The sequence below is a fragment of the Acidovorax sp. FG60 genome (assembly GCF_057808995.1).
Map to the genome: position 1 here is coordinate 115,344 of NZ_JBMDJC010000002.1, position 112,478 is coordinate 227,821.

Below are 112,478 nucleotides of genomic sequence, written 5' to 3' on the forward strand. Positions count from 1 at the left end.
CCCAGCGGCTGCAGCTGGCCGGTGGCGGCGTCGACGCGAAAGCTGCTCAGCGTGCTGGAGGTGCGCTCGGACGCATACAGCGTGCGGCCGTCGGGCGACAGGTGAATGTCGGCGGCCCAGGGCTTGCCGTTAAAGCCTGCGGGCAGTGCCGTGGTGCGCTGCACCGGGCGCAGCGTGCCGCGCTCCTTGTCGTAAGCCATCACATGTACGGCGGCATCCAGCTCGTTCAGCACGTACATGGTGCGCTGGGCGGTATCCCACACAAAGTGGCGCGGGCCGGATTTTTCGGGAGCAACCTGCGTGAGCGCGGGTTCATGGGCGGTCAGCCTGCCGCTCTCGGCATCAAAACGCCAGGCCGAAAGGTTGTCGCCCCCCAGGCTGGTGGCAAACACACGGCGGTTGGCCGCATCGGCGTGGATGGCGTGCGCGTGGGGCGCCGTGGGGATGAGCTGCTGCACCGCGCCCACCGCCCCATCCTTGCCAATGCTGTTGACCGTGATCTTGTGGCCGGGGTACGAGGCCGCAAACAGCCAGCGGCCCGTGGCATCGGTGGCGATGTTGGCCATGCTGTCGGCCAGCGGGGCCTCGCCCAGCTTGCGCAGCTTGCCGCTGGTGGGGTCGATCGCCAGGCTCACCACCCTGAAAGGCTGCGAGCGCAACGCCACGTACAGCACCTTCTTGTCCGGGCTCACGGCCATCGGCATGGCGGTGCCGCCCAGCGGCACGGTGTCTACCGGCTTGAGCGTGGCGGTGCTGCGGTCCAGTTCCAGCACCGAGACATCCTGGCTGTCCGCGTTGGCGACATACACCCAGGTTGCCGCCCAGGCGCCGGGGGTGGACAGCGCGGCAACGGCTGCCAGTACCAGTTGTGCCACCCGGGTGCGTATGCGTGGTGTAGAGGTCATTGCCGTCTCCCAAAGGGGTTTGCGCGGTAGCAGGGCCTGGACCGCGGGTTGTGTGGGTGGATGGTCATCTGCCGGGCTGTGTGCTGAGGCACCCAGCTGTCGGCGGAGCGGTTGGGTTTTGTCATACGTTATATGTTGTCGTACAACAAGATCAGAATTGTCACCACAAGCCTGTCTTACACACGCAGGGATTACCCGAATTTCGACGAACAATCTGCAAGGATTCCCCACCCGCCTGGCAGAGGAGGAATGCAGTCAGGAAAGAGCTAGTGAAAACCCTCAATCCGCCCTAAGACCACCCAAAATTCTCATGGCATGTATTGCCATTTTGCAATCTTAGTTGTACGATGACTAACAACATCACTCAGGAGACATTCCATGACCCTGCGCCGTAGAGCCGCCCTTCTCGCCTGCATCGCCACCCTGGCAGCGGCCTCCGCCACCGCACAAAGCGCTGACTGGCCCGCTAAGACCCTGCGCATTGTGGTGCCCTACCCGCCCGGCGGTAGCTCGGACATCATTGCCCGCTCCATCAGCCAGGCGATGTCCGAGGCGCTCAAGCAGTCCGTCATCGTGGAGAACAAACCCGGCGCCAACGGCAACCTGGGCGCCGACTTTGTGGCCAAGGCCGAGCCCGATGGCTACACCATGCTGCTGTGTGACGTGGGCGCGCTGGCCATCAGCCCTTCGGTCTATACCAAGCTGTCGTTCGACCCCTCCAAGGACCTGCGTGGCGTGACCATGCTGGCCTACTCGCCCCACCTGCTGGTGGTGCATCCCTCGGTGCCGGTCAGCAACCTCAAGGAGCTGGTGGCGTACTCGAAGAAGAACGACCTGAACTTCGCCGTCACCGCTACCGGCAGCGCCCCCCATGTCGCTGGTGTGGCGCTGGAACGCGCCGCCGGTGCGCGCTGGCAATACATCCCCTACAAGGGCGGCGTCACTGCCATCCAGGACACCGTGGCCGGGCAGACGCAGATCCTGATGAACGGCATGCTCGCCACCCTGCCCCACGTGCAAAACGGCAAGCTCAAGGTGCTGGGCGTCTCCAAGGCCACGCGCATGCCGCTGATCGGCGACGTGCCCACCATTGCCGAGCAGGGCGTGCCCGGTTTCGAATCCGGCACATGGCAAGGCATTCTGGTGCCGCGTGGCACGCCGGAAGCCGTCGTGCAGAAGCTCAACAAGGCGCTGATCACCGCCATTCGCGCGCCCGAGATCCGTTCGCGCCTGGCCGGCCAGGGCGCCGAGGTGGTCACCATGACTCCAGCCGAACAAGACCAGTTCTTCGCCAAGGAGCGCGCCCGCTGGGCCACCGTGGTGAAGGCCGCCAACATCAAGCTCGACTAAGAAGGTGTCAGCGAACCCCTCATGCCTCCTCCCTCGCCTTCCCATTTCCTACTACCGCCCCGCACTGACATGACTCCCCAAGAACTCAAAACCATCATGGGCTCCGGCCTGCTGTCGTTCCCGATCACGGACTTTGACGAGCAGGGCGAATTCCGCCCCAAGACCTATATCGAGCGCCTGGAATGGCTGGCCCCCTACGGCGCCAGCGCGCTGTTTGCCGCCGGTGGTACGGGCGAGTATTTCTCGCTGTCGGGCCCCGAGTACGGCCAGGTCATCAAGACCGCAGTGGATACCTGCCGTGGCAAGGTGCCCATCATTGCCGGTGCCGGTGGCCCCACCCGTACGGCCATTGCCCATGCGCAAGAGGCCGAGCGCCTGGGCGCCCACGGCATCCTGCTCTTGCCACACTACCTGACCGAAGCGGGACAGGAAGGACTGATCGCCCATGTGGAGCAGGTCTGCAAGAGCGTGAAGTTCGGCGTGATCGTCTACAACCGCGACCGCACCAAGCTCACGGCCGAGTCCCTGGCCATCCTGGCCGACCGCTGCCCGAACCTGGTGGGCTTCAAGGACGGCGTGGGCAACATCGAGGTGATGTCCTCCATCTACATGAAGATGGGCGACCGCTTTTCGTACCTGGGCGGCCTGCCCACGGCCGAGGTGTATGCGGCGGCCTACAAGGCGCTGGGCACGCCGGTGTATTCGTCGGCGGTGTTCAACTTTATCCCCAAGACTGCAATGGAGTTCTACAAGGCCGTGGCCAGTGACGACACGGCCACCCAGCACCGCTTGCTCAAATCCTTCTTCATGCCCTACCTGGCCATCCGCAACCGCGTGGAAGGCTATGGCGTCTCCATCATCAAGGCAGGTGCCCGCATCGTGGGCCACGACGGCGGGCCGGTGCGCGCGCCGCTGACGGACTTGAAGCCCGGCGAGATGGAAGAGCTCAAGGCGCTGATCGACAAGCTCGGCCCGCAGTAAGTGTGGCCTGACGGATGCCTCCAAGGGCCTGGTTTTCCAGGCCCTTTTTTCAGCGATTCCACACACCACGCGCCTGGCCGTGCACGGGCGTGTGGTGCCAACGCGGCACGCCAACACACAACACCATCAGGAGACAGACAACATGCTCAAGACCCTCATCCTCGCCGCAGCCAGCGCCCTGGCCCTTGTCACACTGAGCGGCTGCGCCAGCCACGCGACCACCGCCGCGGCGACCCCTGCACCGGCCGCTTCCGAGCAGGCTGTGGCCGCCGCTGCCGAACGCCTGCGCTTGGCCATGATCGATCCCACGCCCGCTGCGCTGACTGCCCTCGTGGCCGACGACCTGAGCTATGGCCACTCGGGCGGCCGCGTGGACACCAAGGACAGCTTCATTGGCGATCTGGTGGCGGGCAAGTCGGACTTCGTGACCATCACCATCACCGACCAGACCATCAAGGTGGTGGGCAACTCTGCCATCGTGCGCCACACCCTCACGGCCGACACCAACGACTCGGGCAAGCCCGGCAAGGTGCAGATCAAGATCCTGGGCGTGTGGCAACAGCAAGGCGGCCAGTGGAAGCTGCTGGCCCGCCAGGCCGTGCGTGTAGCGGCATGATGTAGCCCGCAGGGCCGCCACGCGCGGCCCTTTGTTTTTATTCCGGCGCCCCCCGAAACCCTTCACTGCCCCATGACAGCTACTTCCCAGCCCCGCATCCTGCAAATCGGCCGCCTGCCCTTGCCCGCCCTCGAAACCGAACTGGCCACGCGCTACAGCGTGGCCTGCCTGGCCGACCAGGCCGACCCGCAGGGCTTTCTGGCGGCGCACGGCGCGGAGTTTTCGGGCGTGGTCACCACGGCGTCCATCGGGCTCACGGGCGAGGTGATCGCAGCCCTGCCCCATCTGCAGGTCATCAGCAGCTTTGGCGTGGGCTTTGATGCGCTGGATATCGGCGCGGCCAAGGCGCGTGGCGTGCAGGTGGGCTACACGCCCGGCGTGCTCAACGACTGTGTGGCCGACATGGCGTTTGCGCTGATGCTGGACGTGTCGCGCGGCATTGCCGCCAGCGACCGGTTTGTGCGCCAGGGCCAATGGCCCAAGGCACGGTTTGCGCTGGGCACGCGCGTGTCGGGCAAGCGCCTGGGCATCGTGGGCATGGGCCGCATCGGCCACGCCGTGGCCGAGCGCGCGGCGGGCTTCCGCATGGAGGTGGGCTACCACAACCGCCGCCCGGCCGAGGGCTGCGCGCTACCCTACTTCGAGTCGCTGACCGCACTGGCGCAATGGGCTGACTACCTGGTGCTGACGGTGGCAGGCGGCGCGGGCACGCGCCACCTGGTCAACCGCGATGTGCTCGATGCCCTGGGCCCGCAGGGCTACCTCATCAACGTGGCGCGTGGCAGCGTGGTGGATGAGGCGGCGCTCATCGACGCCCTGGCCGAGCGCCGCATCGCCGGTGCGGGCCTGGACGTGTTCGACAACGAACCCCATGTGCCCGCCGCCCTGATGGCGCTGGACAACGTGGTGCTCACCCCCCACACCGCCAGTGCCACACACGAAACCCGCCGTGCGATGGCGGACCTGGTGCAGGAGAACCTGCATGCGTTCTATACCTCGGGTGCCGTGCGGGTGCCGGTGCCAGGCACGGTGGCTGGCTGACCGTTGGTTTTTCAAGCTTTTTAGGCCGTTTGCGCGCGTCCATCATGCCAGATTAGCTATCAAATAAATAGCATCAATCTCCACACCCGGGCGCCCCTGCCTCACACCCGCCCCGCAAACACCTCCGGCCCCAGGCGGGGCTTGCGCGCCTTGCGCTCGAACAGCCACATGCCATACAGCGGCAGTGCCTCGGCCAGTTGCAGCGGCACCACCTGCTCTGCCGCAGCCCCCAGCAGGGCGGGGTGTGGCAGCACAGCCAGCAGGTCAGAGCCCACCACCAGGTTCAGCAGGCTGGCAAAGTCCGGGCAGCGCACGGCCATGCGCGGCGCGGGCATGCGCCGCACGCGGTGCGCCTCGGTCAGCACGTCCACCGGGCCGCTCACGCTCGGGCCCACACAGCCCCAGGCGGCGCCTTGCAAATCGGCCAGTGACCGGGCCTGCGCCAGCGGGTGGCGCCGCCGTGCATAAATTTGCGGCTGCAGCTCGTACAAGTACCACTGCACCACATCCGGGTGGGCAAACTGGCGCGGCCGGGGCGCAATCACGGCGTCGAAGCTGCCATGCAGCAGGCCCGTCAGCAGGCTCCCCTCGTCGGTGGTGGTCATCTCCAGTGAACGCTGGGGCTGCGGCAGGCACCAGGCCTCGTACAGCAGCGGCCCACAGACCAGCGCAGCGGACGCCGTGAGCCCCACGCGCAACCGATTGCGGTCCACAGCGGCCCGGCGGGCCTGCGACAAAGCGTCGATGCGCTGGGCCAGCGGCGCGCCTTCGGCCACCACACGCCGGGCCAGGTCGGTGGGCACATAACGGCGCCCGTCCCGCACCAGCAGCGGCGCGTCAAACTGTGCCTGCAGCGCCTTCATGCCCTGGCTGATGGCGGGCTGCGACACCCCACAGGCCTGCGCCGCGCGCGCAAACGAGCCCTGGTCGATGACGGATTGGAGGTAGTGCAGGTAGCGCAGATACATAAGCAGCTTTTATGTATGAGGCGCCATTGTCTCTTGTCGCAGCCGCCGGGAGGGGCGAAGCTCTGGGCTTCTTTCTTCACCACGCTCCTGCCCATGACCACGCCACTCGACACCGTCCGCACCTACCTCGCCCACCTGCACGCCAGCCATACCGACGGGTTGATTGCCTGCTTTGAAGACGATGGCGTGGTGCACTCGCCCTTTCTGGGCACCATGCTCGCGAGCGACTTTTTCCAAAAGCTCGCCCAGGCCTCCAGCGGCAGCGTGATCACCGTGCTGGATCTGTTCGTGTCCGCCCAGCCAGACAACGGCGGCGCCGTGCGGGTCGCCGCCTACTTTCGCTACGACTGGACCTTGAACGACGGCCGCGAGGTGACGTTCACCTGCGTGGATGTGTTCACCTTCGACGCGGGCAGCACCCGCATCCGGGACATGAACATCGTCTATGACACCCATCCGCTGCGCGAAGAGGTGGGTGACAAGTACGCGCCGGACTAGGCTACAAAAGTTCTACGCCCTTGAGCGTGACAAAACTGGTCTCGCGCGTCACCTGCACAAAGTCCTGCAGATACGGCTTGGCCGACAGGCTGGGCAGGCAGGCGGCGTGCAGCTCGCCGCGCAGGCCTTTTTCTCCGATGGGCCGCGCCGTCACATACCCCCGGTCCAGGTAGCTCTGCACCGCCCACAGCGGCAGCGCCGCCACGCCGCGCCCGCTGGCCACCAGCTGAAGCATGGCCACCGTCAGCTCGGTGGTGCGGCGCGGGGGGCGCACGCCGGCGGGCTCCAGCACCTGGCGGATCAAATCGAGCATTTCGTCGGGCACGGGGTAGGTGATGATGGTCTGGTCGGCAAAGTCCTGCGCCACCAGATGCGGCTTGGCCACCAGCGGGTGCGTGTTGGCCAGCAGCGCGCGGATCTCAAAGGCAAACAGCGCGTGGTAGTCCACGCCCGCCTCGTCGGCATCCACCTCCGACACGATGGCCACATCGGCCCGGCCCTGGTGCAGCAAACCCACGGGGTCGGCGTGAAAGCCGCTCACAATGTCCAGCTCCACCTCGGGCCAGCGCGTGCGAAACGCATCCATGGCGGGCATCAGCCAGTCAAAGCACGTGTGGCATTCCACCGCAATGCGCATCTGCCCTCCCTGCCCCAACACCAGGCGGGCAATGTCGCGTTCGGCCCCTTCCACCTGCGGCAGCATGGCATCGGCCAGCGTCAGCAGGCGTTCGCCCACGGCGGTGAACTGCGGCGGCACCGATTTGCGCTCAAACAGCGGCTGGCCGTAGCGGTCTTCCAGCAGCTTGATCTGGTGCGACAGCGCCGACTGCGTGAGGTTGAGCAGCTGCGCGGCCCGCACCAGGCTGCCGCTGTCACGCAAGGCCACCAGCGTGCGCAGGTGGCGCACTTCCAGAATCGACTGGTTCATTATTAATTTTCAAGTTGATCGACTAAAACTTTCGTTTGAATAATAAACGAGCCCGCGCGACCATCGGTACCTTCATTGCATTGCTCCATTCAGAAGAAGGAAATCACCATGTCGCTCGCCGCAGTTGTCGTAACAGCCGCCACCCGCCGCCCCGTGCTCACGCACACCCTGGGCTTTCCGCGCATGGGGGCGCAGCGCGCGCTGAAGTTCGCACTCGAATCCTTCTGGCGCGGCGACAGCACCGAGGCCGATCTGCAGGCCACGGCCGCCCAGTTGCGCCAGTTGCACTGGCAGGCGCAGGCCGATGCAGGCCTGGGTTGTGTGACCGTGGGCGACTTTGCGTTGTACGACCATGTGGCCAACCACATCCAGTTGCTGGGCTGCGAGCCTGCCCGCTTTGGCTTTGACGCCCACACGCCCGAGCTGGCGCGCTACTTTGCAATGGCGCGGGGTGTGTCGGCGCACGCCTCAGACGACCACCAAGGCTGCAGCGCCGGTTGCACCGCAAAACACACCACCGCTGGCCAGCCCGCGCTGGAGATGACCAAGTGGTTCGACACCAACTACCACTACCTCGTGCCCGAGTTCAGCGCCCACACCCAGTTCCACCTGGCCAGCGAGCGCCTGTTTGCCGAGGTGGCCGAGGCCCAGGCACTGGGCCATCGCGTCAAAGCCGTGCTGCTGGGGCCGCTGAGCTTTTTGTGGCTGGGCAAATCCAAAACGGCGGGCTTTGACCGATTCAGCCTGCTGACCCAACTGCTGCCCGTGTACGAGGCCGTGCTGGCACGCCTGAAGGCCCAGGGTGTGGAATGGGTGCAGATCGACGAACCCATTCTGGGCCTGGACCTGCCCGACACCTGGCGCCATGCGTTCGAGCCCAGCTACTGGCAACTGGCGCGCAGCGCGCCCAAGCTGCTGCTGGCCACTTACTTCTCGCCCCTGGCCGAAAACCTGCGCCTGGCCTGCCAACTGCCCGTGGCCGGCCTGCATGTAGACGCCGTGCGCGCGCCCGACGAGCTGGTGGGCGTGGCCGACTGGTTGCCTTCGCACAAAGTGCTGTCGGTGGGCATCGTGGACGGCCGCAACATCTGGCGCACCGACCTGGATGCGGCGCTGCAAAAGCTGCTGCCCGTGGCCGACAAGCACCAGGGCGAGTTGTGGCTGGCACCGTCGTGCTCTCTGCTGCATGTGCCGTTCAGCTTAGAGGCCGAAACGCAGCTGGATGCCGAGGTGAAGTCGTGGCTGGCGTTTGCGGTGGAAAAGCTGGACGAACTGCGTGTTCTTTCTACCGCCTTATCGCAAGGCGAAGCAGCGGCAGACGACGAACTGCACGCCGCCCGCACCGCCCTGGCCGCCCGCCGCGCCAGCCCACGCGTGCACCGCGCCACCGTGGCGGCCCGCATTGCCGCGGCCGCGCCAGGGGCCGATCAGCGCGCCAGCGCCTTCCCTGCCCGGCAAAAGGCCCAGCGCGCACGGCTCAAGCTGCCGCTGCTGCCCACCACCACCATCGGCTCGTTCCCGCAGACGGCCGAGATCCGCGCCGCACGCGCCGCTTTCAAGCGCGGTGCGCTCGATGCAGCCCACTACCAACAAAAGATGGAAGCGGAAATTGCCTTGGCCGTGCGCAAGCAGGAAGCCTTGGGGCTGGACGTGCTGGTACACGGCGAAGCCGAACGCAACGACATGGTCGAATACTTCGGCGAGCAGCTCGACGGCTTTGCCTTCACCGCCAACGGCTGGGTGCAGAGCTATGGCTCGCGCTGCGTGAAGCCGCCTATCATCTACGGCGACGTGGCTCGCCCTGCGCCCATGACCGTGGCGTGGACGCAGTACGCGCAGAGCCTCACCGCCAAACCCATGAAAGGCATGCTCACCGGCCCCATCACCCTCCTGCAATGGAGCTTCGTGCGCGACGACCAGCCCCGCGCCACCACGGCCGACCAGATCGCCTGGGCCATCCGCGACGAGGTGTGCGACCTCGAAGCCGCCGGCATCGCCATCATCCAGATCGACGAGCCCGCCATCCGTGAAGGGCTGCCGCTGCGCCGCGCGGGGTGGAAGAGCTACCTGGAGCGCGCCACGCGCGCCTTCCGCATCAGCGCCAGCGGCGTGCGCAACGATACGCAGATCCACACGCACATGTGCTACAGCGAGTTCAACGACATCCTGCCCGCCATCGCGGCCATGGATGCGGATGTGATCACGATTGAGACGAGCCGCTCGGACATGGAGCTGCTGCAGGGCTTTGGGGACTTCAAGTACCCCAACGAGATCGGCCCCGGCGTGTACGACATCCACTCGCCCCGTGTGCCCGGAGTGCAGGAGATGGCCGCACTGCTGGAAAAAGCCGCCGAGGTGGTGCCCGTGGAGCACCTGTGGGTGAACCCCGACTGCGGCCTCAAGACCCGGGGCTGGCCCGAGACCGAAGCCGCCCTGCGCCACATGGTGCAGGCCGCGCAGGAAGTGCGCGAGCGGTTGCTGGAAGAGGCGGCGCTGGCCTGACGGATCCCCGGTTCAGCCCGCAGTGCGCTTCATCTCGGCCAACTTGACCAGCACTTGCAGCGCGTGGTTCAGCGGCGTCGGCACTCCCAAGGCGGCGCCGCGCTTGACCACGTAGCCATTCAGGTGGTCGATCTCGGTGGGTTTGCCACGCGCCAGGTCCTGCGCGGTGGACGAGTACTGGCCCGGCATGGTGCTGGCAATGCCGCGCACCGCCGCCTGCACATCGCCCGGAATCGTCACCCCATCGGCCGCCGCCACCGCCAGGCACTCGGCCACGATGTCGGCAATCACCTGCGTCACGCCGGGCACCTGCACCAGCGGGCCATAGGGCTGCTGCGACAGGGCCGACAGCGCGTTGTAGGCACTGTTGAGCACCAGCTTGGCCCAGAGCGCCCCACGCACGTTGTCTGACACCTGGGTGGGAATGCCCGCCGCCGTGAGCTGGCGAGCCACCTCGTCGCTGCGCGGCGAAGGTGCGATCACCAACTCGCCCCGGCCGTGGTGCACCACATGTCCCGGGCCGCCCATGGCAGTAGCCACATAGACCACAGCGGCTGCCACGGGGGTGCTGGCGTGCAGCACGGCGCGCACGCGCTCGTCGTTGTCCACGCCGTTCTGCAAGGTCAGCACCAGCGCGCCGGAGGCCAGGTGGGGGCGAATCTGCTGCGCCGCGTCTTCCGAGTCGGACGACTTCACGCAGAACAGCACCACGTCCGCCCCCTGCACGGCGCTGGCCTCGGTGCTGGCCGCCAGAGGCACCTGCACATCCATCGCCGCCGTCTGCAGCCGCAGCCCGTGATCACGCACGGCCAGCACATGGGCCGGCCGCCCGATAAGCGTGACGGCATGGCCCGCCCGGGCCAGCAAGGCGCCAAAGTAGCAGCCCACGGCGCCCGCGCCCATCACGGCAAAACGCAGCGGTGGGATGGCGGAAGGGGCGGATGCGAGCAAGGGAGATTCGGTCATAGGGCAGTCTGCAGGCTGAATCAGTGGGTGAATGAAGGTTTGAGCGCGCATGGTATCGCCCTATACCCTTACACGGAGAGAGTGAGGCCGGCAGAGCACTTTGCTTTCACGCCCTGATTGGCGCAAAATGCGCCAATCAGGAGATAGCCATGTCCGCCACTGCCTTTTCTTCCGTCAAGCTCCCCGCCCACCTGGTGGAGCAGGCCCGCCAGGCCGCGCAGCCCATGCGCCGCTCGGTGGCCAGCCAGATCGAATACTGGGCCACGCTGGGCCAGATCGTGGAACACACCGGCCTGAGCGTGCAGGAAGCACGCAGCGCCATCGAGCAGTACGAAGCCGCAGCGGCGCGCACCGCCGCCCTGGCGGCCCCCACGTCGGTGGATGCCCTCACCGCCCGCCTGCTGGCAGCCCAAACGCGCGGCACGCTGGCGCAGCGGGTGCGTGAAGTGGTGCAGGAGAACCAGGCCAAAGCCGCCACCCCTGTCGCCTGACCTTGCATGGTGGCCCCCGCCCAGCAGCCCTTCTCACCGCCCCGCCACCACACGCCACCCCGCTGGTTCCACCTGCTGGCAGGCCCGAACGGCGCGGGCAAATCCACGCTGTACCGCGCCCTGGTGCGCGAAGGCATCCTGGGTCCGCCGCTGGAGTTTGTGAACGCCGACCTGTATGAACAGGCGCACCTGCAGCACATTGCTGACCCCGAAGCCCGGTCCGAAGCCGCCCGCCAATGGGCCGATGACCGTCGTGCCACCCTGCTGCGCGAAGGCGCAGACTTCGCCAGCGAAACCGTGTTTTCACACCCTTCCAAACTGGAACTCATCGAAGAAGCCCAGCGCTGCGGCTACACCGTGGCCCTGTACATCGTGGCGCTGGACGACCCGGCCCGGCTGCTGGCCCGCGTGGCGCAGCGCGTGCGCGAAGGTGGGCACCCGGTGCCGCCCGAACGCATCCTGGCCCGCTACCCCCGCACCATGGAGAACCTGGCCCAGGCCGTGCGGCAGGCGGATGTGTCCTATCTGTATGACGCTGCCGAGGCCACCGGCACCGGGCCGCAGCTGGTGGCCGTGTGCTCTCCCGCCCAAGTCACCCCCTTGGCCCAGCCGCTGCCCGCCTGGGCGCAGCGCCTGACCGGTCAATAGCCGATACGTCCACGCGCTGCACGGGCCTGCGCGGGCGGCCCACTCTCATCTGCTGTACCGTCGGCTCAATGCCAAATTGGTCCCTTGCGCACGTCTGTATTCATCTATAGCTATCCCTTTGATAGCAATCATGACCCCGTAAAAACCCTGAGTACATCGCGGGTGTTATCTACTTGCCAAGACAATCATTGTCTAGTCAATTAAATTCACCCTCCATGACTTCCCACACCTCCTCGCCGTCGCAGCCCGGCCCGGGCTTCTACAGCCCCCACCAGCTTCAGCCCGAAAACAGCGTGGGCTACCTGATGCGCAAGGTGATGACGTCCATCCGCACCCAGGCCGATGCGCAGCTGTCCACCCACGACCTGACCTACGCCCAGTGGTTGCCGCTGTTCAAGATCTCGCGCTGCCCCACCACCACCGTGGCCAGCCTGGCGCGGGACCTGGAGACCGACCCGGCCTCCATGACCCGCGCGCTCGACCGCCTGGAGGCCAAGGGCCTGGTGGCACGCGAGCGCTCCACCACCGACCGCCGCGTGGTGCAACTGGCGCTCACCCCCGAGGGCGACAAGGTAGCCGCCCAGGTGCCCCCGGTGCTGGCCGACGTGCTCAACGGCCACCTGAGCGACTTCACCCATGACGAATGGCAACTGCTGCTGCGCCTGCTGCGCCGCATGCTGGCCAATGGCGAAGCGCTGCGCCAGCAGCGCGGCGCAGACGCCGACTGAACGCGCAGTCCACACCGTTTTCCTCCACACAACACCCCAAAACCATTCTGGAGAACCCCGTGAACACCCCATCCCCCCTGCCCTCTACCCGCTCGGCCCTGGCCGCCCATTTCGCGGTATCGGCCCTGGCGCTGGCCGCTGCGCTCCTGCTGGTCGGATGCGCCAGCCCCGGCACTGCCCATACGCCGCTGGCGCAGACCACCCCGTCGGCCGTGGGCTTGAACGCCGCAGCCACCGACACCGCCGCCCCCAGCCAGTGGTGGAAAGCGCTGGGCGACGAGCAGCTCAACACCCTGATCGACCAAGCCCTGCAAGGCAACCCCAGCCTGGCCGTCAGCCGCGCGCGGCTGGAGCAGGCCGTGGCGCTGAGCCAGGTGCGCGAGGCCGCCAACGGCCCGCAAGCCACCCTGGGCGTGGACGCTACCCGCCAGCGCTACACCGCCAACGGCCTGGTGCCCGCGCCGGTGGCAGGCAACACCTACAACAGCGGCACCGTGCAGGCCTCGCTGAGCTGGTCGCCCGACTTCTTCGGCCAGCATGCCGCCGAGCTGCAGGCCGCCCTGGGCCAGGCCCGCGCCGCCCAGGCCGATGCAGCTGCCGCCGCCAACACCTTGGCCGCCCAGGTAGGCCGCAGCTATGTGGCGCTGGCCCGGCTGGTGGCGCAGCGCGATGTTGCAGTGCGGGCCCTGGCCCAGCGCGAGGAGCAACGCAAGCTCACCCAAGAGCGCACCTCTGCAGGCCTGGACAGCCAGGTCGAATTGACCCAGGCCCAGGCCGCTGTGCCCGATGCCCGCACACAAATCGAAGCGCTCGAAGAGCAGATCACCCTGGGCCGCCGCCAGCTGGCCGTGCTGACCGGCCAGGCGCCCGACGCGCTGCCCCAGCTCACACCCCGCCTTGCCGCGCTGCAGCCCACCGCCGTGCCCGAGGTGCTGGGCGCCGACCTGCTGGGCCGCCGCCCCGACGTGGTGGCCGCGCGCTGGCGCGTGGAGGCAGCGACGCAAGGCGTGAACAGCGCGCGCAGCGAGTTCTATCCCAACATCAACATTGGCGCCTTCATTGGCCTGAACTCGCTGGGGCTTGACCGCTTGTTCAACGGCAGCTCGCGCCAGATGGGCGTGACGCCCGCGCTGCGCCTGCCGATCTTTGACGGCGGCCGCCTGCGCGCCCAGCTGGGCGGCCGCGCTGCCGAGCTGGACGCCGCCATCGCCCAGTACAACGCCGCCGTGCTGGATGCGGTCAAGGAAGCGGGCGACGCCGTGGCCTCCATCCAGTCGCTTACCCGCCAGCAGGCGCTGCAAGACGAAGCTGTGGCCAGCGCCGAAAAGGCCTACCGCTTTGCGCAGGAGCGCTACCGCGCGGGCCTGGGCAACTACCTGGTGGTGCTGAGCACCGAAAGCCAGGTGCTGGCCCAGCGCCGCCTGGCCGTGGACCTGCGTGCCCGCCAGCTCGACACACGCCTGGTGCTGATGAAGGCCCTGGGCGGCGGCTGGACAGATGACACAGCGGTGCTGCACACCGCCGCATCGCACTGACCGGCAACCAAACCACACACATCCAAAAACACAACAACACATTCCTGAAAGAACACTGCCATGACCGCCCACAGCGAACCCCTCACCGCCAACGAAGCCAACACCGCCCGCCGCCGGGGCCTCACCCTCATTGCCGCCGCCGTCGCGCTGGTGGCCATCGGCTGGGGCGGCTGGCACTGGGCCAATGGCCGCCATGTGGAGACCACCGACAACGCCTACGTGGCGGGCAACGTGGTGCAGATCACGCCGCAGATCGGCGGCACCGTGGTTTCCATCGGCGCGGACGACACCGACTACGTGAAGGCCGGCCAGTTGCTGGTCAAGCTCGACCCTGCCGACGCCCGCGTGGCGCTGGAGCAGGCCGAGGCCCAGCTGGCCCAGACCGTGCGCGAAGTGCGCACGCTGTATGCCAACAACGCCACCCTGAAGGCGCAAGTCAGCCTGCGCAGCGCCGACCTGGCCCGCGCCCAGGCCGATGCCGCCCGCATGCAGGACGACGTGAACCGCCGCGCACCGCTGATGGCCAGCGGCGCCGTGGGCAAGGAAGAGTTCCAGCACGCTACTGCCCAGCTGGCCGCTGCCAAGAGCACCGTGGCCGCCGCCCAGTCGGCCGTGCTGGCCGCGCAAGAGCAGCTGGCAGCCAGCCAGACGCAGACCGAAGGCACCTCTATCGAACAGCACCCCAACGTGGCGCGTGCCTCGGCCCGCGTACGCGAGGCCTACCTGGCCGTGCAGCGCGCCCAGCTGGTCGCCCCGTTGGACGGCCACGTGGCCAAGCGCGGCGTGCAGGTGGGCCAGCGTGTGCAGGCAGGCGCCCCGCTGATGACGCTGGTGCCGCTGAACGACCTGTGGGTGGACGCGAACTTCAAGGAAAGCCAGCTCAAGACCCTGCGCATCGGCCAGCCTGCTGAGCTGGAAGCCGACGTGTACGGCACCAAGGTCACCTACCACGGCACGGTGACGGGCCTGGGTGCGGGCACCGGCGCCGCCTTTGCGCTGCTGCCTGCGCAGAACGCCACCGGCAACTGGATCAAGGTAGTGCAGCGGGTGCCTGTGCGCATTGCGCTCGACCCCAAGGAAGTGGCGGAGCACCCCCTGCGCGTGGGCCTGTCGATGGAAGTCAAGGTGGACACGGCCGACCAGAGCGGCAAGACGCTGGCCGACACCCAGCGCACCACCCCCGTGGCTGCCACCGCCGTGTTCGACGCGCAGTTCAAGGCTGCCGACGACGAGGTGGCGCACATCATTGCTGCCAACCTGGGCCGCAGCGGCAAGGCCGCCGTCGCCGTGGCATCGCCCAAGGTGGGCAAGGCGCCAGCGCAAAGCCAGCAGCAACACGCCTCGGCCCCGGTGGCCTCGGCAGTGCAGTCGCCTGTGGTGCAGTAAACGGGGTGGATAGCGCATGACCGCCGCCAACCCCACTGCAGACGCAGCCGATCAGGCGCCCGCCAAGGCCGCGCCCGCAGCAGCGCAACCACCGGCCCCCGCCGCCTACCCGCCGCTGCAAGGCACGGCCTTGCTGCTGGGCACTCTGTCCCTGTCGCTGGCCACGTTCATGAACGTGCTGGATTCGTCCATTGCCAACGTTTCCATCCCCGCCATTGCCGGTGACCTGGGCGTGAGCCCCGGCCAGGGCACCTGGGTCATCACCAGCTTTGGCGTGGCCAATGCGATCTCGGTGCCGCTCACCGGCTGGCTCACGCAGCGCTTTGGCGCGGTGCGCCTGTTCACCATGAGCGTAATGCTGTTTGTGCTGACCTCCTGGCTGTGCGGCTTTGCCTCGTCGCTGGAAATGCTGGTGTTCTTCCGCGTGCTGCAGGGCCTGGTGGCCGGGCCGATGATCCCGCTCAGCCAGACGCTGCTGCTCGCCAGCTACCCCAAGGCCCTGGCGGGCACGGCCCTGGCGCTGTGGGGCGTGACCACGCTGGTCGCACCCGTGGTGGGGCCGCTGCTGGGCGGCTGGATCACCGACAACATCTCCTGGCCGTGGATCTTCTACATCAACGTGCCCGTGGGCCTGCTAGCCGGGCTGCTCACCTGGGGCATCTACCGCCAGCGCGAGACCCCCATCCGCAAACTGCCCATCGACACGGTGGGCCTCAGCCTGCTGGTGCTGTGGGTGGGCGCGCTGCAGCTCATGCTCGACAAGGGCAAGGAGCTGGACTGGTTCGCCTCGGGCGAAATCATCACCATGGCCGTGGTCGCCGTGGTGGCGTTTGTCGTCTTCCTGGTGTGGGAGCTGACCGAGAAGCACCCGGTGGTGGACTTGAAGCTCTTCAAGGGCCGCAACTTCACCTTTGGTGCGCTGGCGCTGTCGGTGGCCTACGCCCTCTTCTTCGGCAACGTAGTGCTGCTGCCGCTGTGGCTGCAGCAGTGGATGGGCTACACCGCCACCTCGGCCGGCATGGCGCTGGCGCCGGTGGGCGTCTTTGCCATTTTGCTCACGCCGCTGGTGGGCAAGAAGGTGGGCCAGTGGGACCCGCGCCGCATGGCCACGGGTGCGTTCATTGTGTTCAGCACGGTGCTGTGGATGCGTTCGCAGTTCACGGTGCAGACGGACTTCATCCACATCCTGATCCCCACCCTGCTGCAGGGCGCGGCCATGGCGTTCTTCTTTATCCCGCTGACCACCCTGACCTTGGCGGGTATCGCGCCAGAGCGTATCCCGGCAGCTGCGGGCCTGAGCAACTTCGTGCGCATCACCGCTGGGGCCATGGGCACGTCGATCGCCACCACGCTGTGGGAGAGCCGCGCCGCCATGCACCACGCGCACCTGACCGAAGGGCTGGTGCAGGGCCAGGGCGTGTTTGCACAGACGCTGGACAACCTCACCGCGTCCGGCCTCACGCAGATGCAGGCGCTGGCGCAGATCAACCGGCTCATCGACCAGCAGGCGTTCACACGCGCGGCCAATGACATCTTCTTGGGCTCGGCCGGCTTGTTCCTGCTGTTGATCGGGCTGATCTGGCTGACCCGCCGCCCCGCCAGAACGGGGGGCGCAGGTGCTGCAGATGCCGCTGGAGCACACTAATTGATAAAAATTGGCTGCTAGCGCTTATCCGTAAAGCGCTAGCAGCTATATTTTCAATAGCACTTTATTGTTTCCCATCAGCACGACCTCAGCCCTCCATCCCACACGGCGTGTCGGAAAACCCTGACCACCGTGCGGGCGTGGCACCTGCGGGTAGCGCGCTGGATGCACCCAACAATGCATTCACCGCAACCCACAACAAGGAACCGCCATGTCACTCTCGCTGATTCTCCTGATCGTCCTGATCCTCATCCTGGTCGGCGCGCTGCCCACCTGGGGCCACAGCCGCTCATGGGGCTACGGACCCAGCGGCGGGATTGGCCTGGTGGTGCTGATCCTGGTGATCTTGCTGCTCATGGGTCGGATATAGACCTCCGACCGCACTGCGCACATGCCGCCAGCCCCTGAAAAGTGGGCAGCGGCAACCGCAAAAAGCACAACGGCCCGTCTCGGGCCGTTGTGCTTTTTTGTGAACGGAACCGCGTATCGCGCCCAGACGAAGCCGCCGCTTACGCCACCCCAGCCCGCTTGGCGCCCGTCGCGGCAAACGCGGTCGAAAACGCAGCAAACTCTTTGTCCGCCACACTGCCATCGGCATTGCCACTGCGATCCATCAACTGCATCACGGCCTGCGAGAAGTCGCTGCCCGCCTGGGCGCCCTTGGTCTTGGCCAGGCCCTTCAAGAATTCATCCTGCGTGATGGAGCCGTCCTTGTTCGCATCAAACCCCGCCGTCAGTTGCGCCTTTTGCGCATCGTCGGCGCCAAAACGGGTCAGCAGTTCCTGAAAATCCTGGGTGGACACCGGGCGGCCCGACAATGCGGCCGACGCTGCATTGGCGGCCGAACCCGCGCTCCCGCGTGCCACCGCACCGTGGGTGTTCTCCAACTTGCCCTGCGACACCAGGATGCCCTTGCCTGCAAAGCCCGCCAGAGCCTCCGCCTGCGGGCTCAGGGTGAGCACGGCAGACGGCTCGGGTTCCACATCAGCCCCGCTGCGCCGCGACGCGGACGACTTGCCAGGGCCACCGGCGGTGGCGTTGAAAATCAAGGAGGCGACCGAAGCCAGGCCAGAGATAAGGGGGGACATCGCTGTGAACTCCTGTGTGGCGAAAGCCCAGGTGCCTGTGTCAAAAGGACAGGCCACCGCTTCGCCCAGTGAGCTGAGGGTACGCGACCCCCATTGCTGCAATGCCCGGATGAAACTGGGTAAACCGCGTTACTTCAGCACGTAGCTGGCCAGCACCGACTGCACCTCATAGATGCTGAGCTTCTTGTTGAACCGCTTTTGAAACGGCGCTGCTGAGCCGGATATCCAGATTTTGAGCTCTGCATCCAGATCGAACGTGCCACCGGTCTCGATGCTGAAGTGCGTGATGCTCTTGTACGGGAGGGAGTGGTATTCGACCTTGCTGCCCGTCATGCCCTGCTTGTCCACCAGCACCAACCGCTTGTTGGTAAACACAAAATAGTCGCGGATCAGCTGGTAGGCATGCTCCACCACCTCCCCCGGGGCCAGGATGCGGCTGAATTCCTCCTGAATCTTGGCAGCATCAATCTTGGATGCGTTGCCCATCACGCCGTCAAGCAATCCCATACGCTGTGCTCCTTCGAGTTCGGTGGATAGTGTGTTGTACCGCAACGGCTATTGGTAGCCAGGCCCAAAGGCCACAAACTCCCCCACCAATTGGCCCGCAGGCTGACCCTGGTAGTGCAGAGCGGACGCCTGCGCGATGCGGCCTAGCCCCTTGCGCTGCAGCATGCGCTTGAACGGCTGCCACACGCCCTCCGCAGGCGCCTGGGCCACGGCGGTGAAGGTGCCGTCGATGGGCGCCAGATAGTCCATGGTGTTGCGCTGGATCACCAGGCGGCTGCCCAGCCCCTCGGCCGACAGCCGCAGGTGCAACATCGACCACGCAGCCAGGATGGCCACGGCCGACGCGCTACCGCCAAACACCGTCTCGCGGTGGTTGATGTTGGGAGCCAGCGGCGCGCTCAGCACCACCTGGTGCGGCGATGCCTCGACCACGGTGACTTCCATGGCCTGGGACAAGGGGATGTGCTGGTGCAGATAGGACTGAAGTTCGAGAGGGTTCACGGCTTGGCGTCAGAGGGTCAGAGGGTCAGAGGGTCAGAGGGTGACGAGATGGAGACGAAACAGGACGCTCACGGAAACTGCCCGGCCCCCGCGACCACAACTCCGTCAGAGGGCTCTGGCAGCGTGTCGATCAACGTGGCGCCGCCCAGAGCGGTGATGCGAACCTGCAGCGGGCCTGTGGCGATCGCGCTGGGGTGGACGAAGTAGTTGTAGTCGGTCCGCGCCACGGCAATCCAGTCTGCGCTGCCGCTGGGCTTGATCTCCAGCCCGGTGATGGGCAAGCGGTGGTTGCGCACCTGGATGGCCACCCACCAGCGGCTGCTGCCCTCCTTGTAGCGGTAGCTCACCGGGCCCGTGACATCACCCGGCACCACATGCCAGCGGATGGGAACACGGCCTGCGACGGGGTCGGCAATGCGGGCGAATGCGGACTCGCTCAGGTCCAGGTCGCCCGTCTTGCACTCGGGGCACTGGTCGGTGATGCGCACGGTGATGGACCCCTTGGGCCCGGTCACCGCCACAAACTGGCCACAGACGGCGCTGCCCGCATAGTCAGGGCCGTTCATCGCCGCCACCATGAGGTTGCCGGGGCTCGCGTCGAAGGTGCAGTTGCCCTCGCCCGTGGCGCCGTAGAACGTGCCTTCGCCGGTGTAGGTGGGCGACAGCGCACCGGGCACGGACGGTGCAGGGGATGCCCCCGGTGCGGGCGCCGGGGCCGGTGCCGGAGATGGCGCATCGGCACCTGCGGTGGGTCCGTCGGCCGAGCCGCCGCCACCGCAGGCAGCCAGGGAGACCAGCAAAAGCAGTGCGGTGAGCCGGACCCAGCGGGTTGGATGGGCCTGAGAATTTTGGGGAGTCATCGTCGTCATCCTGTGGTGAGGGCAGTGTGTTGATGGGCACCAGCCGTTCCATCCGTTTTTTGCGGGGGAGTATCGCGGTGCACGATGTGCAGAACGCCTGCGGGCTCCTGCTTCAAAAAGTCGCCCAGGAATGCCCGCAGAAAAGCAGGCCGAATATCCAAGCCGGGCAGCTCGGCAGCAGAAAACCAAGCAAACACCAGCCTGCGAGCCCCCTCCACGCCGTCATAGGGGCCATCAGTCGCTGCCAACGGGCTGCCGGGCAGAGGGTTAGCGCGCAGATACAGCCCGATCTCGTGGTACGACACGCCCCCATAGGCAAAAAAATTCTCAGCCACCACGGTCAGGGAGCCCACGGCGATGCACGTGCCCCTGTCCGCACCCAGCTCTTCTTGCAGCTCGCGCGCCAGGGCATCGCACGCGCTCTCGCCAGGCTCGATCGCGCCGCCGGGCAGAGCCCAGAAGCTGTCGCCGTCCAGCTGGTGCAGCAACACCCGTCCGCCGTGGGTGACGAGGGCTGCTGCGCGGTGGCGCACACACCAGGGTGGAGTGGATGGAGGCAGGCTTGGGTCAGGCATGGGAAATCAGTGTGGGGCGAAGGACAGCAGCGAGGCGATCCTATCCACTTGCGCCCGCTGGTCCACACCCGCCGCCGATCAGCTTGAAAGCAATCGCAACAAGGCACGCCACGGTGCGTGGCGCTTCATGTTGCGCGTGCCCAGGGCACCACCACCCGGATGCAGGTGCCGCCGTGCTCGCCCTGGAGCACCTGCAAATCTCCACCCGCCAGCGTTGCCCTGTGCGCCATCCCTGCCATTCCTTTGCCAGTGGCCACCGTGCTTTGCGGCCCCGGCGGCTCCATACCCCGGCCGTTGTCGCGGATTTCCATGCACCAGGCCCCGGTGTCCGGGAGGTTCCTCGCGCGCACCTCGATCTCGGTGCCCTGCGCATGTTGCAGCGCATTGCTCAAGGCCTCCTGAACAATGGCTACGAGATGGGTCGTGCTCTCCGGGAGCGGAAAATCTGCACATGGGGGCGTTTCAACATCCCACAGCATGCGGATGCCGCGCTGCGCCAGCACAGGACAGATGCGGTATCTCAGCTGCGCCAGGCGATCCGCCAGCGGTGCATCCGCACTGTCCATCGAATCCACGATCAACCGCAGGTCGAGCAGGCACTTCTCCAGCGCCGCATGAAGCACGGGCTCGCGGAGTTTCGAAGATTCCAGCAAGACCAGGGCGCAGACCAGTTGGGCGCCCAGGTTGTCATGCAGATCCCTGGCGATGCGCCGCCGCTCGGCGAGGACCTCCGTACTGGGCCGCGGGCTGAGCCGGGGGCGCCACTGCAAGGCCCTGGGCAGTTGCACCAGCAGCATTGCACCAAGCCCCATGGTCGCGCCCACCACAGCCAGCTCCCACCACCGCTGCATTGACGAACTTACGGACCCGATCCAGTGAAATGCCACGGCAATCAATGCCATCTGTAGTAGCCAGATACCAATGCAGACGACGGCAAACCAGGGTGGGCGGGTGCGAAACATAAGGGCATCTGCCTTTCCGGGACCTGCACATCTACAGTGGCTCCCTCCTATGAACGCTCGCTAAAACAGTCCCCGCAGCGAGGCAAAACGCACCGCTTGCGCGCGCGTGCGCACCTGCAGCTTGCGGTAAATGTTGCGCAGATGGGTGTTGACTGTCATGCCGCTGATCAGCAGGCGCGAGCCCACTTCGGCGCTGGTGTAGCCGCTGGCCACCATGCGCAGGATTTCTTTTTCGCGCTCAGACAGGCGCTCTGCCTCGTCGGGTTGTCGCCGCTTGGTCTCGGCGCCGTGGATGCGGTCAAAACGCTGCAGCAGCCTGCGGGCCAGGTTCGGCGTGATGGATGCGCCACCGTTGGCCACCTGCAGCACCGCCATCGAATAGTTGCGAAACCACGAGTTCTTGGCCACGTAGCCAGCAGCTCCCAGTTCGAATGCGCGCATAACCTGCTCGTCGTTTTCCATGACCGAAATGACCACGGCTTGCGCAGAAGGCCGCGCCGACTTGAGGAGCCCCAGCAAATCAAAGGCATCGCCATCGCCGAGATTGAGGTCCACCAGCAGCACATCAAAATCATGCTGCTTGATCGCTCTGCGCCCTTCCCGCACGCTGCCGGCCTGCGCTACGAGCAGGGTGCGGGGATCTGCCATCAGCTCCTGGGCGATGACAAGGCGGATATGCGGGTCGTCGTCCACCAGAAGCACCCGCACCGGGCTGGCCTTTTGCCCCGTGAGAAAGGCAGGCCACACAGAAGGCGGGCTGTCAAAAGTGTCGAATTGCCCGGATGACCACTGCGGCGCTGGCATTGCATCTGCAAAGGGTAAGCAGGCCAACGCCGGCACGGGCGGGTTCGGAGAGTTGTCAGGCTGCCAGTTGCTCATCACTAGAAACTCCTGCGGACTTGGTCCATTGCGACTCAATGACGGTTTTCGCTGCTGTATCTCTGTACGAGGCTCCAAAGCCGACGCGGCTTTCAATTCCATTTTTTCCGCGCGCCACCCCAAGGGGCTGCGGCACATCAAGATGCGGCAAAAAAAGATTGAAATCTATAACTAATTGTGAACTTCACAAACTTAACAAATGGTTACTACCTGAAATTCAGCGCTCGTTCCCCGCTTTTTCCTATGCACAGCAGTGCGCACCTTTGACCGTGGCAGAGGAAGCAAAGTGAACGCAAGAAGCGGGTCGCTCCATCGATTGAGTTAGCCCGCCCAGCGTATTTGCGGCCGACACATCCAGGAACACACTGAAACCAGACAGCGCCACACGGCCATCGCCCCCTTCCGGGCACTGACCAGACAGCCTGTCCAGCCCTGCATCGCAGATTCGCTGCGGTTGCAGCATGTGTCGAAGTTCATCCTTGAAGGATCTGTCATGAAAACCCTTGCTTTCATTGCACTCAGCGCCGTTGCCTCTGCCGCCCTGGCCACCGGTCCCGTAGCTTCCAGCCCGGAAATCACCATCACCGGGAACTCCACCCAGTCTGTGTCCCTGACTTCGGTGTCGGTGAACAACAACTCGACAGGCGCAAAGAGTGAAGCGTTCCAGAACCTCGCTTCCAACACAGGCAACGTCACCATCAGCGGCAACTCGGTCCAGACCGTGACCGGTTTCGGCGGAAGTCTGACCAACACCGCCAGCGGCAGCGAAGCCTATGCCAGCCAGAACCTCTCCTCCAACGTTGGCGAGGTCACCATCGGCGGCAATTCCAACCAGTTCACCGCCATGATCAATTCGTCGGTCAACAACCTGTCCAGCGGCAGCAACAGCAAGGCCGTGCAGAACATTGCCTCGAACAATGCCTGCTTCACCTGCCAGCCCACCAAGACGGTTGGCTGGCCCCACTGAGAGCGCCGCCACTGCGGCACACAACGGCCGATGGCGGGCTGGGTCCGGGCCGCGCGCAGCTGCCCGGACGTGTTTGCCCAGGAGCGCACTGGCATGGCTGCATTGGCAGCCCGGGTGCGGTCCTTTCCCCTTTCCAGGAGGTGTTCCATGAGCACACGTTTTTTTGCACGCTGGGCGACATGGGCAGCGGCCTTCGCAGCCGTGCTTTTTGCGGTCCCGGCGTGGGCCCAGGCCCCCGGCGAAGACCCGGTCGTCCTCACCAAAAAGCTCACCATCCAGATGCAGCCCACAGGGGCGGCAGCGGCATCCACAGGCCTGGACAACGCCAGCACCATGCCGTCGTGGCTGCGCGCCCGCATTGCACGCTATGAGGCCAAGGCTTTCTCCGACGACCCGGGCGGCGTTCTGACCAACAACGACGTCGTCACCACCGCCAACGCGCAAGGCATGCAAAAGACCTGCGTTCAGGAGGTGGGCAGCAACACCGTATCGGGCGCCGCAACGGGCACAGGCAAATATGGCCCAAGCCAAGCCCCCCAAGTGGTGGTGCTGCGGGGCGATCTCGTCAACATCTGCAAGTAACCCGTTCTGCCCTGCAGTTCCTGCAGCGAGGAGAGACAACATGCCGCCCATCGCACTCGGCCAGGCCCGTGCCGACAAGCACACCCAAGCAGGTCCCCATCACGCAACGCTGTGGGCGGTGCTGCTGGCGCTGGTGCTTGGCGGCTGCGCCACCCCCCGGGACCCGCGCAAGGACCAGGAGTTTCAAAGCCTGGCCTCCATCACCGACCGGCCCGTGGTGCGCCCTACCCGCTCCATCTCCAGCTTTTCCGATTCGCTGATGTGCATGGACCACCTGCTGCGCGACGCACAGCTGCCGACCACGCTCATCACCAGCAAGCAGATCCCCGACTACTCCACCCGCGTGACCGTGGCCACCAAGGACATGGTGATCACCGCGCTGTCGCAGATGTCGCGCCTGAGCAATGCGTTCCGCTTCGTCGACTACGAAGTGGACATTGCGCGCCAGGACACGGTGCAGAACCTCACGACGATCCTGCTCAACAACAACCAGATGCAGCTGCAGCGGCCCGCGCTGTACCTGTCGGGCTCGATCTCGTACGTGGACCAGAACGTCATCAACAACCGGTTCGATACGGGGCTTTCCGGACCGCGGATCGACCTGGGCTACAGCCAGAGCCGCAACGCAACCATCATCGGGCTGGAGATGCACCTGGGCGACTTTCGCACCCGTACGCTGATCCCCGGGCTCGACTCGGCCAACGAAGTCATCATCGGCAACGGCGGCCAAGGCGTTGATCTGGCCGGGCGCATCGGCACCTACGGAGTCCAGTTCAATGTGGGGCGCGACTACACCCAGGGATCGGGCGGCGCCGTGCGGACCCTGGTGGATCTGGCCACCATCGAGCTCGTCGGCAAATGGGCCCGCGTGCCGTACTGGCAGTGCCTGACGCTGGAGCAAAACCACCCCGATTTCCAGCGGCAGCTGCGTGACTGGTTTGACGAGGGCTCGCCTGCAGTGCGCACGCAGTTGGTGGCGCGCTCGCTCGCCAGCCAGGGGTATCTGGCGCCCAGCGCTACACCGCTGCCCGACAACAGCCCTCTATTGCGCAGGGCGCTGGCACGCTTTCAGGCCGACAACGGCATGGTGGTGACAGGGGTGGTGGACTTCCCCACCTACGAACGCGCGCTGCGCAACTTTGTGGGTCTGTCGGCCCAGGGCACGCTGGCCCGCATTGGCTGGGCCAGCACCCACGCTGAGCCCGTGGCACAGGCCGCCGAAGGGCAGGCAGGGCCAGATGCTTTGGACGATGTGGTGACAAGCACGCAAAGTGCGGTGAAGTATGGCGCCACACCGCCCGAGCGCACCATCAACCTGCAGATCGAGAATGTGCTGCTGGAGCGCACAGCCTTCGAAGTGGGCGAGCAGATCTTCCTGTCCGCCACGGTGTCACGGGCCTCCTATCTGCAGTGCTATCTGGCTGACGCGACCGGAACCGTCATACGCCTGCTGCCCAACCAGGCACACCCTACAGGATGGGTGTCTGCCAACCAGGCAATCCGCATCCCCGACTGGATGAGCCCCAACCCCGGTTTCATCATGGATGCGGCCAGCCCCGGCACCGAAGGTGTCGCCTGCTTTGCCACCGACGAAGACAGCACGCCCCGGCTGCCGGACGCGCTGCGTGGCCCGCCGCTCAAGCCCCTCAAGAACTACCACGCACTGGAGCGGCTGAACGAAGCCTTTGCGGCGGCCTGGGGCGCTGGGGGATACACGGGCAACGCGGTGTACTGGAACGTGGTGCCCCGCAGGGTGGTACCGCCAGCCCCCGCACAACCCGCAGCGCGCAAGTAAGGCCCGGCCCGCAAAGCCAGGCCATCCAGCACCGCGCAAGCCAGCAATGACCGCCCTGCCCCTCACCCGCCGCCGCTTCAACTGCGGCCATGTGGCCCATGCACTGGCAGCGGTCGGCACAGCCTTTCTGGGCCTGGCCTTGCCGGCGCTGGGGTCCGTGCATGCACTGCCCTCACCTGCCGAAGCCCCCATCGAACGTTCCTCCCTGCATGCAGCATCGCCACGCGCACCGGGGCCTGACCATCCTGACCGGGAGAAAAAGTTGCAGACACTTCGCCGCACAGCGCAAGGCGATGGGGCGGCCATGCGCAAACAGCGCCCCTCTGCGGTCCGTGTGACCTCCGACATGACCCCTGCCGATGCGGCCTGGTTGCTGGGCTTGCTGGCGCTGCATGGCCTGGCCATGCCCGCAGACCCGCCACAAGCCCAGCATTGGTTCGAGCGCGCGCAAATGCTGGGCCACCCACTGGCACCTGCCGGCCTGGCGTGGTGCCAGCTCAGCGGCTGTGTTGCAGCGCCCAACCCGGTCGCGGCCATGCACTGGATCGCTCTGGTGCGCCGTACAGAGCCTGGCCTGGCCAAGTACCTGCAATGGCATGCCGCCAAGGCACTGGCCCCCATGGACGAGCCCAGTGCCGCAGCACCGGCGCGGGACGCAGGCGCGTTGGCCCCGCCCCCATCGAGCCCCACCCTGCTGAAGCTGCTGACCGAGGCCAGCCGCGCGGGCAATGCGCAGGCCAGAAACGAACTCGGGTTGGAATACCTGGCGGCAGGCGACTTCGAAAAAGCGCTGGCCCAGTTCCAGTCTGCGTCCACACGATCTGAAGCCGCGGCAGCGAACGCCAGCCTGCTGACCAGCCGCATCCAAAGCGGACCCGCCGGGGGCGCACGGTCCGCCCGCTACAGCGCAGCAGACTGGTACAACGAAGCCCGGAGGTACCACCAGGGCGATGGCGTTCCCGCCAACTACACCGAAGCCGTGCGCCTGTACCAGATCGCTGCCAGCAGCGGCGATCCCCAGGCGCGCCGGATGCTGGCGCTGATCTTCTCCCGCCCCGCGCCCGACGGCACCGTGGACGTCACCTGGATGCAGCAACTGGCCGCCATCGACATGGGTCCAGGCGGCGGCCTGCCCGCAGGCACTGCCCGGGCCGTGGCGCCCCAGGGCTGGCAGCGGGACCCCAGCCCTTTGTATGAATGGGTTCCGGCAGAGTGGAGAACCTCCGCCACAGCAACCCGGCGCTGATCGGCCCCGGCGCCAGCGGGATGAACACGGCTTTGGTGGGCAAAAAATGAATAAAAACAGGCCCTGGCGCTTATAGATAAAGCGCAAAACGCTATTATTTATATAGCAAATTCAAACAACTGGTGGCAACAAGAGCCCCTGCTGCGCTGCCACGGCTTCGCGCAAGAACGCCCACGTGGCCTGCATGCGTGCAACGTGTTTGTTCTCTGCAGGCATCGACATCCAGAACGTTCGCTGAAACCGCGCCAGCCCAGGCAGCACCGGGATCAGCGACGGGTCCTGCGCCGCCACGAACGCAGGCAGCACCGCAAGCCCACCGCCGGCACGCGCCGCCTCGTACTGCGCCAGGATGCTGGTGCTGCGCAGCACAAAATGCGCGGGGCGGTGCAGCTCGTCCAGGATCTGCAGTTCCTTGCTGAACAGCAGGTCATCCACGTAGCTGATGAAGGTGTGGCCGCGCAAATCATCGGCCGTATGGATGGGCGCATGACCCGCCAAGTAGTTGCGCGCACCGTACAGCTGCAGCACATAGTCAGTGAGCTTGACCACCAGCACCGCCCCGCGCGCCGGGCGCTCCAGCGAGATCACGATGTCCGCCTCACGCCGGGACAGGTGCACCAGCCGGGGCAGCGCCAGCAGGTCCACCACCAGGCCCGGGTGGCCCAGCGCAAAGCGGGCCAGTTGGGGCGCCAGGATCAAATTGCCAAAACCTTCGGTGGTGCCAATGCGCACCAGGCCGTGCAGGCCCTGGCGCACACCCGGGGCCGCGCTCTCGACCGCAAGAAAGGCCGTCTCCATCGCCTCCACCTTGGGCATCAGCTGCCGCCCGGCCTCGGTCAGCCGGTGGCCGCCTGCTTCACGGGCAAACAGGGCCGAGCCGACCTGCTTTTCCAGCGCCTGCAACCGGCGCGACACGGTGGTGTGCTCCACCCCAAGGCGGCGGGCGGCGCCTGCCAGCGTGCCAGCGCGCGCCAGCTCCAGAAAATAGCGGAAATGGTCCCAATCCATGGCCCGATTGTGGCGCTCCGCGCAGAGATGGCGGAAAAACACCCGGCCCAGCGCCGCCGAAATCAGCCCGGCCGGGCCCACCAAGACCCACGGGATAGGTACGTCATGTCGCCACGTATCGTTTGATACATGTCATTTAACAATTTACACAGTATGCTTTCTATTGCACACTCCGCCCGCGCTGAAACCTGCACACAGAACAGGGCAGCGCACCGCAACCAGAGCCAAACGGGTCTACACACCCGCCATGGCGGCCAGCAACAGTTCAGCGCAAGGGAGAAAAGATGAACGCATTCGCGCAGCTTCCGGGGCTGTCTGCCGGCATGCCCATGCCGTGCAACGGGTTCCACCGGCTCCCGCGCCTGTCCAGGGCGTTCACCTTCGCGGCCACGGGCCATTTGTCACCCCTCCCATCTTTTCGCACCACGGGGCCTGTCCTGTCCTGCCCTGCTTTGCCCACCCGCATCCTTAGCCTTCAACCTCTATGAAACGCACCACTTTTCCCTATAAGTCGCTTTGGGCTGGTCCGGCCTGCCTGGCACTGGCCACTGTGTCCGTCCACGCTGCGGATATAAGTTTCACGCCCCCGGCAGGTGGTGGATTCGTGGTCAAGGGGCCGGGCAATACCGAGCGCCTGCGCGTACAAGACTCTGGCGAAGTGCGGGTTCCCAGTCTCTCGGGAACGGCCAATACCAATGCCAATGTGCTGTGTTTTGACGGCCCGACCGGGCGTCTGGGCCAATGTGCCCCCGGGGTCACCACCGGAGCGACAGGCGCCACCGGTGCAACAGGAGCAACAGGCCCGGCGGGCCTGACAGGGGCTACGGGCGCCACAGGCCCGGCGGGAGCGACAGGAGCCACGGGCAGCGCAGGTCCAACGGGTGCCACGGGCTCGGCCGGCGCTACAGGCGCTACCGGACCAGCGGGAACACCCGGCGCCCAAGGAACAGCAGGCCTTACCGGCGCCACGGGTGCCACCGGCTCGGTGGGCCCGGCAGGCGCCACAGGGGCCACCGGCCCCCAGGGTCCCGCAGGCAGCAACGCGATCACTGTCAATATTCGGCCAGCCACTGGCACAGGCACGGCAGACAGCTGCGCTGTGACCTCCTGCTGCAATGCGGGCGAGAAAGTCATCGGCGGCGGGTACGAAGGGGCCAGTGGCGCTGGGGGGATCGAAGCAGACGGTGTATACGTGGCGGCCAACCGCCCCGTCGAAGGCGGTGCTTGTGCGGCCGGGGTGCAGGGCTGGTCAGTCCGCCTGCTCAACTCCTACCGCGTTCCCGCTTTGACGACCGCCTGCAGTGCTTACGCCATCTGCACGCAATGACGTCTGCGGAATCATCGCTTGCTGAACTGCCACCACGGGGCCTGTGGGTGCAGGGCGCGCAGACAGCTCGGCTGCCCTGGCGGTTTGACACCCCCGCCGCCCTGGCAGAGGTGAATGCGCTGCCGGCCTCCCTCTGGCGCACCCATTTCAATGAAGGCCGCCATGACGGGGGATGGCAGGCGTTGGCGCTGCGTTCTGCGCCCGAGGCACCTATCGATGTAGTTCCCGTGGATGTGGCTGCCTCGCGCTATGCCGACACACCGGCCCTGGACCAATGCCCCACTCTGCGCGCCATGCTGGACACCATGGCATTGCCATGGAAGTCCGTGCGGCTGATGCAATTGCTGCCGGGCTGCGAGATCAAGGAGCACACCGACGCCGACCTGTGTGTGGGGCGCGGTGAGGCTCGCCTGCATGTGCCGCTACAAACCGGCGAACGGGTGTTCTTCCATGTGGATGGAGAGCGCATTCCGCTGCGCGCTGGCGAATGCTGGTATGTGGATGTGTCGCGCCCGCACCGGGTGCGCAACCGTGGCACCCTGAGCCGAGTCCACCTGGTAGCCGACACCTCGGTGGACATGCGCTTGGTCGATGCCCTGCGCGCGAGCGACTGCGGTGACCCCCTGCCCGACGCGGATGACCCGTGGCGCCAGTTCATCCAGTTCCGCGACCTGGTGGGGACCAACGCTGACTATGCAGAGCGACTCAGCACCATCACCAACCTGGCCGACTTCGTGCGTGAGTCAGTGCACATGGGGCAGGCCGCGGGCTTTCAATTTGACGCATCGGACGTGGAGTCGGCCATGAAGGCCGGGCGCCGCGCATGGACTGAGCAATGGGTACTGTGAACTTCAGCGGCTGGCGACCCATTCGCTTTTACATCGCACAGGGCCAGGTGATGGTGGACTGGGCTCGCCTGCTGGACGCGCCGCTGCGTGAACCGTTTTTCCAGCATGGCATCCAGAATCAGCTGAGGCACCCCTTCCACCTGGCGTTTCGGCGCCAGACGCCGCTTCACGACCTGCTGGCCTGGCATGAGCAATCCCCAGGTCTCGATCCTTCGCTCGTCATCTTCCATGTGTCGCGCTGCGGGTCCACCCTGATCACACAAACGCTGGCAGAAAGCCCCCACCACCTGCAACTGTCTGAGCCGGGCCCCGTGGACTTCCTGGTACGACAGGCGCTGGCCTCTGGCCTGATCGACGAAGCCCAGGTAGTCCGTGCGTTGCGCGCGTGGACCAGCGCCTGGGCGCAACGCTGCGACAGCGCCAGCCCACCGCTGCAGACCATGAGCCTCAAGCAGGACGCCTGGAACACCGACAAGGCAGCGCTGTTTGCAAAAGCCTGGCCCGATGCGCCTTGGGTCTTCCTCACCCGCGAGCCGCTCGCGGTGCTGGTCTCCCAGATGCGCGAGCGTGCGTTTTTTATGGTCCAAGGCGCGCTGGGCCATAACTTTGGTGGGGTCAACCCTGCCGAAATGCACGCCATGTCTGCCGAGCAGTATTGCGCCCAGATGCTTGGCAGTATTTACGCAGCCATGGCGCAGCAGTTCGACCCCACACGCGCGCTGTTGCTCGACTACGCCCAGTTGCCCGATGCCATCGAAACACAGGTGCTCCCCCACATGCGATGGCAGGTCTCGCACGCGGATCGAGAAAGAATGCGCGAGCGCGCCACGCGGCACGGCAAGCAACCCCACGAAGTCTTTGAACCAGATACACAAACCAAACACAGCATGGCAAGCGACCTTCTCCAATCCTTGACTGCGCAGTGGATCGCACCTCACTACGAGAAGCTCCATGCGCAGCGGCGCAGCCACCCTGCGGCAGTTACCATCCAGTCTGAGGAAGCACTGCAATGATTGCGGCACTGCATCGACGCCATTTTCTGGCCACCGGCGGGGCTGCAGCGGCCACCGGCGTTCAGGCTTCCACCCCCCTCCTGAACTCCCTGGGCACAGCAAACCCACGCTGGCGCATCTTGGCCATCGCCCCCAGCTCTGAAAAGCTGCCGGAGCTGACCCGTGACTACCAGCAAGGTGTGGAGTTAGGGCTGGCCCAGGCCGGAGCCTCGTCCCAAGTCGCCCTGACCTGGCTGACTGCAGGCTTGCTGCCATCAGCGCCTGCCAAGGCAGTGGGTGCGGCGCTTCAAGCCAGGCCGTTTGACGCGGTGATGGGATGGATGCCTCCCGCGCTGGCAAACAAGGTGTCGCCCTTGACAGAGTCGGCAGGCGTGCCACTGTGGATCAGCGACACGGGCGCAGACATGGTTTCGCAGTCTGATACCCACCCGCTGACGGTTCGCCACAGCCTGGAGCTGTGTGCCATGGCCACAGCCCTCGCCGACAGGGTGTACGCGCAATGTGGTCCGCGCGCCTTTCTCAGCATGGGGCGGCACGAGTCGGGCTTTGACTTCCTGCAGTCTTTTCAGCAACGCTGGCAGGCGCTGGGTGGGAAGGTGGTGGGCCGCCACATTGCCGACATGCCGAACAACGCTTCCGAATTTGGGGGCCTGAAGCAGTCCATCATTTCCTACCAGCCCGATGCGGTGATTGCACTGTATTCGGGCCCCCAGTCGCAGCGCTTTGCGCAATGGTGGCAAAAGCACTCGGCGGCGCTGCACACAAGTCTGGCAGGCTTGCCCTGGCTGACTGAACACCCCCCAGGCATTCAGGCGCACACCGTTGCCACCTGGCCTTCGAACGAATTCGCCGACACTGCATGGAAGACCCGCTTCGCGCAAGCGGGCCTAGGCTGGACGGCGGCTGCACTGCTGGGGGCCGAGGCTGGCGCCACCCTCGGTGCAGCGCTGGCCGCTGCACCCCAGGGGGCCCGTGCTCGCGAACTGTGGGCCAGTCTGCCCAATAGCCTCCTTGCGGGCCCCCGTGGGGAGCGCCGTTGGGCTAATGCAGCTAGCGACAGTGAAGGCCCTCTGTGGGAAAACCCCGTTTTGGGAGCCAGCGCCCGAGTCCTGCGCCCCACCCACACACCAGGAACAGCCGTTTCACAACGCGGCTGGACTACTGGCTATCTTTTGACTTAAAGAGGAAACCCATGTCCCAACCCTTTATCGGTGAAATACGAATGTTCGGAGGCACCTTTGCCCCCAACGGCTGGGCGTTTTGCAACGGCCAACTTATCTCTATTGCACAAAACTCTGCATTGTTTGCCCTGCTGGGCACCACGTATGGAGGAAACGGGCAAACGACCTTCGGCCTGCCCGATCTGCGAGGGCGAGTTCCCATGGGCCATGGTCAGGGTCCGGGACTTACACTCCGCGTCCTGGGTGAGATTGAGGGTACTGAAAATGTCACCTTGATCTCCACAAATTTACCGGCACACACGCACACCGTCTCTCTCTCATCACCCGCAACAACCAGCCTTGGCACGCTCATGGAGCCCGGTCCAGGTACCGTACCGGCAGCGTCCAACCAGCGCAATGCGCAGTACGCGCCCAGTGCCAGCGCCAATACGCAACTACCGGTGAGCAATGGCAACACCGGAAGCGCTGGAAACAACTCGCCCGTTTCCGTGATGCAACCCTCTCTCGCTGTGAGCTTCATCATCGCTTTGCAAGGCATTTTTCCCTCTAGAAATTGAGCACACCGTGCTGCGCCAGCGAATGCTGGCAAACACCCAAAAATGGGGCAGGCCGTACAGGGCCTGCCCCATTTTTTTGTGGGTCCCTACAGCCCATTCGGCAAAGCACGAACCCCTGAGATCTATCCCGCCCCCATGAGCCCATGAAGGACAGGGGCACAGTCAAGGGGCCGCGCGCCAAGACCGTGCGTAAAAGCACATCCAAATTGCAATTTGACGCATTGCAATTACATATTTGCACGCATACCATGCACAGGTTGGCCCCATTGCAGGCCCTTCACCACCCCGGAGACAAACCCATGAACGCACCCACCAACGTGGCCGCACTGGCCCCCACCGTCAAGCTGCTGATCGGCGGCCAGTTCGTCGAATCCAAGACCACCGAGTGGCGCGACGTGGTCAACCCCGCCACGCAAGAGGTGCTGGCCCGCGTGCCGTTTGCCACCGCTGAAGAAATCGACGCCGCCGTGGCCTCGGCCAAGGAAGCGTTCAAGACCTGGAAGAAGACGCCCATCGGCACCCGCGCCCGCATCTTCCTCAAGTACCAACAGCTCATCCGCGAAAACATGGCCGAGCTGGCCGCGATCCTGACGGCAGAACAAGGCAAGACCTTGCCGGATGCAGAAGGTGATGTGTTCCGTGGCCTCGAAGTGGTCGAACACGCTGCCAGCATCGGCAACCTGCAACTGGGCGAGCTGGCCAACAATGTGGCCGGTGGCGTCGACACCTACACCCTGCTGCAACCACTGGGCGTGTGCGCAGGCATCACCCCCTTCAACTTCCCGGCCATGATCCCGCTGTGGATGTTCCCGATGGCGATTGCCACGGGCAACACCTTTGTGTTGAAGCCCTCCGAGCAAGACCCGATGGTGACCATGCGCCTGGTAGAGCTGGCGCTCGAAGCCGGCATTCCACCCGGCGTGCTCAACGTGATCCACGGCGGCGAAATGGCCGTGAACGCGATCTGCGACCACAAGGACATCAAGGCCGTGTCGTTCGTGGGCTCCACCAAGGTGGGCACCCATGTGTACAACCGCGCCACCCTGGCCGGCAAGCGCGCGCAATGCATGATGGGCGCCAAGAACCACGCCATCATCCTGCCCGACGCGAACAAGGAGCAAACGCTCAACGCGATTGCCGGTGCCTCGTTTGGCGCCGCTGGCCAGCGCTGCATGGCCCTGCCCGTGGTGGTGCTGGTGGGCGAGGCGCAAAAGTGGATTCCCGAGCTGGTGGCCAAGGCCAAGACGCTCAAGGTCAACGGCGGCACCGAAAAGGGCACCGATGTGGGCCCACTGGTGTCCTGCGCCGCCCTCGCCCGCGTGGAAGGCCTGATCGAGCGCGGCATTGCCGACGGCGCCACGCTGGAGCTCGATGGCCGCAAGCCCGTGGTGCCCGGCTATGAAAAGGGCAACTTTGTGGGCCCCACGATCTTCTCGAGCGTGAAGCCCGGCATGGCCATCTACGACCAGGAAATCTTTGGCCCCGTGCTGGCCCTGGTGCCCGCCGCCGACATCGACGAAGCCATCGAATTCATCAACGCCAACCCCAACGGTAACGGCACCGCCATCTTCACCCAGTCGGGTGCGGCAGCACGCAAGTTCCAGGAAGAGATCGACGTGGGCCAGGTCGGCATCAACGTGCCAATCCCTGTGCCAGTGCCGCTGTTCTCGTTCACCGGCTCGCGCGCTTCCAAGCTGGGTGACCTGGGCCCCTACGGCAAGCAGGTCGTCATGTTCTACACACAGACCAAGACGGTAACGGCCCGCTGGTTTGATGACAGCACGGTGAGCCAGGGCGTCAACACCACAATTAGCCTGAAATAACCCCCTGAGCGGCTGCGCCGCTTCCCCCTTTTCTCTGCATCGCTGCGCCATGCAGAAGGGGGACGCCACCCGTGCCTGAACCGTGAGATGGCGGCCCTTGCACGGTGGCGCTGGCGTTGGGCCGCGCCGGTTTCGACTGCATTGGTCGGTGGTAAAAGCAGGACATGCAAATTTTCAAACTGAAGAATTGGGTGTCAACGGTGGCCGTAACTGCAACCGCCGTGGGTGCGTTGTTGCTGAGCCCGGGTGTTTATGCCCAGGCAGGCGCCGCGTGCCGCGACGCCGGTAGTCTGGAAGAGACCAACGCGTGCGCAGTCAAGGCCTACCAGGTCGCGGACACGCAGATCGCCATCCTCTACGGTGATGTGATGCGCGCCCTGTCGGCCCATGAACGCCCCCAGCTGCGCCAGGAGCACACCAACTGGCAGCGCGACCGCATCACGCGCTGCAAGCAGGCCACACGCGCCAGCGAGTCAGAACCCGAGTGGCCGCGCCTGTACCACGACTGCCTCACCGCAGAGACCGAGAACCGCCGCAGAGGCCTGATGCGCTGGCTGACGCTGGACCATCCGTCTGCCAAGCCTTAAAAACTCCACCCCAGAACAACAAGAACCAACGAGACAAGCAGTATGGACTTTGAACTCACCGAAGAACAACGCGCCTTTGCCCAGACGGCCCGCGACTTTGCACAAGCTGAGTTCGCACCCCACGCCGCGCACTGGGACGAAGAAGGCATCTTCCCGAAAGAAGCCATCGCCAAGGCGGGCGAGCTGGGCTTTTGTGGCCTGTACGCGCCCGAAGCCGCCGGTGGCCTCGCCCTGCCCCGCCTGGACGCCACGCTGGTCTTTGAAGAAATGGCAGCGGTGGACCCCAGCACCACCGCCTTCATCACCATCCACAACATGGCCACCTGGATGCTGGGCACCTGGGCCACGCCCGCCGTGCGCGACCACTGGGGCCCGCGGCTGACCACCGGCGAAAAGCTCGCCAGCTACTGCCTCACCGAGCCGGGCGCAGGCTCCGACGCCGCCTCGCTCAAGACCCGCGCCGAGCTGGTGGGCAACGTATACGTCATCAACGGCGCCAAGGCCTTCATCAGCGGCGCAGGCAGCACCGACGTGCTGGTGCTCATGGCCCGCACGGGCGATGCACAGTCCGGCGCCAGCGGCATCAGCGCCTTTGCCGTGCCCGCCGATGCGCCCGGCATCAGCTATGGCAAGAAGGAACAGAAGATGGGCTGGAACAGCCAGCCCACGCGCACCATCAGCTTTGACAACGTGCGCATCCCCGCCGACCACCTGCTGGGCCGCGAGGGCGAAGGCTTCAAGATCGCCATGAAGGGTCTGGACGGCGGCCGCATCAACATCGCCACCTGCTCGGTGGGCGCGGCCCAAGGCGCGCTCAATGCCGCCCAGCAGTACATGCAAGACCGCAAGCAGTTTGGCAAACCCATCGCCAGCTTCCAGGCGCTGCAGTTCAAGCTGGCCGACATGGCGACGGAACTGGTCGCCGCCCGCCAGATGGTGCGCCTGGCTGCCAGCAAACTCGACGCGGGGGCACGCGACGCCTCCACCTACTGCGCCATGGCCAAGCGTTTTGCCACCGACGCAGGCTTCTCCGTCATCAACGACGCCCTGCAACTGCACGGCGGCTACGGCTACATCCGCGAATACCCGCTGGAGCGCCTGCTGCGCGACGCGCGTGTGCACCAGATCCTGGAAGGCACCAACGAAATCATGCGCGTCATCATTGCGCGGCGCATGCTGGATGGGGATGCGACGGAGGTGATTCGCTGAGCGTTTACTCCTGTTTTCATAGCTGCCAGCGCTTATCCAACAGGCGGTAGCAGCACATTTGAATCAGAACCCATGCCCGCCCGCCCCCTCTCCGACGAAACCCTGCACCTGATCGACGCCGTCCGCACGGCGCTCGCGCACCGCAGCGACGTGGAAGAGCGGACCATGTTTGGCTGCTACTGCTTCTTTGTGGACGGCAAGCTGTGCATTGGCATCAAAGGTGAAGAGCTGCTGGTGCGCCTGCCACCCGACCGCCACGGCGAACTGCAGGAGATGCAGAACACCCGCGAACTCTCGCCCGGCGGCGGCATGCAGGGCTACTTCTGGGTGGAGCCCAACGGCTACGCCACGCGCGCGCAGTGGAACTACTGGGTCGAAGAAGCCCTTGCCTACAACCCACTGGCCAAGGCCTCGCCGCGCAAGAAGAAAACAACCAACACCCCGGCTGCAGCGAAGAAAGCACCCGCCAGCACCGGCACCAAGCCGAAGACAAAAGCCGCCGCGAAGAAGCACAGCATCTTCGAAGCCGACGACTGATCTGCCCCACCCAACCCGGAGCCCACCACCATGCCCCTTCGCATCGTCCGCCTTGGCACCCCGCGCGCCGCCGGGGAAGGCACCCGCATCGGCACCGTGCGCCGCCCGCCGCGTGGCGTGCCCAAGGCCGAGTTCGCCAGCCGTGACTACTACGACGTGTGGTACCCCCTGCTCTCCCCCAGCGCCGACATCATGGCCCAGGGCCAGCAGGTGCCCACCGGCCAAGAAGGCGACAAGGCGTGGGAGGCCTTCGCCAAACAGTTCCGCAAAGAACTGGCCCAGCCCGAGGCCAGCCGCACGCTCGATTTACTGGCCGCGCTGTCGCACCACAGCGCCATGTCGCTGGGCTGCTATTGCGAAGACGAGGCCCGCTGCCACCGCTCGGTGCTGCGCGCCGAGCTGGCAAGCCGTGGGGCCGACATCAGCCCCTAGATTTCAAGCTTATTAGGCCGTTACCGCGCTATGGACAAGCCTTTCTAGCTATCAAATTCATACTAAACCCGTCCCCATTCCCTTTCACCATCACAACGACATCCAGGAGCAACACAGCATGAAAATCGCATTCATCGGCCTCGGCAACATGGGCGGCCCCATGGCACACAACCTGCACAAGGCAGGCCACGAAGTGCGCGCGTTCGACCTCTCCCAACCCGCCCGCGACAAGCTGGCGGCCGACGGCGTGCCCATCGCCACCGACGCCAAGGCGGCCGTCGCAGGCGCCGAAGTCGTCATCAGCATGCTGCCCGCCAGCCAGCATGTGGAAGGCCTGTTCCTCGGTGCGGGCGAGCTGCTGGCCCAGTTGCCTGCGGGCACGCTGATCATCGACTGCTCCACGATCGCAGCCGCCACCTCCCGCAAGGTGGCCCAGGCCGCCAAGGCCAAGGGCGTTGCCTTTATCGACGCCCCCGTGTCGGGCGGCACCGGCGGCGCCATTGCAGGCACCCTCACCTTCATGGTGGGCGGCGACGCCGCCGACCTGGAACGCGCCCGCCCCGTGCTCGAAAAAATGGGCGCCAACATCTTCCACGCAGGTAGCGTGGGCGCAGGCCAGACGGCCAAGATCTGCAACAACATGCTGCTGGGCATCCTGATGGCTGGCACCAGCGAAGCCATTGCCCTGGGCGTGGCCAACGGCCTGGACCCCAAGGTGCTGAGCGAAATCATGCGCCGCAGCTCGGGCGGCAACTGGGCGCTGGAAAAGTACAACCCCTTCCCCGGCGTAATGGAAACCGCGCCTGCGAGCAAGGGTTACGCGGGTGGCTTTGGCACAGACCTGATGCTCAAGGACCTAGGGCTGGCGCAGGAGAACGCGATGGCGGTGAAGGCTGCTACGCCGCTGGGGGGGATGGCGCGCAATTTGTATGCGGCGCACAGCCTGGCGGGGCATGGGGGGCTGGATTTTTCCAGCATTATCAAGATGGTGCAGAAGGGGTAATCGCTCCTCCATCATAGAAAAACGCCAGCGCTTGCTGGCGTTTTTATTAGTCGGATTGAAAGCATCTGATCGTCAGTGTCCAAGAAGCAGTTAGAGCGACCGGTCTGAGAAAGATTTAGAGAACTACGTCAGATCGCCGTCCGCCGTATTGTCTGGCTCTTCCTCACTCTCAGTCTCACAACTGGCGCCGCCGGAAGGAGTACCAAAGAGCGTACCGAGGTAGCCAACGCTTGCCCCCGTAAGCATGAGGGTGCAGGGTGGAACAGCATCGAACCGTTCAGCGCCGGTGAGCTGCTGAAGAGCGCTGGTCATGGCGGCACCGAGCAGGATTGCCGCCACCGCCCAAAATGTGTACCGAACTGCTAGCTGCATCGCGGTCTAGCGTTTGACATGAGGGGCGGCCGAGGGCGATAGCCCTTCGACGTCCCTCTCCGTGGAAGGGTTAGCCGCACACGCGGCAGACCCACGAATGGCGGCCTGAAGATCACTAGCCGCGACTTCCAAGGCGGGGCCGCTAGCGCGAAAGTCTTCGAGTTTGTGCAAAAGCCCTCCAACTGCTGAAGGGGAGAATGACCAGCCTTCTACGCTCGACCAACCTTGAACGACCGAATACCCAGTAGAAGTAGCGGTGCAGCGCAACCAGCCACTGCCTTGGTCTGAAAAGTCAAATGGCAGATAAGCGACCTCATCAGCTTTCAGCTCCTGTACAGCCTCAAGCCATTGTTCATGAAGTCGCACGAGAACTGCGCGAATCTTTCGATCGTCTTCGGCCTCAGGAAGAAGTTCGTTGTCGATTGCGAAGTAATAGGAATCGCATATCCACTCTTCCCCGGCAAAGCGAAGAACAATGTCTTGGTGTCCCGTTTTGTTGTCGTGGAAGGTAAGACTAAGATTCACTTTGTGGGGCCTAATGTGATGTATCCCGCAAAACCTGCTGGATAAACTGGACCATGAGGGATATTCTGGACACGGATTCCCAAATGCCTTGCGGTCCAAGTTTGCAGCTATAGACCTGTTCAAAATCCAGGGTTATAAATTCTGTAAAACCCGGCAAGTTTCAACCGAACCAACTATAGCTTGAGAACGTGCGGAGCCGGTCCGCCGCCACTTTCTCGCTGGCAGCTGGCATCAAGCCACCACCCGCAGTTGAGTATGATTCGCATCCCCTCATGCTGCGCCGCACCATCCCCGTCCTGCCGTTCCACATCGTGCTTCTGCTGGTGGCGTTGTTCAACGCCTTGGCAGGCACGCCCACGCATGAGGCGCGGCACATTCAGGAACTGGTGCGCAGCGCCACAGCCTCGGCAACCGCAGGCGATGTGGATGCGTTGGCAACCAGCTCAGCAGCCAGCGACGAACACAGCGAAGAGACACACACCACCTGCGCCTGGTGCCTGACCCACGCGCTGGAGGCGGGGCTGGCGCATGCACCGGCCCGCCAACCGCAACTCCCCGCAGAACCCAGCGCCATCGCGCCGCACAGCGCAGAACCCTTCACGGCCCAGCAGGTGCGCTGGCCGTTTGCGGCACGCGATCCTCCGCCAGCCCAGCGGGCCTGACACGCGTCGGGCCCCAGGCAGCCTGCGCTCTATAGCGCATCCCCTTCTCGTTTTCGCCCTTGCATTCACCCCCGTGGGGTGGGTGCGGGCACGCGACCTTATGTGCCCGCCGCTACCCAGGCGGGTGTGGGCCGCGTTGCTACTGGCTTTTGCATTCACCGCTTTTGGACTGGTTTGCCATGCGTTCTTCGTCTTCTCCTGATTCTGTTTCTTCTTCACGCCCTGCGCCCCTGCCGCGCCCCACATTGACGGCCATGGCGGCCGCCGCGCTGCTGGCCTCCCTCCACCCCGCCTGGGCCGCAGACGGCGATGTGGTCACCGCCCCCACCCTGTCTGCCGTGGACGTGGTGGGCCGCAGTGCCTCGGGCACCTATTACGCCGACGAGGCCGAGGGCGCCAAGACCAGCCTTCCGCTGCGCGAGCTGCCGCAGTCCGTGCGCGTGATGTCGCGCCAGGCGCTGGACGACCTGGGTGCCACGCGGCTGGATGATGTGCTGGACTATGTGGGCGGGGTCTCGCGCCAGAACAACTTTGGCGGGCTATGGGACAACATCGCCATCCGGGGCCTGCCGGGCAACGAGAACACGGGCATGGCGACGCTGCTCAACGGCTTTTCGTCCAACCGGGGCTTTAATGCGCCGCGCGACTTGGCGGGCGTTGAGCGGGTGGAGTTCCTCAAAGGCCCGGCGGCCGCGCTGTATGGCAGCAGCGAGCCCGGCGGCACGCTCAACATCGTGAGCAAGAAACCGCTGTGGAAGGCCGCCCATTCGGTGGAGGCCTATGCGGGCAGCTACGGCCTGGGCCGGGCGGCGCTGGACACCACGGGCCCCATCAGCGACCGGCTGGCCTACCGCTTGAACGTGGCGGTGGAAGACAAGGGCAGCTTTCGCGACCATGTGCGCGCGCAGCGGCAGGTGGTGGCCCCGGCCTTCACCTGGAAGCTCTCGCCCGACACGGTGCTGGAGTACACGGCTGAATTTCTGCGCCACGCCACGCCGCTGGACCGGGGCGTGGTGGCGGTCAACAACCGCCTCGGCGCGGTGCCCGCCAGCCGCTTTTTGGGCGAGCCTGCCGATGGCGACGTGACGGTGACCAACCAGACGCACCAGCTGGTGCTGTCGCACGAGTGGAATCCCGACTGGCGCAGCCGCGTGGGGCTGTCGTACCGCGAGACGGGGATGGAGGGCTTCTCGACCGAGGCCACCGCCCTGCAGGCCAATGGCCGCACGCTGACGCGCCAGCGGCGGTATCGCGACTTTCAGTCGGACGATGTGGCCGTGCAGGCCGAGCTGCAGGGCAACCTGCGCACGGGCGGGCTGGAGCATGAGCTGCTGGTGGGCGTGGAGAGCTACCGCTTCAGCATGGATTCGGTGATGCTGCGCGTGAACCCCAGCGCTGCCGCGCCGTATGCCATCGATATCTTCAACCCCGTCTACGGCCAGGCCCAGCCCACGCCGGGGCGCAACACCGACACGCTGGAGAAGCAGCGCAACACCGCGCTGTATGTGCAAGACACCCTGAAGCTGGGTGAGCAGTGGCGCGTGATGGCCGGGCTGCGGGCCGACAACTACGACCAGAGCCTGCAAAACCGCATCACCAACCGCACCACGGCGCAAAGCCCTTCGGCCGTGTCGCCGCGTCTGGGCGTGAGCTGGCTGCCCACGCCGGGGTGGACGGTGTATGCCAACGCGGGCAGCTCGTTCCGCCCGAATACGGGCAGCAATGTGGCGGGCAATGGCTTTGACCCCGAAAAATCCCGCGCGCTGGAGCTGGGCGCCAAGTGGGAGAGCGCCGACCAGCGCCTGGGCGCCACGGCTGCGCTGTTCGACATCACCAAGCGCAATGTGCTGACCAGCGACCCGCTGAACGCGGGATTTTCGGCCGCCGCTGGCGAGGTGCGCAGCCGGGGCCTGGAGCTGGACCTGTCGGGCCGCGTGAGCACCCACTGGCGCGTGAACGCCAGCCTGGTGTTCAACGACGTGGAAGTGACCCGCGACAACACGCTGGAGGTGGGTGGCCGCCTGCTGAACGTGCCGCGCGTGAACGGCAGCGTGCTGGCGGTGTACGAAAACCAGCTCGCCAACGGCCAGCGCTATGGCGTGGGCGGCGGCGTGACGCACGTGGGCAAACGCCTGGGCCAGGCCCGCACGCAGGCCGAGGCCAATGCGGGCACCGCCGCGTTTGAGCTGCCAAGCTACACCACGGCCAAGCTGATGGCGTACTGGCGCCTGAGCCCCACGCTGAACCTGTCGCTGGACGTGGACAACCTGTTTGACAAGGTGCACTACACCAGCTCGTACAGCCGCGTGTGGGTGGCGCCGGGGGCCGCGCGGACGGTCACCCTTGGCCTGCAGGCCAAGTTCTGAGTGGTGCCGGTGACCTGCATGACAAGACTTTCAACCGTCCCAAAACCCTTGACGCGACGCCGCGCCTTGCAGGCCCCCATGGCCGCGCTGGCGGCAGGCGCCCTGCCCGCTGCCTGGGCACAAGGCTCACCACCCGCGTCCGCCCCCGCACCGCTGCAAATCGTCGGCCCGTGGGAGATCAGCGGCCTGGCGCCCGCCAGCAGCGGCTATGTGTTCACACGCCTGCAGGTCACCGAAACCCTGCTGGACGCTGCAGACGATGGCCAGCCACGGCCCGCGCTGGCGCGGCTCTGGCGCCGATCGGCGGATGGGCTGGTGTGGCACTTTGAGCTGCGGCCCGGGGCGCGTTTTCATGACGGCACACCTGTGACGGCTGCCGCCGTGGTGCGCAGCCTGCAGGCCGCGCAGGTGGCGCCCGCGCTGCTGAGCCAGGCGCCCATCGAATCCATCACCGCGCCCGACGAGGGCACGGTGATGATCCGCCTGCAGCGCCCCCACACCGCCCTGCCCGCGCTGCTGGCGCATGCCAGCACCATGGTGCTGGCCCCGGCCAGCTATGGCGCCGACGGCAAGGTGCGCAGCATCATTGGCAGCGGCCCCTACCGCATTGCGGTGCTGGTGCCGCCGCAGCAGGTCGAGACCGTGGTGTTTGACGCCTACGACGGCCCGCGCCCCGCCATTGCCGCCGTGCGCTACCTGGCCGCCAGCCGTGCCGAAACCCGCGCGCTGATGGCCGAGAGCGGCCAGGCCGATCTGGCCTATGGGCTGGACCCGGCCAGCCTGCGGCGGCTGCAGCGCCATGCCCAAAACCCTGCTCTGGCGCGCCGCACTGCCGTGCGCATTGCATCGGTCACGTTGCCGCGCACCGTCATCGTCAAGCTCAATGCGGGCCTGCCCGCGCTGCGCGATGTGCGCGTGCGGCAGGCGCTGAGTCTGGCCATCGACCGCGCGGGCATTGCCCTGGCGCTGATGGGCGACGAGGCGCTGGCCGCCACGCAGCTGCTGCCCCCCACGCTGGGCGCGTGGCACAACCCGCACCTGCCCCCGCTGCAGCACGACCCCGAAGCTGCCGCACGCCTGCTGCGCGCCGCAGGCTGGCAGCGCCACAGCGATGGCCTGCGCGATGCCGAGGGCCAGCCGCTGCACCTGGTGATCCGCACCTTTGTGGACAGGCCCGAGCTGCCGCTGATTGCCACCGCCTTGCAGGAGCAATGGCGGCTGGCGGGCATGGCGGTGAAGGTGAGCATCGGCAACTCGGGCGACGTGCCGCGGGGCCACCGCGACGGCAGCCTGCAACTGGCGCTGGCTGCGCGCAACTACGCCAACGTGCCCGACCCCACAGGCACGCTAGCGGGCGACTTTGCGGCGCAGGGCGGCGACTGGGGCGCCATGGGCTGGCACAGCGACACCGTGGTGCAGGCCCTGCAAGAGCTCACGCGCACCCAGACGCCGCCCGAGCGCACCCGCGCGCTGCGGCACACCATCACGCGCACCCTGCAGACCGAGCTGCCCGTGATCCCCGTGGCGTGGTACCGCCAGCATGTGGCCGTGGCCCCTCGGCTGGCGGGCGTCACGCTGGACCCGCTGGAGCGTTCTTACCGCCTGACCGGCATGGAGTGGAACAACCCATGAACCCCTTGATGTCAAAACCCTGGGCCGCCCTGCTCGGCCGCAGGCTGGTGCAGGTGCTGGCCGTGTCGCTGCTGATCGGCACGCTGTGCTTTTTGATGGTGCGCGCCCTGCCGGGCGACCTGGCCATGCGCGTGGCGGCAGGCCGCTATGGCTACGACCTGGTGAGCAACGCCGCCGCCGACGCCGTGCGCGCGGAGCTGGGGCTGGACCGCCCTGACTGGCTGGCGCTGCTGCACTGGTGGCGCGATATGGCCATCTTCAACCTGGGCCAGTCGCTGGTGTCGCAGCGTTCGGTGTGGCACGAGGTCACGCACCACCTGGGCGCCACACTGCGCCTGTCGGCCGCCGCGCTGGCCATTGCCTTTGCCGTGGGCGTGCCCCTGGGCGTGTGGGCCGGGCTGCGGCCCCAGGGCTGGGTGGACAAGGCCAGCTGGCTGATGGCCGTGGTGCTGCGCGCGCTGCCGCCGTTTTTGCTGTCGGTGCTGCTGATCTTGCTGGTGGCGGTGCAGTGGGGCTTTTTGCCTGCGGGCGGTGACGAGAGCCAGGCCAGCCTGGTGCTGCCCGCGCTCACACTGGGGCTGGGCCTGGCTGCCGGGCTGGCGCGTGTGACCCGCGCTGTGATGCTGGAGGTGGTGGTGTCGCCCTTCTTTGAATTTGCGCGCACCAAGGGCCTGAGCGACTGGCAGGCGCTGGTGCGCCACGGCCTGCGCAATGCGGCTGTGCCGGTAACGGCCTACCTGGGCGTGCAGGCGCTGTTTCTGGTGGAGGGCGCACTGGTGGTGGAGACGCTGTTTGCCTGGCCCGGCATTGGCCATGCGCTGGTGCATGCCGTGTTTGGGCGCGACATCCCCGTGGTGCAAGGCACGGCCCTGTGCATGGGCGTGCTGTTTGTGGTGTTCAACCTGCTGGTGGATGCGGCGTGCCTCGCGCTGGACCCCCGACATACCCAGAAGGTGGCTGCATGAGTGCCGTGCCTTCCACCCTTTCATCGCCCACAGGCGCCGTAGTAGCCCAGCCCCGCTGGCCGCTGCGCACCACATTGGGCCTAGCCAAGCTCGGCCTGCTGGCGCTGTTTGCCCTGCTCGGCCCCTGGCTGGTGGGCGCCAGCCCGGTGGTGCAAGACCTGCGCAACACCCTGGCGCCCCCCAGCGCCCAGCACTGGCTGGGCACCGATGTGCTGGGCCGCTCGGCCCTGGCACGGCTGGCGCATGCGGCGCAGCTGTCGCTGGGCATGGCGCTGCTGGCGGCAGTGAGCGCCGCCGTGCCCGGCACCTTGCTGGGCATTGCCGCCGCGTGGCGTGGAGGGCGCACCGAGCGGGCGCTGCTCATGCTGTCGGACTCGGTGCTCGCCATCCCCGGCCTGCTGCTGGTGTTGCTGGTGGCCGCTCTGGCGCCCGGCGCGCTGTGGGCGCTGTATGCGGGCCTGTCGGCTGCGCTGTGGGTGGAGTACTTTCGCGTGAGCCGTGCGGTGGCCCGGCCCGTGCTGGCGGGCGACGCGGTGCAGGCATCGCGCCTGCTGGGGTTTGGGCGCGGCTATGTGCTGCGCCGCCACCTGCTGCCCGCGCTGGCACCCACGCTGGGCACGCTGCTGGCCTTCACCACCTCGCAGGCCGTGCTGGCGCTGGCCGCACTGGGTTTTGTGGGTGTGGGCATGCAGCCGCCCACGCCCGAGCTGGGCCTGATGATGACCGAGGCCATGCCCTACTACGAAGAAGCCCCGTGGCTCATTGCCGCCCCCACCGCGCTGCTGGTGTGGCTGGTGGCCGCGATGATGCTGCTCAACCCCGACCGGGAGACCGCATGACCACGCCTTTGAAATCCGACGCCCTGCTGGTCGTAGAAGGCCTGGGCATCCAGGTGGGCGGCAAGCGGCTGCTGCGCGACATCGGCTTCAGCCTGCGGCCGGGCGAGGCGCTGACCCTGGTGGGTGAAAGCGGCGCAGGCAAGTCGCTGCTGGCCCAGGCCATCATGGGCAACCTGCCGCCTGCACTGCAGGCCACAGGCCAGATCACGCTGGATGGCATCACCACCCGCGCCCAGGACGCCGCCGCACGCCGCGTCCTGTGGGGCCGCAAGCTGGCGCTGCTGCCGCAGGAGCCCTCGCTGGCACTCAACCCGCTGGCCCGCGTGGCACCGCAGCTGGCCGAGGTGTACCGCCTGCTGCACCAGCAGCCCCCCAGCGCCGCCAGCGCCAAGGCCGAACAGGTGCTGGGCGCTGCGGGCCTGGGCGGCGCAGGCAACCACTACCCCTGGCAACTGTCGGGCGGCATGGCCCAGCGCGCCGTGGCCGCCATCACCCTGGCCGGTGGCGCCCCGGTGCTGATGGTGGACGAGCCCACCAAGGGCTTGGACGCGCATTGGCGCGGCCGCATGGTGGAGTTGTTCCAGGGCGTGCTAAAGGCAGGCGGCTGCCTGCTCACCATCACCCACGACATGCAGGTGGCGCAGGCGCTGGGCGGCCAGGTGATCGTGCTGCGCCACGGGCAGGCGGTGGAGCAAGGCGACATCCACACCGTGGCCGCCGCGCCGCAGCACGCCTTTACCCGCCAGTTGCTGCTGGCCGACCCGGCCCGCTGGCTGCCGTTTGCCGAGCCCACGCTGGGTGAGCCCGTCGTACAGGCGCATGGCATATCCAAAGCCTATGGTGCGCAGAAGCTGTTTGCGCCGCTGGACCTGGAACTGCGCGGCGGCGAACGCATCGCCGTGCAGGGCCCCAGCGGCACTGGCAAAAGCACGCTGGGCAATGTGCTGCTGGGCCTGGTGGCACCCGACACGGGCCGCGTGGAGCGCAGCGCCCGGCTGCGCCCGCATGCGTTCCAAAAGCTGTACCAGGACCCGGTGGGCTCGTTTGCGCCGCACGTCAGCCTTGCCCAGTCGCTGCGCGACGCTGCGCGGCTGCACCGCTGCGACTGGAAGGCGGTGCAGCAGCGCCTGGCGCAGCTGCGCGTGCCCGAGGACCTGCTGGCGCGCAGGCCCGACCAAGTGTCGGGCGGCGAGCTGCAGCGCATTGCGCTGGCGCGGGTGCTGGTGGCGCAACCAGCGCTGCTGTTTGCCGACGAGCCCACCTCGCGCCTGGACCCCATCACGCAGCAGGAGGCCATCCAGGTGCTGCTGCAGGCGGTGCAGGACACCGGTGCCGCGCTGATGCTGGTGACCCACGACCCCCACCTGGCCGCCGCCGTGGGCACCCGCACGCTGGACTTCGCGAGCGCGGGCAAGGAGCCCACCGCCGCTATGCTCGCCGCATGACAGCGACACCCTCCCGCGCCCTCTGGATCATCAAGACCGGCGACACCCTGCCCGCCCAACGGGCCCGGCATGGCGACTTTGAAGACTGGATTGCGGGCGGCCTGAACCAAGCCCCCGCCAGCACGCAGCTGGCGCTGCAGACACTGGACGCCCGCACCGCCACCGCATGGCCACAGCCCGGCCAGATAGCGGGCGTGGTGGTGACCGGCTCCCCCGCCATGGTGACCGACCGCGAACCCTGGAGCGAGCGCACCGCCGCATGGCTGGCCAGCGTGGTGGCGGCCCGGGTGCCCGTGCTGGGCATCTGCTACGGCCATCAGCTGCTGGCCCACGCGCTGGGCGGCGAGGTGGCGCGCCACCCCGCCGGGCTGGAGATAGGCACCGTGGCCGTGCAGCGCCTGGCCGGTGCCGAGGGCGACGCCCTGCTGGGCCACCTGCCACCCCGCTTTGGCGCCCAGGTGGTGCACGAGCAAACGGTGCGGCGCCTGCCCCCTGGTGCCGTGGCGCTGGCCGCCAACGCCCACGAGCCGCACCACGCGTTCCGCGTCGGCCCCTGTGCCTGGGGCGTGCAGTTTCACCCCGAGTTCAGCGATTCGGTGATGCGCGACTACGTGGCGTGTTTTGCGCCTGCGCTGCAGCGTGCAGGCATGGATGTGGCAGCGCTGGAGCAAGGTGTGCAGGCCACGCCAGAATCGGCCAGCCTGCTGGCGCGTTTTGCGCAGCTGGCGGCAGCGGCCGCCGCTTGAAATTTCAATGAAAATTGGCTCTAGCGCTTATCTATCAAGCGCTAACAGCTATCAATACAATAGCAAATCCTCCGCTGCGATTGCTTTGCATTGGGCGTAGCGCCTCACCAGTGCATCACCCGCCGCTGCCCCGGCGCACCGCCAATTTCTCGGACTCAGTGGACTAGGAAGCTAGGAAGCGGGCTTCAAACACCTCGGCGGCCACCGGCCTGCTGAGCAGGTAGCCCTGGATTTCGTCACAGCCCAGCAGCGCGAGCCGGCCGCATTGTTCGTCCGTTTCTACGCCTTCGGCAACCACCTTGAGCCCCAGCGAGTGCCCCATGTTGATGATGGCGGAGACCAGCGCCTGCCCTTGCGGTCCGGTGTCCATCCCCATGATGAAAGAGCGGTCGATCTTGAGGGTGTCAGCGGGCAGCGTGGCCAGGTAGCTCAGTGATGAGAACCCGGTGCCGAAGTCATCAATGGCAATCGTGATGCCCATCTCGCGCAGGGCGTGCAGGCTGCTACGGCTGTGCTCCACATCCTCCATGACCATGCTCTCGGTGATCTCCAGCTCCAGCCCGGCCCCTGCGGCCGGGTCAAAGGCCAGCGCCTCGCGCACCTCGGCCACGAAGCTGCGGTGGCGCAGCTGCAGAAACGACACGTTGACCGCCACCCGCAACGGCGCATGGCCGGCCTGCCGCCAGCGCTGGTTGTCTGCCAGTGCTTGCCCAAGCGCCCAGCGCCCCACGTCGTAGATTAGGCCGGTTTCCTCCAGGATGGGGATGAAAAGCCCCGGCGGCACCAAGCCACGCTCAGGGTCGTTCCAGCGGATCAGGGCCTCTGCGCCTGCCAGGGCGCCAGTGGACAGGCACCGCTTGGGCTGGTAGTGCAGAACAAACTGCCCGCGCTCCAGGGCATCGCGCAGGCGGCCTTCCATGCCCAGGGCCTCGGCCACGCGGGTATTCATCTCCGACATGTAGAACAGCAGGCTGTCTGCCGATGCCTTGGCCTTGTTGACGGCGGCCTCCGCATTGCGCAGCAGCGTTTCGGCATCAGCGCCATCCATGGGGTACAAGGCCACGCCAGCCTTGGCGGCCATGCGCAGCTCGGTGCCGCCCAGCGCAAAAGGTGTATCAAAACAGGCGCGCAGGAGGTAATCCACCGCCATGGCCACCGCGCCCGCATCGCGTGCGTCGGTCACGGCGATGCCGAAGCTGTTGATGCCAATGCGTGCCACGTCGTACACATCGCGGCTGGCGTGCTGCAACCGCTGCGCGACCTGCTTGAGGAGTTCGTCGCCCATCTGCCGCCCCAGCGTGTCATTGACAAAGCGAAAGCGGCTGATGTCCATCAGCGCAATACCCATCAGAGGCCGTGTGCCCTCACGCGGGCGCAGGTGCTGGCCGGTGCGCTCCAGAAAAAGGGTGCGGTTGGGCAGCCCGGTGATTTCGTCGTAATAGGCCAGGTAGCTCAGCCGGTCTTCCTTGTCGAGGTGGTCCAGGGCAAAACCGATGTCGCCGGACAGCTCTGTCAGCAGCTTCATCTCGGCCTCGTCGAAGAAGCCCACCTCGTCTGCCAGCAGGGCCAGTGTGGCGGCGACCTCCTGACCCACCAGGATGGGCAGTACCGCAATGCTGGCCACACCCCGCTGGCGCAGTTGATCGCGCAGCATCACGCGCGGGTCGCCGCTGATGTCGTCGCACAGCACGGCCTTGCGAGTGCGCACCACTGCGGCGGCAAGGCTTTCACCCGGTGTGGGAACGTCAAACAAACCCAGTCGGTCGCGGATGTTGTGCACAAAATCGGCCTCTACGCCCGACAGCCCCACCGGCACCACCTGCTGCGCCGCGCGGTCCACGCGGCCGATCCAGGCGATGCGGAAATGGCCGTGCTCCACCGCAATGCGGCACGCCTCGCGGAACAGTTCCTCGCGGTCGCGCACCCGCACGATCAGCGTGTTGATGCCGCTGAGCATCGCGTACACGCGGTTCAGGCGCTTGATCTTGCGCTCGGCCTCACGGCGCTCGGTAATGTCTTCACCGAGCGCAGCCACGCCCGTCACCTGTCCGCCCACAGAGCGCAGTACGGTGTTGTTCCAGTGCACCAGGCGCCGCTCGCCCGAGCGGGTGAGGATCTCGTTGTCGTAGTGCCAGGCCGAAGGCCGGTCCGCCAGCACATCGGCAAACACGCTGCGCACATTGCCCATCTCAGGGGGCACAAACATGTCAAACCAGTTGCGGCCAGCGATCTCTTCACGCTCCCAGCCTGTCAGGCGCAGCAGGTAGTCGTTGCAATAGGTGATGCGCCCTTCGCAGTCGAGCATCAGCGAGATCATCTCGACCTTGTCGAGCATGTCATTGAAACGGCGGTCGCTTTCGTGCAGCTCTTCCTCGGCGCGTTTCTCCCGGGTGACATCCTGGATGGTGTTGAACCAGCGGCCCTGCTCGCCCCGGCCAGCCTCATCCTCCAAGGGCTCCATCACCTGGCGCAAATGCAGCAGTTCGCCATCTGCGCGCAACAGGCGGTAGGTGAAATCCAGGCGGGCGCCTTGCTGTGCGGCCTGCAGCGCATGCTGGCGGAACATGTCGCGGTCTTGCGGGTGTACCAGCGCCAGCCACTCGCGCGCGGACTTGGGCATGGCATCGGCCCCCAGCCCCAGCATATCGGGCAGCGTGTCCAGCCAGCTCTCGAAAGCACCATCAGCACCGCTGATCACATGGGTGATTTTTGCCAGTGCCTGCGCCCTTCGCAGGCTGGCTTTGCTGGCGCGCAGCGCGTCCATGGCCCGCTGGCGTTCGAACACTTCCACCTGCAGTTGCTCGGCATGCTTCTGGATCTCGATATAAAGGCTGCCGTTTTCGTAGATACGACCCACCTGCGCGCCCAGGACGGCCAGGACTTTTTCATCGTCGGCCGTGAACGCATCTTCCCCCTGCTTGTTGGCCAGGCAGATCCAGCCATAGGAGAACGAGAGCGAAGTGATGGGCGCAATCAAGCCGGTGTGCAGCGGCGGGTAGCCTGCAGGCAGGCCGATATCGCTCGGCGCACCGCTTTCATTGACCAGCCGCTCAGAGCGGCGCGCAGCGCGCAACTGACCCAATAGGCCGTGCGATACCACGGGCAGGTCCAGCAGCCCGGTCAGCGCCGACTCGATGCCGCTGGTGCACACGATGGAGGCATCGCTTTGCTTGCGCACCACGCACAGCACCGCATACTGCGCCCCCACCAGCTCGCGCGCGCCACGGCATACATTGGCCAGCAGCACCTGCGGGTCGCGCTCGGAGGCCAGTTGCAGGTTCAGGTCGGTCAGGGCCGCCAGGCGCCGGTTCATGGTTTCCAGCTCGGCGACGTTGCCCGTGAGCTTGTCCGTCATGAGCTGCAGGTGCCGGGTCTGAAAACTGTGCTCCATCGGGTGGAAGGGCTGCGGCGGCACCTGCGACAAGGCCTGCTCAATGGCCGAGGTGATGTCCTGTGGCTCGCAGGGCTTCACCAGCACCTGCGTCACCCCACAGGCCAGGGCCAGGTTGCGGGCCTCTTGCTCGCGGTAGTGCGCGCTGTAGAAGATCACCTGGGTTGCGGCGAGCTGGTGGTCTGTGCGCAGCTGGCGCACAAACTCGTACCCGTCCATGGTCGGCATCAGGATGTCGGAGATCACCAGATCGGGACGCTCGGCACGCACCAGGGCGAGGGCCTCGGCACCGTCTGCGGCCTCCAGGGCCTGGTGGCCACTGTGCCCGATGAGCGTGACCACCAGCGCACGGTTGGCCGGCAGGTCATCGACAACAAGGATCTTGGCCATGCTACCCGGGGTCCAACGTCAGGCCGCGCCCGGCGGCGCGTGGAATGCAGAACCCAGAAACGCCTCGACCTGGCTCACGAAGGTTTCGGGCGTGATGGGCTTGGACAGGTGCTCGTCAAAACCCACCTCAAGGGCCTTTTCGCGGTCACCCGGCATCGAAAAAGCGGTCACAGCCACCAGCGGCACCACACGCCACCCATGGTGCGAGCGCAGGCTTTGTGCCACCTCATAGCCATTCATCACCGGCATTTGCAGGTCGCACAGGATCAGGTCGGGCCCCTCGGCCAGCGCCAGCCCCAGGCCCAGGGCGCCGTTTTCGGCGGCCAGCACACGGTGGCCCGCTGCCTCCAGCAGGTAGGTGACGAGTTGCCGGCTGGCATCATCGTCTTCGATGACCAGGATGGTGGCTTTCATGCGCTGGTCTCCTGAAACTCCACAATGAACGTGCTGCCCTGCCCTTCGGCGCTCTCCAGCCCCACACTGCCCCCCAGCGCTTCGGCAAGCTTGCGGCTCAGGTGCAGGCCCAGGCCGGTGCCTTCGTGGTGACGCCGGTCGGCGCTTTCGACCCGGGAGAAGGCCTCGAAAAGCCGCGACTGCTCCTGCAGCGGAATGCCAGGCCCGGTGTCGCGCACCTGAACCTGCACGGTGCGCCCTTGGGCCGACGAAGTCTCCTCCAGTACCACATCCACACGCCCCTGCGGCGTGAACTTGATGGCATTGCCCACCAGATTGATCAGAATCTGGCTGAAGGCCCGGCGGTCGGTGTGCAACTGCACGGCCTGGGCGGGGGCATACACATTAAACACCAGGCCCTTGCGCACGGCTTCGGGCTCCAGCGTGGCGGCGACCTCCGCAACAATGCTGCGGCAGTCGAGCGGCTCCTTGTGGAGCGACACCTTGTTAGCGCTGAGCTTGGCCACATCGAGCAGGTCGTTGATGAGCGAAAGCAGGTGCCGCGCCCCAGTCTGCACGATGCGCAACTGCTTGTCCTGCTCCGGGTTGAGCGGCCCCGGCAGCTGCATGAGCAAGGTGCCCGTGAAACCGATGATGGCGTTCAGCGGGGTTCGCAGTTCGTGGGACATGCTGGCCAGGAAGCGGTCTTTGACCAAGGCGGCATTTTCAAGCTCCAGGTTCTTGTCGCGCAAGGCCCGCTCGATCCGCTTGCGCTCCGTCACATCGCGGATCGCGCTGGAGACAAACAGCCCTTCTTCCGTCTCCAGCGGGCTCAGGCTGATCTCGACTGGAAACTCGGAACCATCCTTGCGCAAACCATACAGATCAAGGCCAGCCCCCATGGAGCGGGAGCGTGGTTCGGCAAAAAAGCCGCGTCGGTGCTCAGGGTGCCTACCGCTGAAGCGTTCTGGCACCAGCAACTCGATCTTCTGACCCAGGAGTTCGCTGCGGCTCCAGCCAAACAGTTTCACGGCCTGCGAGTTGACGAGCACGATGCGGCCGTCGCGGTCAACGATGACCATCGCGTCCGGCGCGGCTTCGAGCAGGTCCTTGAACTTCTGGTCGGCCCGCTTGCGGTCGGTGATGTCACGGATCGCGCTCATCACCATCGCGCCTTCTTCGGTGTCGATCGGGCTCAGGCTGATCTCCACTGGAAACTCGCCGCCATCCTTGCGCAGGCCATGCAGCTCCAGCCCCGCACCCATGGTGCGCGTGCGCGGCGCCCCAAAGAACCCGCTGCGGTGCCCCAGGTGCGCGCCCCGGTAGCGGTGTGGCAACAACACCTCCACGGCCTGCCCTAGCAATTCGGTCCTTTCATAGCCAAACACGCGCTCGGCCTGGGAGTTGACCAGGACGATGCGGCCTGTCACGTTGACCATCACGATCGCGTCGGGTGTGGATTCGAGCAGGTCACGGAACCGCGCCTCCAGCAGCTTGGCCTCGCGCTGGACCTTGAGCTGGGTGACATCCTTCTTGCTCGACAGAAAGTACAGCAGCTGGCCAGCTTCGTCGCGCACGGCCTTGGTGGACACGTTGACATGCACCAGCGATCCATCCTTGCGGCGGCGCACCGACTCGTGCACGGTGCTGCTCAGGCCCCGCAGGGCCTCGGCCCGGATCTCGTCTTCTTCATGGGCCCGGTTCTCGGGAACGATGAGATCAATGAGGCGCCTGCCCTGAGCCTCTGCCGGTGCATAGCCAAAGATCGCTTCAGCAGCCGGGTTCCAGTTGAGCACCACCCCCTCAGGCGACAGCACCAGCAGCGCATCGGGGTTTTGCTCCCAATATGCGGCAGAAAAATCAGATGCCATGCAGAACTCCCTGTGGGGACCCATCCCTCTGCATCCCGTTGTTGTGTTTGTGTGCGACTGCGGATGCAAGCCCGTGCCATCGCCCGCGCGGGCCCATGGCTGGACCCATCTTAGGCGGGAAGCCTCCCGATTGCCAACTCTGAAATGCCACAGCCAGTTCCGCGCCGACGACCATCGGGGCAGTTTGGCCCTGGGCGGAGCCCTGCAGCCGCCAGACGACAAAAAGCCCCTGCACCAACAAGGGAACAGGGGCTTGCGAAACGGCGCAAAAGCCGCGCTGGCTTACATGTGGTCGATCATGACCTGGCCAAAACCCGAGCAGCTCACCTGGGTGGCTCCGTCCATCAGGCGGGCAAAATCGTAAGTCACCTTCTTGGAGGCAATCGACTTCTCCAGCGAACTGATGATCAGGTTGGCGGCCTCGATCCAACCCATGTGGCGCAGCATCATCTCGGCCGACAGGATCTCGGAGCCGGGGTTCACATAGTCCTTGCCTGCATATTTGGGGGCCGTGCCGTGGGTGGCTTCAAAACAGGCCACCGAGTCGGACATGTTGGCGCCGGGCGCAATGCCGATCCCGCCCACCTGGGCTGCGAGCGCATCGGAGATGTAATCGCCATTGAGGTTGAGCGTGGCCACCACCGAATACTCGGCCGGGCGCAGCAGGATCTGCTGCAGGAAGGCATCGGCAATGCTGTCCTTGATGGTGATGTCCTTGCCCGTCTTGGGGTTCTTGAGCTTGCACCACGGGCCGCCGTCGATCAACTCGGCACCGAACTCTTTTTGCGCCAGGGCGTACGCCCAGTCGCGGAAGCCACCTTCGGTGTACTTCATGATGTTGCCCTTGTGGACGATGGTCACGCTGGGCTTGTCGTTGTCGATGGCGTACTGGATGGCCTTGCGCACCAGGCGTTCGGTGCCCTCGATGGAGACGGGTTTGACGCCGATGCCCGAAGTGTTGGGAAAGCGGATTTTCTTCACACCCATCTCGTCCTGCAGGAACTTGATGAGCTTCTTGGCCTTGTCCGACTCGGCTTCGAACTCGATGCCGGCATAGATGTCCTCCGAGTTCTCGCGGAAGATCACCATGTTGGTCTTTTCGGGCTCTTTCAGCGGCGAAGGCACGCCCTTGAAATACTGCACGGGGCGCAGGCAGACATACAGATCCAGTTCCTGGCGCAGTGCCACGTTCAGCGAACGGATGCCGCCACCCACGGGCGTGGTCAGCGGGCCCTTGATCGACACCACGTACTCGCGCAACACCTGCAGGGTTTCTTCGGGCAGCCACACATCAGGGCCGTAGACCTTGGTGGATTTCTCGCCCGCATACACCTCCATCCAGTGGATCTTCTTCTTGCCGCCATAGGCCTTGGCCACCGCAGCGTCCACCACCTTGATCATCACCGGCGTGATGTCGAGCCCCGTGCCATCGCCTTCAATGAAGGGAATGATGGGCTGGTCCGGCACATTCAGCGACATGTCGGCATTGACCGTGATTTTCTGGCCTTCGGCAGGCACCTTGATGTGCTGGTAGCTGGTCATGGAAGGGGTGTCTCCTGTGGAAGCTGAAGCAGATTCAGCAGATGGGGCAAAGCGCTCGGTAGCCAGTCAATTCTAATGACAATTTTTTGGGCAAAGTCCCTGCCAGCCTGCGCGCCGCTGCTATCGTTGCGGGCGAAGCCGTGCAGGTTTGCGCGGTTTCAGATCCTCTCTTTCAACCCCTTCACTGGAAACGGCATATATGAAAAAACTCCTCGCTGTCCTGGTGGCTGGTCTGTTGGGTGCAAGTGCTTTTGCACAGGCGCCTGCAGCCGCTCCGGCCCCCGCCCCTGCAGCCCCAGCGCCCATGGCTGCACCCGCTGCACCTGTAGCTGCTGCCCCGGCACCCGTCGCCAAAACCAAGGCAAAGGCCAAGGCCACCAAAACGGCCAAAAAGAAAACCACCAAGAAGGTCGCCAAGAAAAAGACCACCCACAAGGCAGCCTGACGCTGGCATGCAGCACCCTTAGCGGGGTCATGCACATTGCTTCAAAATCGCCCGCTACTGCGGGCGTTTTCTTTTTCCGTTCTTTTGCCCTTCTTTTGCCCGCCGGTTCGGCGCCCCTTGTGCGGACGCTGCCCCCCTGTCCAGAAAGCCTTGCCCATGACCGCTTTTGCACTTGCCTTGCCTTTTTCCGCTGCCACACGGCGCACCGTGGCCGCCGCGCTGTTGACCGCTGCTGCGGGACTGCCGTTCACCACGGCACAGGCCCAGGACGGCCCCCAGCTGAATTTGCAGCGTGTGGAACTGACCGCAGGCATGCACCGCATTGACGCCCAGGTGGCCGCCACGCCCCAGGAGCGCCAGACCGGCCTGATGCATCGCAAGGAGATGCCCCAGCACGAGGGCATGCTGTTTGTGTTTGAACAACCCGCGCAGCAGTGCTTCTGGATGAAGAACACGCTGCTGCCGCTCACGGCAGCGTTTGTGGATGACGACGGCACCATCGTGAACCTGGCCGACATGAAGCCCCAGACGCTGGATTCGCACTGTTCGGCAAAACCGGTGCGCTACGTGCTGGAGATGAACCAGGGATGGTTTGCCAAGAAAAACATCAAGGCAGGCGCCAAGCTGGGTGGAGCGCTTTTCAGCCGCAAGTGACGCAGGACCACCCAGCGACTTGCGCAGATCGGGATGCCACAGCCCCATAGGCCTTGGCCCTGGGCCCTGCCACTTGCCCGAGCGCTGTCTTGCCGACATCGCACTCCCAGGATCCGGGAGTGCAAATTACTATCATTTATATAGCTACCAGCGCTTATCCAGCAAGCGCCAGATGCCAAAAACGCCTCAAAGTCCCCAACAAAAAACGGCCCGAAGGCCGTTTTTTGTTGCCCGCAGACCTCAGTCCGTCAGGACAGATCACTCGCGGGGCGCGGATCGCGCATCAGGCGAAGTTGGCTTCGGCAAACTTCCAGTTCACCAGCTTGTCGAGGAAGGTCTCAACGAACTTGGGACGCATGTTGCGGTAGTCGATGTAGTACGCGTGTTCCCAGACGTCCACGGTGAGCAGCGCCTTGTCGGCGGTGGTCAGCGGCGTGCCGGCGGCGCCGGTGTTGACGATGTCCACGCTGCCATCGGCCTTCTTCACCAGCCAGGTCCAGCCCGAACCGAAGTTGCCCACGGCAGACTTCACAAACGCTTCCTTGAAGGCTGCGTAGCTGCCCCACTTGGCGGTGATGGCTGCAGCCAGTGCACCAGAAGGCTCACCGCCGCCCTGGGGAGCCATGCAGTTCCAGAAGAAGGTGTGGTTCCAGATTTGCGCTGCATTGTTGTAGATGCCGCCGCTCGACTTCTTGACGATCTCTTCGAGCGTCATGGCTTCGAACTCGGTGCCCTTTTGCAGGTTGTTCAGGTTCACCACATAGGCGTTGTGGTGCTTGCCATGGTGGTACTCCAGGGTTTCCTGGCTGTAGTGCGGAGCCAGGGCATCGATGGCGTAGGGCAGCGGGGGAAGGGTATGTTCCATGGTGGTGTTTCCTTGTGGTTTGAAATTCCGGGATGCCATCTGCAACGCTTTTCTTTCCTGAGCAATGCAGTCGGACACAGCGCGAAGGGGGCATTGTAGGAACATCAGGTGACCTGTGCAGCGTGAGGCCACCCAGATCCGGTCTGCAGCACCACAAACCGCTGCTGTCCTACAGAGGCGCGCCTTCTACCGCGCCGCGACATCACCCCGTTACAGCAGTCGCGGCTGGGCCACCGTCACGTCCACCACGCCATCGGCCAGTGTGGCGCGCAGGGCATCGCCAGGCTGGGCCTGGCGCACGCTGGTCACGGCCCGGCCCTCGGTATCGGTGAGCAGCGCGTAGCCGCGCTGCAGCACCAGGCGCGGGTCGAGCAGCTCCAGCCGCAAGGCCGCGCGGTCAAGCCGCTCGGCCTGCTGCACCAGGCGCCGTTGCATTTTTTGAGGGAAATCGGCCTCCAGCGCTTTCTGGGATTGCGCAAGCCGCTGCAATTTTAATAGCACTCCATGGCGCATGCGCTGGGCCAGGCGTGCCAGTTGCATCTGCTCACGCGCCACCAGGCCCGACGGGCGGCCCAGCCGCGCCGCTGCCTGGTCCAGCCGCTGGTGCCGGGTGTCGAGCTGGCGCTGCACGCCGTCGCTGATACGCCCAGCCAGCAGCCCGAGCGCCCCCAGCCACACATCGCGCGGCTGGGCGACCAGCTCGGCGGCAGCGGTGGGCGTGGGGGCGCGCAGGTCGGCGCAGAAGTCGGCGATGGTGAAGTCGGTCTCGTGCCCCACCCCGCTGATGAGCGGCACCGGGCTTTGCACGATGGTCCGGGCCAGTTGTTCGTCGTTGAAGGCCCAGAGATCTTCGATGGAACCGCCCCCGCGCACCAGCAAGATCACGTCAATGGGGGGATTTTTGGTCAAATCAGCCCCTGGCGCTTGTCCCGCTTGCGCAAGCATGTACAGTTTTGATAGCGCCGCAACCAGCGAAGCAGGTGCTGCGGCGCCCTGCACCTGCGCAGGCACCAGCACCACCGGAATGTGCGGCACGCGACGGCGCAGCGCCGTGACCACGTCGTGCAGGGCTGCCGCCCCGGTGGACGTGACAAGGCCAATGCCACGCGGCTGCAAAGGCAGCGGGCGCTTGCGGGCGCTGTCAAACAAGCCTTCCGTTTCGAGCTGCGCCTTCAGGCGCAGGAACTGCTCGAACAACGCGCCCTGCCCGGCCCGCTGCATGCTTTCCACAATGAACTGCAGATCGCCCCGCGCCTCGTACACCGAAAGGCGCCCGCGCACTTCCACCAATTCGCCATCGCGCGGCGAAAAGTCAAGCAGGCTGGCGGCGCGGCGGAACATGGCGCAGCGCAACTGGCCGTTCGCGTCTTTGACCGAGAAGTAGCAATGTCCGCTGGATGCGCGCGAGAAGCCCGTGATCTCGCCGCGCACCGCGACAGGATTGAAGCGAGCCTCCAGAGCATCAGCAATGGCGCGGCATAGCGCGCCAACTTCCCAGACGCGCGGCGCCGCTGCGGGGCTGGGGCGCTCAAACATGAGAAACGGCGGGCGTTTGCGCCGCACGCACCGCGCAAGTACTCCACAGAATCTGGCCAGCGGCGGTTACCACAGCCACATAACTAAAAACCGCCCGCAAAACACCAGAGCACGTACAAGTTATTGATTTATATAGATTTTTCATTGCGCAATTTTTCATCAATCTGTTGCAAGCACGGCGTGGCGCCACTTTGCGTGGCCTGGAACAGTGGTTGCCCACAAAGTTATCCACAGATTTTGTGGGTGAGCAGATGGGGCGACGGCGCGCACAGCAACGTAACGGTTTGTGACGAGATGGGCCCTGCAAGCTGGGCCATAATCGCCGATTGCTTTCATCTGCGCGGAGAGAGATTTGCTGTCCATCATACAAGCCGCAGGCTGGCCGATCTGGCCCCTGATTGCGTGTTCCGTACTGGGAATGGCGCTGATTTTTGAACGTTTCGTGGCCCTCAAGACGGCCCGTGTCGCCCCCCCGAAATTGCTCGATGAAGCCATTACGGTCTCGTCCAAGGCCGTGCCCACCCCCGACGTGGTGAACCAGTTGGCGCAAAACTCCGCCCTGGGCGAGGTGCTGGCCAGCGGCCTGCGCACCCTCAACAGCAACCCCCAGTGCAGCGAGACCGACCTGCGTGCCGCCATGGAAGGCGCGGGGCGCGCCGTGGCGCACCGGCTTGAAAAATACCTGTCGGCACTGGCCACCATCGCCTCGGCCGCTCCCTTGCTGGGCCTGCTGGGCACGGTGATCGGCATGATCGAGATCTTTGGCTCGCAGGCCGGCAGCGGTGGCGTGGGCCAGGCCATGGGTGGCGGCAACCCGGCCCAGCTGGCGCATGGCATCTCGATCGCGCTGTACAACACGGCTTTTGGCCTCATCGTGGCCATCCCGGCGCTGATCTTCTGGCGCTACTTCCGCGCCCGGGTGGATGCCTATCTGCTCACCTTGGAGTTGGCTTCGGAACAATTTGTGCGCCACATCCTGCGTTTGCGGAAGAAATGACGCCCCCACGGTCCGCCCGCTGCGCGTGGCTCCCTGCCCCCCAAGGGGGCCGCGTTTTGCCTTGGGGCGGCCCGGCGGCAAAACCTCAGCCTGAAAGGCTTCGCCAATGAACTTCCGTCCCCGCGCCAAGGAAGAGCCGGAGATCAACCTGATCCCGTTCATCGACGTGCTGCTGGTGATCCTCATCTTTCTGATGCTGACCACCACCTACAGCAAGTTCACCGAGCTTCAGCTCACGCTGCCCGTGGCCGATGCCGAGCAGCAACGCGACCACCCCAAGGAAGTCATCGTGTCCGTGGCCGCCGACGGGCGCTACGCCGTCAACAAGACGGGCGTGGACGGCAAAAGCGTGGACGCGATCGCGCAGGCCTTGCGCAGTGCCGCCACAGCGGGCCAGGGCAGTGTGGTCATCATCAGCGCCGATGCGATGGCGCCGCACCAGTCGGTGGTTTCGGTGATGGAGGCCGCGCGCCGCGTGGGCCTCACGCAGATCACGTTTGCCACGCAGTCTTCGGCTGCGGCGCGCAGCCCCAGCCGCTGACACGCATGGCTGCCCCCGGGCTGCAGCCTCCCTCGCCCAGCGCCCCCGCATTGCGGGGCGCAGCCCTCCCCCCACCCGCCTCCGGGCTCCAGAAAATCTGGCAGACACGCGGCCCGCTCGCCTGGGTGCTGTGGCCGGTCTCGCAGGTGTACCGCACGCTGGTCGGTATGCGGCGCGGGCTTTACCGCATCGGCCTGCTGAAGGCGGAGCACCCTGGCCGCCCGGTCATCGTCGTGGGCAACGTGATTGCCGGAGGCGCAGGTAAAACGCCTGTGGTCATTGCCGTTGTCCAGCATCTGCAAGGTCTGGGCCTGCGCCCCGGCGTGGTCTCACGCGGCTACGGCCGCAGCACCACCGACTGCCGCGAGGTGACGCCCGACAGCCCCGCCCATGAGGTGGGCGATGAACCCGCCCTTATCGCGCGCAACTGCCGGGTGCCCGTGTTTGTGGCGCCTCGCCGCATCACCGCCGCCCGCGCCCTGCGGGCTGCTTACCCGGACACCGACGTGATCGTTTGCGACGATGGCCTGCAGCACCTGGCCCTGGCGCGCGATCTGGAGGTCTGCATCTTCAACGAACAGGGCGTGGGCAACGGTTTCCTGCTGCCAGCGGGGCCCCTGCGTGAGCCCTGGCCACGCGCGGTGGATTTTGTGCTGCATGCAGGGACTCTGCCGCCTGGAAGCGACCCCGCCCATGCCTATGGCCTGCAACGCCGACTGGCCCCCTATGCCCTGCGTGCGGTCGGCACCCGGGTGTCACTGTCGGACCTGCAAGGCCAGCCGCTGCATGCCGTGGCGGCCGTGGCACGCCCCGACGTGTTCTTTGCCATGCTGCAGGGTCAGGCGCTGCAGCTGGCACACACGGAAGCCTTACCAGATCACTATGATTTTGATAGCTGGAACCGCTCATCTGACAAGCGCCACCCGCTAATTTGCACCGAAAAAGACGCTGTCAAGCTCTGGCAACACCACCCGGACGCGTTGGCCGTGCCCCTGCAATTGCACATTGACCCGGCCTTTTTCGCAGCGCTGGATGCGCGCCTGCTGGCCTTGGGCGTCCAAAGGCATTAATGATTCACCGCCCGGGCCGCCGCTATCATCCTTGCCTGCCCGAACGAACCTCCTGGAAAGCGCTGTCACCATGGATCCCAAACTGCTTGAACTGCTGGTCTGCCCCGTCACCAAAGGCCCGCTGACCTACGACCGCGATGCCCAGGAACTGGTCTCCCGCAGCGCTCGCCTGGCCTATCCGGTGCGGGACGGCATCCCGGTGCTGCTCGAAAACGAAGCCCGCACACTCACCGACGAGGAACTGGAGCAATGAGCGCAGCAACGGATCCCGGCACGCCAGGCGTTGCGACCGCGAGCGGTCGCTTCACGGTGCTGATCCCAGCGCGCATGGCATCCAGCCGCTTGCCCGACAAACCCCTGGCCGATATCGCGGGCCTGCCCATGGTGGTACGGGTGGCCCAGCGCGCCGCCCAAAGTGCAGCAGCCCGCGTGGTGGTGGCAGCCGATGACCCTCGCATCCTGCAGGCCTGCGCCGCCCATGGCGTACAAGCGATACTGACCCGCGCCGACCACCCCAGCGGCAGCGACCGCCTGGCCGAAGCCTGTACCCAGCTGGGCCTGGACGGGGACGACGTGGTCGTCAACGTGCAAGGCGATGAACCTTTGATAGACCCCGGCCTCATCAACGCTGTGGCAGCCCTCCTGCCCACCCAGCCGGAGGCCAGCATGGGCACCGCAGCCCACGCCATTGCGTCACTGGCCGACTACACCAACCCCAACGTGGTGAAAGTGGTGCTGGACGCGCGTGGCCTGGCCCACTACTTCAGCCGCGCGCCCATCCCTTTTGCGCGGGACCATATGGGATTGGCCTGGTGGCAAGGTGCCGCCGAGGCGGCGGCACCCGGTGTAGCAGCCCTGGCGGGGTTCGCGCCACTGCGGCATGTGGGCATCTACAGCTATCGTGCGGGCTTTCTGCGCCAATTTCCTGCCCTGACACCCGCCCCCACCGAGGCGGTGGAGGCGCTGGAGCAACTGCGCGCGCTGTGGCACGGCCACCGCATTGCGGTTCACCTGGCCAAAGCGGCCCCTGGCCCAGGCGTGGATACGCCCGAAGACCTGGAACGGGTTCGCCGCCTTTTTCGATGAGGAGCGGGCCGGTGGCGCGCGCCGTGCTGGTCCGCCGAATGCCCCTGCTATCCACCCTGCGACACCCCTGCCCAACCCGGTGCAGCATGTAAGTCAGCGCAAGGGAGTCGCATGCTATCCTCGACCGCAACGAGAGCACCGCATCCCGGGCGCACAGAACGGCTTCAGGCGCCCTTCGAACGTCCCCGCCAGCGGCGCCAACCGATTTCTAACCTTCGAGGACTTCCATGAGACTGATTTTGTTGGGCGCGCCTGGCGCCGGAAAGGGCACGCAAGCCACGTTCATCTGCCAGAAGTACGGCATCCCCCAGATCTCCACCGGCGACATGCTGCGCGCAGCCGTCAAGGCCGGCACCCCTCTGGGCCTGCAGGCCAAGGCGGTGATGGATTCGGGCGCCCTGGTCAGTGACGACATCATCATCGGTCTCGTCAAGGAGCGCATCACGCAAGCAGACTGCGCCAACGGTTTCCTGTTCGACGGCTTCCCCCGCACCATTCCCCAGGCCGATGCTATGAAGGCAGCGGGCGTCAAGCTCGACTACGTGCTCGAAATCGATGTGCCTTTTGACGCCATCATCGAACGCATGAGCGGCCGCCGCTCGCACCCCGCCAGCGGCCGCACCTACCATGTCAAGTTCAACCCGCCCAAGGTGGAAGGCAAGGACGACGTGACGGGCGAAGAGCTGATCCAGCGCGAAGACGACAAGGAAGAAACCGTCAAGAAGCGCCTGCAGGTCTACAGCGACCAGACGCGCCCGCTGGTGGACTACTACAGCAACTGGGCCCAGGCCGAACCCGAGCTGGCCCCCAAGTACCGCGCCATCAGCGGCACGGGCAGCGTGGACGAGATCACGGCACGCGCACTGCAGGCACTGGCCAGTTAAGGCACGGGGCTATCGCCCCTTGCAACCAGCGACGCCATGGCAGCAGGGCGTCGCTTTTTTTATGCGGTGCAGGGAACAGTTTCAGGTCTTTCGCATGGCTATCCCCGGGCCATACCGATGGCTCAGGCTGGGCTGGAGCGTAAGCCGTAGGCTTTGCCATCCACAAACAGGTATTCCGCCCGCAGCACCGCGTCGCCCTTCTCTTCGCGCAGGGTAAAGCCCACCACCGATACCGCAGTGCCGGGTTTGATCTCCTGCACCTGCCAGGCCTGCATGCGGGTCAGGGGCGCCAGCTCCACCTCCCAGCGGCGGTCTTTGCGGGTAGGCAAAACCGTCTTGGCCAGCAAGGCCTTGCCATCCACGGGGGACACCTGCGCAGGCACCACACGCTGGGCCAGATCCGCAGGCAGCTTCAGCTCCGCAGGTGTCTCCAGCTCCAGCTCGGCGTGTGGATTTTGCCAGCGCACTTTGCGCACGGTGCCTTCCAGGTAGATGGGACGGTCGGGGTCAAAACTGCTCCACCCATGGTGGGCACGCGCTCCCCAGGGAATGGCCGTGGCGGCCAGGAGCACGTGGCGGCGTTGCAGGCTCATCGGTTCTCTCCTTGTCATGTCCGATCAGAGGTAAGCAATCCAGCGGCCACACACCACCACAGCCAGCCAGATCACGGTGGAACCCAGCATCTGTACCCGGGCCAGAGCATCCAGGCGAGCCAGGGAACCCCGCCCATGGAACCACGCGGCGTTGCAACCTGCAAGCATTAACAGCAGCATCTTCAAGGTGAATGCGCGGCTGGCGAGCAGTTCGGCAGGCTGTGTGGCAAACATCAAGAGGCCCGACGCCGCCGCCAGGCCAAAACCACACAATGCCAGCGACAGGCTGAGCCGCGCCAAATCCTTGACGGGCAGCGCCGCCCCACGGCCAAACACCCGCAACTCCAGCAAGACCAAATTGCCCAACAGCAAGGCAATGCCCACGATGTGCACCACCTCCAGCGCGGGGTAAGCCCACGCATGGGACTTAAGAGTTGCAAAAAACATCGGGGCGGCCTTGTTGCTCAGTGCAGCAGTTCGAGCATCAGCGAGATCCTGGCCTTCAAGGGGGATAGCCCTTTGGAGTCCGGTAATGCGTCCCCCGGCTTGGGCAGCACCTGCCCCTCGGAGCAGCGCGTGGACCGCACCACGCGCACACCCGCCTCCTGGGCACGCAGCAATGCGGCCTCCAGAGCATGGTGGATGGTGCCATTGCCCGTGCAGGCCACCACCAGCCCCTGGACCCCATCTCGCACCAGTGCGTCCACCATCGTTCCCGATGCGCCAGCGTGGCTGATGACCACTTCCACGCGAGGCCAGGCTGCGGCATTCACTACATTTTCAATAGCATTCAATGCTGGAACATCAGGCGCCAGGGGCCAATCCTGCACAAGGCGGACAGCCCCCTCCTCCACCCAACCCAAAGGCCCGGCCTCGCCCGAGTTGAACGCATTCACCCGGTAGGGGTGCACCTTCTGAACCTGCCGTGCCCCATGAATTTCGCCAGCGGCGACCGCCAGCACACCCCGTGCGCCGGGCGTGACCGCCACAGCAACAGCATCCAGAAGATTCTGAGGCCCATCGGGCGTGAGCGCCGTGGCCGGGCGCATGGCACAGGTCAGCACCACGGGTTTCGCGCGGGTGTCCAGCACTTCGTGCAGAAACCACGCCGTCTCTTCCAGCGTGTCGGTTCCGTGGGTAATGACTACACCACGCACCTCGGGATCTTCCAGGTGGTGCGCACAGCGCAGCGCCAGCGCCTGCCACACCTGGCCATCCATGTCCTTGCTGTCGATCTGGGCCACCTGCTCCGCCACCAGCACGCCCCGCGCGGCCTGCTGCAATCCGGGAACAGCTGCAAGCAGCTGCCCGACCCCTACCTGCGCAGCGGTGTAGCCGATGTTGTCGCCAGCCTGCGCGGACGTGCCTGCAATGGTCCCTCCGGTGCCCAAAACCACAATTTTTTGCCCACTCACTTGCGTACTCCGAAAAACTGGTGAAAAATACAGTTACTGGATTAAAAAACAGTTGTCCATCACTGTAGCCGCCTCCACCGGAAACCACCATGCTCGACAACCCGAAACTCACTGCCCGCCAGCAACAGATTCTGGATCTCATCCAGACGGCCATTGCACGCACCGGGGCGCCCCCCACCCGTGCAGAGATCGCTGCCGAACTGGGGTTCAAGTCGGCCAACGCGGCAGAAGAACATCTCCAGGCGCTGGCGCGCAAAGGCGTGATCGAGCTGGTCAGTGGCACATCCCGCGGCATCCGGTTGCGCGGTGACACCGTGCGCTCCATCAATGCAGCGCGCGGCAATCAGTTCAGCCTGCCGATTCCCGGACTCTCACAACTGGTGCTACCCCTGGTGGGACGTGTGGCGGCAGGGTCGCCCATTCTCGCGCAGGAACACGTTGACCAAACCTACAGTGTGGAAAACAGCCTGTTCCATCACAAGCCCGATTACCTGCTCAAAGTGCGTGGTATGTCGATGCGCGATGCCGGAATCATGGATGGCGATCTGCTGGCTGTGCAGTCCACCCGCGAAGCCCGCAACGGCCAGATCATCGTGGCCCGCCTGGGAGACGATGTAACGGTCAAGCGCCTGCGCCGTACTGCGACCGCCATCGAACTGCTGCCCGAGAACCCGGATTACCCGGTCATCGTGGTGCAGCCCGGCGAACCCTTTGAGATTGAAGGGCTGGCCGTCGGCCTCATCCGCAACACCATGTTGATGTAGCCACAGCGCTCCATCGCATTCACTCATGAATTAGTTCGTTAGCTGCCGCGCTGCAGGTGGCGGGCGTTTGGCGCACTGGTAAAACCGGTACGCCAGCCCTGCGGTGCCGGTTTATTTTGCAATCCTGCCTATGTCCAACCCCCGACCTTCGGAGTTTTCACATGGGAATTGCCTTGACCACCTTTTCTGCGCTCTCCAGTACTCTGCGTACCCTGACCCACTGGCTCCACACCTTCAAGGAGCCGTCTGCAGCAGACCTGCCAGCGCCCCGCCCCCATCCCGATGACGCGGACCTGGGCCGCAGGAGCGGATCAGCAGGCACTGACAAACCCCGCCATCCATCCAACATCCCCAGCCAACGTCCACCGCGAGGCAAATGGCCCTTTACGGTCAGCCCCCAGACACCACCCACCGGAGCCACCACGCGGTTTGTGGCCACCAATACCGATGCCCGGGCGTTCATACCGCCGCCTGCCGCTACCCGCGTTGCCTGTGGATCATCCAGATTGGCAGACGGCTCAGGCTGCAGGGCTGCCAAGGTCCTGCGCAGGCTCCCCACATCGAGCGGCTCAGGCCGACTGGTGATCGCCGGCCGCATGGCCGATGTGTGCGCCGAGTTGGACCGCCTGGCTGCATCCGAGGCGGCGCTGCAAGCCTGTTGAGCTCAAGGCATGCACCACCCAGCGATCCATTGACTGCTTTGTATATGGAGGATGCCGCCTGATCGCTGTGGACGGCGCTTGTCGAGGTCTCCAACACTCCGTCACCAAAAGCCCCATCCTTTCCTGTGCCAGGAGGCGGTTCGGTATGAAACGACCGGCGTGGCCAAGGCACAATGTCGGAATGAACATTGTGATTCTCGACGACTACCAGGACGCAGTCCGCAAGCTCCACTGCGCATCCCGGCTCGACGCGTACACCGCCAAGGTCTACACCAACACCGTCAAGGGGCTGGGCCAGCTGTCCGTCCGCCTCAAAGACGCTGACATCATCGTGCTCGTGCGAGAGCGCACCCAGATCACCCGTCAACTGGTGGAGAAACTTCCCCGTCTCAAGCTCATCGCGCAAACCGGCAAGATCGGCAGTCACATTGATGTAGCTGCCTGTACGGAACGTGGGATTGCAGTGGCAGAAGGCATAGGCTCACCCGTGGCCCCCGCAGAGCTGACGTGGGCACTTGTCATGGCCGCAATGCGCCGACTGCCGCAGTACATCTCCAACCTCAAGCATGGCGCCTGGCAACAATCAGGGCTGAAGACGGCGTCCATGCCTCCCAATTTTGGCCTTGGCAGCGTGCTGCGGGGCAAAACGCTGGGTATCTGGGGTTATGGCCGCATTGGCCAATTGGTGGCGGGCTACGGACGTGCTTTTGGAATGAACGTCCGCATTTGGGGGCGTGAGGCATCACGCGCCCAGGCCTTGACGGATGGATACCAGGCTGCCACCACGCGCGAGGAGTTTTTCTCGCAATGCGATGTGATCTCGCTCCACCTTCGGCTCAACGACGAAACGCGCGGCATCGTCTCACTCGAAGATCTGTCTTGCATGAAGCCCACCTCCCTGCTGGTCAACACTTCGCGTGCCGAGCTGATTGAGACCGATGCCCTGATTGCCGCCCTGAACCGGGGCCGCCCCGGCATGGCCGCTGTCGATGTATTCGAGAGCGAACCCATCCTTCAGGGCCATGCCCTGCTGCGGCTGGAGAACTGCATTTGCACGCCCCACATTGGCTATGTCGAGCAAGACAGCTATGAGCTTTATTTTGGTGCAGCGTTCGACAATGTGGTGAATTTCATCAAAGGCACTCCCACCAACATTGTGAATCCAGGCGCACTGCAGGTGCGGCGTTAATTTGGCGCAAAAATCGGGCACATCCATCCTCGCGCGTAGCGCCGGTTTTGGTCATCGCCCGAGTCTTCAACAAACTCCAGCTCCTGGGCATTGAGCAGCCAAGCAGAACAACCTGCTCACCCCACCTAGCTGCATTTGAACAACAAAAAAAGGGCTTCCCAAAGGAAGCCCTTTTGTTTGGCGCTCTCCAAAGCCAAAAAGACCTTGAAGAGCCAGACCACTGCGATTACAGAGGGGTCTTCTTGCCGTCCTTGTAGACGTACAGAGTGATGGCGGGGTTCTTCATTTCGCCATTGGGTTCAAAAGCAATGGTGGAGGTCACACCCTTGAAGTTGGACTTGGCCAGTTCGTTCACATACACCTTGGGGTCCACGGAGTTGGCGCGCTTCATAGCGTCCACCAGCAGGAACGTGGCGTCGTAGGTGTAGGGGCTGTAGACCTGGAACTGGTTGGGGTACTTGGCATCGTACTTGGCCTTCCAGGCCGTGCCGCCGGGCATCTTGGCCAGCGAAGAGCCGCCTTCAGCACAGATCACGTTGCCCAGGGTCTTGGCACCCGCTGCGAGCTTGGCGATTTCAGACGTGCAGACGCCGTCACCACCGAAGTACTTGACGTTGCCCATGCCCAGTTGTTCCATCTGGCGCAGCATGGGGCCGGCTTGAGGGTCCATACCGCCGTAGAACACGGCATCAGGGTTCTTGGACTTGATGGCCGTCAGGATGGCCATGAAGTCGGTTGCCTTGTCGGTCGTGAACTGCTCGTCCACCACTTTCATGCCCTTGGCAGTGGCAGTCTTCTTGAACACGTCTGCCACACCTTGGCCGTAAGCGGTACGGTCGTCAATGATGGCAACGGTCTTCAGCTTGAGCGTATCCACAGCGTAGAACGCCAGGCCAGCGCCCAGGGCGTTGTCATTGGCGATGATACGGAATGTGGTCTTGTAGCCAGGCTTGGTCAGGTTGGGGTTGGTCGCAGCGCCCGTCACCATCGGGATGCCGCAGTCGTTGTAGACCTTGGAAGCAGGAATGGTGGTACCGGAGTTGAGGTGGCCGACAACGCCTGCAACTTTGGAGTCGCACAGCTTTTGTGCAGCGGCCGTGCCCTGCTTTGGATCGGCAGCGTCATCTTCAGCTTGAAGTTCGAACTTGATCTTCTTGCCGCCGATGGTGATGCCTTGAGCGTTCAGCTCTTCAATGGCCATGCGGGCGCCATTTTCGTTGTCCTTGCCGTAGTGGGCTTGGGCGCCGGAAACCGGAGCCACATGGCCGATCTTGACCACCTGCTCTTGTGCAGAGGCCACACCAGCAACAGCCGCGATAGCAGCAACCACGGTCAGTTTCAACTTCAATTGCATATCAAATCTCCAGTAAAGATAAACGCTGAGAATCTTCTTGTGTCTCAACGCAGGCGAACATATCGCAATTTACGGGCCAGATCATTAGGGAACACGATTAAACGCGAGAGAAACCACAGGGGAATACCCTGTCATCCCTTTGGCACCGAGGACGCGCCACTGGCCAGCTCGTCCGCCACCGCCTCGTACACGGCATGCCGGACCACGGATTCAATCTCTTCACGCAGTCGCGGCAGCACCGATCGTGTCTGCTCCTGCACCACGGTGGCGATGGCTTCACGCAAACGTTGATCCAGCACAACGTCCACACGCTGCATGACCCTGTGCACCATGTACTCCTCCATGCCTTCCAGCAGTGGCCGGGTGAGCTGCGGTCTGGGCGTCTTTGAAGACCCGAGGGTCGACGCGAGAGATGCAGGCGAAGACGAAGACGCGGGAGCCACTGCCGCCGCAACGGGAGCTCGGTGAACCAATGGAGCGGGCGCACTCTGCATAGGCGCTGGTGCAGCCGGGCGTGGCGCCATCACTGCAGGCGGGCGGGCACTGGGCAGAGGGGGGCTCAGCGGTCGTGTCGCAGGCTGCGCTGCTGTCGGGCTGGGTCTTGCAGCGGGCAACGCGGACGGAGACATGACCGTGGTGCGCAATGGTGCAGAGGACGCCGGCGGCAGAGGCGCGGAGTCCGGCACCTGCACCACTTCGGTGAGGGTGGGAACGAAGCGCGGGGGCGTTTTGGGAGGAGGCAGCGCCATCAGCCAGCTTTCAGCACCAAGTCGTGGCGAGTGATGGCATAGCCGCGCGATGCATAGTGGCGCCAGCGCGCCCGGGCCTCGCCACGATCCAAGTCATCCTGCGCACTCACCACTTCCACCAACCGATCAAACCGGCCAAATCCCTCCGGCACCTCCGGGTGCAGGTTCAGTAGCACTTCATGGTGCGGGGCAGACCGGGCATCGGCAGTCAGCAACACGGGAGACGCATGGACCAGGTCTTCATCAGCATCGCCGAGGCAATGGGCCACAAAGTCCTGCGGAGCAAGGGCCCAGAGCATGCGGTCCAGCGTCGCCAAGGTGTCGGGCGGCGCCGCAATCACCAGGCGGGCCCCGCTGCGCTGCACCTTGCGCGCAAAGCGGCATGCGTAGGCCAGCTTGTCCGGCGCATTGAAATGAAACGCAACCTCGGTCATGGCACGCTCAGGCCGTCTTGGTGCGCACGGAGCGTTTTGCCGCCGCAGGCTTTGAAACCGGCTTGGCGGCAATGGCCTGGCCCATCAGATAGTGCACCAGAAGTCCCACCGGCCGCCCTGTGGCACCTTTGGCGGCGCCACCCTTCCAGGCCGTGCCAGCAATATCCAGGTGCGCCCATGGCACGTCGCCCACGTACTTTTGCAGGAACTTCGCGGCGGTGATGGAGCCCCCCGCACGGCCGGCTACATTGCCCATGTCGGCGAAATTGCTCTTGAGACCATCGGCATAGTCGTCGTCCAGCGGCATGCGCCAGCAAGGGTCCTGGGCAGACTCGCCGGCCTGCTGCAATGCGGATGCCAGGGGATCGTTGTTGGCGAACAGACCACTGCGCACACCACCGAGCGCAATCACGCAGGCGCCGGTCAGGGTGGCAATGTCCACCACGGCGGCAGGCTTGAAGCGGGCGGCGTAGGTGAGCGCATCGCACAGCACCAGACGGCCTTCGGCGTCGGTGTTCAGGATTTCGATGGTCTGACCGCTCATGCTCGTGACCACGTCACCCGGCTTGACGGCACGGCCATCGGGCATGTTCTCGCAGGCGGGTATCAGCCCCACCACATTGATCGAGGGCTGCAACTCTCCCAGAGCGCGAAAGGTGCCCAGCACGCTGGCAGCCCCGCACATGTCGAACTTCATCTCGTCCATCTCCGGGGCAGGCTTGATGGAGATACCCCCGGTATCGAACGTAATGCCCTTGCCCACCAGCACGACGGGAGCCTGGTCCTTGGCCGCGCCGTTGTAGCGCAATTCGATGAATCTCAGGGGTTCCTCGGAACCCCTTGCCACAGCGAGGAAGGCGCCCATGCCCAACCGGGCCACTTCGGCCGGGCCGTGGACCTTGCACTGGATGCGGGGCAGCTTGCTCAGGGTCTTGGCGGCGTCGGCGAGCAGGGTGGGGGTGGCATGGTTGGCGGGGCGGTTGCCCCATTCCCGCGCAAACTCCACCCCAGCCACCAGCGCCACACCGGCGTCGAAGTCCTCGCGCACATCCGGGGCGGTGGGTACACCCACCACGCAGCGGCTCAGACTGCGCGCCTCCACCTTGGTCTTGGTGGTGGTGTAGACATAGCTCACTTCGGCCACGGCCTGCACAGCGGCGCTGACAGAAGCGGCTTGCACGGCCCCGGCAAAACACAACACCACCCGTTTGGTCTGCGGCGCCTTGACGGCACCCCCCACCGCCTGCAGCGCCTGGCGGGTGGCACGGGCAGATCCGTCACCCTGCCCCACCAACACTACGCGACGGGCGGCAACGGCAGGCACCTGGTACAGCTGCAGGTGCTTGCCCGCCTTGGTGGCCAGATCCCCGTTCTTGAGCGCCAGGGCCGCCAGGGCGGACAGCGCATCCTTGCCGGGCTTGAAGCCCTCAGGGAGCAGCACAACCAGCAGGTCGCATTTCTCTGAAGCTGCCGCAGCAAGGTCAAGGGTCTTGAGATCAAAGTTCATAATCGGTGTTTTCCTTTTGAGCGTGCTATGCACTTTGATATGCACGCAAAAGTGCATAGCGCGCTCCTAGCCAATGTTATTCGATTCATCCATCCGCAAGGAGCTGGCGCGCAGCTTTGGCGCGACGCTCGTGGTGCTGGTGACCGTGGTCATGACCATGATGCTCATCCGCACCCTGGGACAGGCATCCAAGGGCAGCGTGAGCCCTTCCGACGTGATGCTGGTCATGGGCTTCACGGTGCTGGGGCAGTTGCCCACCATCTTGAGCCTGAGCCTCTTCATCGCTGTGGTCGGCACACTTTCGCGCATGTACCGTGACAGCGAAATGGTCATCTGGTTTGCCAGTGGCCGTGGCCTCATCAGCCTGCTGCGGCCCTTGCTGCGTTTTGCGTGGCCGGTCATGGTTGTCATTGCTGTGCTGTCGCTGCTGGTGTGGCCCTGGGCCAACTCCCAGATTCAGGAACTCAAGACGCGCTACGAACAACGCAGCGACATCGACCGCATCGCGCCCGGCGAATTCCAGGAATCCTCCAACGGCAGCCGGGTGTTCTTCATCGACAAGGACAGCCCCGACACGCAGGCTGGCAACAACATCTTCATCGCCGCCACCGACGGCGCCCGCGAATCCGTGACCTCTGCGCGCAGCGCGCGGCTGGAGACACGGGGCGGCGAGCGCATGGCGGTGCTGAGCGAAGGCCAGCGCCTGGAGACCTCGCGCGACAAGCCCGGCGTCAAGATCAGCGAGTTCTCCGAATACGGCACCCGCATTGGGTCGGCACCTGCAGGCTCGGCGGAAGAACTGTCTGTGAAGACCCGCGCCACACACGAGCTGCTGATGCAACTCTTGCCCGCTTACCGCGCCGAGCTGGGCTGGCGCCTGGGGCTGGCGCTGGCCGCCATCAACTTCGTCGTGCTGGGCCTGGCCGTGGCCAGCGTCAACCCGCGCGCTGCTCGCAGCACCAGCCTGGTGTTCGCGCTTTTTGCCTTCATCGTGTACTACAACCTCATGACGCTGGGGCAAAGCTGGGTGGGTGCGGGCCGGTTGGGCCTGCTGAGCTTCATGGCGCTGCTGCATGGCGGCATGCTGACCATGTCGCTGCTGATCCTGGCTGCGCGCCACAACCACTGGACCGTGCGGCGGCTCTGGCAGCCCCGTCCGACCAGGAGCCCCGCATGAAAACCATTCGCCGCCTGATCCACCGCGAAGCCCTGTTCGCCGTGGCCTTTGTCACCGCCGGGTTTCTGGCGCTGTTTTTCTTTTTTGACCTGGTGGACGAACTGCGCTGGGTGGGCCGCACCGGCGCCGAGGGCTACCAGCTCTCGCACGCATTCCTGTTCGTGGTGCTGAGCATTCCCAGCCACCTGTACGAATTGCTGCCCATTACCGTGCTCATCGGCACCATCTTCGTGATGGCTCGGCTCGCCCAAAGCTCCGAATTCACCATCATGCGCACCAGCGGCATGGGCCCGTGGCGCGCCTTGCGCACCCTGGTGGCGCTGGGGGGCTTCTTTGTACTGTTGACCTTTGCGGTAGGCGACTACATTGCGCCGCTGACCGACCGCGCCGCCCAGCTCGTCAAGGTGCGATACCTTGGGCGCCTGACCACTGGCGCCACGGGCGCCTGGCTCAAAGAGCGCCAGGACGACCACTCCTATGCCGTGAACGTGCGCGCCCTCACACCCAATGGCGGCATGCTGGACGTGCGAATCTTTGAATTCGATGCCAAGGGCCGGCTCGCCTCGCAGACGCGGGCCGCATCCGGCCAGTTTGGGCCGGACGGTGCGTGGAACCTGGAGCAAGTGCAGCGCAGCCGCTTCGAACAGCGCGGCAACGACGAGGCGCGTGTGGAGCACCTGGATGCACCCACCTTGCAGTGGCCCACCCGCATCAGCGCCGACATGGTGGCCGCCTCGCTGCTCAAACCCGACCGCATGGCCACCATCGACCTCTTCCAGTACATCCGCCACCTCGACGCCAACGGCCAGTCTGCCCAGCGGTACGAAATCGAGTTCTGGCGCAAGGTTTTCTACCCGCTCAGTTGCCTGGTGATGGTGGTGCTGGCCCTGCCTTTTGCCTACCTGCATTTCCGCTCGGGCGGCATTGCGGGCTATGTGTTTGGCGGCGTCATGGCGGGCATCAGCTTCTTCCTGCTGAACAACGTATTCGGCTATGCAGGCAACCTGCAGAACTGGTCGCCCTGGCTCACCGCCGCCGCGCCTGGGCTCATCTATTCCGTGCTGTCGCTAGCCGCCTTCGGCTGGCTGGTGCTTCGCCGGTAAAATTTTTCTAAGCCTTTTGGGCCTCTACCGCTTATGCAGCAAGCGCAAGCCGCTATCATTTTATTCGCACACGGATCGCGGGACCCACTCTGGCGCGTGCCGCTGGAAGCCGTTGCGGCGCATATCGCCGCGCAGCAGCCTGGCAGGCCGGTCCTTTGCGCTTACCTGGAACTGTGCACACCATCGCTGCCAGATGCCGCCCAGCAACTCGCCGCACAGGGCGCCACGCAGGTCACCGTGGTGCCCATGTTCCTGGGCACCGGCAAGCATGCGCGTGAAGACCTGCCCGTGCTGGTGCAGGACCTGCGTGCCGCCCACCCCGGCGTTCATTTCCACGTGCAGACCGCCATCGGCGAAGACCCGCGCATGACCGCATTGATGGCAGAAATCGCGTGCGAGGCGCCCCAAAGCTGAGGTTCTTCCAATATCTCTTAGATGCCTGCAGCATAATGATGCAACCCTTTAGGCGATATCAGATATGAACCTGCACCAATTCCGCTTCGTTCAAGAGGCAGCACGCCGCAACCTCAACCTGACTGAAGCCGCCAAGGCCCTGCACACCTCCCAGCCCGGCGTCTCCAAGGCCATCATCGAGCTGGAAGAAGAACTGGGCGTGGACATCTTTGCCCGCCACGGTAAACGCCTCAAGCGCATCACCGAGCCCGGCCAGCACGTGCTCAAAAGCATCGAAGTCATCATGCGCGAGGTGGGTAACTTGAAGCGCATTGGCGAGCAGTTCAGCGCACAAGACAGCGGCACCTTGAGCATCGCCACCACCCACACCCAGGCCCGCTACGTGCTGCCCGTGCCCGTGGCGCGGCTGCGTGAGGCCTACCCCAAGGTCAACATCAGCCTGCACCAGGCCACGCCGCACGAGGTGGCGCGCATGGTGATCGATGAAGTGGCCGAAATCGGCATGGCCACCGAATCCCTGGCCGATTACCCCGAACTCGTCACCCTGCCCTGCTACGAATGGCAGCACGTGCTGGTCGTGCCCAACGACCACCCGCTGGCGCAGAAGGAACGCATCGGCCTGGACGACCTGGCGCATGAGGCGCTGATTACCTACCACCCCTCGTTCACCGGCCGGGGCAAGATCGACCAGGCCTTTGCCGCCCGCAAGCTTCAGCCGCGCATCGTGCTCGAAGCCATCGACTCGGACGTGATCAAAACCTACGTGCGCCTGGGCCTGGGCATCGGCATCGTGGCTGAGATGGCCATGCGCGACGACCCGGTGGGCGACCTGGCCGTGCGCCCTGTGGGCCACCTTTTCGGGCAGAGCGTGGCACGCGTTGCCTTCAAACGCAGCGCCTACTTGCGCAACTTTGTCTATAAATTTGCCGAACTGCTCAGCGACCGGCTGAGCCGTGACCTTATCGCACGTGCGATGACGGGGCACGTCAACGACTATGAGCTGTGACTTCGCCGTAGTTCGCCTGTCTTCAAAACACCTTTGATTTTTACGTTGTTGCGCCATGACCCAAGCTAACGCTGCCGCCCGCACCCCAGCCTTCCCCAGCAAGCTGCCCCACGTCGGCACCACCATCTTCACGGTGATGTCGGCCCTGGCCACCGAACACAAGGCCGTCAACCTGGGCCAGGGCTTTCCAGACTTTGAATGCGCCCCTGAGCTGGTGAACGCCGTCACCGCTGCCATGCAGGCCGGGCACAACCAGTACCCGCCCATGCCCGGCATCCCTGCGCTGCGCGAGGCCGTGGCTCGCAAGATCGAGGCGCTGCACGGCCGCGCCTACAACCCCAACACCGAAATCACCATCACGGCGGGCGCCACGCAGGCCATCATCACCGCCATACTCGCCATCGTGCACCCGGGTGATGAGGTGATCGTGCTCGACCCCTGCTACGACAGCTATGTACCCAACATCGAGCTGGCTGGCGGCAAGGCCGTGCGCGTGCCGCTCACGCCAGGCACCTTCCGCCCCGACTTTGCCAAGATCAGCGCAGCCATCACGCCGCGCACCCGCGCCATCCTCATCAACAGCCCGCACAACCCCAGCGCCACCATCTGGACGGCCGAGGAAATCCGCCAGCTCGATGACCTGCTCGCCCCCACCGACATCCTGCTCATCAGCGACGAGGTGTACGAGCATATGGTGTTCGACGGTGCCGAGCACCAGAGCGCAGCGCGCTTTGCGGGCCTGGCTGCCCGCGCCTTCATCGTGTCGAGCTTTGGCAAAACCTTCCACGTTACCGGCTGGAAGGTCGGCACCGTGGCCGCCCCTGCAGCGCTGACGGCCGAGTTCCGCAAGGTGCACCAGTTCAACGTGTTCACCGTCAACACGCCCATGCAGCATGGCCTTGCTGCCTACCTGCAAGACCCCACGCCCTACCTGCAACTGCCCGCGTTCTACCAGGCCAAACGCGACCTGTTCCGCCAGGGCCTGGAAGGCTCGCGCTTCAAGCTGCTGCCCAGTACCGGCAGCTACTTCCAGTGCGTGGACATCTCGGCGATCAGCGACTTGAACGAGGCCGATTTCTGCCAGTGGCTCACCCGCGAGGTGGGCGTGGCTGCGATTCCGCTGTCGGCGTTCTATGGCGACGGGTTTGACCAGCGCGTGGTGCGGTTCTGCTTTGCCAAGAAGGACGAAACGCTGCGCGCCGCGCTGGAGCGGCTGCGCAAGCTCTGATCTGCAGGGGCCTTCAGGGCTCTTACTTCGTCTGCCGCGCCAGCCACACCCCCGCCACTGCCAACGCCATCCCCACCAGCGCCCAGCCGCTGAGCGTCTCGCCAAACATGGCCCAGGCGATCAGCGCGGTGGTGGGCGGGGTCAGGTAGAACAGGCTGGCCACGTTCACCGCGCCGCCCCGGCGAATGAGCAGGTTCAGCAGGCTCACCGCCCCCAGCGAGAGCACCAGCACCAGCCAGCCCAGCGCAAACACAAATTCGCCGGTCCACGATATGGCCATGGATTCGGTGGCGTAGGCGACGGCGGCCATGGCCACGGCACAGGGCAGGTACTGAATCACCGAGCCCGTGCGCAAGTCGAACGAGGGGCAGAACCGCTTTTGGTACAGCGTGCCGGCCGTGATGCCCAGCAGCGCGACCACAGCGGGCAGCAGCATGCCCATCAGTGCATTGGCTGGCACGGTGGCCACCTTGCCGGCCACCACCAGCGCCACGCCGGCAAAGCCCAGGGCCAGGCCCGCCCACTGGGCCGGCCGCACCTTCTCGCCCAGCAAAGCCCCGGCCACCAGGGCTGTCAGCAGTGGCTGCAACCCCACCACCAGCGCCGTGATGCCTGACGGCAGCCCGTGCCCGATGGCCATGAACACCCCGCCCAGGTACACGCCATGCACCAGCAGGCCCGACACCCCAATGTGCAGCCAGGCCCTTCCCGTTGGCGGCCACGGCGCACGCGCCACGGCGACCACCGCGAGCATGAGCACGATGACGATGGCAAACCGCAGCGCCAGAAAGGTCAGTGGCTCCACATACGGCAGCCCCAGCTTGGCGCCGATAAAGCCGGTGCTCCAGAGCGCCACAAAAAGCAAAGGAACCAGCGAATTGAGCGGACTGGAAGCGCTGGGACGGAGTGGAGTGGCCTGGGTCATGAAGAAAAGAAACGAAAACCGGGGTGGGGATGATCTCACCTCGCGAGCGCCTTGGCTCCGGGCTGGCATCCAAGCACTGCTGTGACCCGGCTCTCTTGCTAGAAAGCCTCAGTGTGTGCCCCAGCAAGGCGTGCAGCAGCAGACACACCCAGCGCATGCACCACCACGGCCAGCCCGTGCCCCGCACAAAGGTGAATCAGAGCAAAAACAGCCTCTAGCGCAGGAAGATAAAGCGCCAATAGCTATCAACTGGATAGCACACCACCACACACCTGTTTGAAAGTCCGGCCGCGCGCCCGCGCATCTTGATGCGATCTTGATACCCCACCCCGCACTCTTGCGCTCGTCTTGATGCGGCCATTCCTAGCATCGGTCCATGTCTCAAGGAGGACGCTATGGACTGGATATTTTTGGCGACAGCAGGCCTGCTCTGGCTGGCTGTCTATGGGCTGGCCCAGGGTTGCGCGCGGCTGCAACAGCAAGCGCAAGGGGGGCGGTCATGACCAGCGGCTGGATGATTCTGGCGGCCGTGCTGGCTGCTGCCCTGTTGGTGTACCTGGTCGCTGTGCTGCTGCGGCCGGAGGACTTTTCATGAGCACCGGTGCCTGGCTGCAATTGGCAGTGTTTATCGCACTGCTTCTGGCGCTGGCTTGGCCGCTGGCGCGTTACATCGACACCGTGATGGCGGGACGCTTTGCCCTGGGGCGGCGGCTGGAGGGGCCGCTGTTCAAACTGGCTGGCGTGCGGCCCGACGAAGAAACTGGCTGGCTGCGCTACGCGCTGGGCCTGCTGGTGTTCAACGGCCTGGGCGTGCTGGCCGTGTATGCGCTGCAACGCTGGCAGGCGGTGTTGCCCCTCAACCCGCAAGGCATGGCTGCCGTGTCGCCGGACTCGGCCTTCAACACGGCCATCAGCTTTGTCACCAACACCAACTGGCAAGGCTATGGTGGCGAGAGCACCATGAGCTACCTCACGCAGATGCTGGCGCTGACGGTGCAGAACTTTCTGTCTGCCGCCACAGGTCTTGTGGTGGTCATTGCACTGGTGCGTGGTTTTTCAAGGCACTCTGCACAATCCATCGGCAACGTATGGGCCGACCTGACCCGTGCCACGCTGTGGGTGCTGCTCCCTCTGTCGCTGGTGCTGGCCGTAGTGTTTGCAGGCCAGGGCGTGATCCAGAACCTGTCACCCTATACCGAGGCACAGACGCTGGAGCCCGTCCACTACGACGCCCCCAAGCTCGACAGCGCAGGCCATCCCGTGCTCGACGCACTAGGCGCCCCGGTCACCGAGCCCGCCACACAAACCACCCAGACGCTGGCCATGGGCCCCGTGGCCTCACAGCTAGCCATCAAGATGCTGGGCACCAACGGCGGTGGCTTCTTCAACGCCAACTCGGCCCACCCGTTCGAGAACCCATCGGCCGCCAGCAACCTGCTGCAGATGCTGGCGATCTTCCTCATCCCCGCCGCGCTGTGCCTGGTGTTTGGCCGCATGGTGGGCGATGAGCGCCAGGGCTGGACGATTCTGGCAACGATGAGCCTCCTATTCCTGGTCGCAGTGGTGGCAGCCACCACGTTTGAGCAGCAGGGCAACCCGCTTCTGGCCTCGCTGGGCGTGGACCAAGCCGCCAGCGCGCTGCAGCCGGGCGGCAACATGGAAGGCAAGGAAATGCGGTTTGGCATCGCCGCCTCGGCCCTGTTCGCAGTGATCACCACAGCCGCGAGCTGCGGCGCGGTGATTGCGATGCACGACAGCTTCACCCCCCTGGGCGGCATGGTGCCCATGGTGCTCATGCAGATGGGCGAGGTGGTATTTGGCGGCGTGGGCTCGGGCCTGTACGGCATGCTGGTGTTCGCCATCATGGCCGTGTTCATTGCCGGGCTGATGATTGGCCGCACGCCCGAATACCTGGGCAAGAAGATCGAGGCGCACGAGATGAAGCTTGTGTCCATCGCGATCCTCATCACCCCGCTGCTGGTGCTGCTGGGCACTGCCGTAGCGGTGATGAGCGAGGCGGGCCGCGCTGGCCTGGCCAACCCGGGCGCGCATGGGTTCAGCGAGGTGCTGTATGCGCTGTCTTCCGCCGCCAACAACAACGGCAGCGCCTTTGCAGGCCTGTCGGCCAACACCCCGTTCTACAACACGCTGCTGGCCGTGGCCATGTGGCTGGGGCGGTTTGGCGTGATCGTGCCCGTGCTGGCCATGGCCGGTGCCCTGGCCGCCAAGAAGCGCGCCACCGCCACCGACGGCACCCTGCCCACCCACGGCCCGCTGTTTGTGGCGCTGCTGGCTGGTGTGGTGCTGCTGGTGGGTTTGCTGAACTATGTACCCGCCCTGGCGCTGGGACCGGTGGTCGAGCATTTGATGCTCTGGCCACGTTAAGAAGATAGCTGGGAGATTGTGATGACTCGCAAAACATTGACCCTGTTCGACCCCGCCCTGGTGCGCCCCGCGCTGCTGGAGGCTTTCAAGAAGCTGGACCCGCGCGTGCAATGGCGCAACCCCGTGATGTTTGTGGTGTATGTGGGCAGCGCCTTCACCACTGCGCTGGCCGCCAGCAAACCTGAGAGCTTCACCGCTGCCGTGGCGCTGTGGCTGTGGTTCACCGTGCTGTTCGCCAACTTTGCCGAGGCCATGGCCGAGGGCCGCAGCAAGGCCCAGGCGGCTTCGCTGCGCGGCCTGAAAAAGCAGACCTGGGCGAAAAAGCTGGACGGCCAGTTTGACCGCAACACCCCACGCACCGCAATGACCTGGCTGCCCTTGGAGGCTGCCAACCTGCGCAAGGGCGATGTGGTGCTGGTGGAGGCGGGTGACACCATCCCTGCCGATGGCGAGGTGATCGATGGTGTGGCCTCAGTGGACGAGAGCGCCATCACCGGCGAATCCGCCCCGGTGATCCGCGAATCGGGCGGAGACTTCTCGGCCGTGACTGGCGGCACCCGCGTGCTGTCCGACTGGATCGTGGTGCGCGTGGCCGTGAACCCCGGCGAGACCTTCGTGGACCGCATGATCGCCATGGTGGAGAACGCCAAGCGCCACAAGACACCCAACGAGATCGCGCTGACCATTTTGCTGGTGGCGCTCACCATCGTGTTCCTGGGTGTGGTGGTCACGCTGCTGCCGTTCTCGCTGTTCAGCGTGCAGGCCAGCGGTGCGGGCGAGCCTGTGAGCCTGGTGGTGCTGGTGGCCCTGCTGGTGTGCCTGATCCCCACCACGATTGCGGGCCTGCTCAGCGCCATTGGCGTGGCGGGCATGAGCCGCATGATGCAGGCCAATGTGATCGCCACCTCAGGCCGCGCGGTGGAGGCTGCAGGCGACGTGGACGTGCTGCTGCTGGACAAGACCGGCACCATTACCCTGGGCAACCGCCAGGCCAGCCAGTTCATCTCGGCCCCAGGTGTCACGGATGCCGCCCTGGCCGACGCCGCCCAATTGGCATCGCTGGCCGACGAAACGCCCGAAGGCCGCAGCATCGTCGTACTGGCCAAGCAGAAGTTCAACCTGCGCGAGCGCGACATCGAGGCCATGGGCGCCCAGTTCGTGCACTTCACCGCCCAGACCCGCATGAGCGGGGTGGACCTGCCCGGCCCGCGCCTGCTGCGCAAAGGTGCAGCAGACGCCATCCGCAAGCATGTGGAGGGACTGGGCGGACGCTTTCCTACCGCCGTGCAGACGGCGGTGGACGACGTATCCCGCCGTGGCAGCACGCCCCTGGTGGTGGCCGATGGTGCCCACGTGCTGGGCGTGGTGGAGCTCAAAGACGTGGTCAAGGGCGGCATCAAGGAGCGCTTTGCCGAGCTGCGCCGCATGGGCATCAAGACCGTGATGGTGACCGGCGACAACCGCCTCACTGCCGCCGCGATTGCTGCCGAGGCCGGTGTGGACGACTTCCTGGCCGAGGCCACGCCCGAAGCGAAACTGCAGCTCATCCGCAGCTACCAAACGGCCGGGCAGCTGGTGGCCATGACGGGCGACGGCACCAACGACGCCCCCGCCCTCGCCCAGGCCGACGTGGCCGTCGCCATGAACACGGGCACACAAGCCGCCAAGGAGGCCGGAAACATGGTGGACCTGGACAGCAACCCCACCAAGCTCATCGAGATTGTGGAGACCGGCAAGCAGATGCTGATGACGCGCGGCTCGCTGACCACCTTCAGCATCGCCAACGACATCGCCAAGTACTTCGCCATCATCCCAGCGGCGTTTGTCACCACCTACCCGCAGCTGTCGGCGCTGAATTTCATGCACCTGGCCAGCCCTTCGTCGGCCATTCTGTCCGCCGTGGTGTTCAACGCGCTGATCATCATCTTCCTCATCCCACTGGCCCTGAAGGGCGTGGCCTACCGCGCCGTGGGTGCCGCCGCGCTGCTGCGCCGCAACCTCGCGATTTATGGGCTGGGGGGCATGGTGGTGCCGTTTATTGGCATCAAGCTGATTGACATGGTGTTGGCCGCCGCAGGTCTGACCTGAGCCGTGCCCCAACCAAAGACACCGCCCCCCAATCACTGACAAGGAAAATCGTATGCCTATCCGTATCCCCCGCGACGACGCGCCCGCCAGCCCAGGCGGCCTGCTTCGCCCTGCACTCACGCTGTTTATCGCGCTTTCCATCGTCACCGGCCTGCTCTACCCGCTGCTCGTCACCAGCGTGGCGCAGACCGCGTTCCCCCACCAGGCCAATGGCAGCCTGATCACCCAGGGTGGCAAGACTGTAGGCTCCGAGCTCATCGGCCAGTCGTACACCGAACCCGGCCACTTCTGGGGCCGCCCTTCAGCCACGGCGCCCATGCCCTACAACGCATCGGCATCGGGCGGCTCCAACCTGGGCCCCACCAACCCGGCGCTGACAGATGCCGTGAAGGCCCGCATCGAGGCCCTGCGTGCTGCGGACCCCGGCAACATCCGCCCCATGCCCGTGGACCTGGTCACCGCATCGGCCAGCGGGCTGGACCCGCAGATCAGCCCCGCCGCTGCCGACTACCAGGCAGCCCGCGTGGCAAAGGCCCGTGGCCTGCCGCTGGCGCAGGTGCAGGCCCTGGTGCAGCAGCACACCGAAAGCCCCTGGCTGGGTGTGCTGGGCGAGCCGCGTGTGAACGTGCTGGCTTTGAACCTCGCACTCGAATCGCTACCAAAACAATAGCTGCTTATGCTTGACGGACAAGCGCCAGAGGCCAATTTTATTCAAAATTGACGAGTACACTGTGCCCATGCAGGATCGCCCCGACCCCGACGCGCTGCTTCAGCGCATCCAGCAAGAGCAGGCCCAGCAGCAGCGCGGGCGGCTCAAGGTGTTCTTCGGCGCCTGCGCGGGCGTGGGCAAGACCTTCGCCATGCTGTCGGCGGCAAGGGCCGCACAAGCGCAGGGCCTGCCCGTCACCATCGGCGTGGTCGAGACGCACTGCCGGGCCGACACCGAGGCGCTGACCACGCACCTGCCGCGCCTGCCACTGCGCGCCCTGCCCTACAAAGACCGCATCCTGCCCGAGTTTGACCTGGACGCCGCCCTGGCCTGGGGGGCAGAGCACCCCGAGGGCCTGGTACTGCTCGATGAGCTGGCCCACAGCAACGTGCAAGGCTCGCGCCACCCCAAGCGCTGGCAAGACGCCGAAGAACTGCTGGCCGCAGGCATCGACGTGTGGTCCACCATGAACGTGCAGCACCTGGAGAGCCTGAACGACATCGTGAGCGGTATCACCGGCATCCGCGTGTGGGAGACGGTGCCCGACCAGTTCTTTGACGCGGCCGACGAAGTGGTGGTGGTAGACCTGCCGCCCGACGAGCTGCTCGAGCGACTGAAGGCCGGCAAGGTCTACCTGCCCCAGCAGGCCGAGCGCGCCGCCGCCAACTTCTTTCGCAAAGGCAACCTGCTGGCCCTGCGCGAGCTGGCCCTGCGCCGCACCGCCGACCGGGTGGACGATGAAATGCGCGCCTACCGCCGCGCCAGCACCACCACTGCCGAAGCCGTGTGGCCCAACCGCGAGGCCCTGCTGGCCTGCGTGGGCACGGGCGACAACGCCGAAAAGGTGGTGCGCAGCTGCGCCCGCCTGGCCGCGCAGCTCGACCTGCCCTGGCACGCCGTGCATGTCGAGACGCCCGAGCAGCAAGGCCGGTCGGCCACGCTGCATCCGCAGGTGGAACGCACCTTGAAACTTGCGCAACAGCTGGGGGCCGTGGCCTGCACGGTACTGCCTGCCGCCCAGCCTGCGCAGGCCCTGGTGCGCTATGCGCGCGAGCACAACCTGGTGCGCGTGGTCATGGGCCGCAGCGCACGCCGCTGGCCCTGGCAGACCACGCTGGCCGACCAGGTGGGGCATCTGGCCAGCGACCTCGACCTGCTGCAGGTGGGCACGCTGCCCGCCCGCGCAGGCCTGGCGCGCCCCTCCACCTCCAATGCATCGCCTGAAACCACGAACAAGGGCACTGCCTTCTGGCCTGGCTACCTGGCGGCGGCCCTGGCCTGCTGCATTGCCGCCGTGGTGGCCACGCCGCTGGCGGATGTGCTGGAGCTGACCAACATCGTCATGCTGTTTTTGCTGGTGGTGGTGGGCGTGGCCTTGCGGTTTGGACGCGGCCCTGCCGTGATGGCCGCCATTCTGGGTGTGGCGTTCTTCGACCTTTTCTTTGTACCGCCGCGCTTCACGTTTGCGGTCAGTGACGCGCAGTACCTCGTCACCTTCGCCGTGATGCTGGTGGTGGCCCTGGTAGTGGGCCAGCTCACCGCCGGGCTCAAGGTGCAGGCAGAGTCCGCCACCGAGCGCGAACACCGCGTGCGCAGCCTGTACGACATGGCGCGCGACCTGTCTGCCGCGCTGCTGCCCGAGCAAGTGGCCGAAATCGGCGCGCGGTTCATGACCGGCGAGTTCAACGCAGGCAGCACTTTGGTGGTGGCTGACGACGACAACCGCCTTCAGATACTGCCCGGTGGCAGCGCGCCGGTGGACATGGCCGTGGCGCAATGGGCGTTTGAGCGCGGTGAGCCTGCTGGCCGGGGTACGGACACCTTGCACTCCAGCCCCACGCTGGTGCTGCCGCTCAAGGCGCCCATGCGCATCCGCGGCGTGCTGGTGGTGGCCATGCCCCAGGGCCAGGTGCCAGGGGTGGAACCGCGCCGCCTGCTGCAGACCTGCGCCTCGCTGCTGGCCATCTCGCTGGAGCGCATCCACTACATTGATGTGGCGCAAAAAAGCACGGTGCAGATCGAGTCCGAGCGGCTGCGCAACTCGCTGCTCTCTGCCATCTCGCACGACTTGCGCACGCCGCTGGCCTCACTGGTCGGCCTGGCCGAATCACTGGCCATGGTGCAGCCGCCCCTGCCCGCCCACCAGCAGGAGCTGACCGGCGCCATCCAGCAATCGGCCCAGCGCATGAGCGCGCTGGTCAACAACCTGCTGGACATGGCCCGCCTGGAGGCTGGGGCCGTGCAGCTCAACAAGGCCTGGCAGCCGCTGGAAGAAGTGGTGGGCAGTGCGCTGGCTGCCGGCGCCCCCGCCATGGGCGCCCACCGTGTGGTCGTGCACCTGCCCGACGACCTGCCACTGCTGCAGATCGACGCCGTGCTGATGGAGCGCGTGCTGGTCAATCTGCTGGAAAACGCCGCCAAGTACACGCCCGCCGGCACGGCCATCCACATCGGGGCGCAGGCCCAGAGCGATGCGGTGGCCCTGACCATCACCGACGAAGGCCCCGGCCTGCCCAAAGGCCGCGAGGAGCTGCTGTTTGAAAAGTTCGAGCGTGGGGCCCGCGAAAGCGCCACGCCCGGTGTGGGCCTGGGGCTGGCCATCTGCCGCGCCATCGTGCAGGCGCATGGCGGCAGCATCAGGGGCGAGACCATCCTCAACGCCCAGGGCCAACCTGCGGGCGCACGCTTCACGCTGCTGCTGCCACGCGGCACACCGCCCACCGATCTGGGCACCGATACCGATACCAACAGCGACGTTTGACGGCACGGCCCCGCAACCACCATGACCGACCTACCCACCCACATCCTCATCGTCGAAGACGAAGCCGACATCCGCCGCTTTGTGCGCCTGACGCTGGAGAGCGAAGGCCACACCGTGCACGAGGCCGCCACCCTGCAGCGCGGCCTGATCGAAGCTGGCACGCGCCGCCCCGACCTGGTGGTGCTGGACCTGGGCCTGCCCGATGGCGACGGCGTGGACCTGATCCGCGACCTGCGCACCTGGTCGGCCATGCCCATCATCGTGCTCTCGGCCCGCAGCGCCGAGGCCAGCAAGATCGCGGCGCTGGATGCGGGGGCCGACGACTACCTGGTCAAACCCTTTGGCTCGGGCGAACTGATGGCCCGCGTGCGCGCCCAGTTGCGGCGCAGCCAGCGGGCATCCAGCGCCGAGGCGCAACCCGTCATCCAGTTCGGCGACATCACCGTAGACCTGGCCCGCCGCACCGTGGTGCGCCGCACGGGAGAGGATGGCAGCGAGGCCCTGCACCTCACGCCCATCGAGTACAAGCTGCTCACGCACCTGGCGTCACAGCCCGACCGCGTCATCACCCACCAGCAGTTGCTCAAGGCCGTGTGGGGGCCGGGCCATGCCGAAGACACGCACTACGTGCGCGTGCACATGGCCAACCTGCGCAAGAAGGTGGAACTCAATGCCTCCATGCCCCAGCATTTGCGGACCGAGGCGGGCATCGGGTACCGTTTCGTGCCTTGAGCATTCATACCCATTTGCTTTCAAAAATATGAAACCGTAGTTGTCCGTTGCGTTGTGCACCGCCCGCGATGCATGAAACTGGCGCAGCCCAAACCCAGTGCCGCCGCGCTGGGGGCGTACCCCTCACAGATGGCGAAGCAACGTGAGAGAGGGGGAAGGCGCGAAGCGACACAGGGGGTGTTTCACTTCAGGCGCAGCGCAAGGCCCGCTCCCCCGCCACCCGCAAGCGCTCCTTCAACGAAAAGGGTGCAAGCACTTCGAACTCCACATCGAGCGCCATCAGCCAGTACACCAGCGAATCGTTGGCGCCGCATTCCAGCTGGCACCGCTGCCCCTCATCGAGCGCCGACACCACACCTGCCGACTGCGGAATGCGTCTGGCCATCTCTTGATACGGTGCATGCAACACAATGCGCGCCTGTTCGGCATGGGGCGCCACTGCAATCGAACGTGAAACGTATGCCTTCAGATCCCCGCCATCGGGCGACACCCGGGGCGCGAAATGGGCACCCACCGTGGGAGCCCCCACGATGCGGTCGATACGGAAGGTGCGCCAGTCCTCCCGCACCCGGTCCCACGCCACCAAGTACCAGCGGTGGCCGGTATGGGCCAGGCCCTGGGGCTCCACGCTGCGTTCGGCGCTGCGGCCCTTGCTGTCGCCGTAGGTGAACGCCAGGCGCAACTGGTCACGGCAGGCCGACGCCAGTGTGGCCAGCAGCGAGGCATCCACCACCGGCCCGACACGGTCCATGGGCAGGATGGTGGAGCGCAGTGCATCCACCTGCTGCCGCAGGCGGGCGGGCATGGCCTGCTCCAGCTTGACCAGGGCCCGAAGTGCGGGCTCTTCAATGCCGCCGACCGCGCCGGCCGTGGCAGTGCGCAGGGCAATCGACACGGCCAGCGCTTCGTCGTCGTCCAGCAGCAAGGGCGGCAGCGCCTGACCGGCCCGGAAGGCATAGCCACCCGCCACGCCGCTACTGGCATGCACGGGGTAGCCCAGCTGGCGCAGGCGATCGATGTCGCGCCGCAAGGTGCGCGGGTGCACTTCCAGGCGCTCGGCCAGTTCCGGCCCCATCCAGTGGTTGCGCGTCTGCAGCAAGGAGAGCAGACGCAGCAGGCGGGTTGATGAAGTGAGCATGGCGCGACTTTACTTTCTATTGCGGACTGAAATTGTCCGCAATGGCTTTTACGGTGGCACCACCTTTTCTTCCACAACCACCCAAGGAGCTTTCCATGTCCATCGTTCTCTATTGGCATCCCATGTCCAGCGCCACCCCCATCGCCTGCGCCCTCACCGAGCTGGCCGTGCCCCACGAACGCGTGAAGATCGACATCCGCACCGGCGAGCAGCGCCGCCCGGAGTACCTGGCCCTGAACCCCAACGGCAAGGTGCCCACCTTGACCGTGGACGGCGCCCCCATGTTCGAGGCCCTGGCCATCCACCTCTGGCTGGGCCATCGCTTTGGCATTGAGCGCGGACTGTGGCCCGCTGCGGGCACGCCCGAGGCGCTGCAGGCCCTGTCGTGGTGCACCTGGGCGTATGTGACCTATGGTGCGCTCGTGGGACGCCTGCATGTGGCAACCCAAGGCGAAGAGGTTTGGCGCAACGCCGCCCAAGCAGAAGCCCTCCTGCGTCAACTGAGCGAGTTGCTGGCGGTGCTGGACGCGCGGCTGGCTGCGCAGCCCTGGATGCTGGGTGCCGACTATTCGCTGGTGGATTTAGTAGTGGGCTCGGTGCTGGGCTACAGCCTGTACCTGGGCGCCCCCGTCAACGCGCACCCGCATGTACAGACCTGGCTGGCGCGGGTGCAGGCACGCCCGGCGATGCAGATCGACGCTTGAAGACGGCGCGCAGAACGATGGGCGCTACAGCAGCACGATGTCGTACTGCTCCTGCCCCATCGCGCTCTCGGATTGCAGCGAGATCGGCTTCTTGATGAAGTCCGAGAGACCAGCCAGGTGCTGGCTTTCCTCGTCCAGGAACAGCTCCACCACGCGGGGCGACGCCACCACGCGGAATTCGCGCGGGTTGAACTGGCGGGCTTCGCGCAGGATCTCGCGCAGGATGTCGTAGCACACGCTGCGCGCGGTCTTCACGCTGCCCTTGCCCTGGCAGGCCTCGCAGGGCTCGCACAGCATATGGGCGAGGGATTCGCGCGTGCGCTTGCGCGTCATCTCCACCAAACCCAGCTGCGAGAAGCCACCCGCCATGGTCTTCACGCGGTCGCGGGCGAGCTGTTTTTTGAACTCCGCCAGCACGGCCTGCTGGTGGTCGTCGCGCACCATGTCGATGAAGTCCACGATGATGATGCCGCCCAGGTTGCGCAGGCGCAGCTGGCGGGCAATGGCCTGGGCGGCCTCCAGGTTGGTCTTGAAGATGGTGTCGTCGAAGTTGCGTGCCCCCACGTAGCCACCGGTGTTCACATCGATGGTGGTGAGCGCCTCGGTCTGGTCCACGATGAGATAGCCGCCAGACTTCAAATCGACGCGGCGCCCCAGGGCTTTGGCCACCTCTTCGTCGATGGAGTACAGGTCAAAAATCGGGCGTTCACCCTTGTAGTGCTGTAGCTTGCCGGCAGCCGCTGGCATGAATTCCTGCCCAAACGCACGCAGGCGTTGGAACTGCTCCATCGAGTCGAGCCGGATGGTCTGCGTGTGGTCACCCACCAGATCGCGCAGCACGCGCTGCAGCAGGTCCAAATCCTGATGGAGCAGCGACATGGCAGGCAGCTTGAGCGATGCCTCCTTGATGCGCGCCCAGGTCTTGCGCAGGTAGGCAATGTCTTCGGCCAGCTCCGCATCGGTCGAATCCTCGCCGTTGGTGCGCAGGATGAAGCCGCCGCCACCACCCGTGGATTTATCGCCCACCAGCGCCTGCAGCCGCGCGCGCAGCGCATCGCGCTCGGCCGGCGGAATCTTCTGCGACACGCCCACATGGTCGTCCTGCGGCAGAAACACCAGCAGGCGCCCGGCCACGCTGATCTGCGTGGACAGTCGTGCGCCTTTGGTGCCAATCGGGTCCTTGATGACCTGCACCATCAGCGCCTGCCCCTCGAACACCTGCTTTTCAATCGGCACCTGCGGCTCGTTCTTGCGGGCGAATGCGGGCGGCTCGCCATCAGGCTGGCGCTGCCACACATCGGCCACATGCAAGAAGGCCGCACGCTCCAGGCCGATGTCGATGAAGGCGGACTGCATGCCCGGCAGCACGCGCGACACCTTGCCCAGGTAGACATTGCCCACCAGGCCGCGCTCCAGCGTGCGCTCGATGTGCAGCTCCTGCACGGCGCCGTGCTCCACCACGGCCACGCGGGTTTCCTGGGGCGACCAGTTGATCAGGATGTCTTGTTGCATGGCGTTGTTGTCTGTTGTTGCTGTCGCCTAGATGGCGAAACCTGCCGCGCGCAGCAGCTGTGCCGTCTCGTACATCGGCAGCCCCATGATGCCCGAATAGCTGCCAGCCAGGTGCTCCACATATGCAGCAGCCCGGCCCTGGATACCGTAAGCCCCGGCCTTGCCCAGTGGCTCACCCGTGGCCACGTAGGCCTCAATCTGCGCGGTGGTCATGGCTGCAAAGGTCACTCGGGATATGGACAGCGCGCTCAGGCGCTTGGGGCCCACCTGCAGCGCCACCGCGGTGAGCACGCGGTGCTCGTGGCCCGCCAGCTCGGCCAGCATGCGTGCGGCATGGGGCGCGTCGTCGGGCTTGCCGTAGATGGTGCGGCCCAGCGCCACGGTGGTGTCAGAGCACAGGATGGGCGCATCGGGCAAACCACGGCGGGCACGCCGGGCCACAGCCGCGTCGAGCTTGAGGCCCGTCACGCGCTCCACATAGGCCGTAGGCGCTTCGCCGGGCAGCACCACCTCGATGGCTTCGGCGTCCTCGGACTCGTCACCCTCCACATTGGGCAGCAGCAGTTCGTGGCGTACGCCCAGTTGTTCGAGCAGTTGGCGCCGACGGGGGCTTTGGGAGGCAAGGTAGATGAAGTCAGGCATGAACAGATTTTGATTAAAAATCGGCTCTAGCGCTTACCCATCAAGCGCTAGCAGCTATAAAAAATATAGTATTCCACCCACACCCCGATCCAGGCCTCATTCTCGGTGGTAGGGGTGCCCGGCATTCACCGACCAGGCGCGGTACAGCTGCTCGATGAGCAGCACCCGCACCATGGCGTGTGGCAAGGTCAGGTCAGACAGGCGAATGCGCTCGTGCGCGCCCTGGCGAAAGGCCGGGTCCAGCCCGTCGGGGCCGCCGATGACCAGGGCCACATCGTCACCGCCCAATTGCCAGCCCCGCAGGCGCTCGGCCAGGGCCTTGGTGGTGAGATTGGTGCCGCGCTCGTCCAGCGCCACCACGCGGGTACCCCGGGGGATCGCAGCTTCAATCCGCTCGCGCTCGGCGGCGTACAGCGTCTCCAGCGTTTTGGAGCCGCGCGGTTCGGTCTTGACGGCCTTGAGTTCGACCTTCAGCTCCGGCGGAAACCGCTTGGCGTAGTCGTCGTATGCCGTCTGCGCCCAGTCGGGCACGCGCTGGCCCACGGCCACGATCAGCAGCTTCATGGCAACTCAGGCGCGGTGCGCGGGTACGGGGGGGACGTCGATGGGCCGAGGCTGCAATCACTTGCGGCCCGGAGCCCTCTTGGCGGCGGGCTTGGCGGCTGCTCCGCCGCGTGCGGGTGCAGGCTTGGCACCGGTCTTTGCGGTGGCAGCGGCTTTACTGCGGGAGGCCGATGGCTTGACGACCACAGTCTTGATCGGTGCCTTGGTGGCTGCGGGCTTCTTGGCGGCAGTGGCTGGCTTTGCGGGCGCCTTGGCCGGTGCGGCCTTGGCACTGCTGCTTTTTGCGGGGGTCTTGGCTGGGGCCTTGGTGATGGCTTTGGCAGGTGCTTTTGCGGTTGTCTTCGCTGCAGGTTTGGCAGCGGACTTGGCAGCTGTTTTGGCCACAGCCTTGACCGTAGCCTTGCCCGACCGGGCCGGCACGGCTGGTGCGGCTGCCTTTTTGGCGGTCGCCTTGCCTGCAGCCTTGGCGTCGGACTTGGCAGCCTTCTGGGCCGACTTCTTTTCGGCCAAGTCGGTGGCAGCGCTGGAAACAGGCTTGGCGGCGCCCAGCTTCAGGCGCACGGGCGTATCGCCCCACAGCTCTTCCAAGCGGTAGTACTGGCGGATGGCGGGCTGCATGATGTGCGCCACGGCGGCGCCGCAGTCCACGATGATCCATTCGCCGTTGTCTTCGCCTTCGATGCGCGGCTTGGTAAAGCCCGCTTCTTTCACCGCGTCGCGTACGCTGGCGGCCAGGGCCTTGGTCTGGCGGTTGGAGGTGCCCGATGCCACGATCACCCGTTCAAACAGCGGCGAGAGATGCTCGGTGTTGAAGACCTGGATGTCTTGCGCCTTGACGTCCTCCAGTCCATCAACGATGGCGCGCTGGAGTTTGGTAACGTCTTTTTTGGCGGCGGTTTCCGATTTGGTGGAGGTGGTCATCAGGCGGTGATTAGAGAGGAAATGGAATCAATATAGCGTGCAACGCAGCGCGCAACCAGTGGGGCTGCGCCTTGGGTGTTGCACAGCTGTTGCGCGTTGGCGCTGCGTCCGTTTGAGGTGTTTTTGGCCTCTTGCGCTGGTGTGAAAAGCGCGGGCAGCTATTGAAATTATAGCTTTTGCGCTTTTCAAGGCTTTCAAACCGCTGCAGCAGACTCGCCACCGAGCCAGTCGCGCCGCAGCAGAAAGCGCTGCGTGAGATCAGCTTCGGCGGAATCGGCCACATCCGAACGCTGGTACGACCACGCCACCAGCGGCGGCATGGACAGCAAAATGGACTCGGTGCGCCCACCCGACTGCAGGCCAAAATGCGTGCCCCGGTCCCAGACCAGGTTGAACTCGACATAACGGCCGCGGCGGTAGAGCTGGAAGCCCCGCTCGCGCTCGCCGTAGGGCGTGCCCTGGCGCTTTTCCACGATAGGCAGGTAGGCCTTCAAAAAGGCGTCGCCCACCGACTGCGTCATCGCCAGGCTTTGCTCAAAGCCCAGCTCGGAGAAGTCGTCATAGAACACGCCACCCACGCCTCGCTGCTCGCTGCGGTGCTTGAGGTAGAAGTATTCGTCACACCACTGCTTGAAGCGCGGGTACTTGTCGTCACCAAAGGGTGCCAAGGCATCACGGCAGGTGCGGTGAAAGTGCACCGCATCTTCCTCAAAGCCGTAGTACGGCGTGAGGTCCATGCCACCGCCAAACCAGCAGGTCGGCGCTTGCCCAGGGTGACCAGCCGCGATCATGCGCACGTTCATGTGCACCGTCGGCACGTAGGGATTGCGCGGGTGGAACACCAGCGACACGCCCATGGCCTCGAACGGTGCGCCCGCCAACTCGGGCCGGTGCTGCGTGGCCGAGGGTGGCAGCTGGGGGCCGCGCACATGGCTGAAGCCGCAACCCGCGCGCTCGAACACTCGGCCGCCTTCCATGATCTTGGTGATGCCGTCGCCCTGCAACGGCTCACCGGGCGTCTTGCTCCAGGCGTCGGCCAAAAAACGTGCACCGCCCTCGCCTTCCACGGCTTCGAGCGCGTCGGTGATGCGCGCCTGCAGACCCACCAGATAGCCGCGCACCCTCGCCACTGTGTCGGCGGGGTTCAAGTTCTGAACGTCTGCCATCAGCTCTTGAGTGCTCTGAAGCCGATATCGCGGCGGTACTGCGCACCATCGAACTGGATGCCGCGCGCCACGTCATAGGCACGCTGCTGCGCCTGCTTGACGCTGTCGGCCAGCACCGTCACGCACAACACACGGCCACCGGTCACGCTGACCACGCCATCTTTCAGCTGCGTGCCCGCATGGAACACCACGGCATCGTCCGCCTCGGCTGGCAGGCCGGTGATGGGGTCACCCTTGCGCGGGTTCTCCGGGTAGCCATGGGCGGCCATGACCACGCCCAGTGCGGTGCGGCGGTCCCATTGCAGTTCCATCTGGTCGAGCTTGCCGTCAGCGGCAGCAGCCATCACGTCGCTGAAGTCGCTTTTCAGGCGCATGAGGATGGGTTGCGTCTCGGGGTCGCCCATGCGGCAGTTGAATTCGAGCGTCTTGGGCTGGCCCTTGGCGTCGATCATCAGGCCTGCATACAGAAAACCGGTGTAGGGAATGCCGTCCTTTTCCATGCCACGGATCGTGGGCAGGATGATCTCGCGCATGGCGCGGGCATGTACATCGGCCGTGACCACGGGAGCGGGCGAATACGCACCCATGCCGCCGGTGTTGGGGCCTTCGTCGCCGTCTTTGAGGCGCTTGTGGTCCTGGCTGGTGGCCAGGGCCAGCACGTTCTTGCCGTCGCACAGCACGATGAAGGAAGCTTCCTCGCCTTCAAGGAATTCCTCGATCACCACACGCGCGCCACCTTCGTTGTGGGTCACGCCGTATTTGTTGTCCACCAGCATGAAGTCCACAGCATCATGGGCCTCCTGCAGCGTCATGGCCACGACCACGCCCTTGCCTGCAGCCAGGCCGTCGGCCTTGATGACGATGGGCGCGCCCAGCCGGTCCACAAACGCGTGGGCCGCAGCGGGGTCGGTGAAGGTGTCGTAGTCGGCGGTGGGGATGCCATGGCGGCGCATGAAGGCTTTGGAAAAGGCCTTGGAGCTTTCGAGCTGGGCAGCAGCCTTGGTGGGGCCGAAGATGCGCAGGCCATTGGCACGGAACTCATCGACCACACCGGCCGCCAGTGGCGCCTCGGGGCCCACCACCGTCAGTGCGATCTTTTCGGCCTGCGCCCACACACGCAGTTCGCGCACGTCGGTGATGGCCACGTTCTCGAGCTTGGAATTCAGCGCGGTGCCGCCGTTGCCCGGCGCCACGTACACCTTGGTCACCTTGGGGGACTCGCTCAGTTTCCACGCCATCGCGTGTTCACGGCCGCCGCCACCAATCACAAGTACTTTCATAGGAACCTTTGGTGAACCCTGCTCGCAGCGCTGGGCTGCTTGGCGGGGTTCGGGGAAATATCAGTCGGAAAACAAGTCAGCGCAAGAAAAAAGCGGCGGTCCACAGGCGCAATGTCACAGGGCAGCGTTGTGGTAGACCTCCTGGGTATCGTCCAGGTCCTCCAGCACATCCAGCAGCCGCTGCATGCGCGCCGCGTCGTCGCCCGTCAGTTCGATGGTGTTTTCAGGCCGCATGGTCACGCCCGCCACTTCAGGCGTCAGGCCTGCGGCTTCCAGGGCATTCTTCACGGCTTCAAAGTCGGCCGGGGCGGTCAGCACCTCCACTGCGCCGTCGTCGTCGGTCACCACGTCTTCGGCCCCCGCCTCCAGCGCCACTTCCATAACCTTGTCTTCGCTGGTGCCGGGGGCAAAAATCAGCTGGCCGCAGTGCTTGAACTGGAAGACCACCGAGCCCTCGGTGCCCATGTTGCCACCGTGTTTGCTGAACGCGTGTCGTACTTCGGCCACGGTGCGCACCCGGTTGTCGGTCATCGTGTCGATCATGATCGCTGCGCCACCAATGCCATAGCCCTCGTAGCGGATTTCCTCGTAGGTCAATCCCTCGGCGTTGCCCGTGGCCTTGTCGATGTTGTACTTGATGCGGTCGGCGGGCATGTTGGCCGCCTTGGCCTTGTCCACCGCCAGGCGCAGGCGGGGGTTGGCAGACAGGTCGCCGCCGCCCGAGCGGGCAGCCACAGTGATTTCACGAATGATGCGGGTCCAGATCTTGCCGCGTTTTTCATCCTGCCGCCCTTTGCGGTGCTGGATATTCGCCCATTTGCTGTGTCCTGCCACGAGAAGTCCTTTTGTATTGATTTAATCTACTGACCGCGATTTTACTTTTGACTCCACCCGGAACCTCCGCCATGGCCGAACCCCTCCTGATTGCCAAGCACGACACCATCGAATGCCACCTGCTGCCCGGCCTGGCCAACCGCCACGGGCTCATCACCGGCGCCACCGGCACCGGCAAGACCGTGACCCTGCAGACCCTGGCCGAAAACTTCTCGCGCATCGGTGTGCCGGTATTCATGGCCGATGTGAAGGGCGACCTCACGGGCGCGAGCCAGCCGGGCAAGATTGGCGACAAGCTGGCCGCCGTGCTCAAGGAGCGGGGCCTTCCCCTGCCCGCCCCCCTGGCCTGCCCCACCACGCTGTGGGACGTATTTGGCGAACAGGGCCACCCTGTGCGCGCCACGGTGTCGGACATGGGCCCGCTGCTGCTGGGCCGCATGCTCAACCTGAATGAAACCCAGCTGGGCGTGCTCAACCTGGTGTTCAAGATCGCCGACGACAACGGCATGCTGCTGCTGGATCTCAAAGACCTGCGCGCCATGCTGCAGTACGTGGGTGACAACGCCAAGGAGTTCACGACCGAATACGGCAACGTCAGCGCAGCCAGCGTGGGCGCCATCCAGCGCGGGCTGCTGCAGATTGAGCAGCAGGGCGGCACGCAGTTCTTTGGCGAGCCCATGCTCAACATCCAGGACTTCATGCAGACGGTGGACGGCCACGGCGTGGTCAACATCCTGGCGGCCGACAAGCTCATGAACTCGCCGCGTCTGTACGCCACCTTCCTGCTCTGGATGCTGTCTGAGCTGTTCGAGCAACTGCCCGAGATCGGCGACCCCGAACAGCCCAAACTGGTGTTCTTCTTCGACGAGGCCCACCTGCTGTTCAACGAGGCGCCGAAAGTGCTCATCGAGCGCATCGAACTCGTGGTGCGGCTGGTGCGCTCCAAGGGCGTGGGCGTGTATTTCGTCACGCAGAACCCTCTGGACATCCCCGACAGCGTGCTGGCCCAGCTGGGCAACCGCGTGCAGCACGCGCTGCGCGCCTTCACCCCGCGTGACCAGAAGGCCGTGAAGGCCACGGCCACCACCATGCGGCAAAAGCCGGGCCTCGATATCGAGACCGCCATCACGGAATTGGCCGTGGGCGAGGCGCTGGTGAGCTTCCTGGATGCCAAGGGCCGACCGAGCATCACCGAGCGCGTGTTCGTGCTGCCGCCCGGCAGCCAGCTCGGACCCATCACAGCGCAGCAGCGCCAGGTGCTGGTGGCCAACTCGCTGGTGGCGGGCGTGTACGAAAAGGTGGTGGACCGCGAGTCCGCCTACGAAAAACTCAAGGGCCGCGCCGCCGAAGCCAGTGCGCAGGCACCTGCCAATGGCAAAGGTGCACCCGCCAACACGGAAGACAGCGGCGGCGGCCTGATGGGCGGGCTCAATGACGTGCTGTTTGGCAGCACCGGTCCGCGCGGCGGCAAACGCGACGGCTTGGCCCAGACCATGGCCAAGTCGGCGGTGCGCACCATGGGCACCACCATCGGCAAGGAAATCCTGCGCGGGGTGCTGGGTAGCATCTTCGGCGGCAGCAAGCGGCGTTGAACGCAAGGGGGGCACAGATTCCGCCCCCCCTGCTCAGCGCCTCCAAGCGCGGCCCCATCACGGCAGCTTCGGCATGCGATGGTGCTGGGGGTAGCCCCCGCGTGACCATCTGGCGACACCACCCAAAGTGTCATCAATCAGTCACCAAACAGCCGTGAAATCGCCACACAACAACAAAAAAGGAGGGACGATGAAGCGCATCGAAAACGTTCTGCTGTGGTGGGGAAGCAAGGTCGTGCTGCTGGCGATTGCCGTGTGGGTGGCCGCCATCGTCGGGATCTTCGCGGGCGCCTGGCGCCTGCGGTGGCCCTGGATTCTGTATTTTTTGGCCACAGTCATCATCACCGCCCTGGTGATCCAGTGGACCAACGCGGTCCGCCAGCGCTATATCCGCGAGGCCCCCCTGCCCCGCTTTCTGCAGCGCAAGCTGCGCGAAACCTACCCCCACCTGAGCACCCGCGACTGCGAGCTGGTCGAACGCGGCCTGCGCCAGTTCTTCATGGCCTGCCTGCGCGGCAACAAACAGTTTGTGGCCATGCCCTCCAAGGCGGTCGACGCGCTGTGGCATGAGTTCATCCTGCACACCCAGGCCTACAAAGCCTGGTGCCACAACGCCCTGGGCTTCTTTTTGCACCACACACCCGCCGAGGCGCTGGGTAAAAAGGCGCGCCACAACGATGGCCTGCGCCGCTGTTGGTACTGGGTATGCAAGGAGGAGTCCATCGACCCCAAGGCCCCCAGCCGCCTGCCCCTGCTGTTTGCGCTGGATGCCAAGTTCGCCATTGCCGGCGGCTTCTCCTACGTGCCCGACTGCTCCGACATCGCCCGCAAGAGCGACGCGGGTGGCAGTGGTGGAGACAGCTACTGCGGCACCAGCTTCTCGGACGGCAGCTACAGCGGCAGCTCGGGCGACTTTGGCGGCGCCGAAAGCTCGGATGGAGGTGGAAGCGACGGCGGAGGGGATGGCGGCGGCTGTGGTGGCGGGGGCGGCGATTGACAGACTGTGCCTATAGACGTCCGCCGCCCGTTCTGCCGAACGCGCGCAAAAGTACTCCTGTTTTCATAGCTGCCAGCGTTTATCAGATAAGCGCTGGCAGCCAAAATAGCTCAGAGTCACCCAGGCGACGACCCGACCTGCATTCACCGGTCTACAGTGGCACCCCATGAACACCCTCACCTGCTTTTCCCTCAGCATCACCGACCACGTGGCCCATCTGGTGCTGAACCGCCCCGAGGCCATGAACACCATGCACCCCACCTTCTGGCGCGAGCTGGACGAGGTGCTGGCCCAGCTCAACAAGGCGGGCGAAACGCGGGCGCTGGTCATCAGCAGCACCGGCAAACATTTCAGCGCAGGCATGGCGCTCGAAACCTTTGGCGGCGCCATCACCATGGACGACCAGAGCCCTGAAGGCCGCGCCGCCATCTTTGACCTGCTGACCGACATGCAGGCCACCTTCACCCGCATCGAAAGCCTGCGCATCCCCGTCATCATGGCCATCCACGGCGGCTGCATCGGGGGCGCGGTGGACATGGTGACGGCCGCCTGCATCCGCTACGCCACGCAGGATGCGTTCTTCTGTATCCAGGAGATCAACATCGGCATGGTGGCCGACGTGGGCACGCTGCAGCGCCTGCCCAAGCTGATCCCACTGGGTGTGGTGAAAGAGCTGGCCTACACCGGCCGCCGCCTGAGCGCAGCCAAGGCCCTGGGCTACGGCCTCGTCAACGAAGTGTTCGAGACCCAAGAAGCAATGCTTGCCGCCGCGCTGCAGTGCGCGCAAGAGATCGCCAGCAAGCCGCCCGTGGCCATCTGGGGCACCAAACAGGCCGTGAACTACGCCCGCGACCATTCGGTGGAAGACAGCCTGCGCCAGATGGGCTGGCTGCAAGGCGCCATCTGGAGCAACCAGCATGTGCGCGAGTCGGTCACGGCGATGAAGCAAAAGCGCGCGGGCGACTTCCCGGCACTGACGCCGCTGCAACGGTTCAGCGAGCTGGGCTGACCCGCCATCAACCATCAAAATCTATAGCTGCTCGCGCTTGCCACACAAGCGCGTAAGGCCATTTTGGATTGAAACCACGCGGCAACCCGCTATCATCCCAGGGCTGAAGGGGCAAGCGTTTGCCCCGCCACCAGGGATGCCGCCATGACCTTGCCCAGCCTCACCCCGCCCACCTACGACGACGTGGCCGCCGCCGCGCACCGGCTCAAGGGCATGGCGCACCACACGCCGGTGCTGCGCTCCACCACCGCCGATGACCTGCTGGGTGCGCAACTGTTCTTCAAATGCGAGAACCTGCAGCGCACCGGCGCCTTCAAGTTCCGGGGCGCCTTCAACACCCTGGCCCAGTTCACCGATGAGCAGCGCGAGCGCGGCGTGCTGGCCTTTTCGGCCGGCAACCACGCGCAGGCCATCGCGCTGTCGGCCCGCATGCTGGACATGCCCGCCGTCATCGTCATGCCCGCAGACGCGCCCGCCTCCAAGATGGCGGCCACACGGGCCTATGGTGCCCAGGTCGTCACCTACGACCGCTACACCGAAGACCGCGAAGCCATCAGCCGCCACCTGGCGCTGGAGCGCGGCATGACGCTGGTACCGCCGTTCGACCACCCGCACGTCATTGCAGGCCAGGGCACCGCTGCCAAGGAACTGTTTGAAGAAGTGCCCGACCTGGACTACCTGTTCGTCTGCGTAGGCGGCGGCGGCCTGCTGGCCGGAAGCCTGCTGGCCGCGCAGGCCCTGGCGCCCCAGTGCCGCGTGGTGGGCGTCGAGCCCGAAACCGGCAACGACGCCCAGCAGTCGCTGCGCGCCGGGTACATCGTCCGCATCCCCACGCCCCACACCATCGCCGACGGCGCGCAAACCCAGGCGCTGGGCGAGCTCACCTTCCCCATCATCCGCGACCATGCCGAAGACATCATCAGCGTGAGCGACGAACAGCTCATGCAATCCCTGCGCTTCTATGCCGAGCGTATGAAGATCGTGGTGGAGCCCACCGGCGCCCTGGCCTATGCGGGTGCGCAGGCCTTCTCTGGCGCTGACAACGGAGGCAAGCTGCTGCACGGTGAGCGCGTGGGCGTTCTCATCAGCGGCGGCAACGTTGACCTGGCGCGCTATGCGCGGTTTCTGGCGGACTAGCCCGCGCCCCCCTGAGTCGCCTGCGGCGCCTTCCCCTCAAGGGGACGCCGCCAGTGGCCTGGCGAAGCCAGTTCCACGGCGTCCACTGGCCTGGGCCGCGCCAGTTTTTACGGGCGCTGGCGCAAGTACCGTCAAAATACCGCCACCCCTTTCATTTCTACCTGTAGACCATAGGCCTCGCCATGAGCACTGCCAGCACCAACAACAACGTCACCGTCATCACCCACCCCCTCGTCCAGCACAAGCTCACGCTCATGCGCCGAAAGGACGCCAGCACCAACAGCTTTCGTCGCTTGCTGGGGGAGCTAAGCACGCTGATGGCGTATGAAGTCACGCGCGACATGCCGCTGCAGGACATCGAGATTGAAACCCCGCTGGAGACCATGACCGGCAAGGTCATCGACGGCAAGAAGCTGGTGCTGGTCTCCATCCTGCGCGCGGGCAACGGGTTCCTGGATGGCATGCTCAACGTGGTGCCCGGCGCCCGCGTGGGCCACATCGGCCTGTACCGCGACCCGGCCACGCTGCAGCCCGTGGAGTACTACTTCAAGATGCCGTCCGAAATGGACGAGCGCGACATCATCGTGGTGGACCCCATGCTGGCGACCGGCAACTCGGCCTCCGCCTGCGTAGACCGCCTGAAAAAGCTCAACCCCCGCTCCATCAAGTTCGTCTGCCTGCTGGCCGCGCCCGAAGGCATCGCCACCATGCAAAAGGCCCACCCGGACGTTCCGATCTTTACCGCCGCCATCGACCGCGAGCTGAGCGACCACGGCTACATCCTGCCAGGCCTGGGCGATGCGGGCGACCGGATTTTTGGCACCAAATAGGCCACGCACCCGCAAAAAAGCCCCGCAAATGCGGGGCTTTTTTGATACTGCGGGTACCGCAGTTCAGCAGATGGCTCCAGGGAGTTGCTGCATGCACTGGTGCGAGGTTGTGTTCGAACGGCCGGGCGCGGGTGCGTTTGCCTTTGCCGTAACCGAGCCAGCCGCTAGGCCTTTCACCACGGCATCCCCGGTCTGAAGCGATCGGTCGAACACCAGCGACTCGCCAAATACCAGCTCCACCCAGGTCGGGTAGGTGTAGGCTGTACCACGGTTATGGTCCACCACTGCGCCGATGACGCCGCCAAGGACGATATTCCCCGCCATCCCGCCATTGGGGCGGGATATCAAGCGTGCGTTGGCTGGCTGCTCTCCATTCTTCGTGCAGACGATCGTCATATCGCCCGCTGAACGGCGCAGTGCCTGCGTGCCACCAGACTTGAAGCTTGTCGATCCATAGTCATTAGTTGCCACACAGTCGGCGCCAGCTACCACCGCGCCACTCTTTTGCCTTGTATCCACGCGGACGCCGTGGGTGGTGTCGTTCGTTACCGAAGCACACCCGACCAACGTCATTGCGGTTGCCACTGCCATCAATGCTTTCACAAGAATCCCTCCCAAGTCATTTTGTAGTCACACACAAGCGCTTCGGGCGAGTTCAGGGGAACCTCGCAAGGCCCCGTCTTCAGCGCCGCCCCCGGCATCCATCCAACGAATTCAAGGGACACCTGAAAACTCCCCGCGCCGTCTCGTACCAGCCAGCCGGTCCAGACGCCCTCATTCGAGCGCAGGATGGTAGTGCGAGAAATACGCTCGACAGCGATGGGCTTGCGAACTTCGGGGGCTACCGAAACACAATGTTTTAACGCTTGCATCTTGCAATCAAGATACCGCCATGCCCTTTGTGTGCATACTTATTGCTTGGACCCGAGCGCACATCCCCTTTTGTTGCATTTCACAAGGACCCCAACCATGACCACTCGCCGCATCTTCACTGGCAGCCTGCTCTGCACCTCCATGGCCCTGTCCACAGCCCTGACGCTCGCACCATCACTGGCCACAGCGCAGTCCAAGCTCAAGGTCGCGGCGATCTACACGGTGCCCTTCGAGCAGCAATGGGTCAGCCGCATCCACAAGGCCCTGAAAGCCGCCGAAGCACGTGGCGAGATCGAATACAAAGCCAGCGAGAACGTCAGCAACGCCGACTACGAGCGGGTGATGCGCGAATACGCGACCGGCGGCAACCAGCTCATCCTAGGCGAAGCCTTTGCGGTGGAAGCCGCCGCCCGCAAGGTGGCCAAGGATTTCCCCAAAACGTCCTTTCTGCTCGGTTCCTCCGGCAAGCCGCAGGCGCCCAACTTCAGCGTGTTCGACAACTACATCCAGGAACCCGCGTACCTCAGCGGCATGGTCGCGGGCGGCATGACCAAGACGAACAAGATAGGCATGGTGGGCGGCTTCCCCATCCCCGAGGTCAACCGCCTGATGCACGCCTTCATGGCGGGCGCCAAAGAGACCAATCCCAAGGTCGAGTTCACCATCACCTTCATCAACAGCTGGTTTGACCCGCCGAAGGCCAAGGAAGCCACCTTTGCAATGATCGACAAAGGCGCCGACGTGCTCTACGCCGAGCGCTTTGGCGTGAGTGACGCGGCCAAGGAAAAGGGCAAGCTCGCCATCGGCAACGTGATCGACACCCAGCCGCAGTACCCCGACACGGTAGTGGCATCGGCCATCTGGCACATGGAGCCCAGCATCGACCGTGCGCTCAAGCTGGTCAAGGAAGGCAAGTTCACCGCCGAAGACTACGGCCCGTACTCGATGATGAAGCACAAGGGCTCTGAACTCGCGCCGCTGGGCACGTTTGAGAAGAAGGTGCCCGCCGACATCGTGGCCAAAGTCAAGGCGAAAGAGGCCGACATCCTGGCGGGTAAGTTCACCGTAAAGGTAGACGACAGCCAGCCGAAATCGACGGCCAAGTAAGCACTGAATGTGGCGGGCACCCACCCTGCCCGCCCCTGTTCCAGTCTGTGCACAGGCCACCCCAGCAAAGCGGTGGCCTGTTTGTTTTTCGCGTTGACTGCGCGCACCGCTGTTTTTCTTTGACGAGGCACCACACCCATGCAATCCCTCCCCGCCGCCAAGCCCTCCCTGATCTCCCGGTGCACACGCCTGCTGGGCGCCCTCACCCTCGCCGCCGTGGTGGCAGGCTGTGCCGCCACCGCGCCCGGCAAGACGGTGGTGCGGCTGGACGACACGCCCCGCATCGCCGTCATCTCTGCCTTCGCCCCCGAACTGACCGTGCTGCTGCCCCAGGTGCAGCAGGCCGCCAAACACAGCATCAACGGCGTGGAGTTCACCACCGGCACGCTGGAGGGCAAGCCTGTAGTGGTCTTCCTCTCCGGCATCAGCATGACCAACGCGGCCATGAACACGCAGTTAGTGCTGGACCGCTTCAATGTGAGCCATGTGGTCTTCAGCGGCATTGCGGGCGGCGTCAACCCCAGCCTGCACATTGGTGACGTCACGGTGCCCGCGCAGTGGGGCCAGTACATGGAATGGCTGATGGCGCGTGAAGACAAACCCGGCCAGTACAGCGCCCCCGCCTGGATGAAAAGCGAGCTGACGATGCCCGCCTTCGGCATGATGCACCCGCGCCCGGTCGAAGTGCGCTCGGCAGCCCAGCCCAAGCTCTCCAAAAAGTTCTGGTTTGAAGCTGACCCGAAGATGCTGGCCACCGCCCGCAGCCTGCAGAACGTGGGCCTGGAACACTGCCTGGCCGCCACCTGCCTGAAGCAGCGCCCACAACTGGTGGTGGGCGGCAACGGCGTATCGGGCCAGGCCTTTGTGGACAACAAGGCCTTCCGCGAATACGCGTTCAAGACCTTCGAGGCCAACGTGCTCGACATGGAAACCGCCGCCACCGCCATGGTGGCGCACAGCAACGGCGTGCCCTACATCGCGTTCCGCTCGCTGAGCGATCTGGCGGGAGGTGGCGAGGGTGAGAACGAAATGGGCACCTTCATGGGCCTGGCGGCGGCGAATTCGGCAAAGGTGCTGCGCGCGTTTCTGGCAGCGTGGAAGTGAGCGCGATGAACATACAACGGCCTTCGCGATGCGCCGGTAGCCCCTCCCCCCTCGCGGGGGAGGGGTTGGGGAGAGGGGGAAGCTGGAAACCGGCGCCGCGCTGGGTACGTAAGCCTCGCCCCCTCTCCCCCACCCTCTCCCGCGAGGGGAGAGGGAGCGAAAGCCAACGGCAGCTAGCGCGCGGCATGGTGGAGGACTGACATGCCCCCTGTCCTGCGCCTCACCCACATCACCAAGCGCTTCGGCAAGCTCGTCGCCAACGACAGCATCAGCCTGACCCTCGCACGTGGCGAGGTACTGGCCCTGCTGGGCGAAAACGGCGCGGGCAAGTCCACGCTGATGTCCATCCTCTTCGGGCATTACGTGGCCGACGAAGGCAGCATCGAAGTCTTCGGCCAGCCCCTGCCGCCCGGCCAACCGCGCGCGGCGCTGGCGGCGGGCATTGGCATGGTGCACCAGCACTTCACGCTGGCCGACAACCTCACGGTGCTGGACAACGTGCTGCTGGGTAGCGAGCCGCTGTGGCAGCCCTTCTCGCGCCGCAGCGAAGCGCGGGCCAAGCTGCTGGCCGTTTCGCAGCAGTTTGGCCTGCCAGTGAGCCCCGATGCGAAGGTCGGCGGTCTCTCGGTAGGCGAGCGCCAGCGGGTCGAAATTTTGAAAGCGCTCTACCGGGGCGCCCGCATCCTGATCCTGGACGAACCCACCGCCGTGCTCACCCCGCAGGAGAGCGAGGCGCTGTTCGACACCCTGGCGCAGATGGTGGCGCAGGGCCTGTCCATCATCTTCATCAGCCACAAGCTGGGCGAGGTGCTGCGTGTATCGCACCGCGTGGCCGTGCTGCGCCAGGGCAAGCTGGTGGCCGAGGCGCCTGCACAGGGCACTACCCAGGGGCAGCTCGCGCAATGGATGGTGGGCCATGCCATCGAAGCCGCCAAGCGCCGCCCCGCAAAGAATGTGGGCGAGCCCATCTGCGTCCTGACCCACGTGAGCACAGCCCCCACCGGGCGCGACCGGTTAAACGATGTGTCCCTGGCCCTGTGCGCAGGCGAGATCGTGGCGATTGCAGGCGTGAGCGGCAATGGCCAGGTGGCGCTGGCCGATGTGTTGTGCGGCGTGCGCAACACCACATCAGGCCAAGTCATGCTGCGTGGCGCACCGCTGCCAGCCCGGCCCGCGTGGCTGGTCGGCCAAGGCGTGGCCCGCATCCCCGAAGACCGGCACGCCGTGGGCGTGGTGGGCGATTTGCCGGTGTGGGAGAACGCGGTTTCCGAACGCCTGCGCAGCCACTGGTTTGCGCACCCGTGGTTCCGCGCCTTCTGGATCAAGCGCGGCGCTGCACGACAGCATGCCGAGCGGGTGGCCAAGACTTTTGACGTACGCGGCGGCGGGCCGGATGCGCCTGCGCGGTCGCTGTCGGGCGGCAACATGCAAAAGCTCATCCTGGGCCGGGCGCTGATGCCGCCACAGAATGGCGCGGGCAACACCGCGCCCGCCCCCCAGCTCATCGTGGCCCACCAGCCCACCTGGGGGCTGGACATTGGCGCGGTGATGTTTGTGCAGCAGCAGCTCATCAACGCTCGCGACAGTGGTGCTGCGGTATTGCTGATCTCCGACGACCTGGACGAAGTGCTGGCGCTGGGTGACCGCGTGGCAGTGATGCACGACGGGCACTTGAGCGAGGCCCGGCCCGCAGAAGACTGGACGCGCGAAGCCATCGGCCTTGCCATGGCCGGTGCGACCCACTGAGCGACAACAAGAAAAATCCATGAGACTCGAAAAACGCAACCAAACCTCCCCCGCCGCCTATGTGCTGGCACCGGTGGGCGCCGTGGTGTTCACATTGATCGTCAGCGCCCTGCTGGTGCTGTGGGCCGGTGCGCCGGTGGGCCAGACTTATGCATTGCTGCTGCAAGGCGCGTTCGGCTCAGTGTTCGCACTGACCGAAACCCTCACCCGCGCCACGCCGCTGATCCTGACGGGGCTGGCGGCCGCAGTGGCCTTCCGCGCCCGGCTGTTCAACATTGGGGCTGAAGGCCAGCTCTATGCAGGCGCGCTGGCCGCCGTGGCCGTGGGCGGCATGCACGGCGGAACGGGCTTGGAGTGGTCGCCCTACCTGCTCTTCCCACTCATGATGCTGGCGGCTGCGCTGGCCGGGGCCGCGCTGCTGCTGGGCCCGGCGCTGATGAAGGCGCAGCTGGGGGTGGACGAGGTGGTCACCACGCTGCTGCTCAACTTCATCATGCTGTTGCTGGTGTCGGCCCTGCTCGATGGCCCGATGAAAGACCCGCTTTCCATGGGCTGGCCGCAGAGTGTGGCGCTGCAGGGCGAGCTGGAACTTTCCAAGCTGGTGCCGCAGACGCGGCTGCACACGGGGCTGCTGTGGGCCATCTCTCTGGCAGTGATGCTGTGGGCGCTGCTGGCGCGCACGGTGCCGGGGTTTGACATTCGCGCCGCCGGGGCCAATGCGCGAGCGGCCGCGTTTGCGGGCGTGCCCATCACCCGCACTGTCGTTCTGGTCGCCCTGCTCTCTGGCGGGCTGGCGGGGCTGGCGGGTGCCATCGAGGTGGCGGGCCGCACTGGGTATGTGACGCTCGACATGTCGCCCGGCTACGGCTACAGCGGCATCGTGATCGCCATGCTGGCGGGGCTGCACCCGCTGGGCGTGATTGCGGCGGGCACCTTTGTGGCGGGCGTGCTGGTGGGTGCCGACAGCATGAGCCGTGCGGTGGGCGTGCCGACCTACATTGCGGATGTGATCGTGGCAACCTCGCTGATCGCGGTGCTGGTCGCCGGGCTTCTCACGCAATACCGTGTGCGGCGGAAATGAGGGCACCATGAACAAGCACGCGCACCAGAATTTCATGCCAAATTGGCCTCTAGCGCTTATCCATCGAGCGCTAGCAGCTATCAAAATCAAAGTAACCAGCACTGAGGCGAGCACATGACAGAACTGCTCGACATCCTCGCCAACCCCGCGTTCTGGATCGCCACCCTGCGCGTGGCCACGCCGCTCATCCTGGGCACGCTGGGGGTGCTGCTGTGCGAACGCGCGGGTGTGCTCAACCTGGGCATTGAAGGGATCATGGTGGCCGGGGCCTTTACCGGCTGGCTCACGGTGTATGCAGGCCATGGATTGTGGACCGGGGTGCTGGTGGCGGCGCTCACCGGCGCTGTCTTCGGGCTATTGCACGCCTGGCTGACCGTGGGGCTGGCGCTGTCGCAGCATGTGTCGGGGCTCGGCATCACGCTGCTGGCCACGGCGCTCAGTTACTACGGCTATCGCGTGAGCTTCCCCAAAGTGAACACACCACCCACCATCGAGCCGTTTGCGCCGATGGAGTGGCTGGGCATTCCCATCCTGTCTGCGCAGACGCCGCTCACGCTGCTGGCCCTACTGCTGGTGCCGCTGCTGGCCTGGGTGCTGCTGCGCACACCGCTGGGATTGGCCGTGCGCATGGTGGGCGAGAACCCGCAGGCGGCCGAAGGCCAGGGCATCTCGGTGGCGGCCACACGCACGGGCGCCATCGTGGCGGGCTCGGCGTTGATGGGCGTGGCGGGGTCGTTCCTCACGCTGTCGGCGTTCAACGCGTTCTTCTTCAACATGATCAACGGCCGGGGCTGGATCTGCGTGGCGCTGGTGGTGTTTGCGTCGTGGCGGCCCGGCAAGGCGTTGCTGGGTGCGCTGCTGTTTGCGTTTTTTGATGCACTGCAGTTGCGGCTGCAGCAGGCGGGGGATGCATGGCTGCCGTACCAGGTCTATCTGATGCTGCCCTACCTGCTGTCGATCCTGGCGCTGGTGCTGGTGGCGCGCAAGGCGGCGTATCCGCAGGCGCTGATGAAGCCGTATCGCAAGGGAGAGCGATGAAGCTTGTTCCACATACTTTTGTCCGTTGGCTGGCCCCGGCTGTGCTGGCCTGCGCGGGCCAGGCCCACGCACTGGGGATGGAGATGCCGTATGAGTCCTTTGCCACTGCACCCGATGTGGACTGGATCAAGGTCTGTGGCCAGTGGCCCGCGCCCGAGCAGCCCGGAGAAAGCCGCGGCATGTATCGCATCGTGCACGCCACACGCTACGCGCAGTCGTTCTTGTACCTGCAGTGGATCGTTCGCGACGGCACCGACAGTGCCACAGAGGTCCACTCCGAGAGCTTTGCGCAGATCAACAACGACCACGCCTCCCTCACGCTGAGCCAAATGAACTGCCAGGCCACGCGCCGAGGCATTCGTTTCACGGCCCGGGCGGAGTCGGGCCATGGAGACCGTGCTTTCCGCATCACCATCGATGCAGGGCACAAGCCAGGCGATGTGCGTTTTCGCACCAACCAAAGGCGTTGAGCCCCCTGCCAACCATGCCCGCCACGCCGCTTCATCCCATCGCACCACCTGCGCTGCCACCCACGGTACTGGCGCGTTGGCAGTTCGACACGATTGACGCCAACCCCACCACGGTGTTGCCCGATGGCTGCAGCGACCTCATCCTGCATACCAATGCGCGCGGCCAGTCTGCCTGGCATATCTCTGCATTGGCCGATGCCGCAATGGTCGTGCCGGGGCGTGCGGGCGAACAATGGCTGGGCTTTCGCCTTGTACCGGGCACCCGCATTGACACACCAGCCTTGTTGAGGTCTGCACAAGCTATCTGGCAGCAGGCCCAGCACCGCGCAGGGCGGCCCTCCTTCAGCTTGGCCGGTGGTGGCACAACGGCGCCGGAAGCCTTGTTGCTGGAAGCCATCGACCAGCACACCCGCGCGGACCCGCGTGCGCAAGAAGCGCTCCGCTCGCTGGCGCATTGCCGCACCGTGGGCGCGGCGGCGCACAGCCTGGGAGTCTCAGAGCGCAGCCTGGAGCGCCTGACCCAACGTACCACCGGCCAAACGCCCCGCTTCTGGCGCGCCCTGGCCCGCGTGCGCAGAGCAGCACAGGCCTTGGGCACTGTGCAGCCGCTGGCCGAAATTGCGGCGGATCACGGCTTTGCCGACCAGGCGCACTTCAGCCGCGATTGCCTGCGCTGGCTAGGGCAAACACCTGCGGCGTTGCGCGGCACACCGCAATTGCTGGCCACGGTGGCGCAGGCGGGCTATGGCTGATTTTTGGGTGAACCCAGCGCCGATGACGGAGCGACGCTGTCCAAGCCGAAGTGATCCCTGCAGTTCAAGCGGCCGGGGGCGCCACAGGCGTGCACAGCTCCACCAGCGCCCCGTTGATATCCGCCACATAGGCCACGGTCTGGCCCCAGGGCATCTGCTCCGGCGCCTGCACCAGGCGCGCACCGGCATCCACCGCGCGCTGCACAGCGGCGGCCACGTCGGCCGTGGTGAACGCGATCTCGAAACTGGGCGCATCGGCCGACGTGCGCTGCGGGTTCTTGCCCAGCTCGGCCATCAGCCGCAGCGACGAGAAGGCCAGTGCGGTGGCTCCGGTGTCCAACTCTCCAAAGTCGCCTGCCTCGTGCACAAAGCGGCGAGCAAAGCCGAAGGCAGCTTCGTAAAAAGCGATGGTTTTTGGAACGTCTTCGACGTAGAGAATCGTGTAGCCAAATTGCATGAGAGCTGCCTTTGTAAGAATGGATGCGCTAAAACGTTGATGCGCAAAGCGAGACCCAGAGCTTAGGCACAGAGCCCGCTCACGTCTTGAAAAAACCCGACACTACGACCTGAACCGCCCACGCCATGCTCGACCTGCTCATCACCCACGCCACCTTGCCCGACGGCCGCCAGAACATGTCGATTGCCGTGCAGGGCGGCCGCATCACCGAAGTCACCGAAGGCCTGCAAGCCCCCGCGCACGAAACGGTGGATGCTGCGGGCATGCTGGTCAGCCCGCCGTTTGTGGATGCGCATTTCCACATGGATTCGACCCTGAGCTACGGCCAGCCGCGCGTGAACGAGAGTGGCACGCTGCTCGAAGGCATTGCACTGTGGGGCGAGCTCAAGCCGACGCTGACGCACGAGGCCATCGTAGAGCGCGCCCTGCGCTATTGCGACATGGCCGTGGCGCGCGGACTGCTGGCCATTCGCAGCCACGTGGACACGAGCCACCCCAGCCTGCTGCCCGTGCAGGCCCTGCTGGATGTGAAACAGCGCGTGGCGCCCTACCTGGATTTGCAGCTCGTGGCCTTCCCGCAAGACGGCGTGCTGCGCGCGCCGGGCGGGCTCGACAACCTGAAACGGGCTCTGGATATGGGCGTGGACGTGGTGGGCGGCATTCCTCACTTCGAACGCACGATGGCCCAGGGGGCCGAGAGCGTGAAGATCCTCTGCGAGCTGGCCGCCGAACGCGGCAAGCGCGTGGACATGCACTGCGACGAATCCGACGACCCGCACTCGCGCCATGTCGAAACCCTGGCTTTTGAAACCCAGCGCCTGGGCCTGCACGGCCGTGTGACGGGCTCGCATCTCACCTCCATGCACAGCATGGACAACTACTACGTGAGCAAGCTCATCCCCCTGATGGCCGAGGCCGATCTGGGCGTGGTGGCCAACCCTCTCATCAACATCACCTTGCAGGGCCGCCACGACACCTACCCCAAGCGCCGGGGCATGACCCGCGTGCCCGAGCTGATGGCTGCGGGTCTCACCGTCGCTTTCGGCCACGACTGCGTGCTCGACCCCTGGTACAGCGGCGGCAGCGCCGACATGCTGGAGGCCGCGCACATGGGCCTGCACGTGGGGCAGATGACCAGCCAGGCTGCGATGCGGCAGTGTTTTGATGCGGTGACGGTGAACCCCGCGCGCCTGCTGGGCCTGGAGGGCTATGGCATTGCGCCCGGCTGCCATGCCGACTTCGTGCTGCTGCACGCACGCACCCCCGTCGAGGCCATTGCGTTGCGGGCAACCCGCCTGGGCGTGTGGCGGCGGGGCCAGCGGCTCGCCAGCAGCCCGGCACCCGTGGCGCAACTGCACCTGCCGGGGCGGCCCTGCAGCGTGGATTTCACGTCCAATTAGCCCCTGGCGCTTATCCAACAAGCGCAACATGCTACAAATTCAATAGTATCCCAAGCATCTACGCCATGCGCGCAATCGTCTTGCGAAACCGCGCCAGCGCCAGGCTGAACAGCACCGCCCCAATGCCCAGCAGCCACACCAGCGACGGCCACACCACCGCCCAGCCCGCGCCCCGGTAGAGGATGGCCTGGGCCAGTTCGGTGAAGTGCGTGGTGGGCGCCAGCGCCATCACGTACTGCACCCACAAGGGCATGCTCTCGCGGGGCGTCATGCCGCCCGACAGCATCTCCAGCGGCATCATTACCAGCACCATCAGCAGCCCGAACTGCGGCATGCTGCGCGCCACCGTGGCCATGAAGATACCCATGGACGTGGTGGCAAACAGGTGCAGCGTGGCGCCCAGCAGAAACAGCGGCACCGAGCCCTCGACGGGCACGCCAATCGCCCAGCGGATCACCGCCGTGAGCGACACCCAGGTAGCGACCAGCACCACCAGCGCCATGGCCCAGACCTTGGCCAGCATGATCTCGCCCGGGGTGACAGGCATGACCAGCAGGTGCTCCACCGTGCCATGCTCGCGTTCGCGGATCAGCGCGGCGCCGGTGAGGATGATGGAGAGCATGGTCACGATGTTGATCAACTCCATCAGCGACCCAAACCACGCAGGGTTGAGCGCCGGGTTGAAGCGCGAGCGCACCGTCAGCTCGATGGGTTGCTCGGCCACGGGGCGGTCGCGCTGCACGAACTCCGCCACCTCCAGCTGCACAATCTGCTGCACCGCCCCATTGGCCGCAAACGCCTGCCCCATGCGCGTGGCGTCGATGTTGAGCTGCACCTGCGGCACCCGGCCCGCCAGCACGTCGCGCTGGAAATGGGCGGGAATATGCAGCACCAGGGTGAAGCGGCCAGCATCCAGCAACGGATCTACCTCGCGCATGCTGATCATGGCGGGGCGCGTGAACTGGGGCGCGTAGAACGCCGTGGCGATGCGCTGGGACAGCGCCGAATCGTCCTCGTCCACGATGGCAATGGGCACG

The 112,478-nt window shown here is 65.3% G+C and carries 109 protein-coding genes (2 of these 109 cut by a window edge); 71 read left to right on the forward strand and 38 right to left on the reverse strand.

Translation table 11 applies throughout. The annotated features are described in order from the left end of the window. Nucleotides 1-905, reverse strand: the 5' portion of a protein-coding gene (locus tag ACODS0_RS03315) for a lactonase family protein (RefSeq protein ID WP_488832809.1). It extends 193 nt beyond the left edge of the window; 905 of the gene's 1,098 nt are visible here — the first part of the coding sequence; it begins with the start codon at nt 903-905; its stop codon lies off the left edge, out of view. 378 nt (nt 906-1,283) lie between these two features. Between ACODS0_RS03315 and ACODS0_RS03320 the strand changes: the two genes are divergently transcribed. The 4 genes from ACODS0_RS03320 (at nt 1,284) to ACODS0_RS03335 (ending at nt 4,893) form a co-directional block, all read left to right on the forward strand. Next, complete coding sequence (locus ACODS0_RS03320; protein ID WP_121506279.1) at nt 1,284-2,255, forward strand: Bug family tripartite tricarboxylate transporter substrate binding protein; 972 nt, start codon at nt 1,284-1,286, stop codon at nt 2,253-2,255. A gap of 69 nt (nt 2,256-2,324) precedes the next feature. Further along, the gene (gene kdgD, locus ACODS0_RS03325; RefSeq protein ID WP_121420251.1) at nt 2,325-3,236 is read left to right on the forward strand and encodes a 5-dehydro-4-deoxyglucarate dehydratase; all 912 of its coding nucleotides are present in this window, start codon (nt 2,325-2,327) and stop codon (nt 3,234-3,236) included. 142 nt (nt 3,237-3,378) lie between these two features. After that, nucleotides 3,379-3,852 carry a nuclear transport factor 2 family protein gene (locus ACODS0_RS03330; protein WP_488832813.1) on the forward strand — a complete coding sequence of 158 codons (474 nt, stop codon included), beginning with the start codon at nt 3,379-3,381 and terminating at the stop codon, nt 3,850-3,852. Nucleotides 3,853-3,924: 72 nt separating this feature from the next. Further along, on the forward strand, nt 3,925-4,893 hold the full coding sequence (locus ACODS0_RS03335; RefSeq protein WP_488832815.1) for a 2-hydroxyacid dehydrogenase: 969 nt from the start codon (nt 3,925-3,927) through the stop codon (nt 4,891-4,893). A gap of 101 nt (nt 4,894-4,994) precedes the next feature. Here the strand turns inward: ACODS0_RS03335 and ACODS0_RS03340 are convergent, their stop codons facing one another. Further along, the gene (locus tag ACODS0_RS03340) at nt 4,995-5,861 is read right to left on the reverse strand and encodes a LysR family transcriptional regulator (RefSeq protein WP_488832817.1); all 867 of its coding nucleotides are present in this window, start codon (nt 5,859-5,861) and stop codon (nt 4,995-4,997) included. A 93-nt stretch (nt 5,862-5,954) separates the two neighbouring features. On the opposite strand from ACODS0_RS03340, the gene ACODS0_RS03345 reads away from it, so the two are divergent. After that, nucleotides 5,955-6,359, forward strand: coding sequence for a nuclear transport factor 2 family protein (locus ACODS0_RS03345; RefSeq protein WP_488832818.1), 405 nt, complete (start codon nt 5,955-5,957; stop codon nt 6,357-6,359). Nucleotide 6,360: 1 nt separating this feature from the next. Here ACODS0_RS03345 and ACODS0_RS03350 read toward each other — a convergent pair whose 3' ends face one another. Beyond that, on the reverse strand, nt 6,361-7,287 hold the full coding sequence (locus tag ACODS0_RS03350; protein ID WP_488832820.1) for a LysR family transcriptional regulator: 927 nt from the start codon (nt 7,285-7,287) through the stop codon (nt 6,361-6,363). Between the two features lie 108 nt (nt 7,288-7,395). Here ACODS0_RS03350 and metE point away from each other — a divergent pair, with 108 nt between their 5' ends. Beyond that, nucleotides 7,396-9,789 (forward strand): 5-methyltetrahydropteroyltriglutamate--homocysteine S-methyltransferase, encoded by a 2,394-nt coding sequence (gene metE, locus ACODS0_RS03355; protein WP_488832823.1) that lies wholly within the window; start codon nt 7,396-7,398, stop codon nt 9,787-9,789. 12 nt (nt 9,790-9,801) lie between these two features. Here metE and ACODS0_RS03360 read toward each other — a convergent pair whose 3' ends face one another. Then, nucleotides 9,802-10,755, reverse strand: a complete 954-nt coding sequence (locus ACODS0_RS03360) for a ketopantoate reductase family protein (RefSeq protein ID WP_488832824.1) — start codon at nt 10,753-10,755, stop codon at nt 9,802-9,804. 149 nt (nt 10,756-10,904) lie between these two features. On the opposite strand from ACODS0_RS03360, the gene ACODS0_RS03365 reads away from it, so the two are divergent. The 7 genes from ACODS0_RS03365 to ACODS0_RS03395 all read left to right on the forward strand — a co-directional run bounded on the left by ACODS0_RS03365 (nt 10,905) and on the right by ACODS0_RS03395 (nt 17,558). Beyond that, entirely contained in the window at nt 10,905-11,246 is a 342-nt protein-coding gene (locus ACODS0_RS03365) for a TA system antitoxin ParD family protein (RefSeq protein ID WP_121506270.1), read from the forward strand. A gap of 6 nt (nt 11,247-11,252) precedes the next feature. Beyond that, a complete protein-coding gene (locus ACODS0_RS03370; RefSeq protein ID WP_488832827.1) occupies nt 11,253-11,894 on the forward strand; it encodes an ATPase in 642 nt (213 codons plus the stop codon). 215 nt (nt 11,895-12,109) lie between these two features. Continuing rightward, nucleotides 12,110-12,622, forward strand: coding sequence for a MarR family winged helix-turn-helix transcriptional regulator (locus ACODS0_RS03375; RefSeq protein ID WP_121420256.1), 513 nt, complete (start codon nt 12,110-12,112; stop codon nt 12,620-12,622). Nucleotides 12,623-12,681: 59 nt separating this feature from the next. After that, a complete protein-coding gene (locus ACODS0_RS03380; RefSeq protein ID WP_488832830.1) occupies nt 12,682-14,157 on the forward strand; it encodes an efflux transporter outer membrane subunit in 1,476 nt (491 codons plus the stop codon). Nucleotides 14,158-14,217: 60 nt separating this feature from the next. Continuing rightward, nucleotides 14,218-15,543 carry an EmrA/EmrK family multidrug efflux transporter periplasmic adaptor subunit gene (locus tag ACODS0_RS03385; RefSeq protein ID WP_488832831.1) on the forward strand — a complete coding sequence of 442 codons (1,326 nt, stop codon included), beginning with the start codon at nt 14,218-14,220 and terminating at the stop codon, nt 15,541-15,543. A gap of 16 nt (nt 15,544-15,559) precedes the next feature. Next, nucleotides 15,560-17,188 (forward strand): DHA2 family efflux MFS transporter permease subunit, encoded by a 1,629-nt coding sequence (locus ACODS0_RS03390; RefSeq protein WP_488832833.1) that lies wholly within the window; start codon nt 15,560-15,562, stop codon nt 17,186-17,188. 211 nt (nt 17,189-17,399) lie between these two features. Further along, nucleotides 17,400-17,558 (forward strand): DUF3309 family protein, encoded by a 159-nt coding sequence (locus ACODS0_RS03395; protein WP_007856361.1) that lies wholly within the window; start codon nt 17,400-17,402, stop codon nt 17,556-17,558. Between the two features lie 139 nt (nt 17,559-17,697). Here the strand turns inward: ACODS0_RS03395 and ACODS0_RS03400 are convergent, their stop codons facing one another. The 7 genes from ACODS0_RS03400 to ACODS0_RS03430 all read right to left on the reverse strand — a co-directional run bounded on the left by ACODS0_RS03400 (nt 17,698) and on the right by ACODS0_RS03430 (nt 22,485). Then, nucleotides 17,698-18,276 (reverse strand): EF-hand domain-containing protein, encoded by a 579-nt coding sequence (locus ACODS0_RS03400; protein WP_488832835.1) that lies wholly within the window; start codon nt 18,274-18,276, stop codon nt 17,698-17,700. 129 nt (nt 18,277-18,405) lie between these two features. After that, the gene (locus ACODS0_RS03405) at nt 18,406-18,783 is read right to left on the reverse strand and encodes a PH domain-containing protein (protein WP_121420259.1); all 378 of its coding nucleotides are present in this window, start codon (nt 18,781-18,783) and stop codon (nt 18,406-18,408) included. A 48-nt stretch (nt 18,784-18,831) separates the two neighbouring features. Continuing rightward, complete coding sequence (locus ACODS0_RS03410) at nt 18,832-19,284, reverse strand: YiiD C-terminal domain-containing protein (RefSeq protein WP_488832837.1); 453 nt, start codon at nt 19,282-19,284, stop codon at nt 18,832-18,834. A gap of 68 nt (nt 19,285-19,352) precedes the next feature. Next, on the reverse strand, nt 19,353-20,144 hold the full coding sequence (locus ACODS0_RS03415; protein WP_488832838.1) for an expansin EXLX1 family cellulose-binding protein: 792 nt from the start codon (nt 20,142-20,144) through the stop codon (nt 19,353-19,355). Between the two features lie 5 nt (nt 20,145-20,149). Further along, nucleotides 20,150-20,719 (reverse strand): NUDIX hydrolase, encoded by a 570-nt coding sequence (locus ACODS0_RS03420; RefSeq protein WP_488832840.1) that lies wholly within the window; start codon nt 20,717-20,719, stop codon nt 20,150-20,152. A 125-nt stretch (nt 20,720-20,844) separates the two neighbouring features. Continuing rightward, the gene (locus ACODS0_RS03425) at nt 20,845-21,681 is read right to left on the reverse strand and encodes a sensor histidine kinase (RefSeq protein ID WP_488832842.1); all 837 of its coding nucleotides are present in this window, start codon (nt 21,679-21,681) and stop codon (nt 20,845-20,847) included. A gap of 60 nt (nt 21,682-21,741) precedes the next feature. Continuing rightward, nucleotides 21,742-22,485, reverse strand: a complete 744-nt coding sequence (locus tag ACODS0_RS03430) for a LuxR C-terminal-related transcriptional regulator (RefSeq protein WP_121422759.1) — start codon at nt 22,483-22,485, stop codon at nt 21,742-21,744. A 568-nt stretch (nt 22,486-23,053) separates the two neighbouring features. Between ACODS0_RS03430 and ACODS0_RS03435 the strand changes: the two genes are divergently transcribed. From ACODS0_RS03435 to ACODS0_RS03450, 4 genes are all read left to right on the forward strand, one after another. Then, nucleotides 23,054-23,527 carry a hypothetical protein gene (locus tag ACODS0_RS03435; protein ID WP_431149364.1) on the forward strand — a complete coding sequence of 158 codons (474 nt, stop codon included), beginning with the start codon at nt 23,054-23,056 and terminating at the stop codon, nt 23,525-23,527. A 147-nt stretch (nt 23,528-23,674) separates the two neighbouring features. Continuing rightward, nucleotides 23,675-24,109, forward strand: coding sequence for a hypothetical protein (locus ACODS0_RS03440; protein ID WP_488832844.1), 435 nt, complete (start codon nt 23,675-23,677; stop codon nt 24,107-24,109). 40 nt (nt 24,110-24,149) lie between these two features. Next, entirely contained in the window at nt 24,150-25,904 is a 1,755-nt protein-coding gene (locus ACODS0_RS03445; protein ID WP_488832846.1) for a DUF4384 domain-containing protein, read from the forward strand. Between the two features lie 46 nt (nt 25,905-25,950). Beyond that, nucleotides 25,951-27,150 carry an SEL1-like repeat protein gene (locus ACODS0_RS03450; protein ID WP_488832847.1) on the forward strand — a complete coding sequence of 400 codons (1,200 nt, stop codon included), beginning with the start codon at nt 25,951-25,953 and terminating at the stop codon, nt 27,148-27,150. Between the two features lie 111 nt (nt 27,151-27,261). Here ACODS0_RS03450 and ACODS0_RS03455 read toward each other — a convergent pair whose 3' ends face one another. Further along, nucleotides 27,262-28,158, reverse strand: a complete 897-nt coding sequence (locus tag ACODS0_RS03455) for a LysR family transcriptional regulator (RefSeq protein ID WP_488832849.1) — start codon at nt 28,156-28,158, stop codon at nt 27,262-27,264. Nucleotides 28,159-28,642: 484 nt separating this feature from the next. Between ACODS0_RS03455 and ACODS0_RS03460 the strand changes: the two genes are divergently transcribed. From ACODS0_RS03460 to mmsB, 11 genes are all read left to right on the forward strand, one after another. After that, nucleotides 28,643-29,485, forward strand: coding sequence for a collagen-like protein (locus ACODS0_RS03460; RefSeq protein ID WP_199726989.1), 843 nt, complete (start codon nt 28,643-28,645; stop codon nt 29,483-29,485). Next, a complete protein-coding gene (locus tag ACODS0_RS03465; RefSeq protein ID WP_218301181.1) occupies nt 29,482-30,333 on the forward strand; it encodes an aspartyl/asparaginyl beta-hydroxylase domain-containing protein in 852 nt (283 codons plus the stop codon). The genes ACODS0_RS03460 and ACODS0_RS03465 overlap by 4 nt, the downstream gene beginning before the upstream one ends. Then, entirely contained in the window at nt 30,321-31,346 is a 1,026-nt protein-coding gene (locus ACODS0_RS03470; protein WP_488832851.1) for a sulfotransferase, read from the forward strand. Before ACODS0_RS03465 ends, ACODS0_RS03470 begins: the two co-directional genes overlap by 13 nt. Then, complete coding sequence (locus ACODS0_RS03475; protein ID WP_436129198.1) at nt 31,343-32,527, forward strand: ABC transporter substrate-binding protein; 1,185 nt, start codon at nt 31,343-31,345, stop codon at nt 32,525-32,527. The genes ACODS0_RS03470 and ACODS0_RS03475 overlap by 4 nt, the downstream gene beginning before the upstream one ends. An 11-nt stretch (nt 32,528-32,538) precedes the next feature. Further along, nucleotides 32,539-33,084, forward strand: coding sequence for a phage tail protein (locus ACODS0_RS03480; protein ID WP_436129197.1), 546 nt, complete (start codon nt 32,539-32,541; stop codon nt 33,082-33,084). Between the two features lie 299 nt (nt 33,085-33,383). Continuing rightward, complete coding sequence (locus ACODS0_RS03485; RefSeq protein WP_488832854.1) at nt 33,384-34,907, forward strand: CoA-acylating methylmalonate-semialdehyde dehydrogenase; 1,524 nt, start codon at nt 33,384-33,386, stop codon at nt 34,905-34,907. A 164-nt stretch (nt 34,908-35,071) separates the two neighbouring features. Then, nucleotides 35,072-35,494 (forward strand): lysozyme inhibitor LprI family protein, encoded by a 423-nt coding sequence (locus ACODS0_RS03490; RefSeq protein WP_488832856.1) that lies wholly within the window; start codon nt 35,072-35,074, stop codon nt 35,492-35,494. Nucleotides 35,495-35,536: 42 nt separating this feature from the next. Further along, nucleotides 35,537-36,703 carry an acyl-CoA dehydrogenase family protein gene (locus tag ACODS0_RS03495; protein ID WP_488832858.1) on the forward strand — a complete coding sequence of 389 codons (1,167 nt, stop codon included), beginning with the start codon at nt 35,537-35,539 and terminating at the stop codon, nt 36,701-36,703. Nucleotides 36,704-36,775: 72 nt separating this feature from the next. Next, the gene (locus ACODS0_RS03500; protein WP_409888775.1) at nt 36,776-37,240 is read left to right on the forward strand and encodes a TfoX/Sxy family protein; all 465 of its coding nucleotides are present in this window, start codon (nt 36,776-36,778) and stop codon (nt 37,238-37,240) included. A 30-nt stretch (nt 37,241-37,270) separates the two neighbouring features. After that, on the forward strand, nt 37,271-37,672 hold the full coding sequence (locus ACODS0_RS03505; protein WP_488832860.1) for a DUF488 domain-containing protein: 402 nt from the start codon (nt 37,271-37,273) through the stop codon (nt 37,670-37,672). 100 nt (nt 37,673-37,772) lie between these two features. Beyond that, entirely contained in the window at nt 37,773-38,675 is a 903-nt protein-coding gene (gene mmsB / locus ACODS0_RS03510; RefSeq protein WP_488833252.1) for a 3-hydroxyisobutyrate dehydrogenase, read from the forward strand. Nucleotides 38,676-39,053: 378 nt separating this feature from the next. Here mmsB and ACODS0_RS03515 read toward each other — a convergent pair whose 3' ends face one another. Continuing rightward, nucleotides 39,054-39,572 (reverse strand): hypothetical protein, encoded by a 519-nt coding sequence (locus ACODS0_RS03515; RefSeq protein WP_488832862.1) that lies wholly within the window; start codon nt 39,570-39,572, stop codon nt 39,054-39,056. 272 nt (nt 39,573-39,844) lie between these two features. Between ACODS0_RS03515 and ACODS0_RS03520 the strand changes: the two genes are divergently transcribed. The 7 genes from ACODS0_RS03520 to ACODS0_RS03550 all read left to right on the forward strand — a co-directional run bounded on the left by ACODS0_RS03520 (nt 39,845) and on the right by ACODS0_RS03550 (nt 48,227). Beyond that, on the forward strand, nt 39,845-40,234 hold the full coding sequence (locus ACODS0_RS03520) for a DUF2946 family protein (protein ID WP_488832864.1): 390 nt from the start codon (nt 39,845-39,847) through the stop codon (nt 40,232-40,234). Nucleotides 40,235-40,488: 254 nt separating this feature from the next. Then, complete coding sequence (locus ACODS0_RS03525) at nt 40,489-42,600, forward strand: TonB-dependent siderophore receptor (protein WP_488833256.1); 2,112 nt, start codon at nt 40,489-40,491, stop codon at nt 42,598-42,600. A gap of 18 nt (nt 42,601-42,618) precedes the next feature. Further along, the gene (locus ACODS0_RS03530) at nt 42,619-44,232 is read left to right on the forward strand and encodes an ABC transporter substrate-binding protein (protein ID WP_488832866.1); all 1,614 of its coding nucleotides are present in this window, start codon (nt 42,619-42,621) and stop codon (nt 44,230-44,232) included. Beyond that, a complete protein-coding gene (locus tag ACODS0_RS03535) occupies nt 44,229-45,197 on the forward strand; it encodes an ABC transporter permease (protein WP_488832868.1) in 969 nt (322 codons plus the stop codon). The genes ACODS0_RS03530 and ACODS0_RS03535 overlap by 4 nt, the downstream gene beginning before the upstream one ends. Beyond that, nucleotides 45,194-46,036 carry an ABC transporter permease gene (locus ACODS0_RS03540; protein ID WP_488832870.1) on the forward strand — a complete coding sequence of 281 codons (843 nt, stop codon included), beginning with the start codon at nt 45,194-45,196 and terminating at the stop codon, nt 46,034-46,036. Before ACODS0_RS03535 ends, ACODS0_RS03540 begins: the two co-directional genes overlap by 4 nt. Then, complete coding sequence (locus ACODS0_RS03545) at nt 46,033-47,481, forward strand: ABC transporter ATP-binding protein (protein WP_488832871.1); 1,449 nt, start codon at nt 46,033-46,035, stop codon at nt 47,479-47,481. Before ACODS0_RS03540 ends, ACODS0_RS03545 begins: the two co-directional genes overlap by 4 nt. After that, nucleotides 47,478-48,227: a glutamine amidotransferase gene (locus ACODS0_RS03550; protein ID WP_488832872.1), complete on the forward strand. Its 750-nt coding sequence runs from the start codon at nt 47,478-47,480 to the stop codon at nt 48,225-48,227. The genes ACODS0_RS03545 and ACODS0_RS03550 overlap by 4 nt, the downstream gene beginning before the upstream one ends. 163 nt (nt 48,228-48,390) lie before the next feature. Here the strand turns inward: ACODS0_RS03550 and ACODS0_RS03555 are convergent, their stop codons facing one another. The 4 genes from ACODS0_RS03555 to icd all read right to left on the reverse strand — a co-directional run bounded on the left by ACODS0_RS03555 (nt 48,391) and on the right by icd (nt 55,814). Beyond that, a complete protein-coding gene (locus ACODS0_RS03555) occupies nt 48,391-52,008 on the reverse strand; it encodes an EAL domain-containing protein (protein ID WP_488832874.1) in 3,618 nt (1,205 codons plus the stop codon). A gap of 18 nt (nt 52,009-52,026) precedes the next feature. Further along, on the reverse strand, nt 52,027-52,422 hold the full coding sequence (locus ACODS0_RS03560) for a response regulator (RefSeq protein ID WP_279091418.1): 396 nt from the start codon (nt 52,420-52,422) through the stop codon (nt 52,027-52,029). Further along, the gene (locus ACODS0_RS03565) at nt 52,419-54,272 is read right to left on the reverse strand and encodes a PAS domain S-box protein (protein ID WP_218299801.1); all 1,854 of its coding nucleotides are present in this window, start codon (nt 54,270-54,272) and stop codon (nt 52,419-52,421) included. The genes ACODS0_RS03560 and ACODS0_RS03565 overlap by 4 nt, the downstream gene beginning before the upstream one ends. A 282-nt stretch (nt 54,273-54,554) precedes the next feature. Beyond that, nucleotides 54,555-55,814 carry an NADP-dependent isocitrate dehydrogenase gene (gene icd / locus ACODS0_RS03570; protein WP_055396054.1) on the reverse strand — a complete coding sequence of 420 codons (1,260 nt, stop codon included), beginning with the start codon at nt 55,812-55,814 and terminating at the stop codon, nt 54,555-54,557. A gap of 199 nt (nt 55,815-56,013) precedes the next feature. Here icd and ACODS0_RS03575 point away from each other — a divergent pair, with 199 nt between their 5' ends. Continuing rightward, nucleotides 56,014-56,259 carry a hypothetical protein gene (locus tag ACODS0_RS03575; protein ID WP_055396052.1) on the forward strand — a complete coding sequence of 82 codons (246 nt, stop codon included), beginning with the start codon at nt 56,014-56,016 and terminating at the stop codon, nt 56,257-56,259. 156 nt (nt 56,260-56,415) lie between these two features. Next, on the forward strand, nt 56,416-56,913 hold the full coding sequence (locus tag ACODS0_RS03580; RefSeq protein ID WP_055396050.1) for a DUF192 domain-containing protein: 498 nt from the start codon (nt 56,416-56,418) through the stop codon (nt 56,911-56,913). 283 nt (nt 56,914-57,196) lie between these two features. Here the strand turns inward: ACODS0_RS03580 and ACODS0_RS03585 are convergent, their stop codons facing one another. After that, complete coding sequence (locus ACODS0_RS03585; protein ID WP_121506237.1) at nt 57,197-57,778, reverse strand: superoxide dismutase; 582 nt, start codon at nt 57,776-57,778, stop codon at nt 57,197-57,199. Between the two features lie 210 nt (nt 57,779-57,988). Continuing rightward, the gene (xseA, locus tag ACODS0_RS03590) at nt 57,989-59,314 is read right to left on the reverse strand and encodes an exodeoxyribonuclease VII large subunit (protein WP_487260364.1); all 1,326 of its coding nucleotides are present in this window, start codon (nt 59,312-59,314) and stop codon (nt 57,989-57,991) included. A gap of 352 nt (nt 59,315-59,666) precedes the next feature. Between xseA and ACODS0_RS03595 the strand changes: the two genes are divergently transcribed. From ACODS0_RS03595 to adk, 6 genes are all read left to right on the forward strand, one after another. After that, nucleotides 59,667-60,311, forward strand: coding sequence for a MotA/TolQ/ExbB proton channel family protein (locus tag ACODS0_RS03595; RefSeq protein WP_055396044.1), 645 nt, complete (start codon nt 59,667-59,669; stop codon nt 60,309-60,311). A 106-nt stretch (nt 60,312-60,417) separates the two neighbouring features. Then, nucleotides 60,418-60,852, forward strand: a complete 435-nt coding sequence (locus ACODS0_RS03600; protein ID WP_176886095.1) for an ExbD/TolR family protein — start codon at nt 60,418-60,420, stop codon at nt 60,850-60,852. Nucleotides 60,853-60,857: 5 nt separating this feature from the next. Then, complete coding sequence (gene lpxK, locus ACODS0_RS03605) at nt 60,858-61,922, forward strand: tetraacyldisaccharide 4'-kinase (RefSeq protein WP_488832882.1); 1,065 nt, start codon at nt 60,858-60,860, stop codon at nt 61,920-61,922. Between the two features lie 70 nt (nt 61,923-61,992). Next, nucleotides 61,993-62,175, forward strand: coding sequence for a Trm112 family protein (locus ACODS0_RS03610; protein ID WP_010458810.1), 183 nt, complete (start codon nt 61,993-61,995; stop codon nt 62,173-62,175). Beyond that, nucleotides 62,172-63,008 carry a 3-deoxy-manno-octulosonate cytidylyltransferase gene (gene kdsB / locus ACODS0_RS03615; RefSeq protein ID WP_488832887.1) on the forward strand — a complete coding sequence of 279 codons (837 nt, stop codon included), beginning with the start codon at nt 62,172-62,174 and terminating at the stop codon, nt 63,006-63,008. The genes ACODS0_RS03610 and kdsB overlap by 4 nt, the downstream gene beginning before the upstream one ends. Before the next feature lie 227 nt (nt 63,009-63,235). Next, on the forward strand, nt 63,236-63,892 hold the full coding sequence (gene adk, locus ACODS0_RS03620; protein WP_121420288.1) for an adenylate kinase: 657 nt from the start codon (nt 63,236-63,238) through the stop codon (nt 63,890-63,892). Between the two features lie 122 nt (nt 63,893-64,014). Here adk and ACODS0_RS03625 read toward each other — a convergent pair whose 3' ends face one another. The 3 genes from ACODS0_RS03625 to ACODS0_RS03635 are packed head-to-tail and all read right to left on the reverse strand — an operon-like array spanning nt 64,015 to nt 65,900. Continuing rightward, on the reverse strand, nt 64,015-64,485 hold the full coding sequence (locus tag ACODS0_RS03625) for a DUF6152 family protein (protein WP_121506231.1): 471 nt from the start codon (nt 64,483-64,485) through the stop codon (nt 64,015-64,017). Between the two features lie 24 nt (nt 64,486-64,509). Then, the gene (locus tag ACODS0_RS03630) at nt 64,510-64,932 is read right to left on the reverse strand and encodes a hypothetical protein (RefSeq protein ID WP_121420290.1); all 423 of its coding nucleotides are present in this window, start codon (nt 64,930-64,932) and stop codon (nt 64,510-64,512) included. Nucleotides 64,933-64,949: 17 nt separating this feature from the next. Continuing rightward, nucleotides 64,950-65,900, reverse strand: a complete 951-nt coding sequence (locus ACODS0_RS03635) for an asparaginase (protein ID WP_488832891.1) — start codon at nt 65,898-65,900, stop codon at nt 64,950-64,952. Between the two features lie 89 nt (nt 65,901-65,989). Here ACODS0_RS03635 and lexA point away from each other — a divergent pair, with 89 nt between their 5' ends. The 3 genes from lexA to ACODS0_RS03650 all read left to right on the forward strand — a co-directional run bounded on the left by lexA (nt 65,990) and on the right by ACODS0_RS03650 (nt 68,515). Next, nucleotides 65,990-66,664 (forward strand): transcriptional repressor LexA, encoded by a 675-nt coding sequence (gene lexA / locus ACODS0_RS03640; RefSeq protein WP_176886099.1) that lies wholly within the window; start codon nt 65,990-65,992, stop codon nt 66,662-66,664. Between the two features lie 173 nt (nt 66,665-66,837). Beyond that, complete coding sequence (locus ACODS0_RS03645; protein ID WP_488832893.1) at nt 66,838-67,326, forward strand: hypothetical protein; 489 nt, start codon at nt 66,838-66,840, stop codon at nt 67,324-67,326. 181 nt (nt 67,327-67,507) lie between these two features. Further along, a complete protein-coding gene (locus ACODS0_RS03650) occupies nt 67,508-68,515 on the forward strand; it encodes a D-2-hydroxyacid dehydrogenase family protein (RefSeq protein ID WP_121420292.1) in 1,008 nt (335 codons plus the stop codon). 226 nt (nt 68,516-68,741) lie between these two features. Here the strand turns inward: ACODS0_RS03650 and ACODS0_RS03655 are convergent, their stop codons facing one another. The 4 genes from ACODS0_RS03655 to ACODS0_RS03670 all read right to left on the reverse strand — a co-directional run bounded on the left by ACODS0_RS03655 (nt 68,742) and on the right by ACODS0_RS03670 (nt 72,559). Beyond that, a complete protein-coding gene (locus ACODS0_RS03655) occupies nt 68,742-69,869 on the reverse strand; it encodes a branched-chain amino acid ABC transporter substrate-binding protein (RefSeq protein ID WP_121420293.1) in 1,128 nt (375 codons plus the stop codon). 131 nt (nt 69,870-70,000) lie between these two features. Then, entirely contained in the window at nt 70,001-70,201 is a 201-nt protein-coding gene (locus tag ACODS0_RS03660) for a hypothetical protein (protein ID WP_431149400.1), read from the reverse strand. A 416-nt stretch (nt 70,202-70,617) separates the two neighbouring features. Then, on the reverse strand, nt 70,618-71,052 hold the full coding sequence (locus ACODS0_RS03665; protein WP_488832896.1) for a DNA polymerase III subunit chi: 435 nt from the start codon (nt 71,050-71,052) through the stop codon (nt 70,618-70,620). Between the two features lie 7 nt (nt 71,053-71,059). Further along, a complete protein-coding gene (locus tag ACODS0_RS03670; RefSeq protein ID WP_488832897.1) occupies nt 71,060-72,559 on the reverse strand; it encodes a leucyl aminopeptidase in 1,500 nt (499 codons plus the stop codon). Between the two features lie 73 nt (nt 72,560-72,632). Between ACODS0_RS03670 and lptF the strand changes: the two genes are divergently transcribed. The 5 genes from lptF to ACODS0_RS03695 all read left to right on the forward strand — a co-directional run bounded on the left by lptF (nt 72,633) and on the right by ACODS0_RS03695 (nt 77,487). Continuing rightward, nucleotides 72,633-73,736, forward strand: coding sequence for an LPS export ABC transporter permease LptF (lptF, locus tag ACODS0_RS03675; protein WP_488832899.1), 1,104 nt, complete (start codon nt 72,633-72,635; stop codon nt 73,734-73,736). Next, the gene (lptG, locus tag ACODS0_RS03680) at nt 73,733-74,839 is read left to right on the forward strand and encodes an LPS export ABC transporter permease LptG (RefSeq protein WP_055396018.1); all 1,107 of its coding nucleotides are present in this window, start codon (nt 73,733-73,735) and stop codon (nt 74,837-74,839) included. Before lptF ends, lptG begins: the two co-directional genes overlap by 4 nt. A gap of 33 nt (nt 74,840-74,872) precedes the next feature. Next, a complete protein-coding gene (locus ACODS0_RS03685) occupies nt 74,873-75,253 on the forward strand; it encodes a sirohydrochlorin chelatase (protein ID WP_055396016.1) in 381 nt (126 codons plus the stop codon). A gap of 64 nt (nt 75,254-75,317) precedes the next feature. Further along, nucleotides 75,318-76,259, forward strand: a complete 942-nt coding sequence (locus ACODS0_RS03690) for a CysB family HTH-type transcriptional regulator (protein ID WP_010458783.1) — start codon at nt 75,318-75,320, stop codon at nt 76,257-76,259. Nucleotides 76,260-76,314: 55 nt separating this feature from the next. Then, complete coding sequence (locus ACODS0_RS03695) at nt 76,315-77,487, forward strand: pyridoxal phosphate-dependent aminotransferase (protein ID WP_488832902.1); 1,173 nt, start codon at nt 76,315-76,317, stop codon at nt 77,485-77,487. A 22-nt stretch (nt 77,488-77,509) separates the two neighbouring features. On the opposite strand, the gene ACODS0_RS03700 is transcribed toward ACODS0_RS03695, so the two are convergent. Next, nucleotides 77,510-78,412 carry a DMT family transporter gene (locus ACODS0_RS03700; protein WP_488832903.1) on the reverse strand — a complete coding sequence of 301 codons (903 nt, stop codon included), beginning with the start codon at nt 78,410-78,412 and terminating at the stop codon, nt 77,510-77,512. Between the two features lie 499 nt (nt 78,413-78,911). On the opposite strand from ACODS0_RS03700, the gene kdpF reads away from it, so the two are divergent. The 6 genes from kdpF to ACODS0_RS03730 all read left to right on the forward strand — a co-directional run bounded on the left by kdpF (nt 78,912) and on the right by ACODS0_RS03730 (nt 87,087). Further along, nucleotides 78,912-79,007, forward strand: a complete 96-nt coding sequence (gene kdpF / locus ACODS0_RS03705; RefSeq protein ID WP_010458774.1) for a K(+)-transporting ATPase subunit F — start codon at nt 78,912-78,914, stop codon at nt 79,005-79,007. Next, nucleotides 79,004-80,797: a potassium-transporting ATPase subunit KdpA gene (kdpA, locus tag ACODS0_RS03710; RefSeq protein ID WP_488832905.1), complete on the forward strand. Its 1,794-nt coding sequence runs from the start codon at nt 79,004-79,006 to the stop codon at nt 80,795-80,797. The genes kdpF and kdpA overlap by 4 nt, the downstream gene beginning before the upstream one ends. 21 nt (nt 80,798-80,818) lie before the next feature. Further along, a complete protein-coding gene (kdpB, locus tag ACODS0_RS03715; protein ID WP_488832906.1) occupies nt 80,819-82,885 on the forward strand; it encodes a potassium-transporting ATPase subunit KdpB in 2,067 nt (688 codons plus the stop codon). Nucleotides 82,886-82,937: 52 nt separating this feature from the next. Further along, the gene (gene kdpC, locus ACODS0_RS03720) at nt 82,938-83,555 is read left to right on the forward strand and encodes a potassium-transporting ATPase subunit KdpC (RefSeq protein ID WP_488832907.1); all 618 of its coding nucleotides are present in this window, start codon (nt 82,938-82,940) and stop codon (nt 83,553-83,555) included. Between the two features lie 67 nt (nt 83,556-83,622). Beyond that, entirely contained in the window at nt 83,623-86,355 is a 2,733-nt protein-coding gene (locus ACODS0_RS03725) for a DUF4118 domain-containing protein (RefSeq protein ID WP_488832909.1), read from the forward strand. A gap of 21 nt (nt 86,356-86,376) precedes the next feature. Continuing rightward, nucleotides 86,377-87,087, forward strand: a complete 711-nt coding sequence (locus tag ACODS0_RS03730; protein WP_488832911.1) for a response regulator — start codon at nt 86,377-86,379, stop codon at nt 87,085-87,087. A gap of 187 nt (nt 87,088-87,274) precedes the next feature. On the opposite strand, the gene ACODS0_RS03735 is transcribed toward ACODS0_RS03730, so the two are convergent. Beyond that, nucleotides 87,275-88,225: a helix-turn-helix transcriptional regulator gene (locus ACODS0_RS03735; RefSeq protein WP_488832913.1), complete on the reverse strand. Its 951-nt coding sequence runs from the start codon at nt 88,223-88,225 to the stop codon at nt 87,275-87,277. Between the two features lie 95 nt (nt 88,226-88,320). Between ACODS0_RS03735 and ACODS0_RS03740 the strand changes: the two genes are divergently transcribed. Continuing rightward, on the forward strand, nt 88,321-88,929 hold the full coding sequence (locus ACODS0_RS03740; RefSeq protein WP_488832915.1) for a glutathione S-transferase family protein: 609 nt from the start codon (nt 88,321-88,323) through the stop codon (nt 88,927-88,929). A gap of 24 nt (nt 88,930-88,953) precedes the next feature. Here the strand turns inward: ACODS0_RS03740 and rng are convergent, their stop codons facing one another. From rng to ACODS0_RS03775, 7 genes are all read right to left on the reverse strand, one after another. After that, nucleotides 88,954-90,441 carry a ribonuclease G gene (rng, locus tag ACODS0_RS03745; protein ID WP_121420308.1) on the reverse strand — a complete coding sequence of 496 codons (1,488 nt, stop codon included), beginning with the start codon at nt 90,439-90,441 and terminating at the stop codon, nt 88,954-88,956. Between the two features lie 27 nt (nt 90,442-90,468). Further along, a complete protein-coding gene (locus ACODS0_RS03750) occupies nt 90,469-91,083 on the reverse strand; it encodes a Maf family protein (protein WP_488832917.1) in 615 nt (204 codons plus the stop codon). Nucleotides 91,084-91,179: 96 nt separating this feature from the next. Next, entirely contained in the window at nt 91,180-91,647 is a 468-nt protein-coding gene (gene rlmH / locus ACODS0_RS03755) for a 23S rRNA (pseudouridine(1915)-N(3))-methyltransferase RlmH (RefSeq protein ID WP_228895717.1), read from the reverse strand. A 57-nt stretch (nt 91,648-91,704) separates the two neighbouring features. Next, nucleotides 91,705-92,568 (reverse strand): ribosome silencing factor, encoded by an 864-nt coding sequence (gene rsfS / locus ACODS0_RS03760; protein ID WP_488832918.1) that lies wholly within the window; start codon nt 92,566-92,568, stop codon nt 91,705-91,707. Nucleotides 92,569-92,762: 194 nt separating this feature from the next. Continuing rightward, on the reverse strand, nt 92,763-93,734 hold the full coding sequence (hemF, locus tag ACODS0_RS03765; RefSeq protein ID WP_488832920.1) for an oxygen-dependent coproporphyrinogen oxidase: 972 nt from the start codon (nt 93,732-93,734) through the stop codon (nt 92,763-92,765). Continuing rightward, on the reverse strand, nt 93,734-95,014 hold the full coding sequence (gene purD, locus ACODS0_RS03770; protein WP_218299826.1) for a phosphoribosylamine--glycine ligase: 1,281 nt from the start codon (nt 95,012-95,014) through the stop codon (nt 93,734-93,736). The genes hemF and purD overlap by 1 nt, the downstream gene beginning before the upstream one ends. A gap of 114 nt (nt 95,015-95,128) precedes the next feature. Continuing rightward, nucleotides 95,129-95,848 (reverse strand): YebC/PmpR family DNA-binding transcriptional regulator, encoded by a 720-nt coding sequence (locus tag ACODS0_RS03775; protein WP_010458745.1) that lies wholly within the window; start codon nt 95,846-95,848, stop codon nt 95,129-95,131. Between the two features lie 71 nt (nt 95,849-95,919). Here ACODS0_RS03775 and ACODS0_RS03780 point away from each other — a divergent pair, with 71 nt between their 5' ends. The 5 genes from ACODS0_RS03780 (at nt 95,920) to upp (ending at nt 101,413) form a co-directional block, all read left to right on the forward strand. Further along, entirely contained in the window at nt 95,920-97,440 is a 1,521-nt protein-coding gene (locus tag ACODS0_RS03780; RefSeq protein WP_121506211.1) for a helicase HerA-like C-terminal domain-containing protein, read from the forward strand. 190 nt (nt 97,441-97,630) lie between these two features. Next, nucleotides 97,631-98,437 carry a glycine-rich domain-containing protein gene (locus ACODS0_RS03785; protein ID WP_228895725.1) on the forward strand — a complete coding sequence of 269 codons (807 nt, stop codon included), beginning with the start codon at nt 97,631-97,633 and terminating at the stop codon, nt 98,435-98,437. A gap of 166 nt (nt 98,438-98,603) precedes the next feature. After that, entirely contained in the window at nt 98,604-99,446 is an 843-nt protein-coding gene (locus ACODS0_RS03790; RefSeq protein WP_488832926.1) for an enoyl-CoA hydratase-related protein, read from the forward strand. 144 nt (nt 99,447-99,590) lie between these two features. Next, nucleotides 99,591-100,583: a threo-3-hydroxy-L-aspartate ammonia-lyase gene (locus ACODS0_RS03795; RefSeq protein WP_488832928.1), complete on the forward strand. Its 993-nt coding sequence runs from the start codon at nt 99,591-99,593 to the stop codon at nt 100,581-100,583. A gap of 182 nt (nt 100,584-100,765) precedes the next feature. Then, nucleotides 100,766-101,413 (forward strand): uracil phosphoribosyltransferase, encoded by a 648-nt coding sequence (gene upp, locus ACODS0_RS03800; RefSeq protein WP_121420316.1) that lies wholly within the window; start codon nt 100,766-100,768, stop codon nt 101,411-101,413. A gap of 63 nt (nt 101,414-101,476) precedes the next feature. Here the strand turns inward: upp and ACODS0_RS03805 are convergent, their stop codons facing one another. Further along, nucleotides 101,477-102,016: a hypothetical protein gene (locus tag ACODS0_RS03805; protein WP_199731217.1), complete on the reverse strand. Its 540-nt coding sequence runs from the start codon at nt 102,014-102,016 to the stop codon at nt 101,477-101,479. 366 nt (nt 102,017-102,382) lie between these two features. Here ACODS0_RS03805 and ACODS0_RS03810 point away from each other — a divergent pair, with 366 nt between their 5' ends. From ACODS0_RS03810 to ACODS0_RS03840, 7 genes are all read left to right on the forward strand, one after another. After that, nucleotides 102,383-103,393, forward strand: coding sequence for a BMP family protein (locus ACODS0_RS03810; RefSeq protein WP_121420318.1), 1,011 nt, complete (start codon nt 102,383-102,385; stop codon nt 103,391-103,393). Nucleotides 103,394-103,531: 138 nt separating this feature from the next. Continuing rightward, nucleotides 103,532-104,497, forward strand: a complete 966-nt coding sequence (locus ACODS0_RS03815) for a 5'-methylthioadenosine/S-adenosylhomocysteine nucleosidase (RefSeq protein ID WP_121506208.1) — start codon at nt 103,532-103,534, stop codon at nt 104,495-104,497. Between the two features lie 201 nt (nt 104,498-104,698). Beyond that, nucleotides 104,699-106,243, forward strand: coding sequence for an ABC transporter ATP-binding protein (locus ACODS0_RS03820; RefSeq protein WP_488832930.1), 1,545 nt, complete (start codon nt 104,699-104,701; stop codon nt 106,241-106,243). Between the two features lie 19 nt (nt 106,244-106,262). Continuing rightward, nucleotides 106,263-107,324, forward strand: a complete 1,062-nt coding sequence (locus tag ACODS0_RS03825; RefSeq protein WP_488832932.1) for an ABC transporter permease — start codon at nt 106,263-106,265, stop codon at nt 107,322-107,324. 114 nt (nt 107,325-107,438) lie between these two features. Next, nucleotides 107,439-108,362, forward strand: coding sequence for an ABC transporter permease (locus ACODS0_RS03830; protein WP_055396734.1), 924 nt, complete (start codon nt 107,439-107,441; stop codon nt 108,360-108,362). Further along, entirely contained in the window at nt 108,359-108,832 is a 474-nt protein-coding gene (locus ACODS0_RS03835) for a hypothetical protein (RefSeq protein WP_488832933.1), read from the forward strand. The genes ACODS0_RS03830 and ACODS0_RS03835 overlap by 4 nt, the downstream gene beginning before the upstream one ends. Before the next feature lie 14 nt (nt 108,833-108,846). Further along, nucleotides 108,847-109,584: a helix-turn-helix domain-containing protein gene (locus ACODS0_RS03840; RefSeq protein WP_488832935.1), complete on the forward strand. Its 738-nt coding sequence runs from the start codon at nt 108,847-108,849 to the stop codon at nt 109,582-109,584. Nucleotides 109,585-109,648: 64 nt separating this feature from the next. Here the strand turns inward: ACODS0_RS03840 and ACODS0_RS03845 are convergent, their stop codons facing one another. Further along, the gene (locus tag ACODS0_RS03845) at nt 109,649-110,041 is read right to left on the reverse strand and encodes a VOC family protein (RefSeq protein WP_488832937.1); all 393 of its coding nucleotides are present in this window, start codon (nt 110,039-110,041) and stop codon (nt 109,649-109,651) included. 125 nt (nt 110,042-110,166) lie between these two features. On the opposite strand from ACODS0_RS03845, the gene ACODS0_RS03850 reads away from it, so the two are divergent. Continuing rightward, nucleotides 110,167-111,441, forward strand: coding sequence for an amidohydrolase family protein (locus tag ACODS0_RS03850; RefSeq protein WP_228895741.1), 1,275 nt, complete (start codon nt 110,167-110,169; stop codon nt 111,439-111,441). A 58-nt stretch (nt 111,442-111,499) separates the two neighbouring features. Here the strand turns inward: ACODS0_RS03850 and ACODS0_RS03855 are convergent, their stop codons facing one another. After that, on the reverse strand, nt 111,500-112,478 hold the 3' portion of the coding sequence (locus tag ACODS0_RS03855; RefSeq protein WP_488832940.1) for an ABC transporter permease. It continues 155 nt past the right edge of the window; only the last 979 of its 1,134 coding nucleotides appear in the window; the start codon falls outside the window, past its right edge; it ends in the stop codon at nt 111,500-111,502.

Coding starts and splice junctions, on each gene's coding strand:
- ACODS0_RS03320 (WP_121506279.1), top strand. CDS start 1,284: ATGACCCTGCGCCGTAGAGCCGCCCTTCTCGCCTGCATCGCCACCCTG.
- kdgD (WP_121420251.1), top strand. CDS start 2,325: ATGACTCCCCAAGAACTCAAAACCATCATGGGCTCCGGCCTGCTGTCG.
- ACODS0_RS03330 (WP_488832813.1), top strand. CDS start 3,379: ATGCTCAAGACCCTCATCCTCGCCGCAGCCAGCGCCCTGGCCCTTGTC.
- ACODS0_RS03335 (WP_488832815.1), top strand. CDS start 3,925: ATGACAGCTACTTCCCAGCCCCGCATCCTGCAAATCGGCCGCCTGCCC.
- ACODS0_RS03340 (WP_488832817.1), bottom strand. CDS start 5,861: ATGTATCTGCGCTACCTGCACTACCTCCAATCCGTCATCGACCAGGGC.
- ACODS0_RS03345 (WP_488832818.1), top strand. CDS start 5,955: ATGACCACGCCACTCGACACCGTCCGCACCTACCTCGCCCACCTGCAC.
- ACODS0_RS03350 (WP_488832820.1), bottom strand. CDS start 7,287: ATGAACCAGTCGATTCTGGAAGTGCGCCACCTGCGCACGCTGGTGGCC.
- metE (WP_488832823.1), top strand. CDS start 7,396: ATGTCGCTCGCCGCAGTTGTCGTAACAGCCGCCACCCGCCGCCCCGTG.
- ACODS0_RS03360 (WP_488832824.1), bottom strand. CDS start 10,755: ATGACCGAATCTCCCTTGCTCGCATCCGCCCCTTCCGCCATCCCACCG.
- ACODS0_RS03365 (WP_121506270.1), top strand. CDS start 10,905: ATGTCCGCCACTGCCTTTTCTTCCGTCAAGCTCCCCGCCCACCTGGTG.
- ACODS0_RS03370 (WP_488832827.1), top strand. CDS start 11,253: ATGGTGGCCCCCGCCCAGCAGCCCTTCTCACCGCCCCGCCACCACACG.
- ACODS0_RS03375 (WP_121420256.1), top strand. CDS start 12,110: ATGACTTCCCACACCTCCTCGCCGTCGCAGCCCGGCCCGGGCTTCTAC.
- ACODS0_RS03385 (WP_488832831.1), top strand. CDS start 14,218: ATGACCGCCCACAGCGAACCCCTCACCGCCAACGAAGCCAACACCGCC.
- ACODS0_RS03390 (WP_488832833.1), top strand. CDS start 15,560: ATGACCGCCGCCAACCCCACTGCAGACGCAGCCGATCAGGCGCCCGCC.
- ACODS0_RS03395 (WP_007856361.1), top strand. CDS start 17,400: ATGTCACTCTCGCTGATTCTCCTGATCGTCCTGATCCTCATCCTGGTC.
- ACODS0_RS03400 (WP_488832835.1), bottom strand. CDS start 18,276: ATGTCCCCCCTTATCTCTGGCCTGGCTTCGGTCGCCTCCTTGATTTTC.
- ACODS0_RS03405 (WP_121420259.1), bottom strand. CDS start 18,783: ATGGGATTGCTTGACGGCGTGATGGGCAACGCATCCAAGATTGATGCT.
- ACODS0_RS03415 (WP_488832838.1), bottom strand. CDS start 20,144: ATGACTCCCCAAAATTCTCAGGCCCATCCAACCCGCTGGGTCCGGCTC.
- ACODS0_RS03420 (WP_488832840.1), bottom strand. CDS start 20,719: ATGCCTGACCCAAGCCTGCCTCCATCCACTCCACCCTGGTGTGTGCGC.
- ACODS0_RS03425 (WP_488832842.1), bottom strand. CDS start 21,681: ATGTTTCGCACCCGCCCACCCTGGTTTGCCGTCGTCTGCATTGGTATC.
- ACODS0_RS03430 (WP_121422759.1), bottom strand. CDS start 22,485: ATGCCAGCGCCGCAGTGGTCATCCGGGCAATTCGACACTTTTGACAGC.
- ACODS0_RS03435 (WP_431149364.1), top strand. CDS start 23,054: ATGAAAACCCTTGCTTTCATTGCACTCAGCGCCGTTGCCTCTGCCGCC.
- ACODS0_RS03440 (WP_488832844.1), top strand. CDS start 23,675: ATGAGCACACGTTTTTTTGCACGCTGGGCGACATGGGCAGCGGCCTTC.
- ACODS0_RS03445 (WP_488832846.1), top strand. CDS start 24,150: ATGCCGCCCATCGCACTCGGCCAGGCCCGTGCCGACAAGCACACCCAA.
- ACODS0_RS03450 (WP_488832847.1), top strand. CDS start 25,951: ATGACCGCCCTGCCCCTCACCCGCCGCCGCTTCAACTGCGGCCATGTG.
- ACODS0_RS03455 (WP_488832849.1), bottom strand. CDS start 28,158: ATGGATTGGGACCATTTCCGCTATTTTCTGGAGCTGGCGCGCGCTGGC.
- ACODS0_RS03460 (WP_199726989.1), top strand. CDS start 28,643: ATGAAACGCACCACTTTTCCCTATAAGTCGCTTTGGGCTGGTCCGGCC.
- ACODS0_RS03465 (WP_218301181.1), top strand. CDS start 29,482: ATGACGTCTGCGGAATCATCGCTTGCTGAACTGCCACCACGGGGCCTG.
- ACODS0_RS03470 (WP_488832851.1), top strand. CDS start 30,321: ATGGGTACTGTGAACTTCAGCGGCTGGCGACCCATTCGCTTTTACATC.
- ACODS0_RS03475 (WP_436129198.1), top strand. CDS start 31,343: ATGATTGCGGCACTGCATCGACGCCATTTTCTGGCCACCGGCGGGGCT.
- ACODS0_RS03480 (WP_436129197.1), top strand. CDS start 32,539: ATGTCCCAACCCTTTATCGGTGAAATACGAATGTTCGGAGGCACCTTT.
- ACODS0_RS03485 (WP_488832854.1), top strand. CDS start 33,384: ATGAACGCACCCACCAACGTGGCCGCACTGGCCCCCACCGTCAAGCTG.
- ACODS0_RS03490 (WP_488832856.1), top strand. CDS start 35,072: ATGCAAATTTTCAAACTGAAGAATTGGGTGTCAACGGTGGCCGTAACT.
- ACODS0_RS03495 (WP_488832858.1), top strand. CDS start 35,537: ATGGACTTTGAACTCACCGAAGAACAACGCGCCTTTGCCCAGACGGCC.
- ACODS0_RS03500 (WP_409888775.1), top strand. CDS start 36,776: ATGCCCGCCCGCCCCCTCTCCGACGAAACCCTGCACCTGATCGACGCC.
- ACODS0_RS03505 (WP_488832860.1), top strand. CDS start 37,271: ATGCCCCTTCGCATCGTCCGCCTTGGCACCCCGCGCGCCGCCGGGGAA.
- ACODS0_RS03520 (WP_488832864.1), top strand. CDS start 39,845: ATGCTGCGCCGCACCATCCCCGTCCTGCCGTTCCACATCGTGCTTCTG.
- ACODS0_RS03525 (WP_488833256.1), top strand. CDS start 40,489: ATGGCGGCCGCCGCGCTGCTGGCCTCCCTCCACCCCGCCTGGGCCGCA.
- ACODS0_RS03530 (WP_488832866.1), top strand. CDS start 42,619: ATGACAAGACTTTCAACCGTCCCAAAACCCTTGACGCGACGCCGCGCC.
- ACODS0_RS03535 (WP_488832868.1), top strand. CDS start 44,229: ATGAACCCCTTGATGTCAAAACCCTGGGCCGCCCTGCTCGGCCGCAGG.
- ACODS0_RS03540 (WP_488832870.1), top strand. CDS start 45,194: ATGAGTGCCGTGCCTTCCACCCTTTCATCGCCCACAGGCGCCGTAGTA.
- ACODS0_RS03545 (WP_488832871.1), top strand. CDS start 46,033: ATGACCACGCCTTTGAAATCCGACGCCCTGCTGGTCGTAGAAGGCCTG.
- ACODS0_RS03550 (WP_488832872.1), top strand. CDS start 47,478: ATGACAGCGACACCCTCCCGCGCCCTCTGGATCATCAAGACCGGCGAC.
- ACODS0_RS03555 (WP_488832874.1), bottom strand. CDS start 52,008: ATGGCCAAGATCCTTGTTGTCGATGACCTGCCGGCCAACCGTGCGCTG.
- ACODS0_RS03560 (WP_279091418.1), bottom strand. CDS start 52,422: ATGAAAGCCACCATCCTGGTCATCGAAGACGATGATGCCAGCCGGCAA.
- ACODS0_RS03565 (WP_218299801.1), bottom strand. CDS start 54,272: ATGGCATCTGATTTTTCTGCCGCATATTGGGAGCAAAACCCCGATGCG.
- icd (WP_055396054.1), bottom strand. CDS start 55,814: ATGACCAGCTACCAGCACATCAAGGTGCCTGCCGAAGGCCAGAAAATC.
- ACODS0_RS03575 (WP_055396052.1), top strand. CDS start 56,014: ATGAAAAAACTCCTCGCTGTCCTGGTGGCTGGTCTGTTGGGTGCAAGT.
- ACODS0_RS03580 (WP_055396050.1), top strand. CDS start 56,416: ATGACCGCTTTTGCACTTGCCTTGCCTTTTTCCGCTGCCACACGGCGC.
- ACODS0_RS03585 (WP_121506237.1), bottom strand. CDS start 57,778: ATGGAACATACCCTTCCCCCGCTGCCCTACGCCATCGATGCCCTGGCT.
- xseA (WP_487260364.1), bottom strand. CDS start 59,314: ATGTTTGAGCGCCCCAGCCCCGCAGCGGCGCCGCGCGTCTGGGAAGTT.
- ACODS0_RS03600 (WP_176886095.1), top strand. CDS start 60,418: ATGAACTTCCGTCCCCGCGCCAAGGAAGAGCCGGAGATCAACCTGATC.
- lpxK (WP_488832882.1), top strand. CDS start 60,858: ATGGCTGCCCCCGGGCTGCAGCCTCCCTCGCCCAGCGCCCCCGCATTG.
- ACODS0_RS03610 (WP_010458810.1), top strand. CDS start 61,993: ATGGATCCCAAACTGCTTGAACTGCTGGTCTGCCCCGTCACCAAAGGC.
- kdsB (WP_488832887.1), top strand. CDS start 62,172: ATGAGCGCAGCAACGGATCCCGGCACGCCAGGCGTTGCGACCGCGAGC.
- adk (WP_121420288.1), top strand. CDS start 63,236: ATGAGACTGATTTTGTTGGGCGCGCCTGGCGCCGGAAAGGGCACGCAA.
- ACODS0_RS03625 (WP_121506231.1), bottom strand. CDS start 64,485: ATGAGCCTGCAACGCCGCCACGTGCTCCTGGCCGCCACGGCCATTCCC.
- ACODS0_RS03630 (WP_121420290.1), bottom strand. CDS start 64,932: ATGTTTTTTGCAACTCTTAAGTCCCATGCGTGGGCTTACCCCGCGCTG.
- lexA (WP_176886099.1), top strand. CDS start 65,990: ATGCTCGACAACCCGAAACTCACTGCCCGCCAGCAACAGATTCTGGAT.
- ACODS0_RS03650 (WP_121420292.1), top strand. CDS start 67,508: ATGAACATTGTGATTCTCGACGACTACCAGGACGCAGTCCGCAAGCTC.
- ACODS0_RS03655 (WP_121420293.1), bottom strand. CDS start 69,869: ATGCAATTGAAGTTGAAACTGACCGTGGTTGCTGCTATCGCGGCTGTT.
- ACODS0_RS03660 (WP_431149400.1), bottom strand. CDS start 70,201: ATGGTGCACAGGGTCATGCAGCGTGTGGACGTTGTGCTGGATCAACGT.
- ACODS0_RS03665 (WP_488832896.1), bottom strand. CDS start 71,052: ATGACCGAGGTTGCGTTTCATTTCAATGCGCCGGACAAGCTGGCCTAC.
- ACODS0_RS03670 (WP_488832897.1), bottom strand. CDS start 72,559: ATGAACTTTGATCTCAAGACCCTTGACCTTGCTGCGGCAGCTTCAGAG.
- lptF (WP_488832899.1), top strand. CDS start 72,633: ATGTTATTCGATTCATCCATCCGCAAGGAGCTGGCGCGCAGCTTTGGC.
- lptG (WP_055396018.1), top strand. CDS start 73,733: ATGAAAACCATTCGCCGCCTGATCCACCGCGAAGCCCTGTTCGCCGTG.
- ACODS0_RS03685 (WP_055396016.1), top strand. CDS start 74,873: ATGCAGCAAGCGCAAGCCGCTATCATTTTATTCGCACACGGATCGCGG.
- ACODS0_RS03690 (WP_010458783.1), top strand. CDS start 75,318: ATGAACCTGCACCAATTCCGCTTCGTTCAAGAGGCAGCACGCCGCAAC.
- ACODS0_RS03695 (WP_488832902.1), top strand. CDS start 76,315: ATGACCCAAGCTAACGCTGCCGCCCGCACCCCAGCCTTCCCCAGCAAG.
- ACODS0_RS03700 (WP_488832903.1), bottom strand. CDS start 78,412: ATGACCCAGGCCACTCCACTCCGTCCCAGCGCTTCCAGTCCGCTCAAT.
- kdpF (WP_010458774.1), top strand. CDS start 78,912: ATGACCAGCGGCTGGATGATTCTGGCGGCCGTGCTGGCTGCTGCCCTG.
- kdpA (WP_488832905.1), top strand. CDS start 79,004: ATGAGCACCGGTGCCTGGCTGCAATTGGCAGTGTTTATCGCACTGCTT.
- kdpB (WP_488832906.1), top strand. CDS start 80,819: ATGACTCGCAAAACATTGACCCTGTTCGACCCCGCCCTGGTGCGCCCC.
- kdpC (WP_488832907.1), top strand. CDS start 82,938: ATGCCTATCCGTATCCCCCGCGACGACGCGCCCGCCAGCCCAGGCGGC.
- ACODS0_RS03725 (WP_488832909.1), top strand. CDS start 83,623: ATGCAGGATCGCCCCGACCCCGACGCGCTGCTTCAGCGCATCCAGCAA.
- ACODS0_RS03730 (WP_488832911.1), top strand. CDS start 86,377: ATGACCGACCTACCCACCCACATCCTCATCGTCGAAGACGAAGCCGAC.
- ACODS0_RS03735 (WP_488832913.1), bottom strand. CDS start 88,225: ATGCTCACTTCATCAACCCGCCTGCTGCGTCTGCTCTCCTTGCTGCAG.
- ACODS0_RS03740 (WP_488832915.1), top strand. CDS start 88,321: ATGTCCATCGTTCTCTATTGGCATCCCATGTCCAGCGCCACCCCCATC.
- rng (WP_121420308.1), bottom strand. CDS start 90,441: ATGCAACAAGACATCCTGATCAACTGGTCGCCCCAGGAAACCCGCGTG.
- ACODS0_RS03750 (WP_488832917.1), bottom strand. CDS start 91,083: ATGCCTGACTTCATCTACCTTGCCTCCCAAAGCCCCCGTCGGCGCCAA.
- rlmH (WP_228895717.1), bottom strand. CDS start 91,647: ATGAAGCTGCTGATCGTGGCCGTGGGCCAGCGCGTGCCCGACTGGGCG.
- rsfS (WP_488832918.1), bottom strand. CDS start 92,568: ATGACCACCTCCACCAAATCGGAAACCGCCGCCAAAAAAGACGTTACC.
- hemF (WP_488832920.1), bottom strand. CDS start 93,734: ATGGCAGACGTTCAGAACTTGAACCCCGCCGACACAGTGGCGAGGGTG.
- purD (WP_218299826.1), bottom strand. CDS start 95,014: ATGAAAGTACTTGTGATTGGTGGCGGCGGCCGTGAACACGCGATGGCG.
- ACODS0_RS03780 (WP_121506211.1), top strand. CDS start 95,920: ATGGCCGAACCCCTCCTGATTGCCAAGCACGACACCATCGAATGCCAC.
- ACODS0_RS03785 (WP_228895725.1), top strand. CDS start 97,631: ATGAAGCGCATCGAAAACGTTCTGCTGTGGTGGGGAAGCAAGGTCGTG.
- ACODS0_RS03790 (WP_488832926.1), top strand. CDS start 98,604: ATGAACACCCTCACCTGCTTTTCCCTCAGCATCACCGACCACGTGGCC.
- ACODS0_RS03795 (WP_488832928.1), top strand. CDS start 99,591: ATGACCTTGCCCAGCCTCACCCCGCCCACCTACGACGACGTGGCCGCC.
- upp (WP_121420316.1), top strand. CDS start 100,766: ATGAGCACTGCCAGCACCAACAACAACGTCACCGTCATCACCCACCCC.
- ACODS0_RS03810 (WP_121420318.1), top strand. CDS start 102,383: ATGACCACTCGCCGCATCTTCACTGGCAGCCTGCTCTGCACCTCCATG.
- ACODS0_RS03815 (WP_121506208.1), top strand. CDS start 103,532: ATGCAATCCCTCCCCGCCGCCAAGCCCTCCCTGATCTCCCGGTGCACA.
- ACODS0_RS03820 (WP_488832930.1), top strand. CDS start 104,699: ATGCCCCCTGTCCTGCGCCTCACCCACATCACCAAGCGCTTCGGCAAG.
- ACODS0_RS03825 (WP_488832932.1), top strand. CDS start 106,263: ATGAGACTCGAAAAACGCAACCAAACCTCCCCCGCCGCCTATGTGCTG.
- ACODS0_RS03830 (WP_055396734.1), top strand. CDS start 107,439: ATGACAGAACTGCTCGACATCCTCGCCAACCCCGCGTTCTGGATCGCC.
- ACODS0_RS03835 (WP_488832933.1), top strand. CDS start 108,359: ATGAAGCTTGTTCCACATACTTTTGTCCGTTGGCTGGCCCCGGCTGTG.
- ACODS0_RS03840 (WP_488832935.1), top strand. CDS start 108,847: ATGCCCGCCACGCCGCTTCATCCCATCGCACCACCTGCGCTGCCACCC.
- ACODS0_RS03845 (WP_488832937.1), bottom strand. CDS start 110,041: ATGCAATTTGGCTACACGATTCTCTACGTCGAAGACGTTCCAAAAACC.
- ACODS0_RS03850 (WP_228895741.1), top strand. CDS start 110,167: ATGCTCGACCTGCTCATCACCCACGCCACCTTGCCCGACGGCCGCCAG.